Source organism: Paenibacillus pinistramenti (genome assembly GCF_005869875.1).
In the GTDB taxonomy this organism is placed as follows: domain Bacteria; phylum Bacillota; class Bacilli; order Paenibacillales; family Paenibacillaceae; genus Fontibacillus; species Fontibacillus pinistramenti.
Genome location: NZ_VAWG01000004.1, coordinates 1 through 115,343, shown reverse-complemented (window position 1 = coordinate 115,343; position 115,343 = coordinate 1). Strand labels below are relative to the sequence as shown.

At 49.2% G+C, this 115,343-nt stretch carries 112 protein-coding genes, 1 tRNA gene and 2 pseudogenes (1 of these 115 running past the window's edge); 42 read left to right on the top strand and 73 right to left on the bottom strand.

Annotated elements, in window-relative coordinates:
* Both FCN15_RS07540 and FCN15_RS07535 read right to left on the bottom strand, forming a co-directional pair.
* On the bottom strand, positions 1-884 hold the 5' portion of the coding sequence (locus FCN15_RS07540; protein ID WP_138494397.1) for a tetratricopeptide repeat protein. It extends 664 nt beyond the left edge of the window; only the first 884 of its 1,548 coding nucleotides appear in the window; it begins with the start codon at positions 882-884; the stop codon falls past the left edge of the window.
* Complete coding sequence (locus tag FCN15_RS07535) at positions 885-1,247, bottom strand: nucleotide excision repair endonuclease (protein ID WP_025679390.1); 363 nt, start codon at positions 1,245-1,247, stop codon at positions 885-887. It lies immediately after the preceding gene.
* Positions 1,248-1,448: 201 nt separating this feature from the next.
* Between FCN15_RS07535 and FCN15_RS07530 the strand changes: the two genes are divergently transcribed.
* Entirely contained in the window at positions 1,449-1,706 is a 258-nt protein-coding gene (locus tag FCN15_RS07530; RefSeq protein WP_138494396.1) for a hypothetical protein, read from the top strand.
* 88 nt (positions 1,707-1,794) lie between these two features.
* Here FCN15_RS07530 and FCN15_RS07525 read toward each other — a convergent pair whose 3' ends face one another.
* From FCN15_RS07525 to FCN15_RS07515, 3 genes are all read right to left on the bottom strand, one after another.
* The gene (locus FCN15_RS07525) at positions 1,795-2,229 is read right to left on the bottom strand and encodes a MarR family winged helix-turn-helix transcriptional regulator (RefSeq protein ID WP_138494395.1); all 435 of its coding nucleotides are present in this window, start codon (positions 2,227-2,229) and stop codon (positions 1,795-1,797) included.
* Positions 2,219-3,190: a quinone oxidoreductase family protein gene (locus FCN15_RS07520; protein WP_138494394.1), complete on the bottom strand. Its 972-nt coding sequence runs from the start codon at positions 3,188-3,190 to the stop codon at positions 2,219-2,221. Before FCN15_RS07520 ends, FCN15_RS07525 begins: the two co-directional genes overlap by 11 nt.
* Before the next feature lie 275 nt (positions 3,191-3,465).
* The gene (locus tag FCN15_RS07515; RefSeq protein ID WP_138494393.1) at positions 3,466-4,332 is read right to left on the bottom strand and encodes an SDR family oxidoreductase; all 867 of its coding nucleotides are present in this window, start codon (positions 4,330-4,332) and stop codon (positions 3,466-3,468) included.
* A 199-nt stretch (positions 4,333-4,531) separates the two neighbouring features.
* On the opposite strand from FCN15_RS07515, the gene FCN15_RS07505 reads away from it, so the two are divergent.
* Positions 4,532-5,113: a TetR/AcrR family transcriptional regulator gene (locus FCN15_RS07505; RefSeq protein ID WP_138494392.1), complete on the top strand. Its 582-nt coding sequence runs from the start codon at positions 4,532-4,534 to the stop codon at positions 5,111-5,113.
* 163 nt (positions 5,114-5,276) lie between these two features.
* On the opposite strand, the gene FCN15_RS07500 is transcribed toward FCN15_RS07505, so the two are convergent.
* Complete coding sequence (locus tag FCN15_RS07500; protein ID WP_138494391.1) at positions 5,277-5,945, bottom strand: TetR/AcrR family transcriptional regulator; 669 nt, start codon at positions 5,943-5,945, stop codon at positions 5,277-5,279.
* A 115-nt stretch (positions 5,946-6,060) separates the two neighbouring features.
* On the opposite strand from FCN15_RS07500, the gene FCN15_RS07495 reads away from it, so the two are divergent.
* Positions 6,061-6,888, top strand: a complete 828-nt coding sequence (locus FCN15_RS07495; protein ID WP_138494390.1) for an SDR family NAD(P)-dependent oxidoreductase — start codon at positions 6,061-6,063, stop codon at positions 6,886-6,888.
* Between the two features lie 222 nt (positions 6,889-7,110).
* On the opposite strand, the gene FCN15_RS07490 is transcribed toward FCN15_RS07495, so the two are convergent.
* Positions 7,111-8,799: an alpha-amylase family glycosyl hydrolase gene (locus tag FCN15_RS07490; RefSeq protein ID WP_138494389.1), complete on the bottom strand. Its 1,689-nt coding sequence runs from the start codon at positions 8,797-8,799 to the stop codon at positions 7,111-7,113.
* Positions 8,793-8,969, bottom strand: coding sequence for a hypothetical protein (locus FCN15_RS19155; RefSeq protein ID WP_162515309.1), 177 nt, complete (start codon positions 8,967-8,969; stop codon positions 8,793-8,795). The genes FCN15_RS07490 and FCN15_RS19155 overlap by 7 nt, the downstream gene beginning before the upstream one ends.
* Before the next feature lie 384 nt (positions 8,970-9,353).
* Here FCN15_RS19155 and FCN15_RS07485 point away from each other — a divergent pair, with 384 nt between their 5' ends.
* A complete protein-coding gene (locus FCN15_RS07485) occupies positions 9,354-9,995 on the top strand; it encodes a hypothetical protein (RefSeq protein ID WP_138494388.1) in 642 nt (213 codons plus the stop codon).
* 39 nt (positions 9,996-10,034) lie between these two features.
* On the opposite strand, the gene FCN15_RS07480 is transcribed toward FCN15_RS07485, so the two are convergent.
* Complete coding sequence (locus FCN15_RS07480; RefSeq protein WP_238996554.1) at positions 10,035-10,166, bottom strand: SDR family NAD(P)-dependent oxidoreductase; 132 nt, start codon at positions 10,164-10,166, stop codon at positions 10,035-10,037.
* A 9-nt stretch (positions 10,167-10,175) separates the two neighbouring features.
* Between FCN15_RS07480 and FCN15_RS19650 the strand changes: the two are divergent.
* Positions 10,176-10,313, top strand: a pseudogene (locus tag FCN15_RS19650) (hypothetical protein); the annotation flags it as partial.
* A 3-nt stretch (positions 10,314-10,316) separates the two neighbouring features.
* Entirely contained in the window at positions 10,317-10,577 is a 261-nt protein-coding gene (locus tag FCN15_RS19435; RefSeq protein ID WP_238996552.1) for a hypothetical protein, read from the top strand.
* Between the two features lie 203 nt (positions 10,578-10,780).
* Here the strand turns inward: FCN15_RS19435 and FCN15_RS19430 are convergent.
* Positions 10,781-10,902: pseudogene (locus FCN15_RS19430) on the bottom strand (multidrug MFS transporter); the annotation flags it as partial.
* Positions 10,903-11,069: 167 nt separating this feature from the next.
* On the opposite strand from FCN15_RS19430, the gene FCN15_RS07465 reads away from it, so the two are divergent.
* Positions 11,070-11,501, top strand: coding sequence for a MarR family transcriptional regulator (locus FCN15_RS07465; protein ID WP_238996571.1), 432 nt, complete (start codon positions 11,070-11,072; stop codon positions 11,499-11,501).
* Between the two features lie 21 nt (positions 11,502-11,522).
* A complete protein-coding gene (locus FCN15_RS07460) occupies positions 11,523-11,957 on the top strand; it encodes a flavodoxin domain-containing protein (protein ID WP_138494386.1) in 435 nt (144 codons plus the stop codon).
* Positions 11,958-12,235: 278 nt separating this feature from the next.
* Here FCN15_RS07460 and cas7c read toward each other — a convergent pair whose 3' ends face one another.
* The 7 genes from cas7c to FCN15_RS07425 all read right to left on the bottom strand — a co-directional run bounded on the left by cas7c (position 12,236) and on the right by FCN15_RS07425 (position 20,540).
* Positions 12,236-13,147 (bottom strand): type I-C CRISPR-associated protein Cas7/Csd2, encoded by a 912-nt coding sequence (gene cas7c / locus FCN15_RS07455; protein ID WP_138494385.1) that lies wholly within the window; start codon positions 13,145-13,147, stop codon positions 12,236-12,238.
* A complete protein-coding gene (gene cas8c, locus FCN15_RS07450) occupies positions 13,144-14,928 on the bottom strand; it encodes a type I-C CRISPR-associated protein Cas8c/Csd1 (RefSeq protein ID WP_138494384.1) in 1,785 nt (594 codons plus the stop codon). Before cas8c ends, cas7c begins: the two co-directional genes overlap by 4 nt.
* Positions 14,925-15,659, bottom strand: coding sequence for a type I-C CRISPR-associated protein Cas5c (gene cas5c / locus FCN15_RS07445; RefSeq protein WP_138494383.1), 735 nt, complete (start codon positions 15,657-15,659; stop codon positions 14,925-14,927). The genes cas8c and cas5c overlap by 4 nt, the downstream gene beginning before the upstream one ends.
* 23 nt (positions 15,660-15,682) lie before the next feature.
* Complete coding sequence (locus FCN15_RS07440) at positions 15,683-17,947, bottom strand: CRISPR-associated endonuclease Cas3'' (RefSeq protein ID WP_138494382.1); 2,265 nt, start codon at positions 17,945-17,947, stop codon at positions 15,683-15,685.
* A gap of 402 nt (positions 17,948-18,349) precedes the next feature.
* Positions 18,350-18,868 carry a type III toxin-antitoxin system ToxN/AbiQ family toxin gene (locus FCN15_RS07435; protein WP_138494381.1) on the bottom strand — a complete coding sequence of 173 codons (519 nt, stop codon included), beginning with the start codon at positions 18,866-18,868 and terminating at the stop codon, positions 18,350-18,352.
* A gap of 821 nt (positions 18,869-19,689) precedes the next feature.
* The gene (locus FCN15_RS07430) at positions 19,690-20,007 is read right to left on the bottom strand and encodes a hypothetical protein (protein ID WP_138494380.1); all 318 of its coding nucleotides are present in this window, start codon (positions 20,005-20,007) and stop codon (positions 19,690-19,692) included.
* 26 nt (positions 20,008-20,033) lie between these two features.
* Positions 20,034-20,540, bottom strand: coding sequence for a hypothetical protein (locus FCN15_RS07425; RefSeq protein WP_138494379.1), 507 nt, complete (start codon positions 20,538-20,540; stop codon positions 20,034-20,036).
* A 370-nt stretch (positions 20,541-20,910) separates the two neighbouring features.
* On the opposite strand from FCN15_RS07425, the gene FCN15_RS07420 reads away from it, so the two are divergent.
* Genes FCN15_RS07420 through FCN15_RS07410 form a run of 3 tightly spaced genes read left to right on the top strand, consistent with a single transcriptional unit; the run spans position 20,911 to position 22,138 of the window.
* Positions 20,911-21,267 carry an MBL fold metallo-hydrolase gene (locus FCN15_RS07420; RefSeq protein ID WP_138494378.1) on the top strand — a complete coding sequence of 119 codons (357 nt, stop codon included), beginning with the start codon at positions 20,911-20,913 and terminating at the stop codon, positions 21,265-21,267.
* Complete coding sequence (locus tag FCN15_RS07415; RefSeq protein WP_138494377.1) at positions 21,264-21,662, top strand: hypothetical protein; 399 nt, start codon at positions 21,264-21,266, stop codon at positions 21,660-21,662. Before FCN15_RS07420 ends, FCN15_RS07415 begins: the two co-directional genes overlap by 4 nt.
* Before the next feature lie 14 nt (positions 21,663-21,676).
* Positions 21,677-22,138: a hypothetical protein gene (locus FCN15_RS07410; protein WP_138494376.1), complete on the top strand. Its 462-nt coding sequence runs from the start codon at positions 21,677-21,679 to the stop codon at positions 22,136-22,138.
* 332 nt (positions 22,139-22,470) lie between these two features.
* Here the strand turns inward: FCN15_RS07410 and FCN15_RS07405 are convergent, their stop codons facing one another.
* The 6 genes from FCN15_RS07405 to FCN15_RS07380 all read right to left on the bottom strand — a co-directional run bounded on the left by FCN15_RS07405 (position 22,471) and on the right by FCN15_RS07380 (position 31,651).
* Positions 22,471-23,862, bottom strand: coding sequence for a hypothetical protein (locus FCN15_RS07405; RefSeq protein WP_138494375.1), 1,392 nt, complete (start codon positions 23,860-23,862; stop codon positions 22,471-22,473).
* A gap of 229 nt (positions 23,863-24,091) precedes the next feature.
* Positions 24,092-25,147: a hypothetical protein gene (locus FCN15_RS07400; protein WP_138494374.1), complete on the bottom strand. Its 1,056-nt coding sequence runs from the start codon at positions 25,145-25,147 to the stop codon at positions 24,092-24,094.
* A gap of 14 nt (positions 25,148-25,161) precedes the next feature.
* A complete protein-coding gene (locus tag FCN15_RS07395; protein ID WP_138494373.1) occupies positions 25,162-25,686 on the bottom strand; it encodes a DUF6932 family protein in 525 nt (174 codons plus the stop codon).
* Between the two features lie 93 nt (positions 25,687-25,779).
* Positions 25,780-28,854 (bottom strand): type I restriction endonuclease subunit R, encoded by a 3,075-nt coding sequence (locus FCN15_RS07390; protein WP_138494372.1) that lies wholly within the window; start codon positions 28,852-28,854, stop codon positions 25,780-25,782.
* Between the two features lie 15 nt (positions 28,855-28,869).
* A complete protein-coding gene (locus FCN15_RS07385; protein WP_162515308.1) occupies positions 28,870-30,165 on the bottom strand; it encodes a restriction endonuclease subunit S in 1,296 nt (431 codons plus the stop codon).
* Positions 30,155-31,651 (bottom strand): type I restriction-modification system subunit M, encoded by a 1,497-nt coding sequence (locus FCN15_RS07380; protein WP_138494370.1) that lies wholly within the window; start codon positions 31,649-31,651, stop codon positions 30,155-30,157. Before FCN15_RS07380 ends, FCN15_RS07385 begins: the two co-directional genes overlap by 11 nt.
* Before the next feature lie 287 nt (positions 31,652-31,938).
* Between FCN15_RS07380 and FCN15_RS07375 the strand changes: the two genes are divergently transcribed.
* From FCN15_RS07375 to FCN15_RS19600, 4 genes are all read left to right on the top strand, one after another.
* Positions 31,939-32,316: a hypothetical protein gene (locus tag FCN15_RS07375; protein ID WP_138494369.1), complete on the top strand. Its 378-nt coding sequence runs from the start codon at positions 31,939-31,941 to the stop codon at positions 32,314-32,316.
* 61 nt (positions 32,317-32,377) lie between these two features.
* The gene (locus FCN15_RS07370) at positions 32,378-32,878 is read left to right on the top strand and encodes a JAB domain-containing protein (protein ID WP_138494368.1); all 501 of its coding nucleotides are present in this window, start codon (positions 32,378-32,380) and stop codon (positions 32,876-32,878) included.
* A gap of 20 nt (positions 32,879-32,898) precedes the next feature.
* Entirely contained in the window at positions 32,899-33,210 is a 312-nt protein-coding gene (locus tag FCN15_RS07365) for a DUF960 domain-containing protein (RefSeq protein ID WP_138494367.1), read from the top strand.
* Positions 33,211-33,227: 17 nt separating this feature from the next.
* Positions 33,228-33,359, top strand: a complete 132-nt coding sequence (locus FCN15_RS19600) for a hypothetical protein (RefSeq protein ID WP_275259479.1) — start codon at positions 33,228-33,230, stop codon at positions 33,357-33,359.
* A gap of 66 nt (positions 33,360-33,425) precedes the next feature.
* Here the strand turns inward: FCN15_RS19600 and FCN15_RS07360 are convergent, their stop codons facing one another.
* A complete protein-coding gene (locus tag FCN15_RS07360; RefSeq protein ID WP_138494366.1) occupies positions 33,426-33,905 on the bottom strand; it encodes a hypothetical protein in 480 nt (159 codons plus the stop codon).
* A gap of 119 nt (positions 33,906-34,024) precedes the next feature.
* Between FCN15_RS07360 and FCN15_RS07355 the strand changes: the two genes are divergently transcribed.
* From FCN15_RS07355 to FCN15_RS07325, 8 genes are all read left to right on the top strand, one after another.
* On the top strand, positions 34,025-34,870 hold the full coding sequence (locus tag FCN15_RS07355) for a V-type ATP synthase subunit I domain-containing protein (protein ID WP_138494365.1): 846 nt from the start codon (positions 34,025-34,027) through the stop codon (positions 34,868-34,870).
* A 379-nt stretch (positions 34,871-35,249) separates the two neighbouring features.
* The gene (locus FCN15_RS07350) at positions 35,250-37,025 is read left to right on the top strand and encodes a DNA polymerase (protein ID WP_138494364.1); all 1,776 of its coding nucleotides are present in this window, start codon (positions 35,250-35,252) and stop codon (positions 37,023-37,025) included.
* Between the two features lie 112 nt (positions 37,026-37,137).
* Entirely contained in the window at positions 37,138-37,548 is a 411-nt protein-coding gene (locus tag FCN15_RS07345) for a hypothetical protein (RefSeq protein WP_138494363.1), read from the top strand.
* Positions 37,549-37,574: 26 nt separating this feature from the next.
* Positions 37,575-39,347 carry a DNA primase family protein gene (locus tag FCN15_RS07340; RefSeq protein WP_138494362.1) on the top strand — a complete coding sequence of 591 codons (1,773 nt, stop codon included), beginning with the start codon at positions 37,575-37,577 and terminating at the stop codon, positions 39,345-39,347.
* 163 nt (positions 39,348-39,510) lie between these two features.
* A complete protein-coding gene (locus FCN15_RS19150; protein ID WP_162515307.1) occupies positions 39,511-39,651 on the top strand; it encodes a hypothetical protein in 141 nt (46 codons plus the stop codon).
* Positions 39,652-39,680: 29 nt separating this feature from the next.
* A complete protein-coding gene (locus FCN15_RS07335; RefSeq protein WP_138494361.1) occupies positions 39,681-41,234 on the top strand; it encodes a recombinase family protein in 1,554 nt (517 codons plus the stop codon).
* A gap of 78 nt (positions 41,235-41,312) precedes the next feature.
* Positions 41,313-42,962 (top strand): recombinase family protein, encoded by a 1,650-nt coding sequence (locus FCN15_RS07330; RefSeq protein ID WP_138494360.1) that lies wholly within the window; start codon positions 41,313-41,315, stop codon positions 42,960-42,962.
* Between the two features lie 27 nt (positions 42,963-42,989).
* Complete coding sequence (locus tag FCN15_RS07325; RefSeq protein ID WP_138494359.1) at positions 42,990-43,448, top strand: hypothetical protein; 459 nt, start codon at positions 42,990-42,992, stop codon at positions 43,446-43,448.
* A gap of 68 nt (positions 43,449-43,516) precedes the next feature.
* Here the strand turns inward: FCN15_RS07325 and FCN15_RS07320 are convergent, their stop codons facing one another.
* From FCN15_RS07320 to FCN15_RS07310, 3 genes are all read right to left on the bottom strand, one after another.
* A complete protein-coding gene (locus FCN15_RS07320; protein ID WP_138494358.1) occupies positions 43,517-44,320 on the bottom strand; it encodes a hypothetical protein in 804 nt (267 codons plus the stop codon).
* Positions 44,321-44,638: 318 nt separating this feature from the next.
* Positions 44,639-44,878: a hypothetical protein gene (locus tag FCN15_RS19145; protein ID WP_162515306.1), complete on the bottom strand. Its 240-nt coding sequence runs from the start codon at positions 44,876-44,878 to the stop codon at positions 44,639-44,641.
* A 208-nt stretch (positions 44,879-45,086) separates the two neighbouring features.
* On the bottom strand, positions 45,087-45,653 hold the full coding sequence (locus tag FCN15_RS07310) for a DUF1643 domain-containing protein (RefSeq protein WP_138494356.1): 567 nt from the start codon (positions 45,651-45,653) through the stop codon (positions 45,087-45,089).
* A gap of 180 nt (positions 45,654-45,833) precedes the next feature.
* Here FCN15_RS07310 and FCN15_RS07305 point away from each other — a divergent pair, with 180 nt between their 5' ends.
* Positions 45,834-46,061 (top strand): HTH-like domain-containing protein, encoded by a 228-nt coding sequence (locus tag FCN15_RS07305; protein WP_138494355.1) that lies wholly within the window; start codon positions 45,834-45,836, stop codon positions 46,059-46,061.
* A gap of 41 nt (positions 46,062-46,102) precedes the next feature.
* Here the strand turns inward: FCN15_RS07305 and rlmH are convergent, their stop codons facing one another.
* From rlmH to FCN15_RS07290, 3 genes are all read right to left on the bottom strand, one after another.
* Positions 46,103-46,582 (bottom strand): 23S rRNA (pseudouridine(1915)-N(3))-methyltransferase RlmH, encoded by a 480-nt coding sequence (gene rlmH, locus FCN15_RS07300; RefSeq protein WP_138494354.1) that lies wholly within the window; start codon positions 46,580-46,582, stop codon positions 46,103-46,105.
* A 343-nt stretch (positions 46,583-46,925) separates the two neighbouring features.
* On the bottom strand, positions 46,926-47,093 hold the full coding sequence (locus FCN15_RS07295; protein ID WP_138494538.1) for a CxxH/CxxC protein: 168 nt from the start codon (positions 47,091-47,093) through the stop codon (positions 46,926-46,928).
* 196 nt (positions 47,094-47,289) lie between these two features.
* Complete coding sequence (locus FCN15_RS07290) at positions 47,290-48,636, bottom strand: S1C family serine protease (protein WP_138494353.1); 1,347 nt, start codon at positions 48,634-48,636, stop codon at positions 47,290-47,292.
* Between the two features lie 574 nt (positions 48,637-49,210).
* Between FCN15_RS07290 and FCN15_RS07285 the strand changes: the two genes are divergently transcribed.
* On the top strand, positions 49,211-49,417 hold the full coding sequence (locus FCN15_RS07285) for a hypothetical protein (protein ID WP_138494352.1): 207 nt from the start codon (positions 49,211-49,213) through the stop codon (positions 49,415-49,417).
* A gap of 76 nt (positions 49,418-49,493) precedes the next feature.
* Here FCN15_RS07285 and FCN15_RS07280 read toward each other — a convergent pair whose 3' ends face one another.
* From FCN15_RS07280 to FCN15_RS07240, 9 genes are all read right to left on the bottom strand, one after another.
* Positions 49,494-50,300 carry an MBL fold metallo-hydrolase gene (locus FCN15_RS07280; RefSeq protein WP_138494351.1) on the bottom strand — a complete coding sequence of 269 codons (807 nt, stop codon included), beginning with the start codon at positions 50,298-50,300 and terminating at the stop codon, positions 49,494-49,496.
* A gap of 8 nt (positions 50,301-50,308) precedes the next feature.
* Positions 50,309-51,052 carry a two-component system regulatory protein YycI gene (gene yycI, locus FCN15_RS07275; protein ID WP_138494350.1) on the bottom strand — a complete coding sequence of 248 codons (744 nt, stop codon included), beginning with the start codon at positions 51,050-51,052 and terminating at the stop codon, positions 50,309-50,311.
* A 68-nt stretch (positions 51,053-51,120) separates the two neighbouring features.
* Entirely contained in the window at positions 51,121-52,398 is a 1,278-nt protein-coding gene (locus tag FCN15_RS07270; RefSeq protein ID WP_138494349.1) for a YycH family regulatory protein, read from the bottom strand.
* The gene (gene walK / locus FCN15_RS07265) at positions 52,395-54,158 is read right to left on the bottom strand and encodes a cell wall metabolism sensor histidine kinase WalK (protein WP_420819556.1); all 1,764 of its coding nucleotides are present in this window, start codon (positions 54,156-54,158) and stop codon (positions 52,395-52,397) included. The genes FCN15_RS07270 and walK overlap by 4 nt, the downstream gene beginning before the upstream one ends.
* Positions 54,159-54,234: 76 nt before the next feature.
* Positions 54,235-54,954 (bottom strand): response regulator YycF, encoded by a 720-nt coding sequence (gene yycF / locus FCN15_RS07260; RefSeq protein ID WP_138494348.1) that lies wholly within the window; start codon positions 54,952-54,954, stop codon positions 54,235-54,237.
* A 155-nt stretch (positions 54,955-55,109) separates the two neighbouring features.
* On the bottom strand, positions 55,110-57,935 hold the full coding sequence (locus FCN15_RS07255) for a glycoside hydrolase family 2 TIM barrel-domain containing protein (protein WP_138494347.1): 2,826 nt from the start codon (positions 57,933-57,935) through the stop codon (positions 55,110-55,112).
* 196 nt (positions 57,936-58,131) lie between these two features.
* On the bottom strand, positions 58,132-59,754 hold the full coding sequence (locus FCN15_RS07250; protein WP_162515305.1) for a M23 family metallopeptidase: 1,623 nt from the start codon (positions 59,752-59,754) through the stop codon (positions 58,132-58,134).
* Between the two features lie 188 nt (positions 59,755-59,942).
* On the bottom strand, positions 59,943-60,725 hold the full coding sequence (locus FCN15_RS07245) for a hypothetical protein (protein ID WP_138494345.1): 783 nt from the start codon (positions 60,723-60,725) through the stop codon (positions 59,943-59,945).
* Between the two features lie 283 nt (positions 60,726-61,008).
* Positions 61,009-62,052, bottom strand: a complete 1,044-nt coding sequence (locus tag FCN15_RS07240) for an acrylyl-CoA reductase family protein (RefSeq protein ID WP_138494344.1) — start codon at positions 62,050-62,052, stop codon at positions 61,009-61,011.
* Positions 62,053-62,367: 315 nt separating this feature from the next.
* Here FCN15_RS07240 and FCN15_RS07235 point away from each other — a divergent pair, with 315 nt between their 5' ends.
* The gene (locus FCN15_RS07235) at positions 62,368-63,294 is read left to right on the top strand and encodes a hypothetical protein (protein ID WP_138494343.1); all 927 of its coding nucleotides are present in this window, start codon (positions 62,368-62,370) and stop codon (positions 63,292-63,294) included.
* A gap of 120 nt (positions 63,295-63,414) precedes the next feature.
* Here the strand turns inward: FCN15_RS07235 and FCN15_RS07230 are convergent, their stop codons facing one another.
* A complete protein-coding gene (locus FCN15_RS07230; RefSeq protein WP_275259478.1) occupies positions 63,415-64,473 on the bottom strand; it encodes a Glu/Leu/Phe/Val family dehydrogenase in 1,059 nt (352 codons plus the stop codon).
* 264 nt (positions 64,474-64,737) lie between these two features.
* Between FCN15_RS07230 and FCN15_RS07225 the strand changes: the two genes are divergently transcribed.
* Both FCN15_RS07225 and FCN15_RS07220 read left to right on the top strand, forming a co-directional pair.
* Positions 64,738-65,070 carry an ArsR/SmtB family transcription factor gene (locus FCN15_RS07225; protein WP_138494342.1) on the top strand — a complete coding sequence of 111 codons (333 nt, stop codon included), beginning with the start codon at positions 64,738-64,740 and terminating at the stop codon, positions 65,068-65,070.
* 89 nt (positions 65,071-65,159) lie between these two features.
* Complete coding sequence (locus tag FCN15_RS07220; protein ID WP_138494341.1) at positions 65,160-66,161, top strand: NADP-dependent oxidoreductase; 1,002 nt, start codon at positions 65,160-65,162, stop codon at positions 66,159-66,161.
* A 106-nt stretch (positions 66,162-66,267) separates the two neighbouring features.
* Here the strand turns inward: FCN15_RS07220 and FCN15_RS07215 are convergent, their stop codons facing one another.
* From FCN15_RS07215 to rpsF, 16 genes are all read right to left on the bottom strand, one after another.
* Positions 66,268-67,554 (bottom strand): adenylosuccinate synthase, encoded by a 1,287-nt coding sequence (locus FCN15_RS07215; protein ID WP_138494340.1) that lies wholly within the window; start codon positions 67,552-67,554, stop codon positions 66,268-66,270.
* Between the two features lie 321 nt (positions 67,555-67,875).
* Positions 67,876-69,237, bottom strand: coding sequence for a replicative DNA helicase (dnaB, locus tag FCN15_RS07210; protein WP_138494339.1), 1,362 nt, complete (start codon positions 69,235-69,237; stop codon positions 67,876-67,878).
* A gap of 1 nt (position 69,238) precedes the next feature.
* Positions 69,239-69,685: a 50S ribosomal protein L9 gene (gene rplI, locus FCN15_RS07205; RefSeq protein ID WP_138494338.1), complete on the bottom strand. Its 447-nt coding sequence runs from the start codon at positions 69,683-69,685 to the stop codon at positions 69,239-69,241.
* Positions 69,682-71,658, bottom strand: coding sequence for a DHH family phosphoesterase (locus FCN15_RS07200; protein WP_138494337.1), 1,977 nt, complete (start codon positions 71,656-71,658; stop codon positions 69,682-69,684). Before FCN15_RS07200 ends, rplI begins: the two co-directional genes overlap by 4 nt.
* A 12-nt stretch (positions 71,659-71,670) precedes the next feature.
* A complete protein-coding gene (locus tag FCN15_RS07195) occupies positions 71,671-72,594 on the bottom strand; it encodes a DUF2232 domain-containing protein (RefSeq protein ID WP_238996551.1) in 924 nt (307 codons plus the stop codon).
* Positions 72,591-72,893, bottom strand: coding sequence for a MazG-like family protein (locus FCN15_RS07190; RefSeq protein ID WP_138494335.1), 303 nt, complete (start codon positions 72,891-72,893; stop codon positions 72,591-72,593). The genes FCN15_RS07195 and FCN15_RS07190 overlap by 4 nt, the downstream gene beginning before the upstream one ends.
* A 122-nt stretch (positions 72,894-73,015) precedes the next feature.
* A complete protein-coding gene (locus tag FCN15_RS07185) occupies positions 73,016-73,438 on the bottom strand; it encodes a CBS domain-containing protein (RefSeq protein WP_138494334.1) in 423 nt (140 codons plus the stop codon).
* A gap of 166 nt (positions 73,439-73,604) precedes the next feature.
* Positions 73,605-74,669, bottom strand: coding sequence for an LCP family protein (locus FCN15_RS07180; RefSeq protein ID WP_238996550.1), 1,065 nt, complete (start codon positions 74,667-74,669; stop codon positions 73,605-73,607).
* Between the two features lie 300 nt (positions 74,670-74,969).
* The gene (locus FCN15_RS07175; RefSeq protein WP_138494332.1) at positions 74,970-75,935 is read right to left on the bottom strand and encodes an ABC transporter ATP-binding protein; all 966 of its coding nucleotides are present in this window, start codon (positions 75,933-75,935) and stop codon (positions 74,970-74,972) included.
* Positions 75,932-76,939, bottom strand: coding sequence for an ABC transporter ATP-binding protein (locus FCN15_RS07170; RefSeq protein WP_138494331.1), 1,008 nt, complete (start codon positions 76,937-76,939; stop codon positions 75,932-75,934). The genes FCN15_RS07175 and FCN15_RS07170 overlap by 4 nt, the downstream gene beginning before the upstream one ends.
* Positions 76,940-76,950: 11 nt before the next feature.
* On the bottom strand, positions 76,951-77,880 hold the full coding sequence (gene opp4C / locus FCN15_RS07165) for an oligopeptide ABC transporter permease (RefSeq protein ID WP_138494330.1): 930 nt from the start codon (positions 77,878-77,880) through the stop codon (positions 76,951-76,953).
* A 12-nt stretch (positions 77,881-77,892) separates the two neighbouring features.
* Complete coding sequence (locus FCN15_RS07160; RefSeq protein ID WP_138494329.1) at positions 77,893-78,855, bottom strand: ABC transporter permease; 963 nt, start codon at positions 78,853-78,855, stop codon at positions 77,893-77,895.
* A gap of 72 nt (positions 78,856-78,927) precedes the next feature.
* Positions 78,928-80,703: an ABC transporter substrate-binding protein gene (locus FCN15_RS07155; RefSeq protein ID WP_138494328.1), complete on the bottom strand. Its 1,776-nt coding sequence runs from the start codon at positions 80,701-80,703 to the stop codon at positions 78,928-78,930.
* A gap of 767 nt (positions 80,704-81,470) precedes the next feature.
* Complete coding sequence (gene rpsR / locus FCN15_RS07150) at positions 81,471-81,743, bottom strand: 30S ribosomal protein S18 (RefSeq protein WP_068699105.1); 273 nt, start codon at positions 81,741-81,743, stop codon at positions 81,471-81,473.
* Positions 81,744-81,765: 22 nt separating this feature from the next.
* Positions 81,766-82,257 (bottom strand): single-stranded DNA-binding protein, encoded by a 492-nt coding sequence (gene ssb, locus FCN15_RS07145; protein WP_138494327.1) that lies wholly within the window; start codon positions 82,255-82,257, stop codon positions 81,766-81,768.
* Between the two features lie 40 nt (positions 82,258-82,297).
* Positions 82,298-82,582, bottom strand: a complete 285-nt coding sequence (rpsF, locus tag FCN15_RS07140) for a 30S ribosomal protein S6 (protein WP_138494326.1) — start codon at positions 82,580-82,582, stop codon at positions 82,298-82,300.
* 200 nt (positions 82,583-82,782) lie between these two features.
* Here rpsF and FCN15_RS07135 point away from each other — a divergent pair, with 200 nt between their 5' ends.
* Both FCN15_RS07135 and FCN15_RS07130 read left to right on the top strand, forming a co-directional pair.
* On the top strand, positions 82,783-82,980 hold the full coding sequence (locus FCN15_RS07135) for a YjzC family protein (protein WP_138494325.1): 198 nt from the start codon (positions 82,783-82,785) through the stop codon (positions 82,978-82,980).
* A 438-nt stretch (positions 82,981-83,418) separates the two neighbouring features.
* Positions 83,419-84,321 carry a LysR substrate-binding domain-containing protein gene (locus FCN15_RS07130; protein ID WP_138494535.1) on the top strand — a complete coding sequence of 301 codons (903 nt, stop codon included), beginning with the start codon at positions 83,419-83,421 and terminating at the stop codon, positions 84,319-84,321.
* A 115-nt stretch (positions 84,322-84,436) separates the two neighbouring features.
* On the opposite strand, the gene FCN15_RS07125 is transcribed toward FCN15_RS07130, so the two are convergent.
* The 4 genes from FCN15_RS07125 to FCN15_RS07110 form a co-directional block, all read right to left on the bottom strand.
* A tRNA-Ser gene (locus tag FCN15_RS07125) sits at positions 84,437-84,528 on the bottom strand.
* A 65-nt stretch (positions 84,529-84,593) separates the two neighbouring features.
* Complete coding sequence (locus tag FCN15_RS07120) at positions 84,594-84,833, bottom strand: DUF951 domain-containing protein (RefSeq protein ID WP_138494324.1); 240 nt, start codon at positions 84,831-84,833, stop codon at positions 84,594-84,596.
* A 35-nt stretch (positions 84,834-84,868) separates the two neighbouring features.
* Positions 84,869-85,765, bottom strand: a complete 897-nt coding sequence (locus FCN15_RS07115) for a mechanosensitive ion channel family protein (protein WP_203232100.1) — start codon at positions 85,763-85,765, stop codon at positions 84,869-84,871.
* Positions 85,762-86,028: a putative Se/S carrier protein gene (locus FCN15_RS07110; RefSeq protein WP_138494322.1), complete on the bottom strand. Its 267-nt coding sequence runs from the start codon at positions 86,026-86,028 to the stop codon at positions 85,762-85,764. Before FCN15_RS07110 ends, FCN15_RS07115 begins: the two co-directional genes overlap by 4 nt.
* A 212-nt stretch (positions 86,029-86,240) precedes the next feature.
* Between FCN15_RS07110 and yyaC the strand changes: the two genes are divergently transcribed.
* On the top strand, positions 86,241-86,849 hold the full coding sequence (gene yyaC / locus FCN15_RS07105) for a spore protease YyaC (protein ID WP_138494321.1): 609 nt from the start codon (positions 86,241-86,243) through the stop codon (positions 86,847-86,849).
* On the opposite strand, the gene FCN15_RS07100 is transcribed toward yyaC, so the two are convergent.
* From FCN15_RS07100 to rpmH, 12 genes are all read right to left on the bottom strand, one after another.
* Positions 86,824-87,324: a DUF4446 family protein gene (locus FCN15_RS07100; protein WP_138494320.1), complete on the bottom strand. Its 501-nt coding sequence runs from the start codon at positions 87,322-87,324 to the stop codon at positions 86,824-86,826. The two genes, yyaC and FCN15_RS07100, sit on opposite strands and share 26 nt — an antisense overlap.
* 68 nt (positions 87,325-87,392) lie before the next feature.
* On the bottom strand, positions 87,393-88,532 hold the full coding sequence (locus FCN15_RS07095; RefSeq protein ID WP_275259482.1) for an aminotransferase class V-fold PLP-dependent enzyme: 1,140 nt from the start codon (positions 88,530-88,532) through the stop codon (positions 87,393-87,395).
* A gap of 126 nt (positions 88,533-88,658) precedes the next feature.
* The gene (locus FCN15_RS07090; RefSeq protein ID WP_138494318.1) at positions 88,659-89,498 is read right to left on the bottom strand and encodes a ParB/RepB/Spo0J family partition protein; all 840 of its coding nucleotides are present in this window, start codon (positions 89,496-89,498) and stop codon (positions 88,659-88,661) included.
* A complete protein-coding gene (locus FCN15_RS07085) occupies positions 89,491-90,252 on the bottom strand; it encodes a ParA family protein (RefSeq protein WP_138494317.1) in 762 nt (253 codons plus the stop codon). Before FCN15_RS07085 ends, FCN15_RS07090 begins: the two co-directional genes overlap by 8 nt.
* 127 nt (positions 90,253-90,379) lie before the next feature.
* Complete coding sequence (gene noc, locus FCN15_RS07080) at positions 90,380-91,195, bottom strand: nucleoid occlusion protein (RefSeq protein WP_138494316.1); 816 nt, start codon at positions 91,193-91,195, stop codon at positions 90,380-90,382.
* A gap of 418 nt (positions 91,196-91,613) precedes the next feature.
* Positions 91,614-92,336 (bottom strand): 16S rRNA (guanine(527)-N(7))-methyltransferase RsmG, encoded by a 723-nt coding sequence (gene rsmG / locus FCN15_RS07075; protein ID WP_138494315.1) that lies wholly within the window; start codon positions 92,334-92,336, stop codon positions 91,614-91,616.
* A gap of 8 nt (positions 92,337-92,344) precedes the next feature.
* Positions 92,345-94,234, bottom strand: a complete 1,890-nt coding sequence (gene mnmG, locus FCN15_RS07070) for a tRNA uridine-5-carboxymethylaminomethyl(34) synthesis enzyme MnmG (protein WP_138494314.1) — start codon at positions 94,232-94,234, stop codon at positions 92,345-92,347.
* A gap of 159 nt (positions 94,235-94,393) precedes the next feature.
* On the bottom strand, positions 94,394-95,773 hold the full coding sequence (gene mnmE, locus FCN15_RS07065; RefSeq protein WP_138494534.1) for a tRNA uridine-5-carboxymethylaminomethyl(34) synthesis GTPase MnmE: 1,380 nt from the start codon (positions 95,771-95,773) through the stop codon (positions 94,394-94,396).
* A 193-nt stretch (positions 95,774-95,966) separates the two neighbouring features.
* Positions 95,967-96,686 (bottom strand): RNA-binding cell elongation regulator Jag/EloR, encoded by a 720-nt coding sequence (gene jag / locus FCN15_RS07060; RefSeq protein ID WP_138494313.1) that lies wholly within the window; start codon positions 96,684-96,686, stop codon positions 95,967-95,969.
* Entirely contained in the window at positions 96,683-97,570 is an 888-nt protein-coding gene (locus FCN15_RS07055) for a YidC/Oxa1 family membrane protein insertase (protein ID WP_138494312.1), read from the bottom strand. Before FCN15_RS07055 ends, jag begins: the two co-directional genes overlap by 4 nt.
* Before the next feature lie 77 nt (positions 97,571-97,647).
* Positions 97,648-97,995, bottom strand: coding sequence for a ribonuclease P protein component (gene rnpA / locus FCN15_RS07050; protein ID WP_138494311.1), 348 nt, complete (start codon positions 97,993-97,995; stop codon positions 97,648-97,650).
* 260 nt (positions 97,996-98,255) lie between these two features.
* Positions 98,256-98,390: a 50S ribosomal protein L34 gene (gene rpmH / locus FCN15_RS07045; RefSeq protein WP_009223341.1), complete on the bottom strand. Its 135-nt coding sequence runs from the start codon at positions 98,388-98,390 to the stop codon at positions 98,256-98,258.
* Positions 98,391-98,874: 484 nt separating this feature from the next.
* Here rpmH and FCN15_RS07040 point away from each other — a divergent pair, with 484 nt between their 5' ends.
* The 9 genes from FCN15_RS07040 to gyrB all read left to right on the top strand — a co-directional run bounded on the left by FCN15_RS07040 (position 98,875) and on the right by gyrB (position 109,899).
* On the top strand, positions 98,875-99,552 hold the full coding sequence (locus tag FCN15_RS07040; protein ID WP_138494310.1) for a GntR family transcriptional regulator: 678 nt from the start codon (positions 98,875-98,877) through the stop codon (positions 99,550-99,552).
* 159 nt (positions 99,553-99,711) lie between these two features.
* Entirely contained in the window at positions 99,712-101,073 is a 1,362-nt protein-coding gene (locus tag FCN15_RS07035; protein WP_138494309.1) for a GntP family permease, read from the top strand.
* Between the two features lie 149 nt (positions 101,074-101,222).
* On the top strand, positions 101,223-102,752 hold the full coding sequence (gene gntK / locus FCN15_RS07030; protein WP_338044365.1) for a gluconokinase: 1,530 nt from the start codon (positions 101,223-101,225) through the stop codon (positions 102,750-102,752).
* Positions 102,753-103,445: 693 nt separating this feature from the next.
* Positions 103,446-104,795, top strand: coding sequence for a chromosomal replication initiator protein DnaA (gene dnaA / locus FCN15_RS07025; protein WP_138494307.1), 1,350 nt, complete (start codon positions 103,446-103,448; stop codon positions 104,793-104,795).
* A gap of 274 nt (positions 104,796-105,069) precedes the next feature.
* Complete coding sequence (dnaN, locus tag FCN15_RS07020; protein WP_138494306.1) at positions 105,070-106,212, top strand: DNA polymerase III subunit beta; 1,143 nt, start codon at positions 105,070-105,072, stop codon at positions 106,210-106,212.
* A gap of 28 nt (positions 106,213-106,240) precedes the next feature.
* Positions 106,241-106,456, top strand: a complete 216-nt coding sequence (yaaA, locus tag FCN15_RS07015; RefSeq protein ID WP_138494305.1) for a S4 domain-containing protein YaaA — start codon at positions 106,241-106,243, stop codon at positions 106,454-106,456.
* Between the two features lie 64 nt (positions 106,457-106,520).
* Positions 106,521-107,633: a DNA replication/repair protein RecF gene (recF, locus tag FCN15_RS07010; RefSeq protein WP_138494304.1), complete on the top strand. Its 1,113-nt coding sequence runs from the start codon at positions 106,521-106,523 to the stop codon at positions 107,631-107,633.
* 16 nt (positions 107,634-107,649) lie between these two features.
* Positions 107,650-107,898, top strand: coding sequence for an extracellular matrix regulator RemB (remB, locus tag FCN15_RS07005; protein WP_138494303.1), 249 nt, complete (start codon positions 107,650-107,652; stop codon positions 107,896-107,898).
* Between the two features lie 90 nt (positions 107,899-107,988).
* Positions 107,989-109,899 (top strand): DNA topoisomerase (ATP-hydrolyzing) subunit B, encoded by a 1,911-nt coding sequence (gene gyrB, locus FCN15_RS07000; RefSeq protein WP_138494302.1) that lies wholly within the window; start codon positions 107,989-107,991, stop codon positions 109,897-109,899.
* Positions 109,900-109,953: 54 nt separating this feature from the next.
* Here the strand turns inward: gyrB and FCN15_RS06995 are convergent, their stop codons facing one another.
* Positions 109,954-110,748, bottom strand: a complete 795-nt coding sequence (locus FCN15_RS06995; RefSeq protein WP_138494301.1) for a YheC/YheD family protein — start codon at positions 110,746-110,748, stop codon at positions 109,954-109,956.
* Positions 110,749-111,194: 446 nt separating this feature from the next.
* Here FCN15_RS06995 and gyrA point away from each other — a divergent pair, with 446 nt between their 5' ends.
* Together gyrA and FCN15_RS06985 are read left to right on the top strand one after the other, a co-directional pair.
* Complete coding sequence (gyrA, locus tag FCN15_RS06990; protein ID WP_138494300.1) at positions 111,195-113,750, top strand: DNA gyrase subunit A; 2,556 nt, start codon at positions 111,195-111,197, stop codon at positions 113,748-113,750.
* A 218-nt stretch (positions 113,751-113,968) separates the two neighbouring features.
* Positions 113,969-115,063, top strand: a complete 1,095-nt coding sequence (locus FCN15_RS06985; protein ID WP_138494299.1) for an HD-GYP domain-containing protein — start codon at positions 113,969-113,971, stop codon at positions 115,061-115,063.
* The last annotated feature ends 280 nt before the right edge of the window (positions 115,064-115,343 follow it).

Genomic DNA, 115,343 nt, shown 5'->3' with positions numbered 1-115,343 from the left:
AACTCGGGGGGGTCTGCAAATTTCCAGCTATCCAGCAAGTGATCTCCTTTGTCTGCCGTTATCAATAGGAAACCCGGCGGGGATAACCGGTTCAAACGCTCCAAACAAGCGATACCGGCAGCAGGAAATAAAATATGCGAGTCTTCAAGTTGTTCCTGATAAATGGAAATCACATTGCGGTAAGGATAGGCTGCCTGTTCGTACTCGGGCGCTCGCCGATGCTCATAGCGTAAGGTGACTTGATCTAACCATTCTGCGGGTTGAAGGGAGTCCTGATGTTCGGATTGTTCAACATAAACATCCGTTTCATATACTTCCCCATCGCCAATGTAAATCAATTCCTGCGGTATGCTATCGAAGAAGTAGTTCGCAACAAGGATTAACGGTTGTTGGAACTCCCCTTCACGAATCGTTGTGCCGGATACAATGAGGTTCAGCATGGAATCATGCACAGCATCAAATCGCGCAAAGTCCAGCAATCCTTCGGCAATGAACTTTTGAAACGCGGGATGCTCCTTCCATGCCCTAACATTGTCCATGGCCAAATCCGTCATGATATAGCGGAACGGGGGCAGCGGGATCCCGGCGTAGTCGATTAACTGACACAATTCGCTTAACAAATGGAAAGCAAGACGTCCCGCTCCTGCTCCAAGCTCCACAATATACACAGGTTCAGAGCCATTTCCCCTATTCACTCGATCTTGAAGAAACCCAAAGATCATTTCTGCATAGGCAGCAGCGATCATGGGATTACTCGTTATATATTGGGGAACTTGGTCATTATTCCAAGCCTTCGTTCCCTTCTCTTCATAATATTCACGCTGGACTTTCCAGATCGGTGCTTCACTGAAACGGTAACGTTGTTTAGGATCGCTTGTCGTCATTTAGGCCTGTCTGAAAAATACTTTGTCTTCGTTATATTTGGCCTTGCCTTCATTAATGATATACGTTTCATAAATTTCTCTGTGGACAGGATCTTCCACGATGCAAACTTCGATTTTCGTTACTTCGTCTCTATGCATTCTGATCGGGGATACGGAATCCTCAAAATGTTTCTTTATTCTCGGTCTTAGCTTTCTGGCTTTTCCGACGAACAACAATTCATCTTTATCGTTATAGAACATGAAAATCCCACCTAACTCTCTAGTGATCAGGTGAAATTCGGTGAAGCCGTAAATGTTGCTTTCCTGAGGATCAACCTTTTTGGTAATGGTGACATTAGGGGTGGGAATGATGATATTGATCATAATCGTTTACTTCCTTTGTCTGTATTTGATTGTATACTGTGTTCGTACTCCGAACTAACTACATGATATCATTATATCCAACTTCTTACGATTCTCGCTTCGCGAATCTTCCGTTTTTAGAATTCTAGAGAATGACTGTGTATCTATTAGGAAAGGACCGGAGTAGAACAACAGGACTACGCGAAAAATGATGAAATCGTCATGAAATACGGAAAGTACGTTGGATGTCTGCCGCAGCAGCAATCAAAATCTTTACTGAGCATAATATCTTTAATGACAGCTAAAAAGGAACAGATCGAGATGCTGATGGCAGAATTCGATGAGCTGCAGACCGTTTACAACAGCCGAGCCGTTGACTCCCTATTGTTCTTAAATGCAAAAGTTAATGGAGTCAACATTGACCCTGAGATCTACAAGCTTTATGTTGATGTGAAAGGAAGGGCATTGCTGGGTTGTTGATTCGGAACATACTGAGTGATAGTACAACTATAATGATTATACTGAAATTCCCGCAAACATCCCGATTAGCGGGGCAATTTGGGAGTTGTTAGTCCACCTGTTGCAGCGAGTGGAACAGTCGGCGGAGCTTATCCAGCAATTCCTGTCTGTCCTCTGGAGTCCAGTCGGACAAAGCCTCCCGCATGATACGTTCACGAGTATCGCTGATCTTCGCATGAACTTCTTCCCCGTACGGCGTTAATTCAGATATACGGACACGGCTATCTGCACTCGATGCATACGTATGAATCAACCCTGCGGATTCTAGCTTATCGATTTGCCGACTAACGCTGGAATAATTCTTGCCCATCAGAGCGGCCAATTCGCCAACGCTGGCGGGCTGGAGATGGACAATCCCCCCGAACACGCGGAAGGTTGCCGCCTCTAGATTTACGCCGGCGTTTGCGATCATTTTCTTATCGCGATCCGGCCGGTTGATGAGAGAGACTAAATCAATTAGCGCCTTAAAAATCTCATTTTCCATTTGTGTGCTGTATCCTCACTACGGGTCTTGGCATCAACGGAGCATTCCAAGCCTCTTCAATTTCCTCTAAAGCATACACCTTTGTGTCAATCTTTATCTTACCCCTTGCTGCCAATTCGAAAGATTCTCTAATTGCGGACAGCATATCGGCTTTGGATACACTCTTGTCTCCGCTGCCTACAAGTTCAATCGTGGACGAGCGGAGAATGGCGGAAGGCAGCGCAATATCCTCTTGGCCGGAAGACGTGCCGATGCTTACAAATCTCGTCACACGAGCCGTCTTCGTCTTGGCAAGAGCCGACATGATCGCTAGCGCGCTGTCACCCCATAGATAATCCAATACAACATCGACGCCTTCGGCAATAATAGGCATCAGGGCGCTTTCAAACCGCTTTGCGCCGTTATCTGCAGTCATGTCGAACGCAGCTGCTTCATCGGCTTTAAGTGCTCGCAGCTTCGATTCGTCACGTCCGGTTACGATCACTTTATGGGCTCCTAAAGCTTTGGCAATTTGAACAGCCAAGCTGCCAGAGACGCCAGTCGCGCCGTTAATCAGGACCGTCTGGCCCGCCTTGAAGCTAGCGCGAATGAGCAGCGCTGCCCATGAAGAACTGGCGGGATTAGCGATCGCAGCGGCAGTAATGTTATCCATGCTGTCAGGCAAGGGGACAGTGAACTTTGCATTAACGATCGTCTGTTCCGCCAGGCTTCCGAATGGCGGGTTAGGCAGCGCGAAGTACACGCGAGTACCGTCTTGCAGCGTTCCAACACCATCAATACCTGCCACCAGTGGAAAATGTGCTTCCGAGGAATAGTGCATACCCATTGAACGATACTTACTAACCCGGCTCAGGGCAGCCGCTTCTACGTTAATGAGGACTTGCCCCGCCATAGCAATGGGGGCTTCATGCTGACCGATTACGGGATTCATTCCTTTTTCTCGTACGATTGCTGCTTTCATGGGTAGCAACCTTCCTTCATCGTATTATGTGCATTCCGCACATAATATAACACAGATTGATGATTGAGTGCAATATGCACATATAAATTTAGGGGGAGGGATTACGGCTAAATATTTGCCGCATTCAATATAAAAGGATGGAGCAGCCGCGGCTAATCTCCATCCCGTATTTTTCAATAAACGCACTTGATTCTTTCACCAATTTCATTCGATTAATAGCCTCTTGACTTCATTAATGTCAACTGTTTTTTTAAGATGGTAATTTATCTTCATTGTTAAGATGATTGGGGAATCGAGTCTTTTAAAAAATCCTGGAGTCTGATCGGAGGACGTCCTATTAGGTTTTCCAAAGTGGGATCGATTTGCGAAAAATCCCCCTGCCGGCTTGCTTGAAAGATACCTGTAAGCAAATTGATGATCGCAGCTGGCATTCCATGAGACGTCAAGCGTTTCCTATATTCTTCATCGGGCACAACGATATGCCGAATGGGCTGATCCATGATCTTGGAAACAATCGATGCGATCCCTTCCATGTCAATCGCCTCGGAGGCCGTAAGAGGAGAGGTAATCCCATCGAGCTTCCCCTCTGTTAAGATAGCCGCTGTAACTGCAGCCAGGTCCGAGTGAGTCGTCCAGGCAATTGGACCGCTATCCGGGACTATTAATTCCCCTGTTTTCAAGGCATCGCTGATCATCAATAACGCTGAACTGGCAAAAAAGCCGCATCGAAGCGATGTGAAAGCCATCCCTGAAGATTTCAGAATCTCTTCTGTAGCCGCATTGGTGCGCATGGGAGGGAAATGTGAGGTCGCAGCTGAACCCATATGGCTTGTGTACAGCACTCGGCCCGCCCCAGCCTTCTTCGCCATATCAATGGCGGTTTGATGCTGGCGAACTGCCTCTTCTCCCTCCAAAGCGTTGGAAGAGACAATGAGCACTTGTGACGCTTGCTCAAAGGCGTGAAGGAGACTTTCGGAATCGTCAAAATTACCTTGTCGAACACGTACTCCGCGTTCTTTTAGATCCTGAGCCTTGTTTGCATCCCTGACACTCACGCCGATGTCCTCTGCAGGAACACGCCCGAGAAGTTCCTCAACGATCTTCCTTCCCAAATTTCCGTTAGCTCCGGTAACAACAATCATTTCTGCATGCATCCTTTCGTTTATATATTGTAAAGTGCGCTTCTTGCCATACGATTTGGTTTGTGAAATTATAATCGTATACGTAGAAGATAAAAGGATTGCGTTATGTAAACAATCTGCAAAAAGCTGTTTTTGTTGTGTTACCTACAGATGAGTCATATTGTCTGTTATTTGAGTTCAAGGGAAAGAGGAGGGCCCCATGTCAGTCAATCCTGATGACCCGCGTGTAATAAGAACCCGTCAACAGCTCGTGCAGGCTTTTAACGATTTGGTTAGGGAAAAGAAAAACTTCTATTCCATTTCCGTACATGATATCGCAGCTCAGGCAGCTGTAAATCGAACAACGTTCTATGCGCATTTTCAGGATAAATATGATTTTCTTGAATATTGGAAAACGGAGAGGTTTCAAAAATTTGTAAATGACAGACTGCCCGAAGACTCAATCTTCAATGCGCACAATTTGCGAATCCTGATTCAAACCATCTTCGATTTTCTTGTGCAGGCCCGACAGCACAGTACGCCCGGAGACAAGCAGTTTGAAACCATTTTCGAAAATGCCATTCATAAGAAGCTTCATCGACTCCTGCTTAAATGGTTACATGGGACGAACACGCAGGACATTTCGCATGATAAAGTGGAGGCTAAGGCGCTCGTTGTCAGTTGGGGCATATTTGGGTCGGCTTTGCAGTGGAGCCGGAACACTCAAAACCGCTCGGCGGAATGGATGGTAGAAGAAATTATTGAGGTTGTTTTGGTTGATCTGGCTCCTTATCTTGATTAAAGATCCCGGTAAAGTTACTTCTTAACAATTAGATCAACCTAATCGAACAAAGTCCCTTGCTGTTTGTAACGGCAAGTTTTAGGGCCATCCTATTGGGATGACCCTTCCATCATGACCAGTTCGTAGGAAGATTTTCTTTCCACAAGCAAAAAGGCCGCCTTCCTTATTCCATTTCATTTGGAGACGTTAACGGATTTTTGAGGGCAGGGAGCAGGACAACGTCGATTAGCGAAGTGTAGAACTGCTTGTCGAATGTTTTGCGCTGTACGAGTCCGCGATAAGAAGCCATTGAAGTAATAACCTGGCAAGCCATCTCAATATCCGCGTGGGTGGAAATTTCACCGCGGCCGACGGCCCGGTGCATAAGCTCACGATTCACTACAGCCCACGGTTCAAAAATCCCTCCGTTAACCGCTTCCGGATTCTGCGAAAAAAAGGAGCCCAAGCCTGTGAGTACTCGAAGTTTGCGTTCACCTTCTTCGATCGATTGCGGCTTCAATAGCGCGAGCAGATCACCCCGCAGGGTTCCCGTATCGGGCAAGAGGTCAAGCTCAAGATGATTTCGATTCATCCAGGTCAAGGCATCTCGGACTAACTCTGTCTTGGAGGACCAGCGGCGATACATGGTCGCCTTCCCGGCCTTCGCTCTGGCTGCGACCATATCCATTGTCATTCCATCAAAGCCGGCTTCGGCGAGGACGTCGATTGTCGCTTCCAGGATTTTAGCATCCCGCGTGTGATCTCGTTTACGGCCTAATGTTTTCGCTGGTTTGTCCGCTGCTTTGTCAGCTGATTTGGATCCGACTGACTCTTCATTTTTAATCTTATTCATAAATTTTAACCCCTTTTTTCGATACTACTCGGTTCCGGAACTTGACAGTTTCGTAATTGGGTGCTTTAATTTAAGTATCCCACACCGAACAGGGAATATAAAGGAGGAGTATACCATGGACAAAAAAGTCTGGTTCATCACGGGGGCCTCTCGCGGTTTAGGACGCATATGGGCAGAAGCCGCGCTCTCGCGCGGCGATAAAGTTGCAGCTACCGCCCGCAAATTGGAAGACGTCTCCGACTTGAAGGAACGTTTCGGAGATCTCGTTCTTCCCATGGCACTCGATGTAACGGATGCCGAGCAGGTTCGCCAGGTCGTTCAGCAGGCTCATTCCCATTTCGGCAAGCTGGACGTTGTCCTCAATAATGCCGGTTACACCTTGGTCGGAATGGTCGAGGAGGCAAGCGAAGCCGATGTCCGCGCTCTGTTTGACGCCAACTACTTTGGTTATCTTCGAGTCATTCAAGCCGCCTTGCCACTCCTGCGGAAGCAGGGCAGCGGGCATTTAATCAGCGTTTCAAGCTCCCTTGGGATCGAGGCAAGGCCGCTCATCGGCTTCTATTGCTCCTCCAAATGGGCGGTCGAAGGACTCCACGAAAGTCTGGCGCAAGAGGTCAAAGACTTTGGGATTAAGGTGACGCTGCTCGAACCCGGCGCCTATGCGACCGAGTTTGGCGCTTCAGGTAAGCGAGTACCGGAAATGGACGTCTATGCCGATGTACGGAAGCAGGTGTTCACGCGTCTATCCGGCGAAAAACGCGGCAATCCTCAAGCGACTGCAGAAGCCGTTCTCAAGATCGTGGACGCAGCGCAGCCCCCACTACGATTTGCGCTCGGTTCAGAAGTCTTGCCTGCGGCACGCGGCCTCTATGCTGACCGTCTAGCTGCCTGGGAAGCCTGGGAGACTGTATCGAATGCAGCGCAAGGCAGCCCTGTGCAATAAGCCGTTGCAGTTGGACCGGGGCGGACGTCAACATCACTTTGCAGAAAATATATCAGATAACAGATAACTAAACAGCTTTCTATTTTAGCAAGGAACCCCTCCGACTTTTTCGAAGAGGTTCCTTGTTATAACCTTAAACTTCATCCTACTAGTGATACGGTTCCCCCCCCCCGATTTATCTTCTCCGCAAGAGAAATCTGCTCCGCCAGCACCGAGCCTGCCCTAGCTCTGCGGCAAGCTCTTCGGAGCTCCAGAGCTTCCCTGCATCTCTATTTTATAGATGATCGTTTCATAGCTATTCACCCCTAATGCTGAACCCTCTTTCTCCGGGCGAAGATCGTTCTTTCCCGTGCGGTAGAGCATATTTCCCTTATCTTTGACAATCTCTTCTGCCAGGGTATCCTTCTCAAACTGAACGGCCTCGGTCTCCCCGGACAAATTAACGACAATCAGAAAGTGGACGCCTTCGTGCTGCCTTATGTAGGATAGCACCTTGTTTGCCGAGTTAGGTACGAACTCTAATTCACCCGCCCAAAAAGCAGGCTCACTCGTGCGAAGGTGAATCAGAAATTTATAATGTTCGAACATCCCCGCATCAAACGAATCCCAGTTGAGCTTATATGCATCAAATAACGACGTCCATGTTTGCATCGTATGCTCATTAAATTCCTGCCCCATCATAATGAAAGGAACGCCCTCAAGCGTTAGTAAAATGGAAGCAGCAGGTCCCGCATACTCCACACCTGCATACTCACAGATTCTGGACTGTTCTTTCTCCTCCAGCCAATTCATTCTCAGAGCCTTTTTAGGAAAGCTGTACTTGTAAGAGTTATAAATCGTTATAAAATCAGTCTGTGCAATCGTCCCGTCGATCATCTGACGAATAAGAATTCGAGGATTCCCGTTGTAGGTCAAATCACAGGCTTCAAGATGATGATATTCGTCGTAGGACTGGGAGATCAGGATGAGATCGGCTTTAACCTCCTGCAGAGCCTGCTTAATCTCAACGAGGAAATCATAAGGGGTAATGTCCGAATCATCCAAGCGAATACCGTCAAAATCAAACTCGGTAACCCAGTATTTCATCGCCTCGATGACACATTGCCTCATGCCGCGGCTGCTAAATTCCAGACCAGCGAAATATTCGCGGTTAGGCACATCATAGTAGATCTGACCTTGTTCATTATGCGTAAAATATTCCGGATGGCTCTCCGTCCAAACATGATCCGCGCCGGTGCGGTTCAAGACCCAGTCCAAAATGACCCTGATCCCATTCTCATGGGCTTTGCGTATAAATAACAATACATCATCCTTGGTCCCGAATTCCGGATCAATCGAGTAAAAATCTTTTACCGCATAGGGGTCCCCATATTTGCCAACCCTGCGCTCATGTCCCACTTCATGAAAGGGCATCAGCCAAAGGGTATTGACTCCCATGTCCTTGAAATAGTCTATCCTGTCAGCAAGCCCCCGGAAGCCGTTGTCCGTGAACGCACGAACATGCAGCTCATAAATGACCGCTTTCTGAATCCATTCCGGACTGGGAAAGGCTGTAAAGTTCTCGTACATATATCCCGGGTTGTCTTGTGAAATTTCATGTGTCCGGATCAGCACATCGCCATGCTCCGTTACCGTAATGGCAGAGTTATTCTGCGCATCTTCTGAAATGCTCGGATTCAACGGGTCTACGATCCACTGTTCCCCATTCACCACAAACTTGTAGAGATGCCTCCCCTTATGAACAGGTAACTCAAGCTCCCAGCCTGCCCCATCCTCCATCCGCTTCATGTAGTTTCGATCGCCGTTCCAATTATTGAAGGTCCCTGCCAGGGCAACGCTGTCAACAGGAGTGCCGGGATAATAAACGAACCGTACGCCATTAACCCCCTTCGCTGGAAATATGGTCAGCATGGCAAGACCTCCTTTATATAGCCGCTTTTATGGCCGCTCCGTCTCCACCCCAACCGATCTATCTCCAGTGAACCTCCGATTTCATCGAGCCTTCCAAGCAGCTGTTCCTTCATCGCCATCGCCATCGCCATCCCCATCCCCATTCCCATCTCCCCCGCTTTCCTCATCAAAAAAAGGCCCAACCCCAACTGCAGCGAGGTTGAACCTTTCGGTTGCATTGCCTTTAAATTTACATTTACATTATTTGAAAAATGTTTTTCTGTCAATACCGTCCTGACATGGGTGAATTTAGGGATTATTTACGATGCGGTTCGAAGCGCCGTAAAAGAATTAGCCTTGTTCCTTTGGACAACTGCATAGTTTTTCACATGGAATGCCACAACGTATTCCTCCCTCAGATTAGACCTCTCCGGCAGAGAAACTTAATGCAACCTTTACATAGAAATACTTAACTCAACATTTTCAGAAATATAATAAAGGATGAAACCCATAGTTTTCAAATTTGACAAGGATCGTTAAGTAACCCGCTGCTCAAACCAAGGAGGAGAAAGCTTATGTCCCAGCCTGTAAAGGTACTTCGTATTGGTCTAAGTGCTGCATCCCTTGTGATTGCAGGAATTTTGTTTGTGATTTATCCAGCATTACGTCCCTTTTCCGATGAAACATCCCTGGAAGGTGCCATAGCCTTCGCCTCCAGCGAATGGTTAGCGGCCCATATGTTAGCCATGGTGGCTTTCACGCTGCTTCCTCTGGGATTACTTGGACTTCACAACTCATTACATGGAACAGCAGTAAACTCACTTACCTATCGGGCGTTCTTGTTTTGTACATTAGGGACCGGTCTAGCGCTGCCTTATTACGGCGGAGAAGCATTCGGTCTGCATGCGATAGGGCAGGAAGCCATCAGACAGCAGTCAGCCGAACTCGTTAGTCTGGCAAGTACCGTCCGTGGTGGGGCAGCCCTTATTATGTTCCTTGCAGGACTCCTGTTTCTCGGAGTTTCTGCTATTTTATGGGCTATCGCAATTTGGAAGTCTGGCAAATATCCGAAATGGAGCGGGATTCCATTCGCACTCGGGTTATGTCTGTATATTCCACAATTTTTTGTTGGTCAGCCGCTGAGAATAGCTCATGGGTTATTGGTTGCCTTTGGTTGCATTTGGATAGCAGCAGATTTATGGAGCAGCAGGGCATAACGCTTCAGAGAAGGATAATACAAATGCTTTGGCAGCCCCTTAAACAGCCGAATAAGCACAAGGCATAAACGCAGCCATCGAAGCCACGTTAACGATGATTCCATCCCCACGACTCAGCATATCGGGCAGAAAACGATGCGCAAGGTCGACTAGCGCAGCCGTGTTCAGCATAATCTCTTCCTGCTCGTACTCCGGGTCTATTTCCTCGAAACGGCCGTCACAGACGCAGGTACGGATGTAATCGCATGGAATCGGGCAGCTGAACTGATTATAGCCGATTTCGGCAGTCTGCCGAAAAGCGAACGATATATGTTAAACATTATGTTTTTTAATTCGGATTACCGCCAAAGATTGGTGAATTGGGAGGGGGTTGCCCATATCTGGGGGCTCCATGAAATCAAGCAAAGGCGGAGCACAACCGCTTTATTTCTTCTTCCGGACTCACAAGAGATGGAGTTCGTGGTCCATTCGGCTCCTGTAGTCGATAACGCCCCAGGCCTGCACTGGTGCTTCTACGTCCCGGTATCAGGATCAGGCACCGAAGAGAGATTACTGCGTCTTCTGAAGCAAGACAGCAAGTGACATTAAATTTACACCCGGGTTAAAACGGATGTTGTCATTCTAAAGCCAACTGGTTTACGAAATGTCAACATCCCATTTCAAAACTTGCTGTTGTTTATGGTAGGGTTCAGCGTAACACTCTAAAGGGCGAAATTGAACACTTACCATTTGAGGCGTATATGTATATTTCATCATCTGGGATAGTAATCTACACTTTAAAAATATCCACCCAAATCCCCGGCGATCGTGCCGATTGCCATTGTGACGATGGTATTATCCATCGATGCCATTAGAATGGCTGACAGCATCCTCCAAGTATGGTCCCCATCTTATTTCCCTTGGCCATCTTTGCCTCCCTTTCGATAAGAAATTTGATTTACAACGGATTATCAAGTATATTGATAACAAAGTATCTTGATAATCAAGATAAATTATAGGCTAAGAGGAGGTCTGCAGTTGTCAAGTGATCGGCAAATACAGCCTACGGGGCAGCAAGAGAATCTCACGCTGCGCATGCGCAGCTTAGGAAATCGAACGGTGCTCTATCAGCAAAGTGTCGCAACCGCTCTCGGGTTATACAATAATGATTTCCTATCCATCGATATCTTGCACGAGAAAGGCCCTATCACGGCAGGCGAGCTCTCGAAGCTAACCGGGCTCACGACAGGAAGCGTTACTGCGTTAATCGATCGGTTAGAAAAAACCGGTTTTGTTCAAAGACAGCCTGATCCGCAAGACCGCCGCAAAGTGATTATCGTCCCGCTATACGAGAATAATGAGGACGTAAGCAGAATATATCTTCAGCTTCATGCGGAGATGCTAAAGCTAGCCTCATTCTACTCGGATGAAGAGCTAGCACTCATAACAAAGTTCCTTGGCCAGGCAAGCGCGGTCCTGGAGGATCAGATCCATCATCTTCATTCGAGTGCGCGCAACAAATCATAATGAGATAAGGGTGAAGAAAAAATGGCTGTACTCGTTCTATTCGCAACAAAAACCGGAGCAACGGCGCAATGCGTAAACGTATTATCGGAGCAACTGCCGAATTGCATGACATGCAACTTGGAGACGGACAAGCCTGCCATCGGAGAATTCGACCGTATCATTCTAGGGGCGGGAGTAAGAGACGGGAAAGTATACAAGCCGATTCGGGACTTCATCAAAAAGAATCATGACGAGCTCCTAAAGAAAACCGTGGGATACTTTATTTGCAACGAGAAACCGAAGGAGACGGAAGAAATTATCGAGAAGAATATTCCAGCCGCCCTAAGAGAATCGGCGCTCTGCATCGAATCATTCGGGGGCTATAAAGCATACAAGGCACCAAAGGAAGGCACCGATCAGTTGCAAGGAATTTTTGTCGATCGGATTAAGGCTTTCGCTGAGAACTTCGTGAAGTAACAGGGGCACCCCACGCACTGCACGATGGGGACCTTGTTACTGTTCACACGTTCTACAGACTAGCGAAAGTATAATATACCGCGTCAGAGCTACTCAAAGTCATTGCGTCCCTCCCTCGATTGGGATTCTTGGGGACACAAAGAAGATCCGTCGTCTGGAAGGACTCTACGGGCGTCGAGTTTCTTCCACTAGGTTGAAATCTGAAGGCACCCAGAACCTACTTGGGTGCCTTCTCTGTTTGTATCTTTACTTTAGCTACGAGTTGTTCACTTAATAACTTATCTTTCAATCACTTTAACACTAGAGGGGATCATTTCATAATTGAGCGATATGGCGTAGTCTCCATACTCGCGAGCTGGCTTACTTCGATCTTTTAATTCGGCGGTAACTGCATCAAATAGAGGCTGAACAGAGCTATCCCCCATCTTGGACGAATGTTCGAATATAATAAGCTTCCGTGTACCCATCAAACCGCGTGCCGCCGAACGGTCGTGTTCAAACATATTGGCTAACGAATCCCATAGCAATTCCAAATCCGTTTCAGTAAATCCAGTTTGACATGCTAGCGGTGCAGATACAAATCCGTATGCACGATATAATCCGTAAGGAATTGTGAACTTCCTTCCCATCGTACGGTTATCGCCACTTTGTTTCTCAGCCTCCGCTTCCGTCGCTACAGCCATTCTAGTAATACTGTGTTCTAACGAAATGATGGGATCAATTGATCTTGCAAATGTAAGCTGTACCGGCCCGCGTACTTGACCAGCATTCGGACCGGTAGACAACACGGCGCCAAACGTACGAATATCATAGAAATTTTGGCACATAAATTGCCTAGCGCGATCAATTTCCTTGCCTTGTCCTTGTCCTGCCTTATTGCGCTTCTTGCCGTCTCCGGGATTAGTTGGCTTTTCGTTCAGATCGATATCCAACGAGATATAGGCTTGTTCAATGGTTTGGTTCAGAATTGATTTCTCTCTAACAAAAATAGAATAGGGGGGCTTCTCCTCCATTTTTAAGCTAACATAATTGCGGACTTTTCTTTTCAAACTTACATCGGTTACCAAACCATGTCCCGTCTCGGGATCGACCCGCGGTAAATTACCAGCATCGGGATCTCCGTTTGGATTCCCATCTTGTACATCAAAGAAAACTATAAAATCATATCTTTTGGTCAAAATCTCGCTCATGCCTCTTCCTCCTTTGTTATGGTTTTGATCTCAGAACTAGGCAATTCTTCTGATTTCCTGCTCGTGAATAAATCCTGTCGCTGGTGGTAGTAGCCAATGGCAAACAGGCCTTGTTCCAGCAAATTGAGGTGGGCCGGGAACTTATTGAATTTGCCCACGATTTCAGCCAGCAATTTTTCAAAATTGATTACACGGCCTTTTCTGTCCAGCTTTGTTAAATGATGATTTTTCAACCGCATAAGATTGGGGAATACCGTAACTGGCGTCGTAGAGGCTGCCCCATAAAATCGCTCTCGAATCGTAGTGTTAAGGCCCGGGTTTGCCTCTTCTTGAATTTTTTCCAACACAGCAAACAAGCTGCCCAGATGATAGCCAATCGACGTTTGATGATCGTCCAAAGCCTGTCCTACCTCCTTATAACTTTGATTGGGATAAAATCGCAAATAACGATTTAGATAGGCTTTAATTACTGCCGCCCTCACAGGTTTCACACGATATTCTGTATCGCTTCGAATACGTCGAAGCGCAGCCTGCAGTAATGTTTGCGGATACGGCGTACCCTCCAATATGGAGCGCATAAACTCCCCTGCTACATTTGGAGGAATATTTTCACTCTTATCTTGTACGGCAATGTTGACCAAAATTCTCCATATTGAGTAGTAATTCGGCTCCCCAGCAGGCTTAATAATTGCGAAATCATCGAAGTACTCCCTGATTCGACTGGCAAATTCGGAAACAGTTGCAACCTGCCATAAACGAATGGAGATTCGCGCCATATTCGGAGATAGACCAAGAATATAAAGACGAGTACTACCGTTATTTTCTGCATAGGCTCCTGAATGGACAGCTTGAAGCAACGCTTTGATCTGCTCCGTTCCCGCGTCGGGATTATCCTTCGGAGACTCCTCGAAGAAGGCTGAGAATTCCGATTCAAGGTCACATTCCTTCTCTGCCCAGCATACGATCGACATATCCCCGACGGTTAGCCGCTGTTTGGACTCAAGAAGCAAGTTCAATGCCTTCGTATATTGTGAAGCAACTTTCTTACTGACAGGTGCGTTCAGACTTTGCTTTTTACCATACGAGGTGAACACCTCTGCATTGAAGCTCACAATGCTAGCTCCGGATGATTGCGCCCCTTTTACACCTTTAATTACGGGATGTGTAGCAGCTACCTCGACATCTCGTTCTCCGGTAATCAAACAGGTCGCTAGGGCTGATGGTTCCGTCCTCTCTTCCTTATTCTCTAGGGCAGCAGCAACTACAGGAGACTCAAAAACAATTGAATAAGGCGTGTCCATGACACGAAAACTGACTCTGACGCTTCCTATTCCTAACGGCTCTGCGTACTCGGGGTGCTCCAACGCCAGTTTAAAATGACTGCGATCTATTAATCCGTGCTGTAAAAAAGCTCGTACTGCCGCAACACCAACATCGTTTGTCAGACCTAGCCATTGGTCGATGGCATCGATCATACTCTGCAGATGCAAGTCGCCTTTTGAGCCTAGTCCTAGAACAAATTTTGCGTTATCCCACAGTAAGTTAGCATCCGTACCGCTGTTTGAATGTTTCAACGCCTGATTTCCGATGTTCGGGAGTTGGAATAATCGCGGCTGCTTCTTCTTCCCTATATCTTCTCTCAAGTCGGCAATGTTACACAGCCGGCCATTCTGATCCAACTCCAGCAGAAAATCAATCCCACCTCCAATCCAGCCATCTGCAGCGATTTCCCCAAGTGTCGCTTTGCGATCATAATACTCCTTCAAAGCAAGCAAAATCATCCTCTCACCTCTATCTCGCGGCGATCGGTATTCACGATACCATTCCTCATGTAGGCTCGGAAAAATAGCGGTGAAGGGTCTATATTATTCTGTTCAAAATTTAAATCGTATAGCATAAAACCTAAATCTCTCGTTTCTTGAATAGGCTGAATTGATTCTTGATCTGGATTTTTAATTAGTCTAAAATCGCAAGCAAACTCTCTGCAACCCAGGTACGGCCGGTGAAAGCATTGCCCCTTCCGCGCTCGTCTTTCGAACATTGCTGCATACTTGGCTTCATTCTCATCTAATCTGACTATATCGGCACGTTCCTGCTCATCTGCCCAATATTCCGACTCATGAGGTCGGTTGTTTGATCGCTCTTCCGGCGGGATAAATTCAAAATAGCCATGGATACGGTAACGAGTGTTCCTTAAAAACAGTCCCGCACGTTGAATCCTCTCACTTACCACCATGCCCATAGGCGGCCCAGGCAAACCTGCCATTTGTCGGGCTGTAGGGACAGCAGCTTTTTTATCCAATTCATTCCTTCGTACGGTAATCCACTTGATTGGATGCAGCACTTCAATTTTGGTAATATGCCAGCGAATTGCCGGTTTCCACAGAATTGCTTCAAAAATTGCTCTAGCGGCTGAAGGAGTCATAATATCATAACTTACTCGTTCCGCCTTCATCTCCGGGCGAGTAAAACAAGCGTACTCCCCCCATACCTCCAAACACCAACTTTTCAAATAAAACCCTCCTATTTTGGCTATTACATAGAAGTTAATGGCTCAATCAATAATCCTACTTCTTCAGAATAATGATCAACAGATGTCAGAGCGAAAACATTAGGCCAAATTTCCTCAACTGCCCCTCGTTTCTGCAATACATTAAATTCTTGTTCATATACCGTCACCGTGTATCGTTGAAGCATCCGCATGCGATGGCGGTCAGGTCCATGTGATCTCAAATTGTCGAGCAGTAACTTTCCGTCTCGATAGGGGACCAGTATCGTTCTTTGGTTATCGTTATCTATTAGTTTAAACCTTTCTGACGCCGTCCTAAAAAAAATACTGCACTCCTTCGGATCATTACGCTGAGGATCAAGTAGCCGAATAATCTCCTTCTCGTCTAACGAATGCACTTTCCAATACAATTCATTAAAATAGGTTTCAAAAATAGCCGGGCTTGTAACCATATTGAAGGTTGTTCTGGATAACATGCTCTTTGTCGTTTCCGCCGCTTTTCGTAATATCCCCATAGGAGCTGGTCTTGGCGGATGAAATACGACTACCTTGCCTAGCCTAGGCAACAGCCTGCCATTGCGGTTGCACCTGCCAGCTGCCTGCATGATGGAATCCAATCCCGCAAATGCTCGATAAACAACCGGAAAATCCAAATCCACCCCCGCTTCCACCAACTGCGTACTAATTACTCTCACAGGCAAAAGGTTTTGGGACTCCCGGTTGAGGTTCTGCTCAAGTATATCTTTAATATCCCTAATCTTATCGCTGCGATGTTGCCCGCACATTAACGATGACAAATGATAGGTGCCTGCGGGCAGTTGACTGTGTAGTTCTCGACAACTTCTTCGATCAGATACAATACACAACACTTGATTAAATTGGTTCAACTGTTCGGCGATTTCGTCCCAGTTCTCAGCGGCGTGTGAGTCGCTTGGAAACTGTATTTCCGTGCGAATTAGTGAGTCATAGAGCGAGTGCACTTGTTCGTCTGTCCCGACGATCTCATGTACTTCCTTTAGTCCTTTGAATAGCTGTCCATTTATTGTTCTCTCTTTCAAGGCTGGCTGAGTTGCGGTCGAAAGGACAATAGTCACGTTGTAACGATCAACCAGCAACTGAATCGTTTCCAGTATAGGGGCTAGAAATGCCGGCGGCAGCAGTTGTACCTCGTCTAGAACAATGATGGAATTTGCAATATTATGTAATTTCCGGCAACGGCCGGGTTTGGCGGCAAACAAAGATTCAAAAAATTGTACCGAGGTCGTCATGATTAGCGGTGCATCCCAGTTTTCTATTGCTAATCTGCTCTTTACATCCAGATCACCTTCTACTACGTTGGAATGATGTTCAACAATCTGATCATCACCTATAGCTTTACGAAAAACGTCAGCGTTCTGTTCGAGAATACTCATGTAGGAACTGACGTAAATGACTCGATGAAGCTCGTACTTGCTAGCGTGCTCCAGAGCGAAGGCTAATCCACTCAACGTTTTGCCTCCGCCGGTCGGCACTGTCAGAGAATAGATTCCTTGTGCCCCATGTGCTGCTTGAATGCATTTTTGAAGAATTTCTCTGCGAATGGCATTCACCGGGATAGGCTCCGCCTCGTTAGCCAAAGCTTCGTTGTGCCTCCGGAGTCGATTCCTCAGTTCCTCAATGGGAAGATATTGTCCTCTGAGCTCTGCCTTTGCTTGATTCATATAGAATTCCGTGTCCAGATAATCGGCATCTATCAAACAGGAAAACAACATTCGAATCCAGAGGGATATGTCTAGTCCGCTCTTAAACTTCCAAGGCGGTCTCAGCTGGTTCTTAAATTTCTGCAGTTCTGCAATTAACGAGGGATCGATCTGCTCAAGTTCCTGATGTTTAAATTGTGTTTTTTTAAACTGTAACGAAGCTTGTCCCGCACCTTCAGCGCTAGACCAATCCGGTAATCCGGTATGATGACCGGCAATGCAGTAGGCAAGCATGCGACCGATACCCTTGCCATATATTCGCTCAACGAGTTCCGCTCCATGAATGGCATGAGGAATTTTCCCTGGTTTTCCTTCGAGATGCGCCTCCTGATCATAACCGCTTTTCAAATTTAGATAAGTGAGCCATTCCATCCTACCTTTACCTGCATCATGCCCCCAACCTTGAGCCCTAGCCCATAAAGAGGAATTAAATTTGGAGGCGAACTCTTCGGCTCTTTTTGCCGTACTTTCAGAATGATCGTCCAAGGTATGTGGCTCTGCCCAACAGCCATCTTTATTTTTCCGCACATGGGCTATGTATTGGTGTCTCAATTGACTCCTCGACTCCTTTAGTCAAAATAAAAAGAGTAGTTTCATCGATATGAATTTATTAACATTTATTTGATTAGAGGGATGCTTGAGATATCCAAAGAGTAGTACAAATATTTGCATTATCGACAACTTTGACGCCAATAGAGTATTGACCGCAGCGAAGAAGGATATAGATAAACATTCGACACTGGAGTGCCTGTCGGCGCGACAGGCAAATTATCCTTATTTACTACTATTATACAGAATAACTCGGGCGGAAGTGATCACTATTTATACCATTTAGCTAGATAAATAAATTTCGCATTACTTATGGTACGGTTCGCCGCGCTGTCTGTAATGAAATGTTTTCCGCAGTTTCTAAACACAAAACAGCCCCATTCAGGGGCTGAAATAAATTACTTTCTAAATAATCTTTGTCTTTGGGAATTGCTTATACTTACTCTCTAATGTGCGGAATTTACATGAATTTTCATAAAAATAGCCTCTTCCTTTATTTGCAGACTCGTATAAAATCAATGCACTAGCTACAATAGCCGAACGGTTACTTTTAATATACTGGTACTCTGCCTCTAGTAATGCTCTATACTTCTTGTCATGGCTATAATTTTCAAAATTAACGTATGCTAATTCACTTTCAAGTATAGGTATCATACAGTTAAATTTAATCACTGCAACAGGATCCTCTTCAGGATTATCATAAACTTTGAAAAAACCTTTGTTCTTTTTCTTGAATTTTGGTTTGTATGAGGATAAGGGAGCATAATATTTATGTCCCTCCAACTCCATCAATATACCAATGTATGGTCGTAGTTTGCCTTTTACGTTAAGCTGGACACCATTGTCATGACTATGTAGGAAATTAATATAATCATCATTAATACAATAAAACTTTAACTTCTCGATCTCCCCAATTTCACTCATCCTGCTCTCTCCCCATAAAAAAAAGAGCGCTAGGTGCGCTCTTTCTCACGCTCTTTGGTGGTGAGCACCAACTTTACAACTCGCCCTTAATTTGGTGGCGAAACACCAACTTTACAACTCGCCCTTACCTTGGTGGCGAAACACCATGACTAACTATATCCAGTTTAACATTAAACCCAGCAGACTTCAATAAAAATTGTATCTAAGACAGCGAGTCTCCATCATCAGTAGTAATATATGCATCTTAGATGTGAAAAACACTACGAAACTCAGAACCACAATTACCCAAATCTGAATAAGCTTTTTTAGAGAAGGTTAACATTAAATCTGTATTTGATATTATATTCAGAATACCATGCATTGATACATCTATCGCTAAATTTTTTTCTACACGCTTTGCTAATCAACTTGCTGCCCTTATTTATGTTCTCCCGTCAACATTGTAGCTTCTACCTTTAGCTCAACTTTTCGCTTTACCACTATTTGTGATACGGTTCTCCTTATACACTATAACGGCTAAATTCTCGCTTGCCTTCATCCGAAAGGGAGTAATAGTCGAGGCACTTCGCCGTTCATTTCAGCTTAATATCTTTATTTTCATAGGTAACTCCGATCCGCTCCAGCACATTCGGACTAAATACGCTGTAGAATGGCCGGTATACACGATGACACCTTATAAGGGGTCTTACGCAAATGTATGACAAGAATTCGAATCGAATACGAAAAAGAGCAAGAGGATACCCCACTGCTCTATTTCATTTCAAATTTACGAATTGAATGCGCATGTATTAAGAGAGTACTACGCACGTTTCCTCTTTTGATTAAACTGATTTGTTTTTCGGGACGATTCGAATATACTCACGCTTTTTTCTAGCCTGCTCATTTTCGTGAGCCTTGAGAATCTCATCATATCTTTTCAAAAGCGGCATAACTTCCTTCAGAGCTTCCTCCGCACCACGTTTTGCCGCAGCCTCATCCCGTGCACGATCATATTCTTTTTTTCCTCCGTATTCGGTATAGATTAAATGAAGAACGTGTCCTGACCCACTTACCTTAACTCCGTTCTTATTGATGTGGTATGTACTATCAGGAGAAAGCTTTTGTTTCTTTTGCTTCTTAGTGTTGATCTTAATTTTCATAGATAATACCCTCCCTGCGATATTTTTTATTTCCACCAGCGTTGAAACACTTCCTCATCCTCATCATCTTCTTCATAAAAATTACCATTAATAATTGCATCACGGATGGCGTTAAATATAATCTCTTGTGCCTTAAGACTATTTGTAAATTGATTTTTAATATTTCGATCTACTTCAAGATGTTCAACCAGTTGGACTTCTTCCGCCGTACATTTTAGTTGATAATCTAAAAACTCAACTAACATAGCTACCCGTACACCTGCGAATTGCTTTTGTTTGAGCTCTGATTTCCTTCCACGATATTCCTCAAGTCCAAATAAATCGTAAATATAAGTCATCACCTTAATTAATGCAACTTGCGAACCGTGGTAAGTCATGTTTTTAATTGGGATGTTACCTAACAGAGCTAAACTTGTTTCGTTAGATTTGTCTAGCCTCTTCCTCATTTTTTTTATAAACTTAACTAATTTTCTCAGCCTCGCTCCTCGCCACGGTTTTTCCCGCAGCTCAGGGTACTTTGTCCCATCTATCAAAAAATCTTATCCTCCTTACCGAACCGAATGATAATATCAGTATACACCATAGTTATTATTACTATCAATATTGGTAGTAATAATAACTATGGTTTAATTTTATTTCTTTGGAGGAAGTAACGCAGACTGGGGTTGGAGTCGAATTCATGCGTATGGAGTACAACCTGCACAAGCTTGCATAACGATCTTTCCCCAGGATGGCTTATCTTATCCACCGCCCTCCCCCTCCGGAGCGACTTTCCGCGCCCAGTAAGGGCAGAAGGCCAAATGGATTTACCTTACATAATTCGACAACATGCAACAGGGTAATTTGTTAGAATTGAGATGTACAGTTGATTGCACACAATGTTGTGCTAAATGGAGATGAAATATGTCGAACCCGGTAAAAATTGAGGTGCTCCCAGCAGCGGAAGGAGATTGCATTCTCATATCTACTAAAAATAACAACATTTTAATAGATGCAGGTGATTATGACACCTACCATGATTATTTAAAACCACGTCTTAAGACATTAGCGTTGAATCAAGGTAGGATTGATTTATTTGTCGTAACACATATTGATCGTGACCATATAGAAGGAGCAATAGAATTACTAACAGATAATACAAATAGTTTGAATCCATCAATAATTCCTATCGATCAAGTTTGGCACAACAGTTATAGACACCTCCAATTCCCCAGAATGGAACTATTGGAATCGCTGAAGCTGAAATTCTCAGAAGTATGATTACAGCAGGCAAGTTATCTGAGCATCATTCCAGCAATGAATCAAAAGATATTAGCGCAAAACAGGGTTCAACAGTTGCCGCGCTACTCTTATCAGGTGGTTACTGTTGGAATAAATCTTCCCAAGGTGAGGCAATTAACTCTGATTTCCAGTCGAGTATCCCGTTTGCTAATTTTACAATTAAGCTTCTGTCACCGGACTCCAAGAAATTGAGTGCCCTATCTAACAAATGGGAGAAGGAATTAAGAAAGCTTAAATATAATTTTTCGTTTACCTCTGATACAATTTTCGATGATGCCCTAGAGTTCAGCTTGCTTATGGAAGAAGATGGGCCTACCGAACATAGTATCAAGCCAAAGTTGAGGGAAGCAACAAAGATAAGGAAGCAGTATTAAATGATTTAAGTAGTATGTACGAAAATGTATTGAAGTCCTTTAACTTTCCTAAATTGTCCAATGCATATATAGGTAAAGATTACTTACCCTATGTAAGAGGAAGAAAATATGATGATATAGGAAGTTTGGGATCGGTAACGTTGATAACTATGGCTTATTATTTGAGTATCTTATTGGTCGGAATTAAAGAATATAATAACCACCCCGGGCTACTAATTATCGATACTCCTCGAAAAAACCTTGGTGCCGACCCAAATCAAGATGAGGAACAATTCAAAGATGAAAAGATTTATAATTCTATCATCCGTTACTTCATTCAAATGGAACAGGATAACCCTGAACAATTACAGCTAATTATCATAAACAACGGCTACCCAGAATTCTTACCTCAGTCAAATGTTATTGCAGAATTTGATGGTGACGGATCAAAGGGACTACCATATGGATTTATCGATGATGCAGGCATGAAGTCGTAGATTCTTTACGCATACCCACAATAATAACTTAACATCTAGTTGTAATATTGTAATTAGCAAATAAATGTTTCAAACAGAGGCATCAAATGGGCCCGATTAGCTCTAAACCAAGCTAATCGGGCCTCATCTATCTTCCCCCCTTTCATCCTTTCATCGCTACAACCCCGTTAAACGCCTCTACGCCCTTCCGCCCTAAAAATTTAGCCGTCATTTGTGATACGGTTCTCCGCGCTGTCTGTAACGGCAAGTTTTACTCAAAAAAATAAGCAGGCATTAGCCTGCTTCCGCAACAGGAGGCATAGTCGTTCGTTTAATCACTTAATTAATCACCGCTATACGCCAAAAAAGCGCTCTTTAAACTCTGAAAAGTTATTCATTGCAGAGCGAGAATCACTAGGAGTTTTTGAAATTGAATGCGAGTATCTGTCGTCACCTCTAATTTTCATTTTATAGTGTTTTCCTTCCTCGGTAATTTCAAAACCTAGGGCAATTAGTTCCTTTCTTGATTGTCTAGTTAATCCATCAGCTGATGAGAGCATGCTCTTAATTTTGTTCAGAAACTCGTCTTTATATTGTGAGATTTCGTTGGATTCTAAAATAGATTTTAAAATATTCTGGGTCCTTACTGAACAACTCCCGCTTTTCAACTTATCCTCAATAATCTCCTTGATAAGTTCAAGGTGTTCATTCTGAACTATCTCTGGTTCGTTGCCTTTAAACAATAGAGGAGTCTTGGTGTTAAAATCGCTAGGGCTTAAAATATCTTTTAACTGATTTAAGTAGCGATTTTCTGCTTCAAGGCTTTCAATTTGCTCTTTTAACCTCTGATTTTCCTCGGATGCATATTCAATAAATTCTTGTTGTTCTGATTCACCTTTTTTAAATCGTTCATATGTAGATTGGTATTTTAGGTTCTGAACAAATGACCATCGACACTCATTAACTGTCTTTCTCGTATTAAGTGTTTTTTTCACAAAATCCAAGATATTAGTTATGTGCTCGGTTGCATCTGCCCGATAGTAATAATTTTGATCACCACCAGGCCAAAATACCCCAATCTTTCCGTTATAGGGGTTCTTACCTTCTGTTATCTCTCGAAGCCTTGTTGATACACTTGTATCTGATTCAAAATAAACATGTGCAAGCCCAGATAATTTTAATGCCAATCGATCTGGATCAACAAGATGGTAATCCCCAAGAAAATGCTTACTTATATAAACCACTGGCAATGAAAATGCACGTTCACCGTTAATTAGAGAAGCGAGCTCTGATACATCCTCAGCTTTCACCTCTTTTGGCTTCACTTCAATAAGAATGTCGCCATCCAGCATGGGACCTGTTTCTTCTAATAGCAGTTTAACAATGTAAGGCTTTTGAGGCAGTCGCCAATAATTTGCTACATTAAAACTCGCCCTTGACGTTACAATAGCAACTTTGAATTCTTCATTAGTCTTGTATCCTATTACATCTGTACGCCATTCACCATCCTCATCTTTTTTAATATGTCTTACGCCACAGTGAATTCCATTGCTTCCAACAACCCGTGTAAATTCAAGGGATTCCGAGTCGTCTTCATTTTGATACTTTAACCCATCCTCAATAGGTGCATTATTTATTTTTAGGGTACTATGGGGACTGCACATTTGCCACTTCCTACATAGTTCTAAAAAAACTGTTTCGCTTGTATTTAAAGATAAAGGAAGTATTGTGTTGAATCCTATCATTTTATAGCCCCCTGTATAGTAATTAATGATACTTTTCTACAGGAAACAACATATTTCCTCTTTTTCTGTTTGTTGGCCTTTAAAACTTGCCGTTACTTGTGATACGGTTCACCGTAACGGGTCTAACGGCGAATTTTTCGTAAGCCGCATATCTTTGTCATTGACATTTTAGTCGTTAATCACATAATTAAAAGGGCACCCTGAAAGGTGCCCTAACCAATTTATCCATTTACTCTTCTTCGTGCTCTTCCTCAATGCTCAATTCATCAATCTCTAGACGGAGAGGTTGATTGTTTGCGCCAAAAACCAAAAAACCACTCAGAGAAACAAATTTGTCTAAGTAATTATCAAGAACTATGGTGTGCGGCGAGAACACACACTTGACTTCACTATATTGTTTGTTATCTTCAAGCAGCAAGGGTCTTGCAGTAAGTACATGTGTGTCCATATCCTGTTGTCTAATTAGAGCTCTACCCTCGACATACAACATATCTTTCTTGAGTACTTTTGCCCGTTCGGATAGCAGTTTTCTCGTCTGCTTGTCTACGCTTACCGCTTTTTGCTTCTGTGGAACAGTAGCACCTTCAAATGAAATCCGTTCAATTGATGATCTTATGCTGGGAGTTAAATCCTTTGCGTAATGTAAAAGCTTTAAAATATCATTTTGATTTTGTAATTCCTTTTGTAGTTCATTCATGGACTCTTCATTATCAGAGTCCAAAGCCTTAATCAGTAATTGGAGACTTTTAATTGCCTTTTCACTTTGCTCATTTATTAACTTTAGCTTTTCCCAAGGATCAGGGTCCTCTAAACCAAGCTCAAGCTGGTCATTTTTATTTTCTTGAACAACGTCAGGCCTACTTAAACCTAATTTTAAACTTCCTTCTGCTGTAGCAACTAAATTAAAAAACGATGGGGCAAATCTAGTGCTTTCCCCTTGAAGCAGTTTAATTACTTTGTGACTAGCCAGATTTAACTTGTGAAGAAAAGCGCCCACTGCATCGATGGGACCTGCTCCTCGAGTGAACTTTTCCCCCTGAAGCCTAATCCATATTTCCGGTTCCTTAACTATTTGCTCAAGGTTTAATTCAAGTCCTGTTTCTTGCGCCAAAACATTCTTTAGTCGAGTTTGGTACTGCCTGACTATCTCTTGAGCTGAGGGGAGATAGAATGCTAAAAGTTCAGGATCATCCCCAAAATCATCCTGAATGCTTTCCAGATATTTTTTTGCCTCTTTTAAGTCATTTATTGCTTCGATAATTTGGGGATTGGTTGGGTTACTCATGTTCAACACCCATTTCAATATAAATTCATTCTAAGTATGCCCTTTTCTTGAGGAATTGTTACCCAATCAGGATCTCTATTAGGGTCTCGGTCCCTTAATTTCCCGAATTGGTCTCCTCCAGTCCTAAATAGTTTTGAAATCTGCCGTAATCCAAATTCATTAGGCACCACAAGCATGTGGGCACCGAATAAATCTCGAATTAAATTCTGACAGCTTGGATCGGAAAACATCTTTATTGCTGCTTTGTCATGTGAATCATTCATGTCATCGAGGGCTTTTTTTACTACACTCGGAAGAATTAAAGCGCCAAAATCCACATCACCTGGTAGCTCCCTCCTAGTAACGAAGCTACCGTCAACTATGAGGGATTTAGGAGTTAATCCAAGTGAACTAAAGCGGTCATATAATCTCTTGAAGTCTGCCCATACCTTTTGCCTTTGAGAGTTGTTTACAAACTTTTGTTCGATCTCGTCAAATGTGCATTCATGTTCTCCCGCAGGCAAATGATAATTATCTATAAAGTCCGGAATTGGAGACATAGATTTTCCCTCTTTACCTTAATATTCATTACTTCCTTGTTTCATATTACACCAGCGCGAAAAGACCGTAAACCAAAATCTACCTTTTTCCGCTTAGGCACCGTAATTTGCTTTTCCTTCAGCAGCCAAAGGGTAGTCCATGCGATCCTGTTTTGTCCCGTACAGATTATATTTCATCTGCATCTCGGCTTGCTTGATGACCAGTTCCGTTGCGTCCGGGATCTCATCCGGCGGGTACTTGTACTGCTTCAACAGGCGCTTGATCAGAGAGCGCATGTTGGCCCGCGCGTCGTTTCGCTTGTACCAGTCCGGCGTCTTGTTCTCCACGATCAATTGCAGCAGCTTCTTCGCCATCTCCCGAAGCACATCCGATTGATAGTGCACCTTCACCAACTCCGGCTTCGCCAGCGCGTCGTAGAAGGCCTGTTCCTCGGGGGTCAGCTGCATGTCGATGCCCTCGTTGATGGCCGATTCGATTTCTTTGGCAATATCGATCATCTGGGTGATGAGCACGTCGATGTCTTCCGCCTGATTGTAACGCTCCACGATATGCTTCAGCTTCTCCGAGAAGAAGCCGGAACGGACGATGTTGGTCTGCTCGAACCACTTGATCTTGTCGTCGATCAGCTTCTTCAGAATCGTCGCGGCGACGTTTTTCCGCTTCATCGCCATGATCTTCTGCAGATTCTCAGCCGATAGCAGGCTTTTCTCCTTCTTGGCCGAGATGGACACGACTTCGTCGCCGTCCTTGATGATCGCTTCCTCGATCATGCCCGTGATCTTCCTCTTGAACGCCTCCACATCTGGCATCCCGTCCCGCTCGACCTTCACGATGAAGGATTTCACGGCCATGAAGAAGCTCACCTGCACCCGGACGTCGAAGTCCAGAGCCGTCGCACAAATGTTGTAGGCGCTCTGCAGTCTCGCCACATGCTTCAGGAAGGTTTCCTTGGCCCGTTCCTTCAGAACGTGCTCGACGCCATCCTGGATGAGCTCGAACCGTTCCTTGGGCGTCGCGCGCATGTAGGCGCCGAAGTCGAAGCCGTGGAACATGCCCTCCAGGATTTCCACTTCGGTCATCAGGATTTCTTTGGCCTTTTCGATTTCGGGGATGCTGTTCCGGTCTCGGGAGGTGTAGGTGTTCAGTGCTTCCTTCAGGTACTTGCTGAGTCCGATGTAGTCGACGATGAGGCCCGCTTGTTTGCCCTTGTAGACTCGATTGACCCGAGCGATGGCCTGCATCAGGTTGTGCTCCTTCATGATCTTGTCCACGTACATGGTATCGAGGCAGGGCACGTCGAACCCGGTGAGCCACATGTCGACTACGATGGCGATCTTGAAGTCGCTGTTCTCGTCCTTGAACTGGTTGGCCAGAAGCTGTCGGTGCTGCTTGTTGCCGATGACATCCCGCATCTCCTGGTCGTCTTTGTTGCTGTCGGTCATCACGAGGCCGACGTTCCCGGCAAGCTCGGGGGCCTTTTCTTTGATGAGCTGGTACATACGATAGGCGATCTTGCGGGAATAGGCCACGATCATGGCCTTGCCTTTCAGGATGTTTTTGCGGATGGCGTAGTGGGCGAGGATGTCCTCCACCACGAGATTGAGCCGGTCCTCGTCGCCGATGACCGCTTCCATGGTCACGAGATCCTTTTTCAGCTTCTCGATCTTCTCCGGCGTCAGCCCCTGGGCCTCAATCTTCGCTACCTCGGCATCGATCTGGTCCAGAATGCCTTCATCCAGGTGAACCTTGGCCAGCCGGTTCTCGTAGTGCAGGTCCACGGTGGCTCCGTCCAATTTGGCTTGGGTCATGTCGTACACGTCGATCAGTTCGCCGAATACGCCGATGGTGGATTTGTCGTTGGAGTCGATGGGCGTGCCAGTGAATCCGATAAAGGTGGCGTTAGGCAGCGCGTCCCGCAGATATTTGGCATAGCCGTAAACCAGCTCCGCTTCGAGGGTCTTCTTGTCGATCTTGATGTCCGGGTCGATGCCGTATTGGGAACGGTGCGCTTCGTCTGCGATGACGATGATGTCGTGGCGGCCGGACAGCAGGCCCGTTTCCTCGGTGAACTTCTGGATCGTGGTGAAAAAGATGCCCCCGACGGAACGGTTCTCCAGGAGCTCGATCAGGTTCTCGCGTGACTCCGCCCGAACGGGAGCCTGGCGCAGGTAGTCCGCCGCGCTGCTGAACGTGCCGTGAATCTGCTCGTCCAGATCGTTCCGATCGGTCACGACGACGATGGTCGGATTGTTCAGGCGCTGGATCAGCCCCGCTGAGAGAAAGACCATGGAGAAGGACTTCCCCGAGCCCTGGGTGTGCCAGACTACACCGCCGCGCTTGTCCCCGTCGATGGCGCGGACGACGCTTTCGATCGCCTTGTTCATCCCGAAATATTGATGATACCCGGCGATGATCTTGGCTTTGCCGCCTGCGAAGAAGGTGAAGTTGCGGATGATGTCCAGTAACCGCTCGCGGTGCAGCAAGCCCTTGAGCAGGGTGCCGATCTGGGCGATGTGGGCCTCGTCCACGATGGACGAATGGCGATCCACCTGCTTCCACTGCATGTAGCGGTCGTAGTCCGCCGTAATAGCGCCGAAGCGAGCGTTGACACCGTCGCTGATGATGCTGAAGGCGTTGTAATGAAACAAGGGCTTGATGATGTCCTGGTACGTCTTGATCTGAAGATAGCCTTCGTGAATCGTGGCGTCTTCCCGAACTGCTGATTTCAATTCGATGACGACGAGCGGCAGACCGTTCACGAACACAACGACGTCAGGCCGCTTCTCCGCTTTGTGGATGACGGTGAATTGGTTAATCGCTTTGTATGTGTTATTGCTGGGGGCATCGAAGTCGATGACCTTCACGATTCTGGAAGGCACATCTTCGCCGTACACTTCGATGCTGATTCCTTCAATCAGGTACTTCTGGAACTGCTGATTCGCAGCCACGAGGCTGGCCTCATCGAGATACTGAAGCTTCCGCAGCGCGGCTTCGCGAAGATCCTCCGGGACGGACGGATTCAGCGCCGCGAGGGCTTCGCGAAGATCCTCTTCCAAGAGGACCGAATGATAATCCCGCACCAGGTCATAGCCGTTCTGTATGGTATAGTGGAGCTCCTCTGCCAACAATTCGAGGACCACGGATTCTAGGCTATCTTCTGTAAACATGATTTCACCGCCTATCTATACGTCGATTTCGGATACGTCGATTTCCCCGGACATAAGTTTGGGGAGAAGGGTATCGCGGAGGGAAGTTAAAACTTTGTTCTCTTGCTGAGAACGCACCATTTTTTCACAAAAATTATGATAAATATCGGAAAAGGCCTTTATCAAGTGTTGCTCAGGAACAATAATTTTCATTTGCTTAATTACTTCTCGCCCTAATTCTGTTTGCCCAGTACTCCCAGTTGCGGCATTTTCAAATGTAGATTGCATGCTTTTAACTAAGCAGCCCATATAGCCTATACCGTATTTAAGATTAGGCCGAATGATAGTCACGTGCGAATCAACCGTGTAATCATTTAAACGCTCATACACTTGTGCTACTCTACCTAAAGTTCCAGTTCCGGTAGAATTAACAAGAATATCGCCAAACCTTATTTGTTTTTCTTCACTCACATTGCTGACATGTGGTCTTGAAAGAGCCAGATTAAGCTCACCGTTTCTAATACACTTTTGATTTATAACATACTTATCTGAGACCTCTGCATACTTAGGGGCAATTCCCCTTGATAAAAAGCTAGAACAGTTGCCAATCGTATCCAACATCCACCCCTTCGGAATCTCCTTCCCCAGTTCCTCGCACCAGACCATCTCCCCGCCGCTGGACTTATAGGGTTCGCCGTTTTCATTCGGAAACTCGAAATCGACGAACCATTGCTTGAAGATGGCTCGAGCCATTTGTTCCAGCACTTTGTTCATGCGGTTGTTGAGTTCGATTTTGTCGTCAAAAGAGGATAGAATAAACGCTGTTTTTTCTTGCGTTGAGAATGAAGGTAACTTTATACGTGTACTTAAAATTTGAGTTGGCGATATATTTGCTTGGCCGCCTGAACTTGTGGCAATTGAAATCAAATGTTTCTGCATTTCATCTGTGCTCAATTTATAAACCATATATTTATTAGAAACTTGGGAATCTCCCTTTTTTCTGAGAATTCCAACCCTTTGATTTACAAGATACGGCTCTTCTTTATTGAAATAAGCCACTTTTCCAACCCATGTTTCTGGCGTACCTTCTATTCTATTACCAGTCATTGAGATTAAAAGTTCATCCTTTTTAACAATAAACTTACTTTTTAAATTTAAGTAAGATTCGGAAACATACGCCAACTCATCATATTTAACGTTAAGAGGTTTTATGTTTTTAATTTTAAAGACAGGCGCACCCTGATCTAAAAACTCCTTACTCTTAAATGCATACCCAGGTATTAAGTCAAAATAGTCACCAATCTCACATTCTTGCCATCCCTCAAAACTCATACCCGATAGCCCCCAGACTCTTCTTAATCTTCTCATCCAGCACAGAAGACTCGGACATCAGGTCCGCAAGCTCGGAAACCAGCTTCTCCATTTTCTCCTCGAACGGTTCGTCGTCTGCAATCTCCTTCACGCCCACGTACCGGCCAGGAGTCAGGACGTTGTCATGCTTCTGAATCTCTTCCAACGTGGCCGACTTGCAGAATCCAACCTCGTCTTGGTACCTCTCGTTCTTCAGCCACCGGTGATACGTGTCCGCGATCGCCTGGATGTCCTCCTCCTCCAGCTCCCGCAGCTTCCGGCTGATCATCGTTCCCTTGTCCCGAGCGTCGATGAACAGCACCTCGCCCTTGCGCTTCTTCCCGCGGCGGAGGAACCACAGACAGACCGGAATCCCCGTCGTGAAGAACAGCTTGTCCGGCAGCGCCACGATGCAATCCACCAAATCCTCCTCGATAAACTTGGCCCGGATGTTCCCCTCTCCCGACGTCTGGGACGACAAGGAGCCGTTGGCCAGCACGATGCCCGCCACTCCCTTGGACGGCTTCAGCTTGGTCAGCATGTGAGACAGCCACGCGTAGTTGGCGTTTCCCTTGGCTGGAATGCCCCACTTCCAGCGGGCGTCCTGAAGCAGGCTCTCTTGGCCCCAGTCGCTGATGTTGAACGGGGGGTTCGCCAGGATGTAGTCGAACTTCTCGTCCTTGAACTGGTCCTCGTGGAAGGTGTCCGCGTGGATCTTCCCGAGGTTCGCCTCGATTCCCCGAATCGCGAGGTTCATCGTCGCCAGCCTGCGCGTTTCCGCATTCAGCTCCTGGCCGTAGACGGACAACTTGTAGGCGTTGCCTCCGTGGGCCTTCACGAATTTCTGCGCTTGGACGAACATCCCGCCCGACCCGCAGCACGGGTCGTAGATGGTTCCCTCGTAGGGCTCGGTCATTTCGACCAGCAGCTTCACCACGCTGCTCGGCGTATAGAATTCGCCGCCGCCCTGCCCCAGCATGAAGGCGAACTTGCCCAAAAAGTACTCGTACACCCGCCCGAGAGCGTCCTCCTCGATCAGGGAGGTGTCCGCATTCTCGAACACCATCACGACCTCGCCCACTCGCCGCTGATCGATATCCGCGCCGGAGTAGATCTTCGGCAGTACGCCGGCGAGCTTCGGATTCTCCTTCTCAATGGCGATGAACGCCTCGTCAATGACTTGCCCAATGTTCGGCTTGGTTGCGTTCCCAATGATGTGCTGCCAGCGGGCCTTTTCCGGGACATAGAACACGTTGAACCGCTCGTACTCATCCCGGTCGTCCTCGAATCCGTCGCCCTCCGCCAGCAGCTCGTTGTACCGCTGGTCAAAACGGTCCGAAATGTATTTCAAGAAGATGATCCCCAGCACGACATCCTTATACTTGGAAGAGGCGATGCTGCCCCTTAATTTGTCCGCTGCCGCCCACAGCTTGTCTTCCAGACTGGTCACTAAAGTCTCTTTTGCCATACGTGCGTAACCCCCGTCGTCATGTTGTCGTAAACGAATTTCACTCAGCACTAGGCTGAAGGTCTTATATAGTCTTATAGTCTGATTTCATTTTACCATGATCACGCGCAATCAGTCTGTCACCAAACGTGCGTTCCATCTGATTCTGATGTCGTTTATTTAGTTCTAAGATTGTCGAGTAAAATCCTGCCTTTCCTACGAATATCGGCAACCGAAAGTAATCCCTTTTGAGACATATATCATTATTTTGAATATTCAGTTAATTATTATTTGAAAGGAACGTGCGTATGAAACTCATCAAACGGTATGCTGACCTGGAACGCCTGGCCGCCAGTCCTGCATATGAAAATCTAAGATGCGACTTCCTTGGCCTGGTGGGCGAGCAAGCGGTAGATGACGCCAGCCCCGATTCCTTCATTCTCGAAGCGTGCTGTCACATGGCTCTCCTTGAGCCGGGCGATACCGACCTAGCCGCTCTGGGGCTTCGCGGCAGTCTCCGCGAGCAGTGGCCCGAATACGTGGAACGGGTCCTAGTAGGGAGATCGCAGGATCTCTACCGGATCGGCATCATGCCCGACAATGAATGCTTCATCCTTCTTTATACCATCCAAGGCACACTCGATCCCGAAACCGAAGTATGGCTCGCCGAGCAGGCCCAACTCTAAAGCCCCTATTCCATTATCGGAATAGGGGCTTACATTTTGCACACATAAGGAGCGATTTCGAATGACCAATGTAGCGCAGCAACTCGAACTGTTCCCCGACAGTCAAGCAATTAAGAAGTCCCCCGCCAAGCGCGTAAGCATCGTCAGCCTGAAGCTGGTCCGCGAGTCAACTATCCTATACCCCGACAGGTCCATCCGATCCCCTCAGGACGCCGCGCGGCTTCTCCGCCCCCTACTCCAAGACGCCGACCGGGAGCACTTTCTCGTCGTTTGCCTGGACACCAAAAATAATGTGAATTCTATCACAACGTCTCACATTGGTTCGCTGAACGCCAGCATCGTCCATCCCCGCGAATGCTTCAAGACTGCCATCCTTAGCAATGCCGCCTCTATCATTTGCGCTCACAATCATCCGAGCGGAAATACGACTCCGTCGCCGGAAGATATCCAAATCACTACTCGTCTCAAGGAGGCCGGAGAACTGCTCGGCATCGAGCTGCTGGACCACCTGATTATCGCCGGTAACGATTTCTGCTCACTCAAAGAGGGCGGCTTCATCTAATCGAAAGGAGCTCGAACCACATGTTCAATAACACCCGTTACATGACAAGAAGTATTCAGGAGGAGATAGGACTAGACCTGCAACTAATCCTCTGGCAACTGATCGACGACTGCAAAGCTAAGGGCATCAAGCTGGACTATTTACAAGTATTCGAATTAAGTACGGAAACCATCGACGGTCAGCCCGTACAGGTAGTCCTTCATCAGCAGGAGGAGCCGCACTACCAGAGCACCCACCGATTCGCTCCAATCGAGCAGCCCATGAATACGACAAAGATTTGGGTCATCGATGACGGTGACCATTCCACCATGCTCTTCCCGAGCGAATACTAATGGGAGGTGAACAAGGTATGAAACCGTGGATTGTCATCTTGCTCTACGTCTTGCAGCTGATTCTGGAGGGCCTTACGAAGGAGGCCGCTGCTCAGAAAGCCGCAAGTCATTTCGGGGTTTCGGCAAAGGATATTCGGCGCAAACTGTGATTGGCTAACCGTAATTGGTGTTAATTGAAAAGAACAGGGCTGTCCTGTTCTTTTTTTTCTAGGGGGTTAGGGGGCGAGGTGGTCAACAAAATTAAATTTTTTTGTTTCCTCACCCTCTCGCCCGCCCCGGTGCCGCTCGATCAGGTCGTCCAGAAATGCAGATATATTGTCTATGCTTCCACTGTCCTTCAATCGCTTCAGGTAATCGAGGTTCCCCGGTTTCAGCATCGCGGTGAACTTCACGTGCGTCTGCTTGTAGGCCTCGGACGGTTCTTTTTTGGGTCGACCTCTTTTTTCCACTTGCACTCCCGCAGCTTTGAGCTTCTGGGTTAGCACCACTCCCTTTTTCACTTCAAGATGCAGACGATTGCGGTAATGGGCAAATTGAAGCGGTGTCATATCCTTAGTATCAGCATTCTTCATCTTCCTCAACGCTTCACGACACTGGTTGAGCTCATCCTGCCACATCTTGATTTCTCGCTGTTTTCTTTTCTCCAAAGATTCGAGAAGCCCAGATAGTTTGCGTTTTCGCGGTTCACTGTTCATTTCTATCCCTCCATCCCATCTGTAATGTATTGTTATTTTGATTCGACCCAAAAAATATTGCAGGACGAGTCCCCACGGCTACAATAGGGTTATGAGCACAATCAGCGAAGGAGCCTAACATGGACAAATACGTATCCCTGTATCAGATTTGCAAAGAGCTCGCGGAAGAGGCGGGGAAAAACCTAGACGAGCAGCAATTCAAGAATTACTACGATCAAAAGAAAGACGAATTTAAGGAGATTCTGGGCAGCCTGGGGGTTCAGCCCGAGGTCTTTCGCAGTGTCGACAGTAACTCTTTCCAAATACCCGCCGAGCACAGCGGAACCATAAAGAAGCTACTAAATAGCTATACTTCAAAAGACCTCGGGAAGAAAATCAGGAAGCAGAAGTTTTTCGACATCGATTTCAAAGGACTGGAGGAGATCGTTAAGCAAGTCGACTCCCTCTTGGTTGATGGATTAGACTCCGAGAAGCAGCTGACCGAGCGCAGCAAGTTATTTACCATAACAAGGTACGTGGTCCGCCAAGCTATTACGGAAGTCCAGTCAGCTGCGATCGAGCAAGTTCTCCGCAACATAGAAGAAATGAAGACTTTCTTTACATTCGAGGACAAATGGCTAAACGATTCCGACAAAGCCCACCTTATTCGGTATTACGGCCAGCTAATCAAAGAGGTAAACGATAAATGGCATAGCATTGTCGACATTTACGAAGAGTTCCGGTCAGAAGAGATTATCGAGCAGAGCATGCAAATGGTGGATAACAGTGAACCTGACTTACCGGAAGGCAATATCCCCGAACTGCAATTGGACGAGCCCTATCTTGTATTGTGGAGAGCAATTCAGGAGTACAGAAATGAGCAAAGCCTTTTACTCCGGGAAACCCCAGTAGAGAAGCCAACTAAGGAGCAGTTAGAGCTCACTATGAGCATCATAGAAGAATTGGAGAAAAGACGTAATCATTAAAACCAACCAGAACCTAAAGCCGGCCAAGCAGGGGTGCAATCTCCCCTGCTTTTTTCTTTTTTCATCCGATACAGGGTAATAAAAAATGAGGTTTCCCCTCCTAAATCACTTTGGCAATAGGTGATTAAATAAAATCATCTTCTTGAGCAGTCCTTTGAAAGAGCTAGAGAGCCGACGAGTCGATAGCCCCTCGCGACCGATGCCGGACTTACGTAGGGGGGGAAATCAGAAAGAATTTCCCCCTCCTAAAACGTAAACGGCGGAAATGTTTTAATGAAATCAAGCTCTTAACGGCTCAAGAAAAAAAGTAGTACGTAGGTGCTCGCCACCTCGCCACCTTGCCACTTGGGCCAAAATTTCCAAGAAGGGTGAATGATCCTTGAAAACTTTAAAAATGCTCAAAAGCTTGGGCTACAAGCTTGAACCCAGCGGGTCCGGCATTCTCTATGAATCGCCTTCAGGTATAGCGCCTGACCCCGCACTTGTAGCCGCGTGTCTGAACGACATCCGTCGGAACAAAGCGCTGGTGAGGGAGTTACTGACCAGACCCATTCCGGAGTACAGGAATGTTCTCGCAGTCGACATCGAGGTCATAGGCGATACCATTCGCCTGATCTCATGGGCCGACGGTGAGAGCAGCGGGGCTTCGGAGAATCTTTCCCTTTTAGCCGACAAGCTGAAAGACCCTGCCGTTCTCAAGGTCTTTCACAATGCGCTCTTTGATGTGCCGCTGTTGCTGAAGAATGGCTTCATCGTCTCCAACTACACCGACACCATGGTGTTGGCGCAAGTGTTGCACAATCGAGTCGCCCAAGAGAACGGCCTTGCCGACTTAGCTTGGAAGTACCTCGGGATTCAGTTGGACAAGACATTGCAGGCCGAAGCCCATTGGGAAGGTGAGTTGACGGAAGCCCATTACGCATACAGCAGGCGGGACGCAGAGGTAACATACCAGCTCTATCATATCCTAACGGATCGTCTGGAGGACCGCTACCTGGAAGGTGTCGCGCGACGCGAGATTGCCGCATTACCGGCGGCAGTCCATCTCCAAATGGCCGGAATCCCCTTTGATTTCGAAGGATGGAAGGCTGAGCTTCAACATCTGGAGGCGGAGCAACTGGCGCTTCAAAGGACGATTGAACTGGACCTGGGCTGCGAGGGGATCAATCTCCGATCTTCTCAGCAGCTCAAAGAAGCCCTACTCCAGCTCGGCATTCCCGTCCAGGGCACTGCTGACGAGGAGCTCGCCAAGCACGAAGCCGCACATCCGGTCATCCCCAAGCTTCGGCGCTACAAGAAGATTCAGAAGACGCTAAGTGCCTACGGTGAGAAGCTCCACCAGCAGATTGGCCCGGACGGGCGAATCCGGGGCAAATGGCGGCTCATCGGCGCGAATACGTCCCGGATGACCTGCAACCAGCCGAATCTTCAGGGCCTGCCGAGCATCGCCAAGCCCTACGTAAAGGCTCCGGCTGGGCGGACGCTCGTAATTGCGGACTACTCGCAGATCGAGCTCCGAGTCATCGCCCAGCTCGCCGGTGAGGAGCGGATGATCGAGAGCTTTCGTTCCGGAGAAGACCTTCATTACAAGACCGCCTCCCTCATTCTGGGCAAGCCGGTCGAAGAGGTCACGCCCGAGGAGCGGAAGATTGCAAAGACGACCAACTTCGGCCTTCTCTACGGCATGCAAGCGTACGGGCTCATGAAGCGCATCCAGACCCAATGCGGGATTGACATCTCGCTTGGGATGGCGACGACGTTCCGGAACGGTTATTTCTACAGCTATCCTGCCATTCTCCGGTTCCAGGACTATGTCCTGCAAGCCGACAGGCTCGAGACGCTGGGAGGGCGCTACTGGTGTCCGGGGCACGCTGGCCTCAAGAAAGGCGCGATTCAGCGACTGAACTATCCCGTCCAGGCCACTGCAGCGGAGGGATTCAAGGAGGCGCAGGCCCTTCTGATCGAGGAGCTCCCCAGCGATTGGCTGCTGATCGCCGCGGTGCATGACGAGTTGGTTCTCGAAGTGCCTGAGGAAAAGGCCGAGGCAGCCGCAACGTTCTTAGCGAACGTCATGAAAGAGGGCATGTCCCGACTGATTGACAAGGTCCCCATCCAGGTCGATGTACGAATCAATCCGTACTGGAACAAGGGCTAACGATCTTTCTCTCTCTCTGGCAACCCCCTTGCCACCCTGCCCCTTTATGCTAGGTGGCAGGTGGCAAGGTTCACCATACCATCCTACAAAATTTCAAAGGAGCGTGCTCAGCATGACAGCATCCAACATTCTCGAATTCGGTCCCCGCAAGCCGAAGCTTGACCCGATCATCTACCGCGCCAAAATCGCAAACTATGACGTTCTGGCAAACTGCAATACTCCTTATGGATTAAGAAATAAGGTCCTTGTCACCTTTGAGGTAGAGAAACCCACCGAGACAGGCTTCGAGATGGTATCCATTCGTCAGTCCTACCTGGTCTCCAACCATCCCGGCTCCATGTTTGACAAGCTGGTTTTCGGCGTGACGGGGCATCCGGTCGGCAAGCGCTTCGACCTCAATTCGTTGCTCGGTGCCGAAGTGATGATCCAAATCAAGCACAACGTCACCGCAGACGGTGACACGTACGACAACGTCGATTCCGTATGGCGCGAATCGTTAGATCTGACTCAAGGCCAAATCTAACCTAAACCCGAGAGGAGAGCTTTCATATGTCCACACAAATCCAATCCGTTTCCCCCGCAGCCCTGCACGAAACGGCTCCGAAATCGTTCCGTACGGAGGACTTCCTGCTGCAATACAAGGCCTCCTACATGGGCTTTCTCCTTAAGCTAGAGGCTTTCCAATGGCTGAAATCCCAGCAGACCACTCTCGATTCCGAGCTGTTTCGCGCGGCGCTCTCCATCCTCTCCCCTTTCGGGGAGGATGGCCGGAAGTTTCTGCACGTGTGGCTGAAAAATCAGCCCTGTTATGCCGCTGCCGATCTGGATGCCGCATTCCAAGCGGCATGCGCCCAGCAGCCGGTTCCTGCCACCTACGGTATGCTTGCCGGGATTGGCTTTACTTCGGACAAGGATCTCGAGTCTTCACCTGTCGAGGAGGTGAAGAAGCTCGCTCATGATCGGTTTATGTACGATCACGGATTCGTTTTCGACCCTGTTAAAGGCAAGTGGATCTTCAACGCTAACCTCTTCGTGAAAGGCTTCCTGAAGCGAATCAAGCTTTGCCTCGTAGCGGGATCGTACTTCTGCGGCTACCACCGGGACGGATTCTGGGTGAAGCTTGAGGATTTGGATGTATCCCGTATCCTGCGGGATATCCTCCACGAAGCGGCCCCGAATGCTTGGAAGTCTTCGTACGACAAGGAATACTTGGCTGCTCTGCGCTTATCCGCGGAACATGTCAAGGCCATGAACCAGAACCGCTCGTTCCTGAACCTGAACAACGGGATGCTAAACACCGAGACCATGGAGCTGGCTCAACATCATCCCTCGTTCTTCTCAACTATTCGCATCCCGATCGATTACCGACCCGATGCAGAATGTCCAAGATTTCGCCAGTTCCTTCACGAAATTATGGACGGCGATCAGGAGCGAATCCTTCTCATTCAGGAGATCATGGGGTACTTCCTTACCGCAGAAACAGTCATCCAGAAGGCGTTCTTCTTCCATGGTAATGGGGCCAACGGGAAAAGCCTTCTCGCTAAGATCATCACCCTGCTGTGCGGGGAGGAGAACGTGGCCAACGTCCCGCTCAGCGACCTGGGCACCCGTTTCGGGCTGCAAAATCTGCCCGACAAGACGCTGAATGTTTCCACCGAGAACGAATTCTCGGAGCGGGCACTGAATACGCAGATGTTCAAAGCCATTACGGGCGGCGATGTGGTCACGGTGGAGCAGAAATACAAGGCAGCCTTTAGTTGCAAGCTGATCTGCAAGCTGCTCCTGCTGCTTAATACGCTGCCTCATACGAGAGACCTCACACACGGCTATTTCCGGCGTCTCGTCCTCGTCCCCTTCAACAGACGATTCGAGGGCGTAGCCGAGGACAAGAATCTGCTTGACAAGCTGATCGTCGAGCTTGAGGGCATCCTGATCTTCGCACTCGAAGGCCTGCAGCGTCTTCGCAGACAAAATTACGTGTTCACAGAATCGGGAGCCGTGAATGAAAGCGTCGAGGAGTACCGCCGCGAGCAGAACCCGGTCATCGATTTTATCGAGGACATGGTGCGAGTGGTTCCCGAGGGCCGCGTGAAGCGCCCCGACGTCCCAAACGTTTTCCGCGATTGGTGCAACGCCAACGGGCACGAAGAATGGGCGCGAAAAGATATGCAGGCCTTCTGGTCGCTGTTCCGAATGGCAATGGCGGACCGTGGCTGGGAGTACGCGACGAAAAAGGTGCAAGGCACCGTTTTTCTAACTGGCTTGTCTCTGAGCCAGCCGCCGCAGAACACGAACAGCAGTTCCGTCGTTCACTTTTCTTAACTTCTTGCAAGTGGCACGCCCCCTCGCCTCTTATGCCACCGCTAAGGTGGCATAGGGGCAGGGTGGCAACCATCTCTTCATCATCCCGTAAGTGCACACGGTTGGAATATATATTATATATTTGTAATTATATAACAATTTAGTCGTCCAGGAGGTATCTACCATGCAATCTTCCGTTCCTTCTAACCAATCCTACCAGCTCGTCATCAACATTCTGGCTGACCTCGTGAAAGAAGCCATGGCCTCTTACGATACGTCCGACGATCGTAAGTCGAACTCAGCCGCTAACGCGGCCCAGAAGTGACAATTTCAATCTGAAAGGTGGTGTACGTCATGACAACGTGCAAAGTGGCGCTATATATCCGAGTAAGCACATATGAGCAAGCGGAATTTGGCTACAGCTTGGAGGCCCAAACGGAAGCCCTGCGGGAGTATTGCAGGGCTAACGGGTGGCCCATCTATCAGGTTTACGCCGATGAGGGCATTTCCGGGAAGCGGGCGGACAACCGCCCCGCTCTCCAGCGGCTTCTTGCCGATGCCGAACAGGGTTCCTTTCAACTCGTCCTTGTGTGGAAGGTTAACCGATTGGCGAGGGATGCCCTGAGCTTATTGGAAATCGTCGAGCGCCTCAAGCGGCACGGAGTTTCCCTCCGCAGCCTCACCGAACCATTCGAGACACAAACCCCAATCGGGCAATTCACGCTGCAGGTCATGTCAGCCGTTGGGGAGATGGAGCTAAAGACGATCTCCGAGAACATGCGAATGGGCCGCCAGAGAAGGAATCGTCTAGGCAAATATTGTGGCTCCCGCATTCTTGGCTACGAGGTGCAGGCGACGGAATATCACTCAGCCAGACGCCAAACAACGTCGCTCTCCGTCATCCCAATGGAAGCGGCGCTTGTGCAGCACATCTTTACGCTGTATGCCGAAGGATTGGGTTTTAAGGCAATCATGAACCGTTTGAATCATTCCGGTTTTGTTACCAAAGAGGGCAACGCTTTTGGAATCAATACCGTTCGCCAGATACTGAAGAATGTCGTCTACATCGGGAAAATACGCTTCTGTGACCCCGAGAAACAGTTCGAGGAGTTCGCACAAGGCGAACATGAACCCATTATTCCCCTTCCATTGTGGGTGGAAGTGCATCGGCGGCTACGGGAAAATTCGGGTCGACCGAAAAAACAGGTTCCGCATGATTTCATTTTGGCCTCCCTCTTGCGCTGTCCAGCTTGTGGGTCAGGCATGGTCGGCGGCTACACGACGGCCACCCGGAAAAATGGGTCCTTCAAGCGCTACGTCTACTATGTATGCTCCAAGTACCATAACAAAGGAAGCACGTCGTGCAAGCCGAATCACGTACCAGCTCATGCAGTGGAGAATGAGGTGCTGGACCGACTGAAACAGCTTATCACTCATCCTAAACTCATTCGGGACATTGTCGATCGGGTAAACCAGCAAACCAAGCTTAAGCTGCAATACCTAAGCGAGCAAATGCAGCTTCTCGACAAGCAGATCAAGGAATCTGCCATCCAGAAGAAGCAAGCGTTCGAGCTTTTCGAGCAGGATGTGATCAGCCAACAGGAGCTTTCTAAACAGCTCGGCCACATCAAGGATTCCCTCGCTGGATTCGAGCTTGAAAAAGCACGCTTGAAACAGGAGCATGATGCAGAACGGCGTAAAGAGATTTCCCTGCCTCAAATCCGGAAGGCCTTGGAACAGTTCGAGCTCCTATGGCAGCCTTGCTCCCCCGAACAGAAGCGCGGATTGCTTCGGAACATGATCGAAGAGATCACGTTCGGGCAAGACAAGACCGTTCGGATTCACCTGAAAGAGGTACTGATAGACATCTCTTTACCGCCTGCCAATGCGATTCAGCATGTTAGCTAATGCCCGTATTCCTTGACTGTTTCACGGGAAACGAAATTTTAACCGAACGACGACCAACCATTTGGCAAGGAGGTTACAATGGTAAACCATCATCGTATTGCTATCTATGCAAGGGTATCTACAGAGGAGCAGGCTGATTTTGGATATTCAATTGATGCCCAGCTCGACACGCTTCGAACCTACTGCAACTTGCACCAAAAATCCATTGTCGGTGAGTATGTGGACCGCGGCGTCAGCGGTAAATCCATCGAGGGCCGATACGAGCTACAAAAACTGCTGCGAGACGCAAAGCAAGGCCTCTTTGACGAGGTACTCGTGTGGAAAATCAATCGGATCAGTCGCCGCACCATAGACCTACTGAAAATCGTGGACGAGCTGAGCCAGCAAAAAATTACCTTCCGCAGTTTCTCTGAGAATTTCGAGACTGAAACTGCGATGGGTAAATTCGCACTACAGATGCTCGGGGCCGTCGGCGAGCTAGAGCGCAACACCATCGTTGACAATGTGAAGATGGGCATGCGCCAGCGGGCCCGTACGGGACAGTGGAATGGCGGCAAGGTGCTCGGATATCGCAGCAGTCAAGCCGTTCTCGGCCAGCGGCATCGGCGGGATTCCACCCTAGAGATCGTCCCCGAGGAGGCCGCGATTGTGCGAAAGATATTCGAACTCTACGCCTCCGGCAAGGGACTTAAGGCTATCGCCAATCAGCTTAATCGGGAAGGCTGCTCGACGAAGCGCGGGAATGCCTTCAGTACGGATTCGATCAAGCAGATCATCCTTAACCCTGTCTATGTCGGAAAAATCCGGTTCAACCAGTTCGAGAATTGGAACGAGCGTCGCCGCAAGGGGAAAAACGATACACCCATCATTGTCGACGGTGAGCATGAGCCGATCATCTCCGAGGAGTTGTGGGAAAAAGTTCAGTTGCTCCAAAAATCCAAAGCTGTTGCATCGTCGAGAACATTTGACGGCAAGTACACACTGACCGGCCTTTTGAGATGTCCGCAATGTGGTGCGGCGATGGTTGCTAGCCGAACGGTCAATAAGCTGAAAGACGGTACGAAGGTCATCCGCCGCTACTACTCCTGCGGGAATTTTAAGAGCAAGGGCAGCTCCGTTTGCCGCGCCAACAGCGTGAAGGCCGATTACGCAGAATCCTTCGTCTACCAGCGCATTAAGGAGGTGATCAACAATGAGCGCATTCTCATGGATATCGTGCTCACCATGAACCAGCAGAGGAAAGGTAACACTGCCCCGCTCCAAGAAGAGCTGAAACACATCACCCAAAAGGTCGATTCGATCGAGGGCAAGCGGCAGAAGTATTTCACCCTGTTCGAGGACGAGCTAGTCGACCGCGAAACATTGGCGAACCGCTTGGATGAGCTGAAAGAGGAGAGGGAGCGGCTACTCGCTAGAAAGTCCGAAATCGAATGGGATCTCGGTAACGACAGCAGCCAGATGATCGACTACGACTACGTTAGGACCACCCTGGGCCAGCTCGATCAGATTCTTGGCAAGGCTCCTACCGAGCAAATCAGGTCCCTGCTCCACCTTATAATCAAGCAGATTAGCGTTAAGAACCGAAAAATCGAATCGATCGAGCTGAACTTCGACGAAAATACGCAAAAGCATTTTTTAGGATTAGCCCCTTCCGACAACGGGTCGGAGGGGGCTTTTGCTGTTTCAAGGCAAAAGTCCCCGCTATACAAGTTCAACTTGGTCATCTAATCGCCTAACAACGAAGGGAGAAAGAAAATGAAGACTGTGAATGAACTGATTCTTGAGAAGCTAAAAGAGGAATTCGAGAGGAACGGGTACAACCCGGAGCAACAAATGCTCGATGACAACGTATGGGTCATGGCGGCTGCCGTAATTCCGTTCAAGGAAACGCCGGAGACAGCCGAATTTCTTCCCTATTCTCTTGACGATGTCGTGCTTCGGGAATCGTACTTAAATATAGGTAGGCCGACACACATTGTACGAGTAGCTCTGCGGACAAGCGGTTCTACCGGGCTTTGCGAATATGTGGACGGTACGGACGTCTATTTTTCTGTTTATTTCGAACAGCAAGAAGCTGATTGTTACGTTTGGTTGGATACCTGGGTTGAAGGACCTCCAAAACTAGAAGGTTCCCCCATTCCCTCCTCCATCACCTGGTTAAAAAAAATGGCTGAGCCGTTCTACGTTCAGTTTGACGATCCTTTTAATAAGTGACGCTTCCCACGCTTGCGAAGGCCGCCTAATTCTTTGGCGGTCTTCGCAAGCATTTTAGCTCTTTCGCTCTATAGGCTGTTAATTCTATTTAGCAATTCCGTTACGGATGGCCGGAACCATTCGTAATTCGCGAGATCCTCTTGTAATACCTCACTTAGAACATTGGGATGGAGCTTGGTCGCTAGAAAGAAACATTGCTGCTTTGGGTCCGGAATCGGATTATTTCTTGCGCCGTTAAGCCACCCATCTGCATATTGTTCAAGGTATTGACGGTTTCCGTCTTCAAGGAGCTCCTTATTTGAGATTTTGAAACCAAGAACTTGTTGCACATGTTCGTTGTCTAGCCCATTGCGGAAAGAGACCACTAAAAAGTAAACACGATCACTTGAAATACCGTAGCTAGAAGCAATCTTAACGAAGTAATCCATGTTTTTGTACCATTGTTTTCCCCGGCATCCGTAACCTAGATCGGTATATACCTTCAGTCCACATATCACTTCATCGCCACGCTGAAAGATGAGGAAACCGCTCTTTACTGCCTTTACCGTAATCCCCTGGAGGTGCTCAGCAAAAAAAGCCGGGTAGACTTCTGCAAATTCACTCGCTACCCTTTTTGATGACTTTTTCCCTCCACCTCGTTGCTCAACCAATTGGCCCTCCTCAATGTATACACGCGTGACTCGTGAAAAAAAATCGGCTTCCAAGCTATTCGTCGATACATCATCTAATATATCTTCGGCGTTCAATGGGACTACTGATTGCTGCTCTTGAAACCCCACTAATCGTTCAAGAGCATCCGCGATTCTTTCCAAATTTCTCGAGTCCTCATCATTCCAAGGCATTAACATACACCACCATTCACCATTATTCACAAGAAATCTCCTGTGTGATTATCATTGTAATCAAGCAAAGAGTTAATGTCAACATAAACCATGGTGAATTTGTGTTAATTCCGGTTAATAGCCGTTAGTTTCTTTTTCCTTCGGTGAATGCGTCTCAAAAATAACATTAATAAGATATTATAACTTAGAGAGATGTTTGATCGACGAGCAATCGCACCGGATCATAGGGATCAAAGAAAAATTACCCTTCCCCCCCATCCACACATCTACTTAAGACTTATTTTCAGTAAGGTATTTTTTGCACCAAATTGGAAATGAATTTATGTATTCTACTCGTAAATGGAGGTTTTAGAAAATGTTCTTTTTGATCCCACTTGCAACCGCTGCTGTCGGAGCCTTAACATCAGCAGGCGCAGCTGTTGCTACAACGGCAGCCGCCGTGACTTCAGCCGCAGTCGCAAGTTCCATTCCTGTGGTTGGTACAGCTGTAGCTGGTATAACAGCTACAGCTGGTGCATCAGTTGCGACATCAGTTGGTTCTGCTGCAGCAGCTGCCGGATTATCAAACGCAACTGCTTTGGGAGTCATCGCAGCTGGTAGCACAACAACAGCATGTAATGTTGCTGCTTTAAAAGTAGCAAAGGATGTAGCAACAAGGTACTAGTATGCTGGAAAGCCCTGCTCTCTGAACTCAGAAAGGAGCAAGGTTTTTGTGTCACTTGTTTGATCGTCTAGTCACTTTAAGCCAAAGAGACCACCTGGGTAGGTGGTCTCTTTGGCTTCTTTTGAACAATATTTAATATGATTCTAGATGATTAATATCGAAGGGAACAAACTCAATATTCTCAACAGGAAAGTGTTTACGTCTAAGATATGAAGGATGGACTGGGTACTTTCCATTGTATTTATCAGGTATCATTTTCACACGAATTAATCTACTCGCATGGTTTCGTAACAGATCCTTTAATTCTTTAGGAAATAGCTCTTGCGACTTCCCCTTAATCAATTGCCCCCAACCAATCCAGACAGGAGTTGCAGCTTGATTTAAAACTCTTGAGAGAATATCAAGATTTGAGTCATCGAAATATACACTGATTGAACTTGGATTTCCACCCTTTTGGGGTATTAAATTAATGATGTTATAACTTCCAAATCCATGACACATGCACACCTTCTCAATATATGCTACCGTTTTATCATTTCCACTCAGTGTGCTTGGATTGTACATCAATATGGTCAATTGCTTATCTAACCGCTCTTCATCAATAGTTTGTGCAAAATAATATCGTTTCATATCACCAGCAGATACAAATGTTATCCCACCATCATCTAGGATTTTAACAGCTGCACGAGTAACCTGCATTTTCACACCCCCTTAAAAATGGATACGATGTTTGATTGCCATAAATCATCTCGGAACATAGGAATCATATAAGCGACCCCAAACTTTTACAATTTAGATGAAATTAGATATGAAAGAAGGAGTCCTTAAGCTTTCAGTAGAAGTTTCAATGAAAATATTTTCAAGGGAGTTGTACAAGAAATGACCGTTGCTCAACTTGGAGCTATCTTAAGAGAAATGTATCAGAAAGCCCCTCACGGCAGACAAGTAACAAAAATCCATTTATTCGGAGTTAAGTACGCCGATGTCATTACGAGAAATAATTACAGTATAAAAGAAATCGTAAGCGCCTCTGGTATCAACATCTCCTATGCTACGGAGGTTAACAAAGGCATTAATTTGTCTGAATATGTGGTTCCAAAAGAATAAATCTCTCTTGAATTTTCATTTGTGAAACCAAAAAATTTGCGTCATTTGTGATACGGTTCCCCCCGATTTATCTTCACCGCCCGATAAATCTGCTCCACCAGCACCAGCCGCATGAGCTGATGCGGCAGGGTCATGCGCCCGAAGCACAGCTTCTGCTGTGCCCGGCGCAGGACGGCATCGGCGAGCCCGTGGCTGCCGCCGATGATGAACACGACATGGCTCGACCCGTAGGTGCCGAGCCTGTCGAGCTCTGCGGCAAGCTCTTCCGAGCTCCAGAGCTTGCCGTCCAGCGTGAGGGCGATGACATGGGCATCGCCCTTCACGTGCGCGAGGATGCGTTCGCCCTCGCGGTCCTTGACCATGCCGACCTCGGCTTCGCTGAGAGAGTCGGGTGCTTTTTCATCGGGGACCTCGATGATCTGGAACTTCACGTACGGGCCAAGGCGCTTGGTGTATTCGGCAATGCCCTGGACAAGGTATTTCTCCTTCAATTTGCCGACGCCAATAATTTGAATAAACATAATATAACCTCCATTATGTAAAAAGCAGGCCCGGCACCTTAATTCAGTTGCTTGTCTGCCCGGCTCTATGCGTTAATTGTTGCTGCCGATGATCCTGAAAACTTTGAATCTTTAACCGCTTAGACTCCGATCCTTCTTCGGAACTTGATTCAACCCACTGAGTCTACCTGCCCAATTATAGCATGAGAGCCCCCCAGCTCAGCCATCCCAGCCCCGTTCCGCCCTCCCGTTCTTCCGCCTACTTCACCTATCCTTCCCCAATGTCCCGCGTCCCGCGCTCCTTTCACAACAAAAAAAGAGCGCATCCCCGCGCTCTTCTTCCAATGCCCCGCTTCACTTGCCGTCAGACCACCAAAAACTCCCCGGATTTCTCACATTCCGCACATTTGGCCGGGGGGTCCCAGTCGGCGAATTCCGTTTCCTTCAAGTCCACGATATCCGGAGCATCCTCATACTCGTCGACAAACATGTCGATGGCGAGCTCCAGGTGTTCTTTGCATACTACGTACATACCGTCAAGCATCCTTTCTCTTGCGCCCGGCCCCTCAGGCCGGACGTTTGCTGCACAGCCCACAGCCGCAGACTGCCGCACATGTTCCATAGCCGGCTAAAGCCTGCTGCTACTTCAAACTCTATCACTTTTTAGTGTGCGGCTCCATGCTTTATTTATACATCTGCCTGGACCCTTTTTCCCCTTGGCTTAAAAATTATTTCCCGGATCCGTCCGTATCCGCGCCGCTATCCTGCGCCGCTCCGTCGGCGCTGTTATCCGTGCCGCTGCCCTCCGTGCCCGCACTGCCTCCGTCAGCATCCGGATTAGCTTCGGCATTGGCAGGCTTCTCGATCAGCGTCACGGTTGTGCTCTGCAGCTCGCCATTCCGGTAGTAGCCGACCTCCATCTCCTGGCCGATCTCCTTCTTGTCGTACAAATATTTGCGCAGCTCCAGCGTGGAAGCGATCGGCTGGTGGTCCAGCTCCACGATGATATCGTTCAGCTGCAGTCCCGCCTCGGCCGCAGGCCCGTGCGCTTCCAGGACAAGCACGCCTTCCGTCAGATCATCCGGCAGCTTCAAATCTGTACGCTGCTCGTCGGTAAGCGGAGAGTAAGGATTGTCGAGATCGAGAGAGTATACGCCCAGATAAGGGCGGGAAATCTTGCCGTGCAGCTCCAGCTCGCTGACCGTCTTCATGACTTCGTCGGACGGAATCGCAAAGCCCAGCCCTTCTACGCCGGTATCGGCGATCTTCATCGTGTTAATGCCGATCACTTTGCCGTTCAGGTCGGCCAGGGCGCCGCCGCTGTTGCCCTCGTTGATGGCCGCATCGGTCTGAATGACCTCCTGCTCCCAGTCATAGACGCCGTCCTGGTTCAAAGATACCGGTACGATCCGGTTGGTATAGCTCACGATGCCCGAGGTCTGCGTACCGCTCAGACCAAGCGGATTGCCGACGGCAATGACCGTTTCGCCGAGCCGCAGCTTGCTGGAGTCGCCCATTTCCGCTACGGTCTTGATGCCTTTGTCATCTACCGAAAGCAGCGCAATATCCGTTACCGGGTCCGTGCCCACAACCGCCGCTTCCTTGGAAATTCCGTCTGCTGTCACAACCACGAGGTTCTGCGTATCTTCAATAACGTGATTATTGGTCACGACATAAGCCTTGCCATTTTCTTTCTTGATAATGACGCCGGAGCCGAGCGCTGACGGTTCAGCGGCCGGGTCATCGTCCTGTGTAGCCTGATGGTTCACAATGCTGACCACTGCAGGGCGGACCTTGGCTGAGGCCTGAATGATCTTCTCATCATAATCGTCGCGGGCGTTTGACGTTAAGTCAAGGCCGCCTGCATGTTTGGTAGAGGAGGGGATTCCGGTCAAATAGCTGAACAGGATAACCGCAGCAACCGAGCTGATCACCGAACAAATAACGGCGGCCTGCATGGTCGTCCAGCCCTTCCGCGGTCTGCGGGGCGAACTCCATTTTCCATCGGCCCCTTTAATCATGCGGGCCTTTCTGGATACTTTTGTGGAATAAAAATCATCATCAAACAATCCCATTGTAACTGCTCCCCTCCGTGCTTTCTCCGGCTTGCTTCTATATTTACTTCCAGTTGCCTCAGCCCAGGCAGCCGGAAGGTCTGTCCTTACCTCTTCCAAGCATGTTCCACTATTTTACTTTTCATTTTCATAAGTGAAGGCTGTAAATGTAAATCGTCTAAATCCATCACCATCATATGCGGCAGGATAGCCGATATTCTAATGGCTTTCAGCTGATTTTTGCCGGTCCGAGACCCGCCGATTCATTTATCATTATCCTTTATAACGGCAGGATCCACAGGAATGTTGCTGGTTCATTTCCGGAATCAGGAATATTTATCAAATCTCCCGACTATACTTGTAGCAGTTGATAGATTCATTTTATCATAATCCGCCAGTCTTAGAAGATGAATCACCTAGGTAAAATGAACCAAATTCCATATTTGCCCTTTCCCCTGCTCCGCCTGCATCCCTTCCTTTGCGAAAGGCCTTGTTAAGGCCAAAAGGGATGTATCTTTCTTTACCCTTTCAGCGGGCTACTTACCCAATTGTCCCAATTATTCTGTTAATTTTGAAACCAAGGAGCGATCAACCGATGGAATCTTCCTTTTCCCCGATGAATGAAGTGAATATCCTGGCCAAGCTGGCCGATTTGAAGGACGGGCACTATCATAATCTGCTGATGCTGAGCGTCATGATGGAGCTGTTGATTGAAAAAGGCATCCTCTCCCGTGAAGAAATCGAGGAGCGGGCGCTGCGGCTTGAGGGGTTCATCAACATGCCTCCGTATCCTATCGTTTAGGCAGTCCTAAACAAAAAAAAGAACCCCCGGATCTATCCTGAGGTTCCCTATTCCCTATATGAAAATAAACGGCCGCTTACAGGCTGCCCACCGCATCCCACGGCGTCGGCCGGTCGTAATACGTTTCGCACAGCTTAAACTCGCTGTCTTTGTAGAAGCAGCCGCGGTCCTCCATCGCCTCGCGCACGGACATTTTTGCCAGATCGAGCATGTTGTGCTCGCGGCTCAGATGCGCCAGGTACGTCCGCTTGACGCGGCCGTTCATCAGCAGGCTCATGACCTCGCCCGCCGCTTCGTTGGACAAGTGCCCCATATCGCCGAGAATCCGGCGTTTGATGTTCCACGGATAACGCCCCATCCGCAGCATCTCCACGTCATGGTTGGACTCCAGCACCAGCACGTCCGATCCGGAGATCGCCTGCAGGACGCGGTCGCTGGCATACCCAAGATCCGTAACTACGCTCAGCTTCTCTTTGCCGTCATAGAAGCAGTAGCCCACCGGTTCCGCCGCATCATGCGACACGGGGAAAGATTCCACCCGCAGTGATCCGAAATCGCGGGCCTCGCCCGTTCCGAAGATCCGCCGGTTCTCCTCGGGAATCGCGCCGATCTGCTTCTCCATGGCCGCCCAGGTTAACTCATTCGCATAGATCGGCAGGTTGTATTTGCGTGCCACTGCGCCAAGCCCTTTAATGTGATCGGAGTGCTCATGCGTGACGAGAATTCCGTTCAGTTCCTCTCCCGAAACCTCCCGTTCGGCAAGCAGCTCATCGATCCGCCTTGCGCTGAAGCCCGCATCGATCATCAATTTTATATCTTCATAAGCGATTACCGTCGCGTTGCCGGTAGAACCGCTGGACAACACCGTAAACCGTATACCCATTATTCCCATTACTCCTTTGTTTTGTCACTGCTGGCGCTGATTACGTCACCGCTGATGCCCTGTACGTAGAACACTTCTCCGCTTTCCAGTGCAAACCTCCAAGCCGGAGCGGCCACCTGAGCATCGGAGTTGAACAATTCCCCATAATACCCGAGCTCGATGGATTTGACAACCGAGTCATTTGGCAAATAATTTTCCACCAGGTTGCCCAGGGCTTTGGAAGCGGACAGCACCCGCTGGCGCTTCTCCTCTCCGACCGAGCTGATCTCGATTTGCTGCTCCGTGTACGAAATGATGCGCTGATTGCTGTACTGAAGCTCCAGATTCAGGCGAAAAAGCGGATATTTCCCGCCCACCAGCGGGTGCATCACAAATGTTCCTTCCTCATCATCCACCGGATCGTAGCGGTAATTCGCAATGTCCGGGATGCTGCCTTCAAGCGCTGACACCAGCTCTTCCGGGGAGAAGATCAGCTTGCTGTACACCGGCTCCTCCAGATTCATCGGCTTGCCGCCGTCCGTGCCGACAAACCGGTAGCTGATCTTCGGAAGCTCCGGCGTATCGGTCGGAATCGCGGCCGCCACCTTGATGTCCTTCGTCTCCATCGCCCGCTGCACATTGCCGGCAAGGGAGGTCAGGTCGGGGCTTTCGTCCGCCTGCTCGCGCAGATCGCTCCAAAGCTGATAGCCCAGCACCAGGTTCAGCAGCATAAACGCGTAGATGAGCACATTTTTGGCTTTGCTCCAGTCCATTCCCTCAACCTCCTTTGCTTATAGCGGGAATACAGCGGAATACAGCGGAAAAATCACCCGCCTGCCGGCTACTTCAGCACCTGCACGGTGCCGTCTTCCATCTCAAGCACCCAGACCGGGGTGAGCGTCATGCCGCTTTCGCCCAGTGACGGGCGGTAGCCCGGATACAGCTCCTTGATCGTGCCGCCGCCCGCGGCAGCGGCGATTTTATCCTTAAGCGCCTGGCCGTAGGGAAGCTGGACCATCTTTTTCGACTGGTTGTCCGTCTTTAGATAAATCAGCGACCGTTCATATACGGTGGTTGTGCCCTGCTGCATTTCCAGCTTCATGACCCCGTAATGGAATTCCGGCACGTCAATGATCGGGAAGCTGCTGTAATACTGCTGGAACTGCACGGTCTGCTTGCCGTCCGTCTCCTCGCCGAGCTCCATGCGGTACGTTCCGCTGAACCCGCCGTGCTGGTTGACGAAGTCAACGGCGGACAGGCCATTTTTGCCGAGGTTGTCCTCCCCCGCCGCCGGAACCGCCGGATCGGTATAGTTAATCCAGTTCTGGTTCTGTCTGACCTGCAGGCTGCGCTTGGAGTCGGTGTAGATCTCCGAGCCGTCCTTCTCCCGGATATTCCTCGTAATGCTCGGATCAAAGAACAAGCTGCGCTGCATCTGCTCAACCGTGTACTGGCCTGTGCCCAGCGTGCCCTCCACCATTTCAAGCGGCTCTTCCGGCACGTAGTAGGTGTTGTCCACCAGCGTATAAGGCATCCAGGTGCGCCCGAAATCGACATGCTGCTTCAAATCCTGTACGGTCAAATCGGCCTTGGCCGCTTCATACACGACATCCCCCTGCACGCTGAAAAAGAACACATGCACCTTATCTTCGCCCGCGGCGCTGTACAGAAAAATGCGGTCAATGCTTTCGCTCTCAAAGAGCGGATCAGGCGCAATCTGCATGATCTTCTGCAGCAGGGAAACCGGGACGCCTGTCCCGAACTCCAGCTCAATGCCTTCGTCCTCGCTGCGGATCTTGGACCAGTCCCTGCTTTGCGCAACATCCCGCTGGAAGCCGTCAAACTGGCGGGCCTGCAGACGGGAGAAGATTAAGTTATAGAATGTGGAATCGGGATAGAACACCGTATGTTTATTGCCGCCCAGATGCACCACCAGCTGCTTGGGAAAAATCACCCGGGAAACGTCAAGCTCGTCCCCCATGTTCTCCGTAGCGACGTAATCGTTCTCTGTCTTCACGACCGGATTGGTGCCGGGCAGCCTGTAAATGAGAAAATAGCTCTGCACCAGACTCGCCGCAATCAGAAGCGCAAGCGCAGCAGACTTCAGCGTCTCTTTCAAGTCTCCTCGCCTCCTTCTTCCGGTCCCTGCGGCAGCGTAAAGGTCACCTTCGTGCCTTTGGTCAGCTCCGAGGACAGTTCAATTGTGCCGCCGTGGGCGAGCACAATTTCCCGGGCAATCGACAGGCCGAGGCCGGTGCCGCCCATATTGCGGGAACGGGCTTTGTCTACCCGGTAAAACCGTTCAAAGATCCGGCTTAAATCCTTCTTCGGAATGCCGATTCCGTTGTCCTCGACGGAAATCTTCACCATGCCGTCCTGCGTCTTCTCCGCGCCAAGGGTAATCATGCCGCCCTCCGGCGTATATTTAATGGCATTGGACGCCAGATTGTCCAGCACCTGGTCAATCTGGTCGCGGTCCATCCAGACCGGGGCCAGCTCTCCGTCAAGCTGAATGCGCGACGTAATGCCCTTCTGCTGCATCTGGAAGGAGAAGCGGTCCTCTACGTCCTCCAGCAGGTCCTGCAGCTCTGTCCGCTGCTTGCGCAGCGAAGCCTCCTTCGAGTCCAGCCGGGACAGGTGCAGAAGATCCGTTACAAGCCGGATCATGCGCTCCGTCTGGTTCTGGATAACGCTGACGAAGCGCGGGCCAAGCTCCGGATGCTCCAGGGCGCCGTCCTCCAGCGCCTCGGTATAGCTCTTGATCGTAGTCAGCGGCGTGCGGAGCTCATGCGACACGTTCGCCACGAACTCGCGCCGTGCCTGGTCGAGCTTCTCCTGCTCGGTTACGTCCTGGAGCACGGCGATCGTGCCGATGATGCCGATCTCCCGGCGGTGAATCGGCGTGAACGTCACGCGGACCAGCGACGGTTCGTCCGCCTGGCCGCCTGTCTCCAGCAGGGCCGGAGGCAGCGTACCCTGCAGCAGATCCTCGTGCTGGGCCGATGGCAGCCCCAGCACCTCCACGATGTCCCGCCCGTTCGCGTCATGCTCCAGCTGGAGCATGGCGGCTGCGCGGCGGTTCATCAGGATGATTTTTCCGGCTTCGTCGGTCGCAATTACGCCGTCGCTCATATTCGTCAGAATGGAGGCAAGCTTCTCCTTCTCTTCCTCATTCTGGGCCAGTGCGTCGCGCAGCCGGCTCGTCATGTAGTTGAACGCATGGCTGAGCTGGCCGATCTCGTCGCTGCCCAGCACGGGCATCACCTGGTTGAAGCTGCCCTCCGCCACGGCGGTCGCCCGCTTCGTCAGCTCCTTGATCGGCGACGTAATCGTATGCGCCAGAATGACGCCGAGAATCGCGGTCAGCACGAGAGCAATAAGCAGGCCGGATATAAAAATGCTGTTAATCCGCTCCATCGTGCTGTACAGGTCGCTCATCGACGCGGCGATGTAGATGGCGCCTACGATTTTGCCGCCGCTCAGGACCGGCTTGGCGACGACCTTTTTCCGGATATCGTCATCATCAATAATGTATTCCTCGTTGTCGCTGATGCCCTGAAGGGCGCGGCTGACCACCGTCTGCGTGTTCTTCCGCCCCACGTAATCCGCATGGGACGGCTTGGAGGTTGTCAGCACCTTGCCGCTTGCATCAAGCACCTGAATCTCGGCGCCGTTGATATTAAACAGGTTGTTGGCCAGCACCCGCAGGTTGTCGAGCGATTCGTCAGCCGTCCCGGCTCCTGAACCTGCCGTGGTGCCGCCCAGATTCTGGGCCACCAGCACCGACAGCAGCTCGGCTCTGGACTCCAGGTCCTTGGTAAAATTGCTGATCAGCGAATTCTTCATGGCGCTCACAAAATAAACGCCGATAAGCTGCATCGCGATCAGGATGAGCAGCACGTAGATCATAATCAGACGTGCCTGAATCGTCCGGAAGAAGGAAGGCAGCTTCATATCAGAATCCGCCATTCTTCGGGTTCCGGATCAGATAGCCGAGTCCCCGGCGGGTCAGAATAACCTCCGGCTTGCCCGGATCGCTTTCGATCTTCTCGCGCAGACGGCGGATCGTCACATCCACCGTCCGGACGTCGCCGAAATATTCAAATCCCCACACTGCCTGAAGCAGATGCTCGCGGGTCATGACCTTCCCGGCGTTGCGGGCCATATAATACAGCAGCTCGTATTCCCGGTGCGTCAAATCGAGCGGCTCTCCGTTCTTGTAAACCGTGTACATATCGGTATCAATAAATAAGTCGTACAAATGAAGACCCTGCGGCGCCGGGGCCGCTTCTTCACCGGTTACCTGCGCTTTGGCCTGGCGGCGCATCTGCGCCTTCACCCGCGCCAGGAGCTCCCGTGCGCTGAACGGCTTGGTGACGTAGTCGTCGGCCCCAAGCTCAAGGCCCAGCACCTTGTCGATTTCGCCGTCTTTGGCGGTCAGCATAATGATCGGCGTCTCCAGCCGGGTGCGCACCTCCCGGCACACATCCATGCCGTCCTTGCCCGGGAGCATCAGGTCAAGCAGAATCAGGTCAGGGCGCTCCGAGAAGGCTAACTCGACAGCTTCGATGCCGTCGAAGGCCAGGATGACCTCGTAGCCCTCTTTCTCCAGATTAAATTTCAATATATCCGCAATCGGCTGTTCGTCGTCTACAACCAGGATTTTCCCCTGCATATCCTCAGCTTCACCCCGCCTACAAGCTTTCTTTCCTTGCTCTATTTTAGCATACTTGAATCGGCACATTCTAAAAAAACAGGCACAGCTTTGTTTCAAAGCCGTGCCTGTTCTTGTCCATCCGGGTGGTTGGGTGCTGCTCAAAAATCAAACCTTTATCGCAGCAGGCTGCGCAGCTCCTCGAAGCTGATCTCGGCCTGCGGGTTAAACTTGTCCGAGTTCATGTAATTGGCGATGCTGGACAGGAGCTGTCTGCCCTCCAGCGTTGCTTTAATCGCATGAATGTCCACGGCGCCCATCAGCAGTCTGCCCTTCCGCACGCGGGCCTCAAAGAGCAGGCCGAGCTTGTGGTTCCGCTCAAAGTTATCAATGGTCTGAACGATCGGCTGCAGGTTCTGCGGCAGCTCGTCCAGAATGAAGGACTTGGAGTGCATCACAATCTCCCACCAAGGGTAGGTGGAATGCTCCTCAGCTGCAAAATCGCCAAAGACCGGATGCTGGCTGTCAATCAGCAGGCCCATCGTGCCGATTGGAACCGGCTTGTTCATGCTCTCGGAGATGGAGCGGAACATCGGGTAGCACCAGAAATCCGTACAGTAGGTTCCCTCCACCGCATGGCTCACCTGATCGGGATGGGCCAGCAGCAGCACGTCTTCGCCCTGCTCGAGCAGGGCCGCGGCCTCGTCGGTCAGACTGCTGAACAGGTGCAGGCCGGACAGATTTGGCTCTACGTTCTGTGGATAGATCCACAGATCATAGGTTTTCCAGATGTCCGTGCCGGAAATCGCAAGCTTCAGGGCAGCTTTGGTCATCCGGTCCACGGCTGGCATGTCCGTTTGAATCTCGCCGATCTCGACGTAGTCGCCTGCCTGGCTGGCAGGGACCGCCATTTCCCCGGAGGCCAGCACGGCCTGTCCATCGCTCAGCTCCCAGTGCAGCGTCAAACCGGCCGGCAGCTGAGGACGATAGTTGCTCAGCTCAACTTGGGCACTGAAGGCTTCCCCGGCTTCATAGTTGTATTTGGCGAAGCGGCCCAGCAGAACCGCATCCGAGCAGTACGTGCGCCATTCCTCAGGCGTGACCAGCCCTTTGGAGTCCATAAAGGCGTCCAGAATGCCGACGAGAGCGGTGCCCTGGCCGCTGAAATCCTGGAGGTCCAGAATTTGAAAGCCGGCCAGTCGTCTGGAGCGGAAGGCCGCCTCGAGTTCTTCTTTGTAGCTGGCAGCGGCAAGCCTGCCGGAATTTTCAAAATATTTTTGCGCCAGATGGCCCAGGCCCTTCGCTTCCAGACGTTCGCGGAACACCTCGAAGTTCTTCGCCTTCAGCGAGCCCTTGTATTTGCCGATCTCCTCGAAGTTCGGGAAGGTCGCGTACTGCCCGATTTCATGGGAGACCACCGGAACGTGCGGAATCAGCTGCTCCGTGACGGCCTCGGCTTCTACTTCTTTGGTTCCGGTTCCGTACTGGATAGAGATCGTGCCTCCGATACCGGCGCCTGCTTCCTCTTTGCCGTCTTCCTGCCGCTGCGGCGGCACAATCGCCTCGTCGTAATCCTTCAGCGTGCTTGGACGGTCTACCTGCACATGCCCTTGAGGAGCGTCGCACATCGCGTAAGAGCCGCGGAACAGCCGGTCACGGTCAAAGCGCACGCCGCTGAAGAAGTCCTCATGCTCCAGAATTTCCGGCACCCACTGGAAGTTGTTCGAGCCCTGCGTGTACATCGGGCGGTCATCAAACTGCTTGTAGTCCCGCAAAATGCCGTCGATCCGGGTTTTGCTGCCCCACAGCTCGTTGCCGAGCGACATCATGACAAAGGACGGATGGTTGCCGAATTCCTTCAGCATGGCGTACCCTTCGCTGATCAGGTAATCCTGCTCCGCCTGGTTGTGGTTCTCGTACGTTTCGTCGGTAATCGTTCCCCAGAACGGCAGCTCCGACTCCATAAAGATGCCCAGCAGGTCCGCAGCGGTAAAGGCCGCCTCCGGCGGGCAGCAGGTATGGAAGCGGTAATGGTTGATGCCGTAGGACTTGGCGATGCTCATAATCCGCACCCACTCTTCAACATCTGTTGGAGCATATCCGGTGAGCGGGAAGATCAGGCCGTCATGCTTGCCGCGCAGGAAGGTCTTCACGCCGTTAATCGCAAACTTGTCGCCGTCGGCTTTGAATTCCCGCAGGCCGGCAATCAGCTCCTGACGGTCCAGAACCTCATCGCCCGCGCCCTGCAGAGTTAGGGTCAATGTATAGAGATTAGGCTCGGAATCGCTCCACAGCAGCGCCCCGTCCCCAAGCTCATATTCAAACGCAGCCGCGCCGCCGGAAGCGGGCTTGAATGTTTGCGGCGCCGCCTTATGACCGCTGCCTTCGCCTCTGTTCAGGCTGGCCGCGGAAACGATTACATTTACGCCTTCAGTCTGCCCGCTGATATGGCCTTCAATCTTAAAGGTGCGTGCCGCCACATCCGGCGTGACCCGGATATTTTCCAGGCAAGCGTCACCATAGAACTGCAGTTCCAGACGTCCGGTAATGCCGTTCCAGTTGGTCTGCGTATCCTTGGAGGTCAAGTGGCCGCCCTTGGTCGGATAATTGGTATTGTCCACGCGAACCGTGATTTCATGCCTGCCGGCGGTTAAACCCTCCTGCAGCAGATAACGATGCGGGGTATTCAGGCTGCTCTGCGTCCCGATCTCCTGCCCGTCAATCCAGACGGTTGTGACCCGGGTGCGCTCCAGGAACAAGACAGCAGTCTTGCCGCCAAACTCCTCCGGAATGACAATCTCTTTGGCAAACCAGGCAAAGCCCTCAAACGCATATTCGTCGGTTAAAGCGTCAATTTCAATCTTCTCGTTCTTCTGGCCTTTTTGGGCGTGGGAAGTCGTGCCCGGCAGCTCGATCGAATCCTGGTAAGGCTGCTTGAGGCCCTCTTTCTGCTCGTCCAGCTGCAGGCGCCAGCTTCCTTCCAAACTCATTTTGTGCAGCATGTTTCAAATCTCCTCTCCTGTATGGACATTGCCATATCCTTCTTCTAACTCCTAACCTTCTGCTCTTCTGTGCCTGTATTTCTGTCAGCTTTAAGCATATCCGATTTGGGAGGCTAATGTAAGAGCTTTCACCTTCAAAAAAAAGACAAAACCATCCGCATCCAGCAGATGGCTTTGCCGTATCCCGTTCAATGGATTAGTCCAAATAATTAAGCGGGTTCTGCAGCTCCCCGTTCTTATGAATCTCAAAATGCAGGTGGGTGCCGGTCGAATGGCCTGTGCTGCCCATAATCCCGATCTTGTCACCCTGGCTTACCTGCTCCCCGACGCTGACACTGATCTTGCTCAAGTGTCCGTACAGGGTCTCGTAGCCGTTCGCATGCTTGATCACAATGCAGTTGCCATAACCCGTCTTCACGCCGGCAAAAGTAACCTCTCCGGCAGCAGCCGCATGAATCGTGTAGCTTGAGGACACCATGTCGATGCCTTTATGCAAATCCCCCCAGCGCGTTCCGTACTCGCTGGTAATCGTTGGTGAAGAAACCGGCCAAGCAAACATATAGGATGACGATGAGGACGAGGAAGATGAAGAGGTTGACGAAGAAGAGGAAGTCTTCTTGGCCACCGCCTGTACGATCTTCTTGGTTCCTTTCACAATGATCTTCGGCGAAGATTTCTTGGTCACGGTCTGGCCGATATACTGCTTGCTGACGACCTCACCGTTCTCCTTCACCACCTGGTAATTCATGATTTTGCTGCCATGTGCGCCGGGAGAAGCGATGACGGTTTTGCCTTCGGCCAGCTCGGAATTGGTGCGGGTGATAACCGTTGGCTCGATTACAACCGTTTCATAAGCCTTCTCAACCGACTGTACGGTGAGCGTGTGCTCCGCCTTTGTCACCTTGAGCTTCTCGCCAATCTGCATCTTCAGCTCGGACAGGCCCGGATTCAGCTTAAAAATCTCCGACTGCGTCGTGCCCATCGCCTTGGCAATCGCCGAGATCGTATCTCCCTCTTTGACCACATAGGTCACGGATTCCTGTTTATCCTTAAGTAGCAGCTGGGCTGCCTCTTCTACCGACATAGCCTTGTCCGCAGTGCCGGAATAAGATTCCTCAGCCACCGACTCGACAAAGGTAACCGACTTCACCTGCTGGTTAGAGGAAGCCGAGGTCGATGCAGCTGTCGATTTGTCTGCAGTCGATTGGGCAGCGGACGAGGCTGCTGTCTTTGTCGTGCCCAAAGGCGTCGGCACAGCTGTGCTGCTGCCGCTGGCTGACAATTTCTTAAGTTCAATGGAGCCATCTGTTAACGGCACACTGGCCGGGACGTATTTGTTCTTGACCTGGTTCAGAACCTCTTGGGCGGATTCCTCATCTTTGACTACGGCTACCGTTTCACCGTCGACCTTAATAGCTACACCCTCTGCGTGGTAAGGCAGCAGCTTCTCAAGCTTGTCCAGTGTCTGCTGGCTGTCTACGCTGGCTTTGTACTCTTTTTCCAGCGAGGTTGTCACCTCATCGGTTTGGAGGACAATGTTAGCATCCGGGTACTGCTTCTCCAGTTCGGATTGCCTCGCCTGATAGGCGTCTTCCAGCTGGGACGTATTTTTGATAGAGCCTACTTCCTGGCCCTTGTAATAAACGTGATAATAGGGAACTTTGTTCGCTTCAACATATTGATGTCCGGCAAGGAAAATGCCGCCCGTCAGCAGGAGGGTTCCTGCACTGAGAATAAACTTTCTGGATTTATAAAAATGTTTAAATGACGGCCTGACAGAATTCCTCTCAACCTGCTCTTCATTATTCAGATCGCTCATCTTGCTCTCCTTCATTCTTAAACTACCGCCGAAAGGGCTGTACACGCCCAGGATTCGACAAAAAATAGTTTCAAAATTTTAACCTTTTTTACCCAAGACTAACTTTACCATAGGCTTGGCAAAGATTTCAACTTTACTGAAGAATGCAAAAAAACCCGCGCCGGGCGCAGGTTTGAATGGGGTACCTCCTATTTTAAAATTTCCATTATTTTGGAATAATCGTCCTTGTCCAAATATTTAGACATAATCTGCTGAATCTCCATCAGCTCGCTCTCCGTCAAGCCGCCTTCCATATCGGTTGTAATCTTCTGCATCTCATCTCCCGGCAGCTTGTTCATCAGCATGTTAAAGACTTCCTCCTTCTCGTCATCCGGAATGTCGTCTTTCTTCGCTGTCAGCTGGTCGGGCGTGACGACCGGGGCCTCACTTCCGCTTTGAAGGCCGGTGCTGCCGCTGCTATCGCCGCTGCTGATGCTGTCCCCCATAACCGGCAGGGCATTGTCCGGCGCTGTACTGGCCTGGCCGCCTTCCTCTGCGCTGTCTCCACTGTCTCCGCTGCTGCTGGCCTGGCTGGAGCCCTGCGTCTCTGTGTCCCCTTCCGGATCGCCTGTTTGGGAGGTTTGGCTTGCTTCGCCATCTCCGGCTGCGTCACTGCTCACGGAGTCACTTCCGCTGACCGTGCCGAGCGCCGTCTCGCTTTCGCTCTCGGCGTCTGACCCATCTGACGCGTTTGATTCATCTGACGCATTTGATTCATCTGAAGCGTTTGAGACCGGGGAGTCCGACGGCCCGCTCCAGCCGAGCTTCAATACGCTGCTTAAGCCCGTGGGCTGACCCTCCCATTTGATGTTCATGCTGCTGAGAAGCGACTGGACATAAGCGTTCACGACAAGCCCGGTCGTAAGCACGGACAAGCCGCAGACAAGAAGGGTTGCCGACAACCCGATCATAATCCGATAAACCCATTTCATATTGATTATCCTCCTTGGGGCGCAGACTGCGTAAAACTCACCCATAATCTGAATTAGAGCCTGAGCCAGTGCCTGCCGGATGCCAAATGGCTGGGGCCTGGTGGTAACCAGTATGCCCGCCGAGGAGGGGTTTTCTACCTTCCCTATGAAAAAATACAGCAAAAAAACCTTTCCCGGTGCTCCCTAAAGCTCCCGGAAAAGGTTTGATTGCCTGTCTATTTGATTAAGATCCCGTCTACTTTCCTTCCAGCTTGTCCGTTTCTCTTCCTGCCCAGTTTCCTGCTTATTCGCCTATCTTGACGAGAATCCGCCCCCGCGTCCGGGAATTCAGAATATCGTCCAGCGCCTGCGGCAGCTGCTCCAGCGTCACCTCGCTGCTGATCAGCAGCTCCATGTCGGCGGGCTTCAGGTCCCCGGCCATCCGGTTCCACAGCTTCACCCGAATATCATACGGGCAGTATACGGAATCAATGCCAAGCAGGTTGACGCCCCGCAAAATAAACGGCAGCACCGTCGTCGGCACCGACGTCCCTCCAGTCAGGCCGCTGACCGCCACCGAGCCGCGGTAGGCGATCCGGCTGAGAATGGAGGCCAGCGTGCGTCCGCCGACAGGGTCAACCGCCGCCTGCCACAGCTGCTTGTTCAGCGGCTTGGGCTTGTCGCCCTCCTCTGTGAGCCGCGGGATGACCTCGGATGCTCCCAAAGCCTTCAAATAATCGGCTTCCGCCGTTTTGCCCGTGCTGGCCGCAACCTCGCAGCCTTTCGCCTTGAGGATGGCCACCGCAGCCGCCCCTACTCCGCCGGTCGCCCCCGTAACCAGCACCTTCCCCAGCTCCGGCTTCAGGCCGTTCTCCTCCAGCCGCTGCACCGACAAAGCCGCAGTAAAGCCGGCTGTTCCGTAGATCATCGCCTCTTTCAGGCTGAGGCCCTCCGGCAGCGGAACCACCCAGTCCGCCGGAACCCTTGCGTATTCGCTGAATCCGCCGAAATGGCTTACGCCCAGCTCATATCCGGTGACCAGCACCGGCTGTCCGGCCTTAAACCGTTCATCCGACGAAGACACCACAGTTCCGGACAAGTCGATTCCCGGAATAAACGGGTAGGATTTTACTATATTTCCGTTTGGAAGGCTTGCAAGTCCATCCTTATAATTGACGCTGGAATAAGCAGTCTTAATCAGCACCTCGCCCTCAGGCAGATCCGCCAGAGCAACCGGCTTGACCCCAAGCTTGAAGGCATCCGCGCCAGTATCCGTACCTCTATCTGTACCTGTATCTGTACCCGTATCCGTACGCTCAACTACTAAAGCTTTAAAGGTTTCCGACATCTTCATTCCCTCCTTCGATAAGCCCAGTCTATATTTTTCAACATTGGCCGGTCAACTTTCTTAGGACGCTATAAGGGCCCCCGTTCAAAAAGTTCATGAATCATTCACCGGACCGGTGTGATCTTCGTACAGGAAGAAACAAGACCGCACCTCCACCAGGCGTTCTAACCGCCCTCTTCCAGCCTTCCACCTCCGGTCAAACTTTAACCGAAGCGCCGGCCCCGTGACTGAAAACCCCTCGTGACTGGAAACCCTTTTTGGAAAGAGATATAATCTCGCCATACGATTTTTTTACTTGGAAAAAGGTGACCTTTCATGAACCCGTTCAAACGAAGAGTGCGCGTACCCTACGCCAAAATACGGAGTGCCAATACGCTCCGCAACAACACCACAAAGAACGACTGGATGTACTGGGAGAATTACCGCAGCCAGATCAGGCAGGTCATCGAGCATACTCTAAGCCGCTCCTCAAGCGGCCGCGGCCATCTCCTGCTGCTCGGCGCCGGGAACGGAAATGACGTGCCTGTGTCCTATATTGAAACGGTCTTTGAGCGGATTACCATCGTAGATATCGACGATAAAGCCCTGGACCGCTTTCTGGCTAAGGCCGCACATCCCGATAAGTTTGAGAAAGCGATCATCGACCTGACCGGAATCGGCAAAGAGGTTCATTCGCTGGGCGAATTAATGGAGAAGGCACCCTCGCTTTCCCCGTCCGTCGATCTGTCCCGTCTCCGCCCTCCCTTTGATCTGGTGATCAACCTGTGTTTTTCGTCCCAGCTGATCTCCGCCTTCTTCTACCGGGAGAATAATAAACCCCTCTACACGTCCGAATTCGGCGTCCAGCTGGACCGGCTGATCGAGCGGATCCATGTCAGTATCTTTGAAGGCCTGCATCAAAGGCTGGCGGATAACGGGATGGTGATCCACCTGACCGATGTGCTGCTGCTCCAGCAGCTTAAGAAGACCGGAACAAGCAGTCCTGCAAAAATCCTCTCGGAGCAGCTCGCCGCTTCGCACGGCGGCCGCCTCCGGGACAGCCTGGAGCTGATCCGGGAGCACCTGCCGGAATTCGCCAGGCAGGGCCTGTGCCTGCCGGGAGCGTTTGTCCACCTGCAGCCTGAAATTTTGAGCCTATTCAGCATCCGGTCAACCTTCTCCCTGCTGTGGGACTTTGTCGATGATGCTGTGGAGGACCGGGATTATTTGGTGACCGCGCATGTGATGGAGAAGCAGCGATAACGAAGGCTGGCGCCCGGCCGTTTGACTGGCCGGGCCCAGCCGCAGAAGAGCAGGCCCCGCTTGCGGGCCCTGCTCTTTAGTTCAGCCTGACAGCCGCCGCACGGCCTGCGGCTGTCAGGCTTATGGCGCGAGCTCCGCGAGCCGCGCTTCGGCCAGGCGGTCTGCCGCCTGCGCCGTGTCCGCGCCGGAGCTGCGCGCCAAGCGGTACACATCGGCCAAGGTCTGGCCGATGGTCTCGACCCGCCGCCGGATCTCCTCGGCGCCGCGGCCCTGCAGCTCCAACGCCGTGGCTATGATGCCGCCGGCGTTGATCGCGTAGTCCGGGGCATAGAGGATGCCCCGGGCCTGCAGCTCGCCGGCCGTCTCTGGCCCGGCGAGCTGGTTGTTGGCAGCGCCGGCGACGACCCGGCAGCTGAGCTGCGCCAGCACGGCGTCATTCAGGATGCCGCCGAGCGCGCATGGCGCAAACACATCGCAGTCCTGCGCATAGATGGCGCCCGGCGATACCGCCGATGCGCCGAACTCGCGGACTGCGCGCTCCGTAAGCGGCGGGTTCACGTCGCTTACGAGCAGCTCGGCTCCCGCCTTCCGCAGATACCGGCAAAGGGCGTAGCCGACTTTGCCGAGCCCCTGGACGGCGACTCTTTTTCCCGCCAGCGACCGGCTTCCCGCCGCCTCCTGCAAAGACGCTTCGATGCCTAAATACACGCCGTAGGCCGTCATTTCGGCCGTATAATTGCCGCTGCCGCCGAGCGTGCCTGTCATATCCGTTACGTGCGAGGTTTCCATAGCGATGAAGTCCATGTCCTGCACGGTGGTGCCGAGGTCTACGCCGGTGATATAACGGCCTTTCATCCGCTCCAGCACCCGGCCGAAGGAACGGAACAGGGCTTCCGATTTATCTTTGGCCGGATCGCCCCAGATGACTGCCTTCCCTCCGCCGCAGGGCAGACCGGAGATAGCCGATTTATACGTCATGCCCCGCGCCAGCTTCATGGCATCCGTCAGCGCCTCCTCCTCGGAGACATAATTCCACATCCGGCAGCCGCCAAGCGCTGGCCCGGCCTGCGTATTGTGAAGAACGATCACTGCCTTTAACCCGCTTGCCGGATCGCTTGCATACAGAATTTCCTCAAAGCCTCCGGCTTCCATCGCACCCCAAACCTGCATTCCCTGCATTCCCTTCATCCCCTTTGCCCTGTCTGGTGAAGGCCAGCCGTTTAACCATCATCTGCATTTGACATCAGTATATTCGGCAGGCGGACAATTGGTCCGCAGAGGCAGGCAGGAACACGTAAATATAACTGACAAGGGACGAACATAGCATAACAATTCAAACTCACTCTCTCGTCGGCAACTCACGTCCTTTAACTTGATTTAGTGAAGAAAATAGCTATAATTACGTTTAATAGATTAAACGAATCAACTAAAGAGGTGGAGTACATGAGCCAACAAACCGAGCATGTTCTACAGCAATTTAAAGATTGTATCCCATTATTGGAAGTGCTGACGGATGTAAACCGTCAAGCCATAATCATACTGTTGGCGCAGAATAAATCAGGACTTAATGTTAATACGATAGCAGGCCATATGAATTTGTCCAGACCGGCTGTATCTCATCATTTAAAGGTGTTGAAACAGTCTGGTTACATTAAAGCCGAGAAAAAAGGCGTAGAAAACTATTATGTATTAACGATACGTAAACCGCTTGATCAACTCAAATCCTTGATTGCTTCTGTTGAAGACGCATGCAAGGGGTCCCATGATTTACCCTAAGACCTGAAGAGAATCCTGTAGGGAGAATCTTATTATTTTTAATATGTTCATTAGTTTAAACCAATAATCTAAAAGGGAAGTGATTTGAAATGAAAGCTATGATCATTGAGAAATACGGGGAAAATGTTCCCTTAGTGATGTCCGAGCAGCCAATGCCTGCTATTGGAGAACATGATGTTCTAGTGGACATTCATGCAGCCAGCCTAAATCCAATTGATTATAAGATTAAGCAAGGGAAAATGAAATTCCTGTTGAATTACAGCTTTCCTCTAATCTTAGGAAATGATTTCTCCGGTGTTGTAGTCAAGGTTGGTGATCGGGTGAATACTTTTAAACCCGGAGATGAAGTTTACGGGAGACCCCGAAAGAACCGAATCGGAACATTAGCTGAATTTATTGCTGTTCATGAGGATGACATTTGTCTGAAACCGCAGAATCTAACTTTTGAAGAGGCAGCGTCGATCCCACTGATTGGACTTACGACTTACCAAGCTTTTGTTGATATACTAAACCTCCGGCAAGGCCAAAAAATATTGATTCACGCTGGTTCGGGAGGTGTAGGGACCTTCGCCATCCAACTGGCCAAGCTGATGGGCGCTTTTGTTGCCACAACAGCAAGCGATAAAGGCTATGAATTGGTCAAATCGCTGGGAGCCGATCTCATTATTAATTATAAACAAGAGAATTTTGAAGAAATGCTAACCGGATATGACGCTGTTTTTGATACCTTAGGCGGAGAATCCCTGGACAAATCATTCCGCATACTGAAACCAGGCGGACAAATTGTATCCATCTCCGGGATGCCAAACGGCAGATTTGGAAAAGAAGCAAAACTGGGTTGGGTGAAAACAACCATTTTGTCCATCGCGAGCCGTAAGATCAAGGCCCAGGAGAAGAAGAGCAACACGAGATATCATTTTCTATTCATGAAACCGAGCGGAGAACAATTGAGGGTTTTAAAGGAATTTATTGAAGAAGGCCTCATTAAGCCAATTATTGATAAGGTTTACGATTTCAAAGATTCCGGTCAAGCATTTAATTACTTGGAAAGCGGAAGGTCCAAAGGAAAGGTAGTCATTAAGCTAAAGTAAGACTTTATTTTCACCGGACAGCACAAAGCCGCAGCCTTTCCTGACAGAAAGACTGCGGCTTCTTCGTTAACCTTTATTCAAACTTATTATCGTTAAGCCTGGTAACTTAGATATAAATCGGCAGCACCTGGTTCGTCTGCTCGCGGTTGCGTCCGACGGAGAAGATGGCGATCGGAATGCCGGTCAGCTCGGATACGCGTTCTACATAGCGGCGGGTATTTTCCGGCAGCTCCTCAAGCGTTTTGACACCTGTAATATCCTCGGACCATCCTGGCAGCTCTTCATAGACGGCTTCGCATTCAGCAAGCATTTTGAGGCTTGCCGGATAATGCGTAATAACCTCGCCGCGGTATTTATAGCCTGTGCAGATTTTAACCGTCTCAAGGCCGGTCAGTACATCCAGCGAGTTCAGGGACAAGCCGGTCAGACCGCTTACGCGGCGGGCATGGCGGACCACGACACTGTCGAACCAGCCTACGCGGCGCGCACGTCCGGTTACTGTACCATATTCATGGCCGGTTTCGCGGATTTGATCGCCCACTTCGTCAAACAGCTCGGTAGGGAACGGGCCGTCGCCGACACGGGTCGTATAAGCCTTGGCAACGCCAATAACCTGCTGGATCTTGGACGGGCCGACGCCGGAACCGATGCAGACGCCGCCTGCCGAAGGGTTGGAGGACGTTACAAACGGATAGGTGCCCTGGTCAATGTCGAGCATAACGCCCTGCGCACCCTCAAACAGCACCTTGCGGTTCTCGTCGATCGCATCGTTCAGCACAACCGAAGTGTCCGTTACATAGGAACGGATCTGCTCGGCGTACTCCAGATATTTCTGCAGCGTCTCCTCGACATCAAGCGGCTCACCGCCGTAGACCTGCTGAATGATATGGTTCTTCTCGGCCATCAGATGGCGCAGCTTCTGCTCAAATTCCTCTGCGTCCATCAAATCGGCAATCCGGATGCCGCTGCGCGCCGCTTTGTCCATGTAGGCCGGACCGATCCCTTTGCGGGTTGTGCCGATCTTGTTCGGTCCCTTGCGGTCTTCCTCCAGCGCATCCAGTACCATATGGTAGGGCATGATCACATGCGCCCGGTCGCTGATTTTCAAATTATTCGTTGTAAAACCGTTCTCATGAATATAAGCAATCTCCTGCAGCAGCGCCTCAGGGTTGATCACCATGCCGTTGCCGATTACACAAAGTTTATCTTCATAAAAGACACCCGACGGAATAAGGCTCAGCTTATACTTCTTGCCGTCAATCAGTATTGTGTGGCCGGCATTGTTACCGCCTTGGTAGCGAGCCACCACATCTGCGCTCTCCGCCAGATAATCCGTAATTTTGCCCTTGCCTTCGTCTCCCCACTGCGTTCCCACAACAACTACTGTCGACATGTACATACCTCCGCGGATGCTTCATCGCATCTAATTTTTCAACCCGTAAGAATAACATATAAATCCATGACAAGACAAAAGAATCCTGAAGCAGCCCTCTGCCCCGGTATTCTCCTGAACCAAATGGAACAACCTATATAGGAAACTGCTACCCTTGGGCAGCAACTTCAGTTTACCAGCCCCTCCAGGCAAAGTCAATTAAAAAGCGAACATTCTACCGTCGGTAACTCTTATTGTTCGGAAAAAAGCCGGTTGCTTTGCTGAGTTTCAGCAGCATATAACACTCCTTTAGGGTAAAAAAAACGGGCCTGACGACCCGCGTCAGCCCGCAAACGCATCTGCATGCGCCCGTTCATAATTGGCGAATTTATTATAATTCTTCAGGAACACCAGCTCCACCGTCCCGACCGGGCCGTTACGCTGCTTAGCAATGATGATCTCGATGATATTCTTCTTCTCGGTCTCCTGATTGTAATAATCATCCCGGTACAGGAACGCGACGATGTCGGCATCCTGCTCGATAGAACCCGATTCCCGAAGGTCGGACATCATCGGACGCTTGTCCTGACGCTGCTCGACGCCCCGGCTGAGCTGGGACAGGGCGATAACCGGCACTTCCAGCTCCCGCGCAATCTGCTTCAGCGTACGGGAGATCTCGGAGACTTCCTGCTGGCGGTTCTCGCCCGCTTTGCCGCGGCCGTGAATGAGCTGCAGGTAGTCGATGACGATCATGCCGAGGCCGCGTTCCTTCTTCAGCCGTCGGCATTTGGCCCGGATATCGGCCACCGTAACGCCCGGCGTATCGTCAATGTAGATTTCCGCTTCAGAGAGAGCGGCAATCCCCATCGTCAGCTTCGCCCAGTCATCATCGCCTTTGACATCGCCTGTACGCATAACGTTCGCGTCCAGGTTGGCTTCGGCGCAGATCATCCGCTGGACGAGCTGGGCGGCGCTCATCTCCAGACTGAAGATGGCAACCGTCTCTTTACCCCGTACTGCCGCGTTCTGCGCGATATTCAGGGCGAAAGCCGTTTTACCAACGGATGGACGGGCCGCCACAATAATCAGGTCATTGCGCTGGAAGCCGGAGGTCATCCGGTCCAGGTCGACGAATCCGGAGGAAACTCCCGTGGTGTTCCCTCGGTTCTGATGGAGCGTTTCTACCTTCTCGAACACTTCCATCAGGACATCGCGGATGGCAATAAATCCGCTGCCGGAGCGGCGGTTGGAAATCTCCAGGATGCGGCGTTCGGCATCGCTCAGCAGATCGCCGACATCCTCCCCGCCCGTATAACCGTCGCTGACGATCTGCGTAGCGGTGCGGATCAAACGGCGCATCATCGACTTCTCTTCGATGATGCGTGCATAATAGTCAACGTTAGCAGCCGTAGGCACGGCATGCGCCAGCTTGGCCAAGTAGCTGACCCCGCCGATATTCTCCAGCTGACCTTTGTCTTGAAGGCGGGCTGTAAGTGTCACAAGGTCAATCGGCTTGCCCTCTTCGCCCAGCTCCACCATCGTTTCATAAATCAGCTGATGGCCTGTATTGTAAAAATCCTCATCCCGAACGCGTTCCATGGCCGTGATGAGGGCTTCGGATTGGAGCAGGATGGCGCCAAGCACCGCCTGCTCTGCTTCCAGATTTTGCGGCGGGATCCGGTCAATTAACAGATCTCCGCCCATTTTACTCCTCCACGACGTGTACCTTCATCGCCGATTTCACATCTGGATGAAGCTTCACCGGAACCTGAGTGACACCGAGCGTACGGATCGGGTCATGCATTTCGATTTTGCGTTTATCAATCTTAATGCCATGCTCCTTCTCCAGTGCCTCGGCTACCTGCTTGCTCGTAATTGCGCCGAACAGACGGCCGCCTTCCCCTGCTTTGGCTTTGAGGTTAACGGTTGTTTCCTCAAGCTTCTTGCCAAGGGCAATGGCTTCTTCCTTCTCCTGGGCTTTGCGTTTCTGCTCGGACTGGCTCTGCATTTCCTGGCTCTTCACATTGCCGTCTGTCGCCGGCTTCACGATTCCGCGCGGAAGCAGGAAATTTTGCGCATAACCTTCGGATACCTCTTTAATTTCCCCTTTTTTGCCTTGGCCTTTCATATCTTTCAGAAAAATAACCTTCATTCGAATAACCCCTCTTCCTTCTCTATAGATTCAAGTACAGCCAGCAGCTTCTCTTCCGCTTCCGCCTGAGTCCCCTCAAGCTGAGCCGCTGCGTTGGTCAGGTGACCGCCGCCGCCCAGCCGCTCCATTACAACCTGAACATTCATTCCGCCGAGCGAGCGGGCGCTGATGCCGATCAGCCCGTCCGTCCGTTCGCTGATGACAAAGGAGGCCAGGACGTTGGTCATGTTGAGCAGCGTATCTGCCACCTGGGCGATGAGGAGCTGCGGAAGCTTGCGGTTCGGCTCTGTAACTGCTAGTGCTATATGGTTGTATATCATACGTGCATGTTTAATAATTTCGGCTTTCTCGATGTATTCCTGCAGATCTTCTTTCAAAATTCTCTGCACCATTACGGTGTCCGCTCCGCTTCGGCGGAGGAAGCCTGCCGCTTCGAAGGTACGTGATCCAGTATGAAGCGCAAAATGCTTCGTGTCTACGGTAATGCCTGCCAGCAGCGCCGTAGCCTCCAGCTGACTGAGCTGAACCTTCTCGTGGATATACTGCAGCAGCTCGGTCACCAGCTCACAGGCGGAAGAGGCGTAAGGCTCCAGGTACACCAGAACAGCGTCATTGATAAATTCCTCGCCGCGGCGGTGGTGATCCACGACCACCACGCGTCTCGCCCGCTCCACAATTCTCGGCTCAATCGTCATCGAGCCTTTATGGGTATCGACAACGATAAGCAGGGTATGCTCGGTCATCATTTCCATCGCCAGCTCCGGCGTAATGAACCGGCGGGCCAGCGGCTCATCCTGATTGATCCGCTCCATCAGCCGGTCAATGCCCGGGTTGCTGCCTTCAAGGACGATATGGGCCTCCACTTTATAAAGATCGGCGGCTTTCATCACGCCGATCGAGGCGCCGATGACGTCCATATCCGGCATCCTGTGGCCCATAATAATGACGCGGTCGCTCTCCTGCATGAGGTCGCGCAGCGCGTGCGCGATGACGCGGGCACGCACCCGCGTCCGCTTCTCTACGGCGTTCGATTTCCCGCCGTAGAAGGACAGCCGCTGACCGGCCTTGACAGCGGCCTGGTCACCCCCGCGGCCGAGCGCCATATCCAGACTCGACTGGGCCAGTTCGCCCAGCTCGCTGATGTGCTCGGTCCCAAAGGCAAGGCCGATGCTCAGCGTCATCGGCACCTTGAGGTCCGCGGTCATTTCGCGGACCTCATCCAGGATCACAAACCGGCTCTGCTCCATCTCCTGCAGCGCCTTATAATCGAGCATCATCAGATATCGCTCGGAAGACAAGCGCCGCAGATAAACTCTGTACTGCTTCGCCCAGTCGGTCAGCATCGTCGTCATGCGCGCAATCAGCGCGGAGCGCTGCTGGTCGTCCATGCCCTGCGAGGCTTCATCCAGGTTGTCGAGCATGACAATTCCGAGCGCAAGCCTTTCGTTATCATAACGCTCCCGCAGAATAGCAAACTCCGTAATATCCTGGAAGTAAATCAGCCGCTCATCCGGCACCAGCGTCAGACGATAGAACCTGTCGTTCACGCTCACCTCAGTCATTGTGACAGGCTGGTCCGGCTCCTTGCGGCTCAGCTGGGACAGCTGGGGCAGCAGATCCTGCAGAGACTGGTTAACGACCGTATTGCGGTTAAACACGCCGGAAATAAACCGGTTGTGCCATTCCACTGTACGGTCCTCGCTGTACAGAATAATGCCAAAGGGCAGCCGGCTGACCGCCTCCCCTTCCACTCTTTTCACCCGGTAAGTCAGGTCCGTTACATAAGTAAGCAGATCATTCCGGAATTTTCTTTCCGATTTCAGCATGATGAAGGCGAGCACGAATACCAGCACCAGACCGATCAGCCCTAGAGCCCAATTGTAAACGGAAATAAAGATAACCAGCAGCAGCAGCAGCGCAAAGGCCCAAACTGATTGATAGCCGTGCCATCTCTTTTGCAATAATTTAGGCATGCCTTCTCACCCTTATCGTCCAGATCTAGAAATTTTATCTCGAAGCGGAAATAAAATATCCAATATTCCTATAATCCGCAGCGGCTGGAAGAACAGCATTACGATAATAAGCGCAACTGGAATCAGTGCATTCCATTTGCGATGATAAGCCAAATAGAAGAAGAAGCTTGCGGTTTGAACCATGAAGCAGAAGCCCAGCATCGGAATAATATTCAGCAGCACAGTGCTGAGGAACCCCGAGCCGGTGCTCGTGAACATGCTGATCAGCAGCGCCGCCAGGTAATACCATACAAGAGAGCGGGGCAGCTTCCAGGTCCGAAGCGGCTGCAGCTTGGGCACAACCTGTCCCAGGCTGGCCAGCGTTGGCCGCGCAAGCCCGTGCGCCACCCAGGCAATCACAAGCGAACAGACCGACAGCGTGAACGGAAGCAGCCTTACTGTCAGCTGGGACAGCTGCTCAATAGCGTCGGGTGACCAGCCCATAGATCCGGCAACGGTTTCACCTGACATCCCCTCAAGCGGAGCCGCCGTCATGTTAAACGTATTCTCAATAACCTCGGATAAATTAAAATCAAACAATGCCTTGCTGACCAGCAGCACGAGCAGAAATTCCACAAGGATCGCTCCGGCACCCAGGGCAATCGCCTTAAAGGCCGCTGCTCTGCGCTTGTAAGCTAACCCCATCAAGATGGACGGGATGAGGAAGAAGACCGATAACATTACGTACGCCGGCCCGGCTAACCAGGCCACAATGACCAGCACAGGAATCATGTGTACGATAAAGGAACGGAGCGGCAGCAGCGTAAAGAGCACCACTCCGGGCAGCAGCATAAAAAATGTCGTAATCACAACAAGCGGGGATTTCAATGACAGGAGCAGCAGCAAATAGACGATGCTCCAGGCGATGGATGTCCAGCGCAGTTTCAATATGTTCACCTCTTACGCATATGTTCTTCCAGCGTGGATATGTCCTGATACCAATCCTCAAGCTGGTGTCCTTCTTGCTTGTGCTTCTTCAGCTTATCTGTAATGCTTGCATCAAGTTCTGCATAAGAAATGCCTAATCTGCGGCCCAAAATATAACAGCTGACCACCAAGCTGGCCAAACTGTCCATCACCTTGAGGCTGCTTCCTTCCCACAGCGATTTAAACAAACGGGAGACGTTGTCTACGACCTCCGTTTTCAGCCACTCAATGACCTTTGCTCGTTTGGCTACATCCATTTCTTTATGCATGTTAAGAGAACGCTCCTTTTCTCAAATAGAGAACAAGCTTTATTCCCGATTATAACATAATGCCAAAGGCGGAAGAAACGGCTTCAATTCCATCCCTTTCCATTGGAGAGCCAGGCTCCAGCTCAAGAGGGCCGGGATTCTTTGGCCACGAATTTCTCGCAGTATTCAATAATTTGGCTGCGCCGCACAATTCCGATAAACCGGTTGCGGTCATCCACGACCGGAACAAAGTTCTGCACTTTGGCCAGGTTGATCAAATCCTCCATATCCGCATCAATACGGACCGGCTTGTTATTCACCCGGAGCGGCACATCTCTCAGCAAAAATTTTGAAGCGGTCTCAAAATTAACCCGCCCGTTTGAATTCTTCATATACCACAGCAAGTCCCCCTCCGTTACCGTTCCGACGTACTCGCCTTCTTTATCAATAATAGGGACCGCTGTGAACCGGTGATGCTCCATCCGCTCAAGCGTCTGCCTCAGGGTGGAATCCACCGTCATGGCCGCAACCTGGCTCTTTGGAAGTAGAAAAAATGCAATATTCATGAAACAAGTGCCTCCCTAACCTCTCACATCTTGTTCTTCTTGTGTTTTTGTGTAATCTGCCAACTTGCGTCTGAGTGAAAAATCGGCAGCCGATTCCGGACTGCCGAAGTTCATGATCAAGGTTTCTTATTTTACTATATATCTATGAGCGCTCATGAGCAAACATTCAGTCCTGCGTCTTAGCGTTCTGACTCTCCGCGTTCTGACTCTCCGCGTCCTGATTCTCCGCTTCTGGCATCAGCAGCTGATCGGCAGGCGTATCCGGATTGCTCCAGCTCTCAATCATTTGCTTGGCAAAGGCCAAATCCTCTTCATCCGCAATATCATAATAAATATCATCAATCCGCTTGCCTGTGCCCATAATCGTAAAGCTGCTGATCTGCGGCCGTTCTCCGGTGAACAGCTGCTTCGACAAGTCCACAATGAAGGATGGCGGCATATCCGTCTTGAAATTCTGCCCCATAATATCAATCAGCTGCGGAATCTTGGATACCTGGTCCAGGCTCAGCACCCGGTTCACCAGCGCATTCAGAAAGATCTGATGGCGTTTGGTCCGCTCAAAATCGCTGTCTTCCCGGTAGCGGACATAATTCAAAGCATCAACCCCGTAGTAGATAGGCTGGTTGGCTTTAATCGTAAATTTCTCATGGTCGGCCTGCTTATTCACGATATCTTCCGTAATCGGCAGTTCAATACCGTCAAGCGCATCGACCACCTCTTTAAGTCCGTTAAAGTTAATCGCTGCATAATACTGGGCCGAGTACCCAAGGAAATTCTCCACCGTATCCTTGGCCATCTTCTCCCCGCCAAAGGCGTAAGCATGATTAATCTTGTCTTTCTTGTCCTTGCCAATAATATCTACATAGGTATCGCGCGGAATGGATACAAGCAGCACTCGGGAGTCTTTAGGTCTCACCACGCTAAAAATCATAGTGTCGGAGCGCGCAGGCTCATCCTCCCTCTGATCTACACCGAGCAGCAGTGCGGTAAAGGGCTCGCTTTGCTCTACTTTCACGGGAACCGCCTCCGGCGCCGCACTTTCCAGCGGAGCATAGGACTTCGCCAGCTGCTTCTCTACACTTCCAGACAAGAACATGTCAAAGGCCGCAAGTGCCAATTGCTCACGGAAGGCATAAGCCCCCCCTCCAGCCAGAAGCAGCACCAGCAAAGTAATGACTAGCGCCCTCCGCCCCCGCCTCTTCTTCTTCCGTTGACTCCTTCTTCTCTGCATCCCTGTATCCTCCACCATATCCTAAATCTTCTAATTTATATTATTTAGTAACCGTTATCCCGCAGAATTAACCATACTTCTCTATCATTGTAACGCGTAAGAACTATAGTGAAAACTAAAAAATAAATAGACAAATATCCAATACTGCCCATAAAAAAACAAAGAGGGCGCAGCGACCCTGCCCCTCTCCATTTCTCTGTCAAAAAATAAAGCTTCCGTGCACTAAGGACCCCATTCCATAGCCACAATAATTAAGTCACTTTAATTTCATTCCCAATTTCATTCTGAATTTCATCCCGGTTAAGCATAGTGGCAGGCCACAAAGTGCTGATTGCCAGCATCGCGGTATTCCGGTTCTTTCTCCTTGCACAGGTCGGTCGCAAGCGGGCAGCGAGTATGGAACTTGCAGCCGGACGGCGGATTCGCCGGGCTCGGCAGATCCCCCTGCAGCACAATGCGCTCACGTTTCAAGGTCGGATCGGGAATTGGAATCGCTGACATCAAAGCTTTCGTGTAAGGATGCAGCGGGTTGCCGAACAGCTCTTCTTTGCGCGCCATCTCAACCATGGAGCCCAAATACATTACGCCTACACGGTCGCACAAGTGCTCAACGACACTCAAATCATGAGAGATAAACAGATAGGTCAGCTGCTTCTCGGCCTGAAGATCCGTAAGCAGATTAATAATCTGGGCTTGAATCGATACGTCAAGCGCAGATACCGGTTCGTCTGCCACGATAAATTCCGGTTCCAGAATCAGTGCACGCGCAATTCCGATCCGCTGACGCTGACCGCCCGAGAATTCGTGCGGGTAACGGTTATAATGATACGGCGCCAAGCCGCAGATTTTTAATGTCTCCATCACGCGGTCTTTCAGATCTTTGCGGTCAATGAGCCCATGGCTCAGCAGCGCTTCCCCAATCGCTTCACCGATCTTAATTCTCGGATTGAGGGAGCTGAACGGATCCTGGAAGACGATCTGCATCTTTGGACGTATCGATCTTAGTTGGGACTTAGACAATTGATGGATGTCCTGGCCTTTAAACAGCACCTTCCCGTCCGTTTTATCATTCAAACGAAGCAGGGTACGGCCGATCGTGCTCTTTCCGCAGCCGGATTCTCCAACGAGGCCAAAGGATTCCCCCTTATGAATAGTAAAAGAAACGCCGTCAACCGCTTTGACGTTGCCGACTGTCCGGGAGAATACACCGCCGGTGATCGGAAAGTACTTCTTCAGATTTTGAACTTCGACTAATGCTTCCGTCATTGTACTTTCCCCTCCTCTTCATACAGCCAGCATGCTGTTTTATGTTTGCTGTCCCCATGGATTCGAAGAGGCGGCTCTTTCGTTTTGCAAATCTCCATGCAGAATTCGCAGCGGTCATGGAAGTGGCAGTTGCTGCCGAGTTCAACCGGATTGGGCACCTGCCCCGGAATGGAGTACAAGCGCTCCTGCTTCTGGTTCAAGACCGGCTTTGCCTTCAGCAGTCCCTTAGTATAAGGGTGCTGCGGGTCTTTGAACAAGTCGATAACCGGCGCTTCCTCGATCACTTTGCCCGCATACATGACGACAACGAAATCAGCCATTTCCGCAACAACGCCCAGGTCATGCGTAATCAGCATAATCGCCGTGTTGACTTTCGTTTTGATCTCCCGCATCAAGTCGAGAATCTGAGCCTGAATCGTTACGTCAAGCGCCGTAGTCGGCTCATCGGCAATCAGCAGCTTGGGATCACAACTAAGGGCAATCGCGATCATGATCCGCTGGCGCATGCCGCCGCTAAGCTCATGCGGATAGGCGTGAAAAATATCCTCCGCACGCGGAATGCCAACGAGCGTAATCAGTTCAATCGCACGCTTCTTGGCCTCCTTGCGGTCCATATTTTTGTGCAGAATCAAAGGCTCGCAGATCTGCTCCCCGATGGTCAGCACCGGGTTTAAGGAAGACATCGGCTCCTGAAAAATCATTGCCACTTCGTTGCCGCGAAGACGGCTCATATCCCGCTTGCTCAGCTTGAGCAAATCTTTCCCCTCGAACAGGATTTCTCCGCCGGCAATCTCGCCGGGAGGCGTCTCAATCAATCTCATCAGAGACATCGCAGTTACGCTCTTGCCGCAGCCGGATTCCCCTACTACGCAGAGCGTTTCGCCTTCTCGTATACTAAAGCTTACATCATCAACCGCTTTAACGACGCCGGCCGATGTGTGGAAGTGAGTTTTTAGATTTTTAAACTCTACAAGCGTCTTGGTTTCCACCGTTTGTTTAGCCATAATCGTGTCTCCTACTTTTTCATTTTAGGGTCAAGGGCATCACGCAGGGCGTCACCAATCAGATTGACTGCAGTAACAGTGATCAGGATACACATGCCAGGCGGAACCCAGAGCCATGGTCTCTTGCGGAAATCGATCAAGTTGTTAGCAGCAGAAATCATGTTCCCCCATGAAGGTGTTGGAGGGACAACCCCAATTCCCAAGAAGCTAAGTGCAGATTCAGAGAGAATAGCTCCTGCCACACTCAACGTCGCGGATACAATAATGATAGGAATAGTGTTCGGCAGCAAATGCCGGAAGATCTTCCGGTTATCTTTAAGCCCGAGCGCATCTGTCGCCAGCATAAACTCCTGCTCTCTCAGAGTAAGAATCTGGCTTCGGACCAGCCTGGCGAGACCCATCCAGCTCAGAACACCTAACATTAGCATCAGGAAATAAATTCGGTTACTAGGGTCTACCTTAAGGTCAGACAACACGGTACCCATAATAATGAGAATAGGCAAAGTAGGAATAGAGGAGAAAATATCTGCAAACCGCATAATTACAGTATCAACAAAACCTCTATAAAATCCCGCAACTGCTCCTAACGTAGCACCGACAAGCACAGTAATAATAGTAGCTACCAAACCAACCGCCAAAGAGATTCTTCCTGCCAGCATCGTTCTGAGCAGAATATCCCGTCCTAGCTTATCGGTTCCAAGCCAGTGCGACGCATTCGGAGCGAGGTTCTTATCCGTTAATTTATAATCATACAGATTATAAGGTGAAAGAAGCGGGCCGATATAGCAGATCAAGAACATTAATATGACAATAATAAGTCCTGCTAAAGCCAGTTTATTGCGGGCAAACCTCCGCACTGCAATTCTCCAAGGTGAATCGGCCTTAACTGGCTTCGCTGGTACTTGAGCATTCACTTCTACTGGTGCAGCCTCCAAGGACATCTGTACCTCCCCCTACTTTAAGCGAATTCTTGGATCTGCAATTCCGTAAAGGACATCGGCAAGCAGATTACCCAGGAGTGTTAATATGGACAAGAAGATTGTAAAGCCTAACATAAACGGATAATCCCGCATGTTAATGGATTCCAGATAAACCTGGCCGATCCCCGGCCAAACAAATACTTTTTCCAAAATCATCGCACCGCCGAACAAGGCCGGCAATTCAAAGCCAAGCAGCGTGATAGCTGGAAGCAGTGCATTACGAAGAGCATGTTTAAAAATAACCGTAACTTCTTTAAGACCCTTAGCACGAGCTGTCCGGATATAATCCTGGCGGATAACCTCCAGCATTCCAGCCCGGAAATACCGGGTAAGGCTTCCCGTACTAAGCATGGTCAAGACTAGCGTTGGCAGGAACATATGCTTGACCACATCTTTAATATAAGCCCAGCCCGCGTCATTGTGACCGGCAGTCGTCATACCCGAAACCGGGAAGAGCTTCCAGTCCAGCGCGAACAATTTGATTAACAGGAGACCAATAAAGAAGGATGGCAGTGACATACACAGGAAGACGGTGAGCGTCACTATCCTATCAAAGAAAGAATACTGAAACTTGGCCGAGAACACGCCGGTAAAAACAGCTATTACCCAGCTTAGAATTAAAGTTGCCAGTGCAATGATAAATGAGTTCCAGACATACGTATTAATAACTTCCGTTACAGGCTGCTTGTGCTGTAAAGAGTCACCCATATTCCCTTTGAGCATGTTGCCTGCCCAAATAAAATATCTTTCATATTCAGGTTTGTCTAAACCGTAGATATGCCGAAGCTGCTCCGCCTTCTCTGCCGTCATATTGGGATTATTCTTCGCCGTAATGAAATCTCCCGGAACCATTGCAGAGATGGCAAACACGATAATCGAGATCCCGATTAACGTAGGAATCATTTGCAGAAGACGCCGGATGATATACTGCCTCATTAAAATTCCTCCTGGCTTATAAATCGATATGCCCAGCTCCACCTGGGAGCTGAGCATATCCATCCTGTGATGTTATTGTTGAAGCTGTACTTGGTACAAGCTCAAGTCGAAATCTTTATACGGCGAAAGGTCAAATCCTGTAACGCGGCCGCTGATGCCATACATGTTAGTTCTTTGGTACATGAAGATGGCAGGAACGTCCTTGTTCAGCTCTTGGTACATTTGTTTGTAGATCTCTTTACGTTTCTCAGTATCCAGTTCTTTTCTTCCTTCAGCCATCAGTTTGTCAACTGTAGCATTGGAGTAGCCGAAGCGGTTTTGAGCACCGTTTGTGATGTAGACTGTGTTATCCGGATCCGGAGTCAAGCCCCAAGCAGCAAAGTACATATCGTAGTCGCCTTTGTCAGCCTTCTCCATGATGGCGTTAAAGTCGAGTGTTTCTGCCTTCAGATCAATGCCCAAATCTTTGTAGTTCTGAGTCATGATCGGAAGAAGAGCATCTACAACCGGGTTGTCTGCAGTAGCGGAGAAGTTAATTACGAATTTCTCGCCGTCTTTCTCGCGGATACCATCAGAGCCAACCTTCCATCCGGCTTCATCGAGAAGCTGTTTCGCTTTCTCTGTATCGAAGTCATAGTGGTTGATTCCTTCATCCGTATAAGCCCAGGATACTTTGGATTCAGGAATATCAATTACGTTAGCATAGCTGCCGTATACGCCTTCTACAATATCTTTACGGTTCAAACCGTAAGTCAGAGCCTGACGGACCTTTTGATCTGCGAACTTCTTCTCTTTCAGGTTCATGCCGATATAGCCGTAGCCATTGTTAGGAAGAATGTTGACATCCACGAAGCCCATAGCCTTAAGCTCTTCTACGTTATCTTCTGTTACTGTAATGTTATCCATATCTGTCTCGCCGGATTGGATCAAAGACAGGTTCGTTCCATCTGTTGTGGTTCTGTAGATCATGTTCTTCACTTTAGGCGCGCCTTTGAAGTAGCTGTCGTTAGCCGTAAAATCTACTTCCTGACCCGCTTTATAGCTGCTCAGCACATATGGACCGCTGCCCAGCGGTTTAGTATTCAAAGCTTTAATAGAATCAAGGCTTCCTTTCTTGAATCCTTTACCGTAGTATGCTTCAGAAATGAATGGAATCGTACCCAAGTAGACTTGAGTCATCGCGTCATAATCCGATACGTCGATCTGGATGGTATTGTCGTCAATGATCTTAACACCTGAGATTTCTGTGGCGCTGCCGTTCTTATACTCATCTGATCCTACAATTTTAGCCAGCGTCAGGTCAGACTCACCGTCGTATTTAGGATCAAGATATACCTTCAATGCGAAGTAGTAATCTTTAACGGTTACCGGAGTTCCGTCCGTATACTTCACGCCTTGTTTCAAATGATACGTGTAAGTTTTATTATCATTAGTAATTTCCACGGAATCAGCAAGACTATTTTCATAAGTTCCATCAGCTTTTACTGTAATGAAGTAATCAAAGATGACATCGTTCACATAGTTGTCGTACACGGTAGAAGAGAATAATGGATTGAATATACCTTGTGGAGCTGTCATGCCAACTATTAAGGTGTCTTTACGTGCAGCCGCACTTGCCGGAAGCAGGGACATATCCGACGCTTTAATTACACCATTTGCATTTCCTGCAGGGTCATTTGCATCCGTGCTTGCGCTTGCTTCCGTACTCGCGCTTTCACCTGCGTTGCTTGCGTTTGCCGATGCCGGCGCGTTGCTCGAAGCTGCGTTATTATTTCCGCCGCCGCACGCGGACAGCACCATTGATGTTGCTAATACAAGACCAACCAGTACGCTCCATTTCTTTGTCATTCAATGATCCTCCTCTTTTGAATAAAAGCTTTGTCTTTAAAAATATATTATGAAAATAATATATCCCCGTTGGTGGCTGATCCCAATTATTCGGATAGCAGTCATTACAAATGTGAGTGTATGTAACACTACTTTTCCAATTAATTTGGTAGGAATTAAGTGTTTTAAGATATCCGATCTACTTGGTTCTTCAATTCATTGAAAATACTTTAAAAATGAATAAATAACCAAAGGTCAATAATCTCCAAATCTATCCCTCTTTGTTATTTAGAGACTAGGAAATAAAAGCCACAGTACATAAAAATTGACTAATTGACCATGTGATTGTTCGGATTAGTAACTAATATACATGAATATTACCAAAATTCCAAGCACTTTTATTCACCTTTATCAAAAATATTTTTTGATCAGTTGATCAACTATATTTGTAAGCTTGCTTAAAAACTTTGATATATCAACGTTTTTTGACATTCCTGAGTGTACACTTAAAATTAGATTAATGTATATTTATTATTAATATTGTATATATACTAATTTTAACTCCCATTTTACCTACAAAATAGAAGAATTATGCTCTTTTTCATACGTCCATTATGAATATTACTTTGTCCACCGGTTGAGGACATTCTCAATTTTATTTAAAAGTTAAGTCTAATATATTCCGTAAATAACCTAACATGACTATTTTCATTACCCGCTGTAAGCCTTAAAAAAAAACAAAAAAAGACCAGCCATTTAGAATGGCCGGTCTCCTGCTCCCCCTGATCTTACTCAGTTGTGTAAGGAAGCAATGCGATTTGACGGGAACGCTTAACAGCGATTGTCAAAAGGCGTTGGTATTTTGCGCTGGTGCCCGTTACACGGCGTGGCAAAATTTTGCCGCGCTCGCTGATAAATTTCTTGAGCAGCTCAGTATCTTTATAGTCAATGTGAGTAATTTTGTTGACAGTGAAGTAGCACACTTTACGACGTTTGTTGCGGCCGCCGCGGCGAGCCGGTCTTTTGTCGTTGTCTCCGCCTTCTCTTTGTTTGAAAGCCATGTCCTATTCAGTCCTTTCCAAGTTAGAATGGTAAATCATCATCCGAAATATCGATCGGCTTCCCGTCGTCGGAAAATGGATCCTGATTACCGCGCGAGTAGCCGCCGCTGTTATTGCCCGTGCTGCGGTTTCCGCCTCCGCTATAAGGAGCTTCTTCCCGCGGCATACCTCCACCATTGCCGGCGCCGCCTTCGCGGTTCGACTCCAAGAAACGAACGTTATCAGCAATAACTTCAGTAACATATACCCGTTTACCTTCGTTATTCTCATAATTCCGAACTTGAATGCGTCCCTCTACAGCAGTCAAACGACCTTTGCGCAGGTAGTTTGCACAAGTCTCAGCAAGCTGTCTCCATGTAACGACCGGTATGAAATCCGCTTCTCTTTCTCCGCCTTGCGACGTGAAAGGTCTGTCCACTGCGATGGTAAACTGGGTTACCGCAACGCCGGATGGCGTATAACGCAGCTCCGGATCCCGGGTCAGCCGGCCGATCAGAATGACACGGTTCAACATCCAGGTCCCTCCTTTGGGTAGTCCTAACTACAATCGGTTATTAAGCAACGTCTTTAGTGATGAGATAACGGATAACCTCGTCAGAGATCTTCATGATCCGCTCAAGCTCGTTGACAACGTCTGGAGTAGCAGTAAAGTTCACCAATACATAAACTCCATCACGCAACTTGTTGATCTCATACGCAAGACGGCGTTTACCCATAACGTCATGTTTTGTAATTTCGCCACCGTTTTGGATGATGCCTTGGAACTTCTCGACAGCAGCTTGAACAGCTTCCTGCTCGATGTCTGGACGAATAATGTACATTACTTCGTATTTGCGCATCTATTTCACCTCCTCTTGGACTAAGGCCCCTAATCAGGTCAACTGTTAGGAGCAAGGAACGAGTTATTTTCTCGAACTATATTAATATAACAAATGTCCGGCATTCATGCAAGTTTACATTATTGTCCGCTTATGGAGTCCCCGCTTTCGGAGCACAATAAGCCTGCATCTCATTATTTATAATTAAAGGAGCGATTAGGATGGGTGAACGCACTGAATTCGAGCCGGGCGATAAGGCGCCGAATGATGGTATTTATACGGAGGTCGGTGAAGCGCGCAGCTTCCATACCCAAATTCAAAACCCGAAGCGCATTAAGCTGAAGAAAGGCGAGTCTTTTCCGGAAACCACGAACAAGGACCGTAAATGGAAAAAAGCCGAGAAGGCGCTTGTCCATTAATTTTTATAGGCCAGTGTATATAATCCGTGACTGCTGGTTATTCTAATTATCAGACGGCGCTTAACAAGAGAGGTGTGATTCCATTGGATCAAGTCGCTTTTCATTGTCTGTTAGGAGTCTAATCACAAGCTTGGATTGAAGGACTACCGCAAAGTTCCGCTTTACGGCAAGACTGTCTTGAATGGCAGTGTATCCTGTTCCTGATTTGTGAGAATGAATGTCCATTAGCAGGCGCCGTCGGACAGGACCTTTAGGGGTCCTGTTTTCTTTTTGCACAAATTCAACATGCGCCCCCTCCCTCCTCCCACTTCCGCCAAGTGTTATTGCAAAGTTAAAACAGAATTAATTCATTCAATGAACACTTTTAACATTCATAAATTTAATCTATATATAGGTGGAAAATTTGCGGAATGCGCTATGGGAGAAGGTTTGATGATGATGAACCTGAACTTGTTGAAGCTTCGGATTATCGAGCTGCTGGAGAAGCATAAGAAGATTACGACCGTTGCAGAAATTTTGGAATTAAAGCAGCCGACGGTTACTTTTCATATGAAGAATATGGAGCGGGACTTTGGCGTTAAGCTGTTTGATATGCGGATGGGAAAAATCGTACTGACCGACGCCGGGTACGCCCTTCACCACTACGCGGTCAGAATTGGAGCCCTGGCTGCCGAAGCGCAGAGAGCCGTCACAGAATTCGATACGCTCCGCAAAGGAAGTCTCCGGATTGGCGCCAGCTATGTGCCTGCCACCTACCTCATGCCTGGTGTGCTGCGGCATTTCTCCAACGAACATCCTAACCTTCATATTTCCTTGGCGGTGCACTCTGGGCCTTCTATACAGGCTATGCTTGAACAGCACGAAGTTGATCTGGGGGTCCTTACGATAGAGCCCTCTGCATCCAGTCAGATCGACCGGCACATCGTGGGTGAAGATGATCTGGTGCTGATTTTTGCCCCAAACCACCCTCTGGCCTCCCAGCCTGAGCCTGAAGCCGATCAGATTGCCGCTTACCCCTTTATCCTGTCCGGACAAGATTCCAGTACCCGCAGCTTGACCGAGCATTGGCTGGATAAGTATCATTGCCGCCTGTGCTCATTCCTTGAGATCGATTCCCTTGAAGCAACTAAACAAACTGTCATGCTTGGAGGCCATATTTCCTTCGTCTCCCGTATGGCCGTTGAGTGGGAAGTGCAGCAGGGACTGCTTCAGACCCGCGATATTCCCGGAGACCTGCCCAAGAGATTGATCTATATTGCAACAAATAAGAACCGTCACCGCTCTGCCCTGCTCCAAGCCTTTATCGATCACCTTACTTTGGGTGTGAGGACACAGCCATAATTCACACATTCCAATCACACATGCCAGAAAAATAAACAAAAACACCTCCATCGCAAAGGCAATGGAGGTGTTACTTATTAGCCGTATGTAACTAAACATCGATCAATGATTTAAGTGGCGGAAAGAGAGGGATTCGAACCCTCGCACGCCTTACGACGCCTAACTGATTTCGAGTCAGTCCCCTTATGACCTCTTGGGTACCTTTCCGCAGCATACATGATTATATCATGGTTTCGGCTGTCACGCAAGATGCTGGGTTAATAAATTAACTTCTACTCGGATAGCGGTCCTTCGCCAGTGAGGTTAGGAAGGTTGGAAGGCTCCGCAGAGCGGATGACCTTCTTCATATTTTTCTCAAACTTGGCCCTTGGAATAAGGACACTGTGCTTGCACCCCACACATTTAATCCGGATATCCATCCCCATGCGGATGATTTCCATTTCGTTGCTCCCGCACGGATGATTCTTCTTCATTTGCACAATATCCCCGAGCTGGAAGGACTTTCTCTCCATTTTATACTTCCCCCTGCAGAATATAATTATTCTCTTTAAGCCCCGCTGCTTGCTTCTCCTCTGGCTGCCTGTCTGGCTTCCTCCTGCTCAAGCGCCGTTTTGGCATAAGCCTTGATTTCCCGCTCCAGATCGGCCCGGTTTGTCGGTAAACACTCCAGGGTGATCCTTACCACGTATTCACTGGTTGTCAAGGACTGTACGCCTGTCACATTCGGCACCTCTGTAATCAAATCATTATCTTCCTTTAATTGAACCATGGCCTCTTTAAGCAAATCAATAGCTTCATCAAGCTTTTTCGAATTGCTGAACGGAAGATCGACAAGGGCTAACGCATTATTAAGCGAGTAATTGGTAACCGTTGCGATCATTCCATTCGGAATGATCTGCACTTCCCCTGTCCAGCTGACAATACGGGTCGACCGTAAGCCAATCATTTCTACCGTACCCTTTACTCCTGCAATCTGCACTACGTCCCCTACGGCAAACTGATCTTCAAAGATGACAAAGAATCCTGTAATGACGTCCTTGACCAGACTCTGCGCGCCAAAACCAACCGCTAACCCAACTATGCCGGCGCCGGCGATGAGAGGACCCAAATTGACCCCGATCTCACCCAAAATGAGCATAATCATAATGAAATTGCAGACGACGGTAGTAATATTTTTAAGCAGCTCACCGACCGTTATGAACCGCCGCGGATTCACCGTGTGCCGGTTCTTCTCCTTGCGTTCCAACGAGTTATCAATGATCTTGTAAACAATTCGAATAAACAGCCGTGTAATCAGCCAGATGATCACGATGCGGATACACGCAAAAATAATATTTTCCCATAGAGTAAGGTCTGTCAAATTATTCCATACCTTCTCGTTCCAGGTTGTGACCGCATTTATCGTATCTTCCGCATTACTAACCTCTAGTAGAAAATGGTTCACAATCCCGCCTCCTTCACCTCTAATTCTTCATAACCATTGCTGCCCGGTTTATAAATTCCCCGAATCTCCACCTTCTCCTGATCCACCATCTTGGCAACCTGCTCCAGCAGCTGTCCTGGAAATTGGATGGATAATGCGCAGCCAGCCGTAATTGATTTCGGCGTGGGGAACAAATCAAACTCCAGTTCCAGATACTCCATAAGCATTTCAGCACGAAGCGCCTGCTGCGTGGAATCAAAAGCCATTACCAGCCAATCCTCCATCTTGATCCTCCTAAAATGATTCGGGAATGAAGTATAAAACCCCTTAATCTTCCATATACTGACTACTAGACCTCTATTCATGCCGGAGTCGGCCAAGCCGCTTCCTGCCTAAGGGCCTCTTCTGTTAGTTCATTGTAATGAGTTCCGGTGATTCTTGCAAATTCCGCCGTACTGCTGAAGACTAATTTATCAAGATAAGGAGAGATCCTGCTATGTCTCAATTGGAACCAGCTTCCCGCGTACAGGGAATTTCACACTTAAAAATCCCCCATACCGAACCAGGGGTTCACTCCGCCCTTATTCACCGTCTGCTGCTGCACTTTAATCAAAATGCATATCAACGGCCTATTATCGTTGTCTGTATTGGGACAGACCGTTCTACAGGTGATTGTCTGGGACCGCTGGTCGGTACGGCACTCTCCAAATTTGATCATCACCTATTCCATCTATATGGAACTTTAGAGCAGCCTGTTCATGCCATGAATTTGCAGGAAACGTTAACTCTTATTAACCAGACTTATTATAATCCATTCATCATCGGTATTGATGCCTGTCTGGGCCAGTCGTCCAGTGTAGGCTGTATTCAGATCGTGGAAGGACCGCTCCGCCCGGGAGCAGGGGTAAATAAAGAATTGCCGCCGGTTGGCGATATCCATCTAACTGGCATCGTCAATGTCGGCGGCTTTATGGAGTACTTTGTGCTTCAGAATACGAGGCTTAGTTTGGTCATGCGTCTATCCGAGGTGATCGCAAGCAGCCTATATGCCGCTATTAAAGAATGGAAACGGGGCGGCTTTAGACCTCTTGTCCAGCCAGACTAATGGCTTCAAGCTCTTCAGGTGATAAATTATAAGTGGACTGGCCTTGCTGCAAGGGTTTCGCGTATACATACGAGCCTTCGCGATTAAATAGCCCTGTGATCACTACGCCATCTTTCATATCGTTGACGATAGCGATGGAGAAGCTGAGATCACTGCCTGTTTCGGCATAAGCGTTATAACGCTTTATGCCTATTTTTGCCTTTTGCTTAGGGATGATGGCTTCTAGACGCTGCAGTTGCCGCTGCTGCTTCCCATGCTCCTCTTCTACTTCATCGAGCTGAACCTTCAAATTAACGAGAAGAGACTCCAAGTCCTCCACTCCCGTCCCCTTCATCATCATCTCATACCTTTTGCGCATCTTTCGCAATTTTGCCCCTTGAACAAAATTCCAGATGAGCAGCCATAATACAAGTAAAGCCAACCCGCCAATGAGTGCGAACAGCTGGTCTGAAATGAGATCGTTTAAATCCTGCATGTTAATGTTCTTCTCCTTTGTTGTTCATCATGCGGTTTGTTTAATCTATATGATTTATATTTATTTTATTAGGCTTTAGCCAGCGCGCTGACCGCCCGAATTAAGGCTTCAATTTCGTGTTCTTGTGTAGTATACCCAACACTGACTCTTACTGCACCCGTATCTTTGGTTTGGGACATCTCGTGTCCAAGCGGCGTACAATGGTACCCTGCCCGTACTGCAATTCCATATTGCCGGTCGAGCTGGAAAGCCGTCTGTGCCGGATCCTGATTCTCAAGAACAAACGAAACAATGCCGGTTCTCGGCTGTCCGAGTGCCGGTCCAAGCAGGCGTATCCCTTTTATATGCTGCAGATTGCTTATCAGAGTTTGGGTCATTTTCCACTCGTGATTATAAATGTTCTCTACACCGATTCGGTTTATCTCAGCAGCACCCGCAGCTAAGCCGGCAATTCCAGGCAAATTGGGTGTCCCGGCTTCATACCGGTCCGGCCGGATATCTGGCTGCTCCGGTTGATCCGATTGGCTGCCTGTTCCCCCATGCATCTGAGGCTCAAGCTGCAGCTCAGGATGAATATAAAGTCCGCCCGTCCCCTGCGGCCCGAGCAGGCCTTTATGCCCTGGAAACGCCAGCAGATCAATTCCCAGCTTCTCTACGTGCACCGGATAATTGCCAACCGTCTGCGCACCGTCAACAAGCATCACTGCTCCATGTTGATGAGCCAATTGGGACAGCGCTTCAACAGGTAGAATACAGCCTAACAAGTTCGAGCTGTGTGCAGCAATGACCATCTTAGTATTAACACGAAAAAGCCTGGCCACTGATTCCAAATTTATCTCACCGGAAGGTTCAACCTCTACATAATCTACTTCTATGCCCTGAGTCCTCTTCAAGAATTCTAATGGACGGCGGACAGAATTATGCTCCAGCATCGTTGTGATCACATGGTCCCCTGGCTTGAGCAGCCCCTTAATGGCCAAATTCAAGGACATAGTCGCATTTTGGGTAAAGGCTACGTCATTCGGATTCCTAAAGCCCAGCAGTTTGGACAGCTCCAGTCTTGCCTTATTCATGGTTCTGCCTGCCTGCAAGGACATACTGTGTGTACCGCGTCCCGGGCTGCCGGCTGCTGCCGTCATCGAGTCCATCATGGCATCAAGCACCGACTGCGGCTTTGGCCATGAGGTTGCTGCATGATCCAAATAGATCCGTTCCTTCTGTTCCAGAAATTTCCCCTCCCTGGCAGATAAGGTTATATTTGAAACTGGTGTGCTAAGGGTATAAAGAAGAAGACACATCTATCTTGGATTCAAGACAGATATGTCATCATCGACTTATTGAAGCAAATCGAGTAAACGCTGCAGATCCTGCTGGTTATAATAGTTAATTTCAATTTTGCCTTTTTCTTTAGTAGCTTTGATCTTGACCGTTGTCTTGAAACGATCGCGGAGCACTTCTTCCACTTCTTCAATATAAGGATCGCGTTTCTTGTTTGCCGGCTTTGGCTTATCTTTACCCTTTCGGTCAAACTGCTGCACAGCTTCCTCTAATTGGCGAACGCTCCACTCGCCTTCAATACATTGTTTGGCAAGCTGCTTGATGGTCTCCGTATTTTTAAGACCAACAAGCGCCCTTGCATGTCCCATAGACAATGTTCCACGTGAAACATGCTCTTTAACATCCTCCGGCAAAGAAAGCAGTCTCAGGAAGTTGGCGATATGCGATCTTGACTTGCCCACCTTCATGGATAATTCTTCCTGGGTGAGTTGGAATTGATCCATCAGTCCCTGGTAGGCTACTGCGACTTCCATTGCATTCAGATTCTCGCGCTGCAGGTTCTCAATGAGTGCAATCTCCATGACCTGCTGATCCGTAAAATTCCGGATGACTGCCGGGATCGTATCTTTCCCGCAATATAGGGAGGCACGGAAACGCCGCTCGCCGGCTATAATTTCATATCCTTTAAGGACACTTCTGACGATGATCGGCTGGATCACACCATGCTGACGGATGGACTCAGCCAGCTCTTTAATGGCTTCTTCATCAAATGATTTTCTTGGCTGATAAGGATTGGCACGAAGCTGCTTTAATGAAATTTCCACCACTTTATCGTCGTCCGTAACGGATAGCGAAGGAATCAGAGCATCAAGTCCTTTACCAAGGCGTTTACTCATAGGAAACCACTTCCTTTGCCAACTCTAAATAAACTTCGGCTCCCTTTGACCGAGGGTCATAAGTCATAATGGACTGTCCATGGGACGGTGCCTCGCTTAAGCGGACATTACGAGGAATGACCGTTTTGTATACTTTTTGCTGAAAATACTTCTTCACTTCTTCTATAACCTGAATCCCAAGATTAGTCCGGGCATCAAACATCGTCAGCAGTACGCCTTCAATCTCAAGAGAAGTGTTCAGATGCTTCTGCACCAAACGGACAGTATTCAACAGCTGGCTCAGGCCCTCCAACGCATAAAATTCACATTGAATCGGAATTAATACCGAGTCAGCAGCCGTAAGCGAATTAAGCGTCAAAATACCAAGTGACGGAGGGCAGTCGATCAGAATATAATCGTAATCATTCTTCACAAGCTGCAGCGCTTTCTTCAAACGAACCTCACGCGAAATGGTCGGAACCAGCTCGATCTCCGCACCAGCCAGCTGAATCGTGGCAGCAATAATATCCAGCCCTTCAATTTGTGTAGGATTTATAGCTTCCCGCGGATGAATTTCGTTAATCAGCACATCATAGATACAGTTCGGTACGTCTGCTTTATTAATGCCTACGCCGCTTGTTGTATTGCCTTGAGGATCAATATCGACGAGCAGCACTTTCTTTCCTAACAGAGCAAGTCCAGCACCCAAGTTGACGGAAGTCGTTGTTTTGCCTACCCCGCCCTTCTGATTGGCTATGGCTATTGTTTTAGACAACCTGTTCACCTCAATATTCTTAAGAAATCTTCTTGTAGATCCGGCTGTTAATCATTGGATGACATAACTACAAAAAGACGCAAAAAGCGGCCTCTTCTGCCGCCCCTTGATCACAAACCCGTTCCCTTTACCGCTTTGGAATTTGTATCACAATTTCATAATGGTCTTCATGATCGGTCTCGGAGGTCTTAATTTCCAAGCCGGAGTCATTGACCATATCAATGGATTGACGAATCGTATTTAAGGCTAACCGGACATCTTTGGTAAAAGAGATCCGTTTCTTCTTTTTAGTTTTGGCAACTTCTTTATAGAAAGCAATTCGGGCTTCTGTTTGTTTGACATTCAGTTCTTTGGAGATGATTTCTTCTAGCACCTTCTGCTGCAGCTCTTCCGTATCCAAGGACAACAAGGCCCGGGCATGGCGCTCCGTAATTTTGCGTTCCATCAAGGCGTTCTTGACGATCTCAGGAAGCTGCAGCAGGCGAATTTTGTTCGCAATTGTGGACTGGCTCTTGCCTAAGCGCTGCGCAAGACTTTCCTGAGTCAGCTGATGCAGATCAATTAAATTCTGATAAGCAACCGCTTCTTCGATAGAGGTCAAGCCTTCTCTTTGCAGGTTCTCGATCAGCGCAATGGACGCCGCCTGCGAATCATTAAAATCGCGGATGATCGCCGGAATGGTCTCCATACCTAACTTCTTGACCGCTCTCCAGCGGCGCTCGCCCGCTATGATCTCGTAAGAATTGTTGCGTAAGCGCACCACAATGGGCTGAATAATGCCATGGGTTTTAATCGTTTGGCACAATTCCTCTATCTTCTCATCATCAAAAATGGTACGTGGCTGATACGGGCTTCCGACAATCCCGTCTACCGGAATTTGCTTCACTTCATCCCCGGCGCTTCGCTCAGTCAAACCAAACAATTTAGAAAATTGTTCTTTCATTCCGCAGATTACCACCTAGTTTCATAGTTTCATAAAGGTATTTCCTCTATGACTTCCCTTAAATGACATGCTTCAAAGTAATTGTCGGGATTCAATCGCAAGCCGTTAACTCTTCTATATGTAACAAGCAACCAGCTAAAGCGCTTAGAAGAGCTCTTACAGCTAAGTCTATTCTACCACTTTTTTCTCTATAATCCTATTCTATTCCATCCCCTATTTTTAATTTTGGGAGTGATGTTTCACGTGGAACAATAGACAGTTTCCCCATAAAATGGAACCTGGGTTAGTTGCAGCAGCGTATTAAAAAAAAGGTGCCCGAAGGCACCTCAAATTCTCCAATTCTGCAATTCATCTTGTCATTTGTTCGTTCATTTGTTCATTTATTTGTTCGTTCATATGTTGGTTCATTCACCGAGAATCATACAAGCGGCGATTTCAAAGGCATACCCGCTTTACGCGGATATTTGCCCGGAGTAGCCTGCAGCTTCTCAACTATAAGAATATGCCGATCGGAATTAGATACAGGAAGCTCGAACTGGGAGGAATATTTAAGTTTTCCTTTTAGTTCCTTAAAGCTGCGGCTGGCTTCCTTAACCTCATCGGATGGATCTGTACCCTTCATTGCTGCAAACGTCCCTCCCATCTTAACAAAGGGAAGGCAAAATTCATTAAGCACAGCCATCCGCGCCACAGCACGGGCGGTCACCAGGTCATAGCTGTCTCTGAATCCAGGCTGGCGGGCAAGATCCTCGGCACGGCCATGAACGAGCTTAACCTTCTCCAGCTTCAGCTCATTCGCCACATGCTGCAGAAACTGAATTCTCTTGTTCAATGAATCCACAATCGTCAGCTCAAGATGAGGGAAAGCTATTTTTAACGGAATACCCGGGAATCCGGCTCCTGAGCCAATATCGGCCAATGAACCTACACCCTCTATATTCACATAGAATGCCAAGGACAGGGAGTCGTAAAAATGCTTGATATACACCTCTTCGCGTTCCGTTATCCCGGTTAAATTCATCTTCTCATTCCAGCTGACCAGCTCGCGGAAATAAGCTTCAAACTGCTCAAGCTGCTGCTCATTCAGTTTGATTCCTTTCTCTTCCAGCAGTCCGGTAAACTGGGCTTGGACTTGATCCATTCCGGTCTTTACCCCTCTCTCGATGCAGTTACCCGGTTGAAATGCTCCATGTAAACAAGCAGGATCGAAATATCCGCAGGAGTTACACCGGAGATACGAGAAGCCTGCCCGATCGAAATCGGACGGATTTTGGACAGCTTCTGCCGCGCTTCAATAGCCAGACCCTGAATGTCCTCATACGCAATCGTGTCCGGAATCTTCTTCTTCTCCATCTTCTGGAGGCGTTCAACGTGAACCAGCTGTTTCTCGATGTAACCAGCATATTTCACTTGAATCTCGACCTGCTCCCTCATCTCTTCATCCAGTTCCACTTCGGACGGAGACAGGGTATGGATCATCTCATAAGTCACTTCCGGCCGGCGTAAAATCGTCAGCAGATTGCTTCCATCTTGAATCGGCGCCGATTCAATGCTCTCCAGCAGCGGATTCACTTCGGACGGCTTCACTTTGGCGGCGCGCAGACGTTCAATTTCTGCCTCTACCTTCGCTTTCTTATCCAAAAAATTCAGGTAACGATCTTCCTTAATCAGTCCGATTTCATAGCCGATTGGGGTCAAGCGCAGATCCGCATTGTCATGGCGAAGCAGCAGCCGGTACTCGGCGCGGGAAGTCAGCAGGCGGTAAGGCTCGTTGGTCCCTTTGGTCACCAGATCGTCAATCAGGACGCCAATGTATCCTTCCGAACGGTTGAGGATAACCGGATCCTTGCCCTGCACCTTGCGTGCCGCATTAATGCCGGCCATAATCCCCTGCCCAGCCGCTTCCTCATAACCGGAAGTGCCGTTAAGCTGCCCCGCCGTAAAGAGACCCGGAAGGCGTTTCGTTTCCAGCGACGGCCACAGCTGTGTCGGTACCATCGCATCATATTCAATCGCATAACCCGTGCGCATCATCTCTACATTCTGCAGGCCGGGGATCGAACGGAGAATGCGCAGCTGCACATCTTCCGGCATACTTGTAGACAGACCTTGAACATAGTATTCCGATGTGTTTTTACCCTCTGGCTCCAGAAAAATCTGATGCTTCGGCTTATCGCTGAACCGTACAATTTTATCCTCAATAGACGGGCAGTAGCGAGGACCCGTTCCTTCAATGACTCCGGAGAACATCGGTGCTCTGTGCAGATTTCCGTTAATAATCTCATGCGTTTCAATAGAAGTGTAGGTCAGCCAGCAAGGCAGCTGCTCATTGTCCGACCCCTTCGTTTCATAGGAAAAGAATTTCGGCTTCTCATCGCCAGGCTGAATCTCCGTTTGCGAGAAGTCGATCGTATCCTTATGCACGCGCGGCGGCGTACCAGTCTTGAAGCGAACCAGATCGAAGCCGAGCTCCTTCAAATGAAGGGCAAGGCCCACCGATGGCTGCTGGTTGTTCGGACCGCTTTCGTACATCAGCTCGCCCATAATGATTTTGCCGCGGAGATAAGTGCCGGTAGTCAGCACCACCGACTTCGCGCGGTATTCAGCGCCAGTCTTCGTAATGACGCCTACGCATTCGCCGTTCTCCACGATGAGCTTCTCTACCATACCTTGACGCATGGTCAGGTTCGGCTCCTTCTCCATCGTTTCTTTCATTGTGTGCTGGTACAAAAATTTATCGGCCTGCGCACGCAAAGCGTGTACAGCCGGTCCTTTTCCTGTATTCAGCATGCGCATTTGAATGAACGTCTTATCAATATTCCGTCCCATTTCCCCGCCAAGCGCGTCGATTTCACGCACAACGTGGCCTTTGGCAGGCCCGCCGATGGACGGGTTGCAGGGCATGAAAGCAATCATATCCAGGTTAATGGTAACCATCAGCGTGCTGCAGCCCATACGCGCCGCCGCCAGAGCTGCTTCAACACCGGCATGGCCGGCGCCAACGACGATGACGTCGTAGCTTCCTGCTGTGTAACCCATAGCTGTTTCCTCCTCTATAACTCAAATAATATATACGTCAGGTTTATCATCCTGTAATCTTTGCAGCAAACGTCTTTCATTCAATTTTTAAGAAAAAATCCGACTCTACCATGATACCATGAACGAGCGCCCGGTAAACGTATTTCCTGCAAAATGCAGCTATTTTCCGAGGCAGAATTGGGAAAAGATTTGATCCAGCAGCGCATCCGGCGCCGAATCTCCAATTACCTCACCGAGCTGCTCCCAAGCGAGCCTTACGTCAATCTGCATAATGTCGATCGGAATACCGCTGTCCGAAGCCTCATATGCCTCAATCAGCGATTGTTTCGCTTTCTTAAGCAGCGCGATATGACGCACATTGCTGACGTAGGTTAGATCCCCGGACTCCAGCTTGCCCCCGAAAAATAACCGGCTGATCGCGTCTTCCAGACGCTCCAGGCCGTCGCGGGTCTTAACCGACAGTTCTACGATCTGTCCTTCTTCAAAATATTGGCGCAGCACCTCGCGGTTCAGCTCTTGCGGCAAATCCGTCTTGTTAATCAGGACAAGCACCTGACGCCGGCGGATTCCTTCTATTAAAGCAAGCTCATCCTCATGCAGCGGCTCAGCTCCGTTCAGCACCAGCAGAATCAAATCCGCTTCCTCTACTGCAGCTTTAGAGCGTTCAACTCCGATCCGTTCGACGACATCGAGCGTTTCCCGGATACCGGCTGTATCCAGCAGCTTGAGCGGAATATTGTTGATCGTGACAAATTCCTCAATAACGTCGCGGGTCGTCCCCGGAATGTCGGTGACGATCGCTTTATTTTCACGAGTTAGAGCGTTCATCAAGGAAGATTTGCCGACATTCGGACGTCCGACAATCGCCGTAGTAATGCCTTCGCGCAGGATTTTCCCTTCATTCGCCGTCTTCAGAAGCCGTTCAATTTGGGAAATGACCTTGCTGCAGCGTTCCTTGATAAACTCGCTGGTCATGGATTCCACGTCATGCTCCGGATAATCAATGTTGACCTCAATGTGAGCCAGCGTCTCTACAAGCGTATACCGCATATCATTAATTTCCCGGGAAAGGTGCCCTTCCACCTGCTTTAACGCCACTGAAAAAGCCCTATCCGATTTCGACCGGATCAAATCGATTACAGCTTCGGCCTGCGACAAGTCAATCCGGCCGTTCAGGAACGCCCGCTTGGTGAACTCGCCCGGTTCGGCAAGCCGGATCGCTGGCTGCTGCAGCAGCAGATCCATAACCCTTTTTACAGAAATGACCCCGCCATGGGTGCTGATCTCCACCACGTCTTCCATGGTGAAAGAACGGGGAGCCCTCATTACCGTAACGAGAACCTCCTCCACCTTCTCCTGGGTCTGCGGATCCATAATAAACCCGTAATGCACCGTATGCGTGTCCGCCTCTGTCAGTTTTACTTTCGAGCGCAGCAGTTTGGCAGCCTCAGAGATGGCTTCGGGCCCGCTCACCCGTATGACAGCTATGCCGCCTTCTCCAACTGCGGTAGAAATTGCAGCGATGGTATCGCTCAGCATCATTCCTTTTGCCCCATTTCCAAATAATTTATCGGTAAGTAAAGTCTCCCGTGCCAGTAATAAAAGAGCCCCACAAAGCGAAGAGCCCCAATTGGCGGCTTTCAAGACTTTGCGGGGACCCCGAGAGGCTTATCCTAAGCTTCTAAAAAACAATGACGTTAGCCGGAGCATCACGTCATTGCATCGTATCTCTTTATTTATTTCGAGGTGCAATAACAACCCGCCGGTTCGGCTCCTCGCCTTTACTCAGCGTCTTCACCTCAGGGTGGTTCTGCAGCTTGGCATGAATCGCCTTGCGTTCCTGAGAAGGCATCGGCTCAAGCACCACTTCTTTGCCTGAACGGATTACCCGTTCCGCCAGACGTTCTGCCAGCTCCTCGAGTGTCTTCTTCCGGCGCTGCCGGAAATTCTCGGCATCAACGACCAGACGTACAAAATTGGTAGAATAGCGGTTAGCTACAATATTAGCCAGATATTGAATGGCATCCAGGGTTTGTCCCCTGCGGCCAATGAGCAGTCCGAGATTGCTGCCGGACACCGCCAGCAGCATCCCGTCGCGCTGCTTCTTAATTTCGACCTCAAGCTCGAGGCCCATACTTTCGCCCACTTCACGAAGAAATGACGCCGCCGCCTCGTAGGGGTCTTGGGCTTGTCCCGCTGTCTGAACCGGGGCAGTCTCCGATACTGCCTGTTCAGAACGTATCTCCTTCTGCGGTGGTTCTGACTTCGGCTCTTCTTTCGCCAGCAGCGTTAATGATACTTTGGCCGGCTTAGCACCGATCAGACCCAGAAATCCTCTTGATGGCTGCTCCAATACAGTTACGGCAACTTGTTCCTCGGTCGCACCGAGCATGGCCAATCCTTGTTTCACAGCATCTTCAATAGTCTTTCCCGACGTCACTACTTTGCTCATTTGGACTTTTTAGCCTCCTTGGCGCTCCGGTTAGGAGTACCAGCTTTTAAGTTCGAACCGCCTTTTTTGGAGTTTCCTTTAGCAGGTGTACCCGAAGTCGAAGTAACCGCTGCAACTGCAGCCGGATTCGGCTTGCGGTAAATAATATAGTTCTGCACAATCGTGTACAGGTTACTGTAGAACCAGTATAAAGGCAGTGCGGATGGGAAGTTGTAAGCCATAAAGAAAATCAGCACTGGGTAAATAAACATCATAAACTGCATAGGGCCCGCCACACTGGATGGATTCATGCTGGACATCATCTTTGTTTGAATAAACGTCGTCAGCGCCGCCAGCAGCGGAAGAATAAACAGGTGATCCGGTTTGCCAAGTTCAAGCCATAAGAAGTTATTGGTTCGGATCGCCGAGTTATGGATAATGGAATTGTACAGCGCGATAAATACCGGCATTTGAATTAGAAGCGGAAAACAGCCCGCCATCGGATTAACCTTATGCTCCTGGAACAGCTTCATCGTTTCCTGCTGCTGCTGCTGCGGGTTATCCTTATACTTCTCTTTAATTTTATTCAGTTCCGGCTGAAGCGCCTGCATGGCTTTAGAGCTCTTTACCTGCTTTAAAGTCAGCGGCAGAATGATGGTCCGGACGATAATCACCATGACCAGAATCGCCAGACCGTATTCTCCGTTAAACCATTTAGCGAAGCTGTCCAGCGCAAGCGAGAACCAGTAAACGACATTTGCATTCCAAAAATTAGAACTGTGCCTTAAATCTTCGGTTGTTGTCTGGGTAGCCGTACTGCTGCTGCAACCCGAGAGCACAGCGATTAGGCCGATTGCCAGAACAAGCAGGATCCATCTGCTCTTTTTAGTCTTCAATAAAGACACTTTATAACCCCTCTCTTAGCCACTTCCATCAGGATAAATCATACCATAATTAGGCATGCAAAGAAAACAAGCCGGCGTTATTTGGAGCCCTTGAGCAGACCCGCTTTGCGAAAGGCGTGAAGCACGCTTTTCTCCAGCTCGGCATAGCCCATTTCTGTCGCTCCTTTACGTACGATAAAAATAATATCGACCTGACCGATCAGCTTGTCCTTGTTTAGTCTTACAATTTCTTTAATCAGCCTGCGCATCCGGTTGCGGACCACCGCATTGCCGATTTTCTTGCTGACGGATATCCCGAGCCGGAACTGCTCAATTTCTGGCCGGCGTGCCCAATAAACGACGAGCTGACGGTTGGCGAAGGATTTCCCATTCCGATAAACACGGCCGAAATCGGCCCGATTGCGTAGACGCAGCTTTTTATGCACGACTCTTCTCCTTGCTTTACTTCCTAGATCTATTGAAAAACAAGGCAAATATACCCTGTCTCCTCATTATCTCCGAAACTTCCCATGCTGCAACCCTATTTCCTTATAGACAAAGTAAAAAAGGGCGAATTCGTGACGATTTCCGGATTCCCTTACCCGATTGCCATACGGATCGCGTATTCAAATCGCCGTATTCAAATCGCCGTGTTCAAATCATTGTACGAAAAAAAGACCACCGTAGTGGTCTTTACGCACGCACATTACGCACTGAGTACTTTTCTGCCTTTAAGACGACGAGCAGCCAGCACCTTGCGGCCGTTTTTCGTGCTCATTCTTTTACGGAAACCATGAACCTTCTTGCGTTTGCTCACGTTCGGTTTAAAAGTTGGTTTCATTTATTTGCACCCCCTTACAGGAATTACTTGCTATTCGTATTTTTCTAACTTCTGTATCTTCTCAGAAAAAAACCTTTTTACATTTAACCATGAAAACGGCCCAAAGTCAACCAGTACCTTTTATTCGTTTCTCGATGAGCTATCCACAGCCTAAACGGATATGCTACCCCAATAAAACATTATCCACATGTGGACAACGTTTTATTTTTCTAGAAGGTCTCCTTATCTGCTTATACTTATCTCTATCCTTTCCATTTTGTTATTCAGTAATGCGCTTTCAAAACTCCTTTACAGCCAAAGATTCCAGGAGTACAATAAATCTTAGATTTTAAATGTTGTATACAAGTATACCAAATAAGGAGATGATACTTTACCATTATGGATACGCCTTCATTCATGTTAAGATTGTAGGGTCCACATTGAAATGAATCATTAACATTATTCATTGGAACAATATTAATCGGAACTGAATGGAGAGAGAATCATGCGTTATCCTGCTGTATGGCTGCAGGGCACCTCGCTTGGAGAAGCTGTCGCAAGTGAATTAAGACTGCAGATTATTAATGGCACCATCAAACCGGGTGAAGTTCTTTCGGAGAACCGGATTGCCGCCGATTTTGGAACCAGCCGTTCCCCTGTTCGCGAAGCCATGCGGACTTTATCTGCTGAAGGATTAATCCGGCTTGAGCGTATGGGTGCTGTAGTCATCGGCCTTCAGGCCAAAGACCGGGATGAGCTGTACGATGTCCGTTATCTAATCGAGAGCTTTGCGCAGCAGCGCCTGGCAGGGATGGAAACCACAGGACTTATAGAAAGGCTTGGCAGAATCATTGACCGGATGGAACTGGCAGCCAAGCACCAGGATATCGTGGAATTTGCTTATCAGGACCTGACTTTTCATGAAACGATTGTTCTTGAAGCGAATCATACCCGAATCAACCATTTATGGAACAGTATCCGGCATATCGTCATGACCGTCCTGCTGATCACGACCGGAGATGTTTTTTCAGCTGGTGAAGCAAATATTTCCCGAGTAATAAATAAGCACCATAAACTGATGAATGCGCTGAAATCAAAGGAAACAGCCGTTATTCAGCAGCAGGTGGAGGAATATTTCGCCGATTCCCGGAATACGCTGCAGCGGAGTCTTCCTTCCTCCTGATACGAACGACGGAATAGAAAATGTAGAAACGTTGGGCTGGTCCAGCGTCTCTTGCCGGTTAACTTGTCTACAAGTATACCGGGTTGGATTTTTCATAATTGTAAGCGTTATACACACAGGCGTTACATACACAACATTTATTTGTAGGAGGATCTTAAGATGCAATCCTTATTGGGCCTTAGCCATAATGCAACCTTGCTGATCTGGACGGTGATCGCGATCGCCTTCCTGATCATTATGATTTCCAAATTCAAATGGAATCCTTTCGTAACTCTTCTGATCTCAGCCCTGCTGCTGGGCCTTGTATCGGGCATGAAAGCCGCGGATGTTATTACGTCCGTCACAAGCGGCCTCGGCGGAACACTCGGAACCATCGCTATCGTTATCGGTCTCGGAACCATTCTCGGTAAAATGATGGCTGAGTCCGGCGGTGCCGAACGGATTGCTACCACCCTGATTGACCGTTTCGGTGAGAAAAAGGTGCACTGGGCGATGATGATCGTCGGCTTTATTGTCGGGATCCCGGTCTTTTTCGAGGTTGGCGTCATTCTGCTTATTCCTATTGTCTTTACGGTGGCCCGCAAGACGAAAATGTCCCTGCTGCAGATCGGAATTCCGATTCTGGCCGGCTTGTCCACCGTTCACGGTCTTGTCCCGCCGCATCCGGCTCCGATGATCGCCATTGATGCTTACCAGGCTGATCTTGGCAGAACGATTCTCTTCTCCTTAATCGTCGGTTTGCCTACAGCAATTATTGCAGGTCCATTATTCGGTAAATTTATTGGAAAAAGAATTATTGCCACGCCTCCAGATAATCTGGCCAAGCAGTTTGCCGAACAGAAAACCGCTAACCTTCCCGGCTTCGGCATCACCCTGTTAACCATTCTCATGCCGGTAATCCTCATGCTGATCGGCTCGATCGCCGATATTGCCGATCCGAACACCATCAGCGGCTTTACCGTATTCTGCGAATTTATCGGCAACGAGGTTATTGCCCTGCTTATTTCAGTTGTTTTTGCTTATTTCACGCTCGGCTTTGCCAGAGGCTTCACCAAGGAGCAGATTTCGAAGTTTACCAGCGAATGTCTGGCTCCTACGGCAACGATTATTTTGATTATTGGCGGCGGCGGCGCATTTAAGCAGGTGCTCATCAACAGCGGCGTAGGCACCGCTATTGCCGATATCGCAACGAACGCCCACATTAATGTGATTCTGTTCGCCTGGCTCGTAGCCGCTTTGATTCGCGTGGCAACTGGTTCCGCAACGGTCGCGATGACAACGGCTGCCGGAATTGTAGCTCCAGTTCTTGCCGCTACGCCAGGTGCCAGCGTTGAACTGGCTGTGCTTGCTACAGGTGCAGGCTCCCTGATATTGTCCCATGTTAACGACGCGGGCTTCTGGATGATCAAGGAGTTCTTCAACCTGAGCGTGCCGCAGACGTTAAAATCGTGGACGGTCATGGAGACCCTGCTGTCTGTCATTGGGCTCGTGTTCATTCTTATTCTCAGCATTTTTGTTTAATCAAATCGAATTGCCCCAAATATAAAGAAATTATTGGATCAGGAGCAGTAAATCAAGATCAGTAAATCAAGATCAGTAAATTAAGAGAGAAGGCAATAACCATGCTTACAAATCAAGCTTCTAAGGAGCAGGAAAAAGCTCCCTCATATATGATAGGTGTCGATATAGGCACCACCAGCACCAAGTCCGTCCTGTTTAAGCAGGACGGCTCTATTTTAGCTTCCGCACATGCTGAATATCCGCTTTACACGCCGTCTGCGGACATTGCCGAGCAGGACCCGGAGCAGATTCTGGCTGCCGTCATTGAGACCATCCGCCAGGTCATGCTCCGGAGCGCCGCTGCTCCGGAGCAGGTGATGTTTGTCTCGTTCAGCTCCGCCATGCACAGCCTGATCCCGGTCGATGCGGGCGGACGGCCTCTTATGCGCGGCATGACCTGGGCGGACAACCGGAGTGCCGGCTGGACCCTTAAGCTTAAGCAGGAGCTTGGCGGGCATGATATTTTTCTGAGAACCGGCACTCCAATTCATCCAATGTCCCCGCTGACCAAAATTCTCTGGATGCGCCATGAGCAGCCTGAAATGTTCGCTCAAACGGCCAAGTTTATTTCTATTAAAGAATATGTATTCTTCAAACTGTTCGGACAGTATGTCATCGACCATTCCATGGCCTCTTGCACCGGTCTCCTGGAACTGAACAAGCTGGACTGGGATCAGGGAGCCTTGGACACAGCCGGAATAACCTCCGACCGGTTGTCCAGACTCGTTCCGACCACCCATGAAATGAAAGGCCTTGACCCCTCTTATGCGCAGCAAATGGGCCTCAGTCCCGAAACCCCATTCATTGTCGGCGCTACGGACGGCGTCCTATCTAATTTAGGCGTAAATGCCATTGATCCCGGCGTTGTAGCCGTGACCATCGGCACCAGCGGCGCAATCCGCACGGTCGTAGACCGTCCGGTGATTGATCCGAAAGGCCGGATTTTCTGCTATGCACTCACGGAACAGTTGTGGGTAATCGGCGGGCCGGTCAACAATGGCGGCGTGATTTTCCGCTGGGCCCGCGATGAATTTGCTGCCTCTGAAGTGGAAACGGCCAAGCGGCTTGGCATAAGCCCTTACGACGTGCTGACCAAAATCGCCGAGCGGGTGCGCCCCGGCTCCGAAGGACTGCTCTTCCATCCTTATCTGGCCGGAGAACGGGCCCCGTTATGGAATCCCGATGCGCGCGGCTCCTTCTTCGGCCTGACGCTGCACCATCAGAAGGAGCATATGATCCGCGCCGTCCTGGAAGGCGTTATTTACAATCTCTATACCGTCATGCTTGCCATGGAGGAACAGATCGGCCAGCCGTCTAAAATCATGGCAACAGGCGGGTTCGCCCGTTCTGCGCTGTGGCGCCAGATGATGGCCGACATTTTTGACCAGCCGGTTACAGTACCGGAGAGCATTGAGAGCTCCTGCCTGGGCGCAGTCGTGCTTGGTTTGTATGCAACCGGCAGAGTGGATTCTCTGCGCGCAGTTGCCGATATGGTCGGCTCGACCCACCAGCATGTGCCGGTTAAGGAGAACTCCGCCCTCTACAAAGAGCTGCTTCCGATCTTCATCCGGTTATCGCGTAAGCTGGAGGATGAATATGCGGATCTGGCGCAGTACCAGCGGAAGCACGGGGCGCTGTAAGGCAAAGCTTTATTCTCTTTAAGCGGGCCCTGCCTGCTGTTCTAAAAATATAAGCCAGCTAAGAGCTGCACGTGTGCAGCTCTTAGCTGGCTATTTTTTTCCCGTATAACCGGGAGGCGTTAAGTGGATTTTTCCCCTGCTTTATTACTCCACGATTTCCCCCAACTGACTTACCTCCGAAATTCTACGGCCGTACAACAGTGGATAACTTGAATCGTCAAAATAAATGGATTCTTCATAAACTGTGCATAATAATTGCTGTGATTTTTCGGTTTATGTCGAAAACTGAACAAATTATAAACAATATGTAGTGGTGTGCAGGATTTTTATGCACAAGTTATTGAATTTGTGGATAAAATCCGCGGACTCATTGAAATATAAGCCTTCTTTTGCTATGATTAGATTGCTTTTCGGTGTGAATATCTTTTGTTATCCTAGTGATTATCAACAGCCTGTGGATAAAATTGTGAACAATTCTAATTTATCCTCATCCCTCTTAATTTCATAAACACGACTATTGGGGATAAATTCCCCTTTATTTCTGTTTTTTCGACTTTTTTATGTCGACGCCACTCTGCGTCTTCACTGTGTCCTGATCCAAATATCCTCGACCCGTGAAGATCCCGCCCCTCTAACCGGGGGCTATTTATGGCTTAAGCCACAATTGTAAGTGTTATAAAGGAGTGACAGTCTGTGGACAGCCATACCTCTGAATTATGGCAGCAAATTCTATCCATTATCCAAACCAAACTGAGCAAACCGAGCTTCGATACGTGGTTCAAAGCCACTAAGCCAGTGTCGATCAGCGACACCTCGGTTGTCATCTCAGCACCGACTACCTTTGCTGTGGAATGGCTGGAGAGCCGCTATACCAAACTTGTTGCCTCCACGATTTATGAAGTCTTCGGCAAGCAGGTCGATGTAACCTTTGAAATCGAGGACAACAAGCCCGCCGAGCAGGCTCCGCCGCAGCCGCAGACTCCGCAGGTTGTTGTAACCGAAGAACCGGTCTCCAATATGCTGAACCCGAAATACACCTTCGATACATTCGTCATCGGCTCCGGGAACCGTTTTGCCCATGCAGCTTCGCTTGCTGTCGCCGAAGCACCGGCCCGAGCTTACAACCCGCTGTTTCTGTATGGGGGCGTGGGACTTGGCAAGACGCATCTGATGCATGCTATCGGCCATTACATTCTCGAGCATTCGCCGAGCAGCAAGGTCGTGTACATTTCCTCCGAGAAATTTACGAATGAATTTATCAATGCGATCCGGGATAACCGCGGGGAGAGCTTCCGGAACAAATATCGGAACATTGATATTCTGCTGATTGACGATATTCAGTTCCTGGCGGGTAAGGAATCGACGCAGGAGGAATTTTTCCATACGTTTAACGCCCTGCATGAAGAGCGCAAGCAGATCATCATTTCGAGTGACCGGCCGCCAAAGGAAATACCGACGCTCGAAGAACGGCTCAGATCCCGGTTTGAATGGGGCCTGATCACCGATATTCAGCCGCCGGATTTAGAGACGCGTATCGCCATTTTGCGGAAGAAAGCCCGTGCGGAGAACCTCGACATTCCGAATGAAGCGATGATGTACATCGCCAATCAGATCGATACGAACATTCGGGAACTGGAAGGCGCTCTCATCCGGGTGGTCGCTTATTCTTCGCTGATCAACCAGGATGTGACGACCCATCTGGCCGCGGAAGCGCTGAAGGATATTATTCCGTCAAGCCGTCCGAAGATGATTACAATTCAGGATATTCAGCAGAAGGTGGGCGAATATTACAATCTGCGTCTGGAGGATTTTAAAGCGCGGAAACGGACCAAAGCCATTGCTTTCCCGAGGCAGATCGCGATGTATCTCTCCAGAGAGCTGACCGACTACTCCCTCCCAAAGATCGGGGAAGCATTTGGAGGGCGTGACCATACCACCGTCATTCATGCGCACGAGAAAATTTCGCAGCAGATGAAGATGGATCAGGAATTGTTTAAAATCATCAATAACATCACCGAGAAGATCAAAAATACCTCGGCCTAAACTTATAAACAAGTGAATAACTTTCGAATTGCTCCAAAGCCTATGCACAAGCTATGCACATGTGGATAGGCTTGATTTTATATTGTCTGAGGGGCTTATCCACATATTCAGTGCCCCTACTGCTATTACTACTATTTTTTAAAAAGATTTATCTTCATAACAACAGCAGCCAGAAGGCTGCATTTGAAAACCTGGTTTAAAATCAAAACCTACAAAACAAAACCAACCAATGACCAATCACCGGCAGGTTAATTAATCAATTAGGAGTGACAGTATGAAAATCCGGATTTTGAAAAACGAGCTGAATGAATCCATCCAGCATGTATCTAAAGCGATCTCCAGCCGCACAACAATTCCTATTTTGACCGGCATCAAGCTTGAGGTTAATTTCCAAGGGGTAACGTTAACGGCTAGTGATACGGATATTTCCATTCAGGCGTTTATTCCGCAGGAGGACAATAACAAGCAGATCGTTCAGATTGAGCGTCCTGGCAGCGTCGTGCTTCCGGCAAAATTCTTTGTGGAGATTATCAAGAAGCTGCCTTCGTCCGAAATTGAAATGGAGGTCAAAGAAGGCTTCCAAACCTTTATCCGCTCAGGATCAACCGATATTCAGATGGTCGGCTTGGATCCGGAGGAATTCCCTGTCCTGCCGATAATTGAAGAGGATCAGGTCATTTCTCTGCCGGGCGACCTGCTTCGCAATATGATCAAACAGACGGTGTTCTCCATTTCCACTCATGAGACTACACCGATTCTGACCGGGGTTCTGTGGAACCTCAGCGATAATCTGTTTAAATTTGTGGCCACAGACCGCCACCGCCTGGCCAGCCGCACCGCACCGATTGACAACACCGAAGAAGTCCGGTTCAGCAACATTGTCATCTCCGGTAAAACGCTGAACGAGCTGAGCAAGATCATTCCGGACCAGAACACCATGGTCGACATCGTTGTGGCAGACAACCAGGTATTGTTTAAAATTGACCGGGTGCTCTTCTACTCGCGGATTCTCGACGGAACTTATCCGGATACTTCCAAGATTATTCCGTCACACTACAAAACAGAACTCGTTGTGGATACAAAAAAATTAAGCGATTCGATCGACCGCGCTTATTTGCTGTCCCGTGAGGAGAAGACAAACATCGTTAGACTGCAGACGCTTGAGGACGGCAGCATTGAAATCTCCTCCAGCTCATCCGAGCTTGGCAAAGTTACAGAGCAGCTCGATGTGGTCGATTTTTCCGGAGATCCGCTCAAAATTTCTTTTAACTCAAAATATATGCTGGATGTACTGAAAGTGGTGGAAAGCGAGCAGCTGCATATCGGCTTTACCGGGGCAATGAGCCCGATTATTGTGAAGCCTACGGATGAAAGCCGCAGTCTCTATCTCATTCTTCCTTACCGCACCACCAACTAGAGTCACGCCGAAAGGATCGTGGAGATTCATGAAACAAGTAAAAATTCACAGTGAATATATCAAGCTCGACCAATTTCTGAAGCTGGCTGATTGCGTTCCAACTGGAGGCATGGCCAAAGCGCTGCTGCAGGAGGGGCTTGTCAAAGTGAACGGAGAACCTGAAGAACGGCGCGGACGCAAGCTGTATCCAGGCGACCGGATTGAGGTTGAAGGCGAAGGTACCTTTGAGGTTGCTGCAGAGTGAACCTCTGATGTGGTCCGTAGCGGTGAATTCCGGGCGGATGCTTGAAGAGTAGGAGGAGCGCTGCATGTTTGTTAAACAATTAAGCCTCGAGCATTACCGCAATTACGAACAGGTAAAGCTTGACACGTTCGGCAATGTGAATCTGCTGCTGGGCAATAATGCGCAGGGCAAAACGAATCTGCTTGAAGCTATATTAATGCTGGCGTTAACCAAGTCGCACCGCACGTCCAAAGATAAAGAGCTGATCTCTTTTCAGGCGGACGCAGCGGTGCTTGCTGCGCTAATTGAGCGAAAATATGGTTCGGTCAGTCTGGAGCTCCGCTTGTCGCCTCAAGGGAAAAAGGCCAGGCTGAACGGTCTTGAGCAGCGCAAGCTCAGTGATTTTGTAGGGACACTCAATGTCGTGATGTTTGCCCCTGAGGATTTGGAGATTGTAAAAGGCACGCCCGGCATCCGCCGCCGGTTCCTCGATATGGAGATCGGCCAGGTTATGCCGAGCTATCTTTACCACCTTCAGCAGTATCAAAAGGTGCTCGTCCAGCGCAACAATCTGCTGAAAAATGCCTTCCAGTCAGGGCCCGATTCCCTGATCATGCTTGAGGTCTGGAATGAGCAGCTGGCGGAACACGGTGTTAAAATCATCAAGAGAAGGAAACAATTTATAAGAAAGCTGCAGCGCTGGGCTTCAGATATCCACAAGGGGATAACGAATGGCGCAGAAAGCCTTGAATTAACCTATCTTCCCTCCTTTGGGGATGCTGCTGAGGAAGATGAAGCTGTCCTATTGGAGCAATTTATGATAAAGTTATCACAATCGAAAGATCAGGAAATGAGGCGGGGCATGACTTTGGCGGGCCCTCACCGGGATGACATTGCCTTCCATATCAACGGCAAGGAAGCCCAGGTGTTCGGATCGCAGGGACAGCAGCGGACGACGGCGCTGTCTTTGAAGCTGGCGGAAATTGAGCTGATTCATGAGGAGATCGGAGAATACCCGGTACTTCTGCTGGATGACGTATTGTCCGAACTGGACCCTTACCGGCAGACGCAGCTCATTGAGACTTTTCAGAGCAAAGTGCAGACGTTCATTACAGCGACCGGCATGGAGAGCATTAATGCCTCCAAACTGAAGGACGCCAGCATTTTTCATGTTCAAAACGGGCAAGTGATGTCCTAGAAGCGGAGGCGGGCACGTGTATATTCATTTGGGCGGCGAGAAGGTGGTCTCATCACGGGAACTCGTAGCTATATTTGATATATCGATTGAGAAATCTTCCAAGATCTCCAAGCAGTTTGTAGAGAACATGCTGGGCACCAAGAAAATGGTGCAGATCAGCGAAGAAGAACCGAAGTCGATTGTCGTCACGGAGCAGACCGTCTACTATTCGCCGATTTCATCAGCGACTCTGAAGAAGAGATGCAGCACATACCAGGAGTTTTAGCATTTCTAGAATTAGGAGCTATAGAATTTTAACTTTAAAGGCCTCTGTATAAGCACGCGGAGGTTCTAAATCATAGAAGTAGGTGAAGGCATGTCTATCAACGAACAATCGTATGATGAAAGTCAGATTCAGGTGCTGGAAGGATTGGAGGCTGTCCGGAAGCGTCCGGGCATGTACATCGGTTCAACCAGCGTCAAAGGGCTGCATCATTTGGTGTGGGAAGTCGTGGACAACAGTATTGACGAGGCGTTGGCGGGCTATGCCGACAGGATCGATGTCATCGTCCATCAGGATAACAGCGTCACCGTCATTGACAACGGCCGGGGGATTCCGGTCGGCGAACATCCGAAGATGAAGAAATCGACGCTCGAAGTCGTTATGACCGTTCTGCACGCTGGCGGCAAGTTTGGCGGCGGCGGATATAAGGTATCCGGCGGTCTTCACGGCGTAGGGGTTTCTGTCGTAAATGCCCTGTCGGAACAGGTAATTGTTGAAATCAAGCGCGACGGGCAGATCTATCAGCAGGAATATCACCGTGGAGCTCCTCAGTATGATTTGAAAGTGATCGGCACATGCGAGGATACCGGCACAAAGACAACGTTCAAACCGGATGCGGAGATTTTTACCGAAACGACGGTTTTTGACTATACAACTCTGCAGACGCGTATTCGTGAGCTGGCCTTCCTGAACAAAGGCATAACCATTACCCTGCATGACGAGCGGACCGGGCAGTCGGACTCCTTTCACTACGAAGGCGGGATTAACGAGTATGTCCAATTTCTGAATCAGAACCGCGAGGTTCTTCACGAGGATCCGATTTATGTAGAGGGCTCCCGTGACATGATTCAGGTAGAAATCGCGCTGCAGTATAACGACAGCTATACCGAGAACATTCACTCATTTGCCAATAACATCAACACGCATGAGGGCGGCTCCCACGAATCCGGCTTCAAGAGCGCCTTGACGCGGATTATTAACGACTATGCCCGCAAGACAAGCGCCATCAAAGACAGCGGCTCCAACCTGTCCGGAGATGACGTTCGTGAAGGTCTGACCGCTATTATTTCTGTCAAAATCCCTGAGCCTCAGTTTGAGGGCCAGACCAAAACCAAGCTCGGCAACAGTGAGGTCCGGGGCATCGTCGAATCCCTGTTTGCAGAGAAGCTTCAGGAGTTTATGGATGAGAATCCGGCCGTAGCGAAACGAGTCGTGGAAAAAGCCCTTCAGGCTTCCCGTGCCCGGGAAGCTGCCCGTAAAGCCCGTGAATTGACGCGCCGCAAGAGTGCGCTTGAGGTCAGCAGCCTGCCTGGCAAACTGGCGGACTGCTCGTCCAAAGATGCCTCGATCAGCGAATTGTACATTGTCGAAGGGGACTCGGCGGGCGGATCGGCCAAACAGGGCCGCGACCGCCATTTCCAGGCGATTTTGCCGCTGCGCGGTAAGATTCTGAATGTTGAAAAATCCCGCCTTGACCGGATTCTGGGCAACGCTGAGATCCGTGCCATCATAACGGCGCTCGGCACAGGCATCGGCGATGAGCTTGATATCTCCAAAGCCCGCTACCACAAGGTTATTATTATGACCGATGCGGACGTCGACGGCGCACATATTCGGACGCTGCTGCTCACGTTCTTCTTCCGCTTCATGCGTCCGGTTATTGAAGCAGGCTATATTTACATTGCCCAGCCGCCGCTGTTCAAGATCGAGCGAAACAAGGTTATCCGCTACGCCGGATCCGAGAAGGAGCGCGATGAAATTATCGCGGAGTTTGGCGAAGGCGTGAAATTAAACGTTCAGCGATATAAAGGACTTGGAGAGATGAATCCGGAGCAGCTGTGGGAAACGACAATGGATCCTGAATCCCGGACCATGCAGCAGGTTTCCATCTCTGACGCAATCCTGGCCGACGCTTTGTTCGACAAGCTTATGGGCGACAATGTTGAGCCGCGCCGTGATTTCATTCAGGAACACGCTAAATACGTTAAGAATCTGGATATTTAACAGCAGGAGACCAGGCAGAATGGATGCCTGGTCTTTTTTTACGTCTCCTACTCCCTATGAAGGTTTCTTCTTGCCGTCCAATTTTCTGCCGTATGCAAGGGCATATTTGCGTATTTTTGGATAAATAGTTTTGTCTGGCAGCCATTTGAAGGGGAACAGCGCCGGAAGGGTGTTCACCTCTAGTATCCATGGGCGAAAGTCTGCGTCAACCGCAATATCGAGGCCGATTTCCTGCAGCCGGTCGTACTTCCGCTCAAGCTGGCCGCCTACCCTTTCCCCTAGTCTGCGCAGTTCGATGATCAGACTGGCGAGGCCTTTGGGCTGAAGGTAATTTTTAAATAATTCTTCGACAGGTGCTGTTTTTCCGCCGCTGTGATAGTTGGTTATAATTTTCTGCTGCCCGGCAATCCGGCCAATCATGCCTGTTGTTTCCCAGGCCCCCTTTGGATTCTTTTGCACAAGCACCCGGAGGTCAAATTTTCGGTTCTCGTAAGTAAGGAGCTCAATGCCGCGCTGGATCAGATACGGCTTCCCGTTAGTCCGCTCTTTTAACAGAGGGTCCACCTCGTCCACGGAATTAAAAATACGGCTTTCTATTCCAGAGCGAAGCTTATACAGCCAAGGTGATTCCGGCTCCTGCGGGTCTTCCTGGTACTGCTCCATCGACATGACTCCTATTCCATAGGTGCCGCGGTCTGGTTTGATAAATACCAAATGATATTGCTCCAGCATAAGCTTCAGCTGTTCCGATGATAATAGCCGGGTTTCTGGGATGTAACGGCTTAATCGTTCGTTCTTGAGCAATACCTTTGTTTTTTCCCACTTGCTCGAAACACGCTGAATAGGCAAGACTGCTTCATTCCTTTCTAAGCGGGCTAACTTATGGAATTCAAGCGTTGTAAGGCTGAAAAACCATAGGACAGAAGGGGCAAACAATGGTATAATTATAAGATATGGTGATTTTCTAACTGATTTGAAATCCAAGAAACTGTAGGAAAACAACCTAGTATAGGAACAGTGTATGATACCGGAAAGCCGCAGGATTGGACATTTCCCTATTTTTAGTAATCCTGTCCAGAGACCAGCTCTTTGGTTAGGTTTAATTGTGCTTGTTTTGTGAAAGTAATATAATAAATATTAGCGTTTATCTAGGGGTTACGGCCTTTTAATACATTCTTTTTGAGTACTCGCAGACCAGCGTGTGTACGGCGGATTAGAAAGTTCTGGCTGGGTCTCGCGGGCTGCTTTTGCGGCTTTTCTCATAGATGTACACTGGTCATTCAAGGAGGTACAGCATGGCGGAAGAAAAATTCTCGCGTATTGTAGATCGTGATATTGGTCAGGAGATGCGCGAGTCCTTTATGGATTATGCAATGAGCATCATTGTCAGCCGGGCTTTGCCGGATGTTCGGGATGGACTCAAACCTGTTCATCGCCGCATTTTGTTTGCAATGTCTGAGCTCGGGATGTCCCCGGACAAGCCGTTTAAGAAGTCGGCCAGAATCGTCGGCGAAGTGATCGGTAAGTATCATCCTCATGGTGACTCTGCTGTATATGAGACCATGGTCCGGATGGCTCAGGATTTCTCCATGCGAAATATGCTGGTTGACGGTCATGGCAATTTTGGCTCCATTGACGGCGACTTTGCTGCCGCGATGCGGTATACGGAAGCAAGATTATCTAAGATTGCAATGGAAATGCTGCGTGATCTCAATAAGGAGACAGTAGATTTCACTCCTAACTATGACGGAGAAGAGCTGGAGCCGGTGGTTCTGCCTGCCCGCTACCCCAACCTGCTGGTAAACGGGGTTTCCGGTATTGCGGTAGGGATGGCGACCAATATTCCTCCTCATAACCTGGGTGAGGTCATTGATGGGGTTCAGGCTTTAATCAAGAATCCTGATCTTACCTCCCTGGAATTGATGGAATACATCAAAGGACCTGACTTTCCTACTGCCGGTTACATTTTAGGGCGGGAAGGAATCAGACAGGCTTACTCAACCGGACGCGGTTCCGTAACGATGCGAGCGAAAGCAACCATTGAGGAGCATAACAATAAAGCCCGGATTATCGTGCATGAGCTTCCGTATCAGGTCATTAAAGCAAGACTGGTAGAGAAGATTGCTGAATTGGTCAGAGAGAAACGGATCGAAGGCATTACCGATTTGCGGGATGAATCAGACCGTACCGGTATGCGTGTTGTTATTGAGCTTCGCCGGGATGTTAATCCTAACGTTGTGCTGAATAACTTGTACAAACATACAGCTATGCAGTCCACGTTTGGCATCAACATGCTGGCTATTGTGAATAATGAACCCCGCATCCTTACGCTGCACGAGGTTCTGAGACATTATATTATTCACCAGGTTGAGGTTATCCGGCGCCGGACTGAATTCGATCTCCGTAAGGCGGAAGCGAGAGCTCATATTCTTGAAGGCCTGCGCATCGCCTTGGATCACATCGACGAGGTTATCGCTTTGATTCGTTCCTCCAAATCGGACGAAGAAGCCCGCGAAGGGTTGATTACCCGTTTTGGTCTGAGCTTTGAACAGGCTCAAGCGATTCTGGACATGCGTCTGCGCCGTCTGACCGGTTTGGAACGCGACAAAATTGAGAATGAATATAACGAACTGGTCCAGAAGATTGCCGAATACCGGGAAATTCTGGCCAGCGAAGCACTTGTGCTGGACATTATCAGCCAGGAACTGCAGGAGATTAAAGAGAAATTTGCTGACGAACGCCGGACTGAGATTACAGTCGGTGAAGAAAGCATTCTTGATGAAGACCTTATTCCTCAGGAAGAGGTCGTCATTACGATCACACATACCGGATATATCAAGCGCCTGCCTGTAACGACATACCGCAGCCAGAAGCGGGGCGGCCGTGGTGTTGTAGGGATGGATACGAAAGATAATGACTTCGTTGAGCATCTGTTCGTAACCAACTCCCACAATTACCTGATGTTCTTTACCGACCGCGGCAAAGCGTACCGGATCAAAGCTTACGAAATTCCAGAGCTTGGCCGGACCGCACGGGGTACTCCAATTATCAACCTGATTCAAATCGAACAGGGTGAAACGGTAAATGCGGTTATTCCGGTTGTTCCTTCAGAGACGGATAAACTGCTCTTCTTTGCTACCCAGCAGGGCATTGTCAAGAAGACGCCGCTTGAGGACTACGTGAATATTCGTAAAGGCGGTCTCATTGCCATCAACCTTCGCGACGATGACCGTCTGATTGATGTTAAGATGACGGATGGCAATCAAGAGGTGATCTTAGGTACGGCCCAAGGTATGTCTATCCGCTTCTTGGAAAGTGATGTACGTTCCATGGGACGTTCTGCGACAGGGGTTAAAGGAATCACGCTTGACTCGGATGACCAGGTAATCGCCATGGATGTCATCGTACCGGAACAAGATATTCTGATCGTAACAACCAAAGGCTACGGCAAACGTACTCCTGTGGACGACTACCGCGTTCAATCCCGTGGCGGTAAAGGCATTAAGACGATTAACGTAACCGAGAAGAATGGTATCGTTATTGGCCTTAAAGTCGTTAAAGACGAAGAGGACTTGATGATTATCACCAGCAGCGGTACCTTGATTCGGACCAGCATGGCGGGTATCAGCACGATGGGCCGTTACGCGCAGGGCGTTAAGCTGATTAATATTCGTGAAGAGGATTCGGTTGCAACGGTATGCCGGACAGATAAATCGGAAGAAGCGAATGATGAACTGCTGGATGAAGATCATCCATTATCGGCTGAGGATGAGCTTCTGGATGCTGCAGGCACGGATGAAGTGGCTTCTCCTGAAATGGAAGAGATCCCGGACGATTCCGAAGAGGAATAAGCTCCAAAGATTGAACTATAAAGCGAACCTTCTTAAGGGAGGTTCGTTTTTATTTTTCGGTATCCTACATCCACTTCCGTCCACTATTTTAAAGTTTTAAAATTTTAAAGTTTAAAAAAGAGGAATTGTCCCCCTGGCTAAACGCGTATATAATTAGTCTGTTAGTCAGCTAATCTAATAACAATAATAAAGAATCAAGTTAATAGTGAGGGATCAAAATGGGGTATGTAGCTGTAAGGGACTTAAAGCCAGGACTGAAAATTGCAAATCCAGTACATACAATGCTTGGTGGAATGCTTATGCCTAAAGGCAAAGTGCTGCTTCCCAGAGACTTGGACATCCTTCAGGCTTTTATGATTCAAGAGGTTGATATTGAGGGCGGGAAACAGTCTGCAGGCCTCGGCTCATCGTCTTCCAAGGAAGCTAGAAACGAGGCTGGTTCTGAATCAGCCCAACAGGAAGTCAAAAGGTCGCCGCTGGATCAATTCCAATTGGAGTACGACCGCATGTTAAGTTTGTTAAAGAGCGCTTTTCAATCCATTCTTGCCACTAATCTCCCGGTATTCGACCTTCGCAACCAACTGGAGACTTTAATTGGGATGCTTAAGAACTATAATATCCTGACTTTTGTCCCTAAAAATATGAACGAATACGATTATATGTACCATAATGGTATTCTTAGTGCTCTTACCTCTTATTCTCTGGCTCAGTGGCACGGGCTTCCTCAAAAAGACTGGGTACAGGTTGCTCTAGCCGGCCTGCTGCACGATATAGGGAACGTCAAAGTTGACCCTGACATTTTGTACAATCCCTCTAATCTGAATACAGAAGAGTTAGAGGAGGTCCGGCTGCATACTACGTACGGCTATCAAATGCTGCGTAATATTGCGGCGCTAAATGAAGGGGTACGTCTTTCTGCGCTGCAGCATCATGAGAAAAATGACGGGTCAGGCTACCCCCTCCGCCTTACAGGCGATAAAATTCATATCTACGCTAAAATTGTAGCTGTAGCCGATATTTTTCATGCAATGACGCTAAAGAAGAGATATAGAAAACCCCAATCCCCATATCTGGTTTTGGAAGAGATTCAGTCGGAGGCCTTCGGTAAACTAGATCCTTCTATAGTCAAAACTTTTATTGCTAAGGTCACCGAGCTTCACAATGGGACACGCGTACTCCTTAGCAATGAAGAAATCGGGGAAATCGTCTTCACTGACCGCAATCATCCGACCAGGCCAATGGTTTCTGTAAAGGGACAAATCATTAATCTTGCTAATAACCATCAACTCTATATCGTGGATATCGTTAAATGAAATTGTTCAGCACTGCAAAATGGGACTTTGTTACTCGCCTATTTGCAGTGTTTTTTTGTTAAATAAAATAAATAAACAAAAATGCTTGCAACGTTGGTTGGAATGTGATACTATATAAGAGTTGACGGCGATTGAAGACGTTGAAGAAAAAGCTTGATCTTTGAAAACTGAACAACGAGTGAGAAATAAACAACGAGTAACAACTCGTCAGATTCAAAATGAGCTACAAACTTTACTTTTATGGAGAGTTTGATCCTGGCTCAGGACGAACGCTGGCGGC

Bases quoted from the DNA above. Each gene is read 5' to 3' on its own strand.
- FCN15_RS07535 (WP_025679390.1), bottom strand. From the start codon at position 1,247: ATGATCAATATCATCATTCCCACCCCTAATGTCACCATTACCAAAAAG.
- FCN15_RS07530 (WP_138494396.1), top strand. From the start codon at position 1,449: ATGAAATACGGAAAGTACGTTGGATGTCTGCCGCAGCAGCAATCAAAA.
- FCN15_RS07525 (WP_138494395.1), bottom strand. From the start codon at position 2,229: ATGGAAAATGAGATTTTTAAGGCGCTAATTGATTTAGTCTCTCTCATC.
- FCN15_RS07520 (WP_138494394.1), bottom strand. From the start codon at position 3,190: ATGAAAGCAGCAATCGTACGAGAAAAAGGAATGAATCCCGTAATCGGT.
- FCN15_RS07515 (WP_138494393.1), bottom strand. From the start codon at position 4,332: ATGATTGTTGTTACCGGAGCTAACGGAAATTTGGGAAGGAAGATCGTT.
- FCN15_RS07505 (WP_138494392.1), top strand. From the start codon at position 4,532: ATGTCAGTCAATCCTGATGACCCGCGTGTAATAAGAACCCGTCAACAG.
- FCN15_RS07500 (WP_138494391.1), bottom strand. From the start codon at position 5,945: ATGAATAAGATTAAAAATGAAGAGTCAGTCGGATCCAAATCAGCTGAC.
- FCN15_RS07495 (WP_138494390.1), top strand. From the start codon at position 6,061: ATGGACAAAAAAGTCTGGTTCATCACGGGGGCCTCTCGCGGTTTAGGA.
- FCN15_RS07490 (WP_138494389.1), bottom strand. From the start codon at position 8,799: ATGCTGACCATATTTCCAGCGAAGGGGGTTAATGGCGTACGGTTCGTT.
- FCN15_RS07485 (WP_138494388.1), top strand. From the start codon at position 9,354: ATGTCCCAGCCTGTAAAGGTACTTCGTATTGGTCTAAGTGCTGCATCC.
- FCN15_RS07480 (WP_238996554.1), bottom strand. From the start codon at position 10,166: ATGCTGAACACGGCTGCGCTAGTCGACCTTGCGCATCGTTTTCTGCCC.
- FCN15_RS19435 (WP_238996552.1), top strand. From the start codon at position 10,317: ATGTTTTTTAATTCGGATTACCGCCAAAGATTGGTGAATTGGGAGGGG.
- FCN15_RS07465 (WP_238996571.1), top strand. From the start codon at position 11,070: ATGCGCAGCTTAGGAAATCGAACGGTGCTCTATCAGCAAAGTGTCGCA.
- FCN15_RS07460 (WP_138494386.1), top strand. From the start codon at position 11,523: ATGGCTGTACTCGTTCTATTCGCAACAAAAACCGGAGCAACGGCGCAA.
- cas7c (WP_138494385.1), bottom strand. From the start codon at position 13,147: ATGAGCGAGATTTTGACCAAAAGATATGATTTTATAGTTTTCTTTGAT.
- cas8c (WP_138494384.1), bottom strand. From the start codon at position 14,928: ATGATTTTGCTTGCTTTGAAGGAGTATTATGATCGCAAAGCGACACTT.
- FCN15_RS07435 (WP_138494381.1), bottom strand. From the start codon at position 18,868: ATGAGTGAAATTGGGGAGATCGAGAAGTTAAAGTTTTATTGTATTAAT.
- FCN15_RS07430 (WP_138494380.1), bottom strand. From the start codon at position 20,007: ATGAAAATTAAGATCAACACTAAGAAGCAAAAGAAACAAAAGCTTTCT.
- FCN15_RS07420 (WP_138494378.1), top strand. From the start codon at position 20,911: ATGTCGAACCCGGTAAAAATTGAGGTGCTCCCAGCAGCGGAAGGAGAT.
- FCN15_RS07415 (WP_138494377.1), top strand. From the start codon at position 21,264: ATGATTACAGCAGGCAAGTTATCTGAGCATCATTCCAGCAATGAATCA.
- FCN15_RS07410 (WP_138494376.1), top strand. From the start codon at position 21,677: ATGTACGAAAATGTATTGAAGTCCTTTAACTTTCCTAAATTGTCCAAT.
- FCN15_RS07405 (WP_138494375.1), bottom strand. From the start codon at position 23,862: ATGATAGGATTCAACACAATACTTCCTTTATCTTTAAATACAAGCGAA.
- FCN15_RS07400 (WP_138494374.1), bottom strand. From the start codon at position 25,147: ATGAGTAACCCAACCAATCCCCAAATTATCGAAGCAATAAATGACTTA.
- FCN15_RS07395 (WP_138494373.1), bottom strand. From the start codon at position 25,686: ATGTCTCCAATTCCGGACTTTATAGATAATTATCATTTGCCTGCGGGA.
- FCN15_RS07390 (WP_138494372.1), bottom strand. From the start codon at position 28,854: ATGTTTACAGAAGATAGCCTAGAATCCGTGGTCCTCGAATTGTTGGCA.
- FCN15_RS07385 (WP_162515308.1), bottom strand. From the start codon at position 30,165: ATGAGTTTTGAGGGATGGCAAGAATGTGAGATTGGTGACTATTTTGAC.
- FCN15_RS07380 (WP_138494370.1), bottom strand. From the start codon at position 31,651: ATGGCAAAAGAGACTTTAGTGACCAGTCTGGAAGACAAGCTGTGGGCG.
- FCN15_RS07375 (WP_138494369.1), top strand. From the start codon at position 31,939: ATGAAACTCATCAAACGGTATGCTGACCTGGAACGCCTGGCCGCCAGT.
- FCN15_RS07370 (WP_138494368.1), top strand. From the start codon at position 32,378: ATGACCAATGTAGCGCAGCAACTCGAACTGTTCCCCGACAGTCAAGCA.
- FCN15_RS07365 (WP_138494367.1), top strand. From the start codon at position 32,899: ATGTTCAATAACACCCGTTACATGACAAGAAGTATTCAGGAGGAGATA.
- FCN15_RS19600 (WP_275259479.1), top strand. From the start codon at position 33,228: ATGAAACCGTGGATTGTCATCTTGCTCTACGTCTTGCAGCTGATTCTG.
- FCN15_RS07360 (WP_138494366.1), bottom strand. From the start codon at position 33,905: ATGAACAGTGAACCGCGAAAACGCAAACTATCTGGGCTTCTCGAATCT.
- FCN15_RS07355 (WP_138494365.1), top strand. From the start codon at position 34,025: ATGGACAAATACGTATCCCTGTATCAGATTTGCAAAGAGCTCGCGGAA.
- FCN15_RS07345 (WP_138494363.1), top strand. From the start codon at position 37,138: ATGACAGCATCCAACATTCTCGAATTCGGTCCCCGCAAGCCGAAGCTT.
- FCN15_RS07340 (WP_138494362.1), top strand. From the start codon at position 37,575: ATGTCCACACAAATCCAATCCGTTTCCCCCGCAGCCCTGCACGAAACG.
- FCN15_RS19150 (WP_162515307.1), top strand. From the start codon at position 39,511: ATGCAATCTTCCGTTCCTTCTAACCAATCCTACCAGCTCGTCATCAAC.
- FCN15_RS07335 (WP_138494361.1), top strand. From the start codon at position 39,681: ATGACAACGTGCAAAGTGGCGCTATATATCCGAGTAAGCACATATGAG.
- FCN15_RS07330 (WP_138494360.1), top strand. From the start codon at position 41,313: ATGGTAAACCATCATCGTATTGCTATCTATGCAAGGGTATCTACAGAG.
- FCN15_RS07325 (WP_138494359.1), top strand. From the start codon at position 42,990: ATGAAGACTGTGAATGAACTGATTCTTGAGAAGCTAAAAGAGGAATTC.
- FCN15_RS19145 (WP_162515306.1), bottom strand. From the start codon at position 44,878: ATGACTCCCAAAGCAGTTGCGTTTGATAATCCGGCAGCTGCTGCAGCA.
- FCN15_RS07310 (WP_138494356.1), bottom strand. From the start codon at position 45,653: ATGCAGGTTACTCGTGCAGCTGTTAAAATCCTAGATGATGGTGGGATA.
- FCN15_RS07305 (WP_138494355.1), top strand. From the start codon at position 45,834: ATGACCGTTGCTCAACTTGGAGCTATCTTAAGAGAAATGTATCAGAAA.
- rlmH (WP_138494354.1), bottom strand. From the start codon at position 46,582: ATGTTTATTCAAATTATTGGCGTCGGCAAATTGAAGGAGAAATACCTT.
- FCN15_RS07295 (WP_138494538.1), bottom strand. From the start codon at position 47,093: ATGTACGTAGTATGCAAAGAACACCTGGAGCTCGCCATCGACATGTTT.
- FCN15_RS07290 (WP_138494353.1), bottom strand. From the start codon at position 48,636: ATGGGATTGTTTGATGATGATTTTTATTCCACAAAAGTATCCAGAAAG.
- FCN15_RS07285 (WP_138494352.1), top strand. From the start codon at position 49,211: ATGGAATCTTCCTTTTCCCCGATGAATGAAGTGAATATCCTGGCCAAG.
- FCN15_RS07280 (WP_138494351.1), bottom strand. From the start codon at position 50,300: ATGGGTATACGGTTTACGGTGTTGTCCAGCGGTTCTACCGGCAACGCG.
- yycI (WP_138494350.1), bottom strand. From the start codon at position 51,052: ATGGACTGGAGCAAAGCCAAAAATGTGCTCATCTACGCGTTTATGCTG.
- walK (WP_420819556.1), bottom strand. From the start codon at position 54,158: ATGCAGCTTATCGGCGTTTATTTTGTGAGCGCCATGAAGAATTCGCTG.
- yycF (WP_138494348.1), bottom strand. From the start codon at position 54,954: ATGCAGGGGAAAATCCTGGTTGTAGACGACGAACAGCCGATTGCGGAT.
- FCN15_RS07255 (WP_138494347.1), bottom strand. From the start codon at position 57,935: ATGCTGCACAAAATGAGTTTGGAAGGAAGCTGGCGCCTGCAGCTGGAC.
- FCN15_RS07250 (WP_162515305.1), bottom strand. From the start codon at position 59,754: ATGAGCGATCTGAATAATGAAGAGCAGGTTGAGAGGAATTCTGTCAGG.
- FCN15_RS07245 (WP_138494345.1), bottom strand. From the start codon at position 60,725: ATGAAATGGGTTTATCGGATTATGATCGGGTTGTCGGCAACCCTTCTT.
- FCN15_RS07240 (WP_138494344.1), bottom strand. From the start codon at position 62,052: ATGTCGGAAACCTTTAAAGCTTTAGTAGTTGAGCGTACGGATACGGGT.
- FCN15_RS07235 (WP_138494343.1), top strand. From the start codon at position 62,368: ATGAACCCGTTCAAACGAAGAGTGCGCGTACCCTACGCCAAAATACGG.
- FCN15_RS07230 (WP_275259478.1), bottom strand. From the start codon at position 64,473: ATGCAGGGAATGCAGGTTTGGGGTGCGATGGAAGCCGGAGGCTTTGAG.
- FCN15_RS07225 (WP_138494342.1), top strand. From the start codon at position 64,738: ATGAGCCAACAAACCGAGCATGTTCTACAGCAATTTAAAGATTGTATC.
- FCN15_RS07220 (WP_138494341.1), top strand. From the start codon at position 65,160: ATGAAAGCTATGATCATTGAGAAATACGGGGAAAATGTTCCCTTAGTG.
- FCN15_RS07215 (WP_138494340.1), bottom strand. From the start codon at position 67,554: ATGTCGACAGTAGTTGTTGTGGGAACGCAGTGGGGAGACGAAGGCAAG.
- dnaB (WP_138494339.1), bottom strand. From the start codon at position 69,237: ATGGGCGGAGATCTGTTAATTGACCGGATCCCGCCGCAAAATCTGGAA.
- rplI (WP_138494338.1), bottom strand. From the start codon at position 69,685: ATGAAGGTTATTTTTCTGAAAGATATGAAAGGCCAAGGCAAAAAAGGG.
- FCN15_RS07200 (WP_138494337.1), bottom strand. From the start codon at position 71,658: ATGCCTAAATTATTGCAAAAGAGATGGCACGGCTATCAATCAGTTTGG.
- FCN15_RS07190 (WP_138494335.1), bottom strand. From the start codon at position 72,893: ATGCATAAAGAAATGGATGTAGCCAAACGAGCAAAGGTCATTGAGTGG.
- FCN15_RS07185 (WP_138494334.1), bottom strand. From the start codon at position 73,438: ATGAATATTGCATTTTTTCTACTTCCAAAGAGCCAGGTTGCGGCCATG.
- FCN15_RS07180 (WP_238996550.1), bottom strand. From the start codon at position 74,669: ATGCAGAGAAGAAGGAGTCAACGGAAGAAGAAGAGGCGGGGGCGGAGG.
- FCN15_RS07175 (WP_138494332.1), bottom strand. From the start codon at position 75,935: ATGACGGAAGCATTAGTCGAAGTTCAAAATCTGAAGAAGTACTTTCCG.
- FCN15_RS07170 (WP_138494331.1), bottom strand. From the start codon at position 76,939: ATGGCTAAACAAACGGTGGAAACCAAGACGCTTGTAGAGTTTAAAAAT.
- opp4C (WP_138494330.1), bottom strand. From the start codon at position 77,880: ATGTCCTTGGAGGCTGCACCAGTAGAAGTGAATGCTCAAGTACCAGCG.
- FCN15_RS07160 (WP_138494329.1), bottom strand. From the start codon at position 78,855: ATGAGGCAGTATATCATCCGGCGTCTTCTGCAAATGATTCCTACGTTA.
- FCN15_RS07155 (WP_138494328.1), bottom strand. From the start codon at position 80,703: ATGACAAAGAAATGGAGCGTACTGGTTGGTCTTGTATTAGCAACATCA.
- rpsR (WP_068699105.1), bottom strand. From the start codon at position 81,743: ATGGCTTTCAAACAAAGAGAAGGCGGAGACAACGACAAAAGACCGGCT.
- ssb (WP_138494327.1), bottom strand. From the start codon at position 82,257: ATGTTGAACCGTGTCATTCTGATCGGCCGGCTGACCCGGGATCCGGAG.
- rpsF (WP_138494326.1), bottom strand. From the start codon at position 82,582: ATGCGCAAATACGAAGTAATGTACATTATTCGTCCAGACATCGAGCAG.
- FCN15_RS07135 (WP_138494325.1), top strand. From the start codon at position 82,783: ATGGGTGAACGCACTGAATTCGAGCCGGGCGATAAGGCGCCGAATGAT.
- FCN15_RS07130 (WP_138494535.1), top strand. From the start codon at position 83,419: ATGAACCTGAACTTGTTGAAGCTTCGGATTATCGAGCTGCTGGAGAAG.
- FCN15_RS07120 (WP_138494324.1), bottom strand. From the start codon at position 84,833: ATGGAGAGAAAGTCCTTCCAGCTCGGGGATATTGTGCAAATGAAGAAG.
- FCN15_RS07110 (WP_138494322.1), bottom strand. From the start codon at position 86,028: ATGGAGGATTGGCTGGTAATGGCTTTTGATTCCACGCAGCAGGCGCTT.
- yyaC (WP_138494321.1), top strand. From the start codon at position 86,241: ATGTCTCAATTGGAACCAGCTTCCCGCGTACAGGGAATTTCACACTTA.
- FCN15_RS07100 (WP_138494320.1), bottom strand. From the start codon at position 87,324: ATGCAGGATTTAAACGATCTCATTTCAGACCAGCTGTTCGCACTCATT.
- FCN15_RS07090 (WP_138494318.1), bottom strand. From the start codon at position 89,498: ATGAGTAAACGCCTTGGTAAAGGACTTGATGCTCTGATTCCTTCGCTA.
- noc (WP_138494316.1), bottom strand. From the start codon at position 91,195: ATGAAAGAACAATTTTCTAAATTGTTTGGTTTGACTGAGCGAAGCGCC.
- rsmG (WP_138494315.1), bottom strand. From the start codon at position 92,336: ATGGATCAAGTCCAAGCCCAGTTTACCGGACTGCTGGAAGAGAAAGGA.
- mnmG (WP_138494314.1), bottom strand. From the start codon at position 94,234: ATGGGTTACACAGCAGGAAGCTACGACGTCATCGTCGTTGGCGCCGGC.
- mnmE (WP_138494534.1), bottom strand. From the start codon at position 95,773: ATGCTGAGCGATACCATCGCTGCAATTTCTACCGCAGTTGGAGAAGGC.
- jag (WP_138494313.1), bottom strand. From the start codon at position 96,686: ATGAGCAAAGTAGTGACGTCGGGAAAGACTATTGAAGATGCTGTGAAA.
- rpmH (WP_009223341.1), bottom strand. From the start codon at position 98,390: ATGAAACCAACTTTTAAACCGAACGTGAGCAAACGCAAGAAGGTTCAT.
- FCN15_RS07040 (WP_138494310.1), top strand. From the start codon at position 98,875: ATGCGTTATCCTGCTGTATGGCTGCAGGGCACCTCGCTTGGAGAAGCT.
- FCN15_RS07035 (WP_138494309.1), top strand. From the start codon at position 99,712: ATGCAATCCTTATTGGGCCTTAGCCATAATGCAACCTTGCTGATCTGG.
- gntK (WP_338044365.1), top strand. From the start codon at position 101,223: ATGATAGGTGTCGATATAGGCACCACCAGCACCAAGTCCGTCCTGTTT.
- dnaN (WP_138494306.1), top strand. From the start codon at position 105,070: ATGAAAATCCGGATTTTGAAAAACGAGCTGAATGAATCCATCCAGCAT.
- yaaA (WP_138494305.1), top strand. From the start codon at position 106,241: ATGAAACAAGTAAAAATTCACAGTGAATATATCAAGCTCGACCAATTT.
- recF (WP_138494304.1), top strand. From the start codon at position 106,521: ATGTTTGTTAAACAATTAAGCCTCGAGCATTACCGCAATTACGAACAG.
- gyrB (WP_138494302.1), top strand. From the start codon at position 107,989: ATGTCTATCAACGAACAATCGTATGATGAAAGTCAGATTCAGGTGCTG.
- gyrA (WP_138494300.1), top strand. From the start codon at position 111,195: ATGGCGGAAGAAAAATTCTCGCGTATTGTAGATCGTGATATTGGTCAG.
- FCN15_RS06985 (WP_138494299.1), top strand. From the start codon at position 113,969: ATGGGGTATGTAGCTGTAAGGGACTTAAAGCCAGGACTGAAAATTGCA.